At 38.1% G+C, this 115,343-nt stretch carries 105 protein-coding genes and 1 tRNA gene (2 of these 106 cut by a window edge); 46 read left to right on the top strand and 60 right to left on the bottom strand.

The features are described from left to right. Positions 1–1,188, bottom strand: partial view of a TrkH family potassium uptake protein gene (locus NDQ75_RS05775; protein WP_202028441.1) — the 5' portion only. Its footprint begins 162 nt before the window's first position; 1,188 of the gene's 1,350 nt are visible here — the first part of the coding sequence; it begins with the start codon at positions 1,186–1,188; its stop codon lies beyond the left edge, outside the window. Positions 1,189–1,325: 137 nt separating this feature from the next. Here NDQ75_RS05775 and NDQ75_RS05770 point away from each other — a divergent pair, with 137 nt between their 5' ends. Further along, positions 1,326–1,940 carry a thioredoxin family protein gene (locus NDQ75_RS05770; protein ID WP_202028440.1) on the top strand — a complete coding sequence of 205 codons (615 nt, stop codon included), beginning with the start codon at positions 1,326–1,328 and terminating at the stop codon, positions 1,938–1,940. Here the strand turns inward: NDQ75_RS05770 and NDQ75_RS05765 are convergent. The 5 genes from NDQ75_RS05765 to NDQ75_RS05745 form a co-directional block, all read right to left on the bottom strand. Beyond that, positions 1,923–2,765: a TonB family protein gene (locus NDQ75_RS05765; RefSeq protein ID WP_202028439.1), complete on the bottom strand. Its 843-nt coding sequence runs from the start codon at positions 2,763–2,765 to the stop codon at positions 1,923–1,925. The two genes, NDQ75_RS05770 and NDQ75_RS05765, sit on opposite strands and share 18 nt — an antisense overlap. Before the next feature lie 97 nt (positions 2,766–2,862). Continuing rightward, positions 2,863–3,558, bottom strand: coding sequence for a tRNA pseudouridine(55) synthase TruB (truB, locus tag NDQ75_RS05760; protein ID WP_394368762.1), 696 nt, complete (start codon positions 3,556–3,558; stop codon positions 2,863–2,865). A 7-nt stretch (positions 3,559–3,565) separates the two neighbouring features. Then, on the bottom strand, positions 3,566–4,360 hold the full coding sequence (locus NDQ75_RS05755) for an undecaprenyl-diphosphate phosphatase (protein WP_202028438.1): 795 nt from the start codon (positions 4,358–4,360) through the stop codon (positions 3,566–3,568). A 30-nt stretch (positions 4,361–4,390) separates the two neighbouring features. Next, on the bottom strand, positions 4,391–4,651 hold the full coding sequence (locus NDQ75_RS05750) for a DUF3098 domain-containing protein (protein ID WP_202028437.1): 261 nt from the start codon (positions 4,649–4,651) through the stop codon (positions 4,391–4,393). Between the two features lie 99 nt (positions 4,652–4,750). Next, positions 4,751–5,626, bottom strand: coding sequence for a cell division protein FtsX (locus NDQ75_RS05745; protein ID WP_202028436.1), 876 nt, complete (start codon positions 5,624–5,626; stop codon positions 4,751–4,753). 129 nt (positions 5,627–5,755) lie between these two features. On the opposite strand from NDQ75_RS05745, the gene NDQ75_RS05740 reads away from it, so the two are divergent. From NDQ75_RS05740 to NDQ75_RS05720, 5 genes are all read left to right on the top strand, one after another. Next, positions 5,756–6,688, top strand: a complete 933-nt coding sequence (locus NDQ75_RS05740) for a DUF58 domain-containing protein (RefSeq protein ID WP_202028435.1) — start codon at positions 5,756–5,758, stop codon at positions 6,686–6,688. A gap of 85 nt (positions 6,689–6,773) precedes the next feature. Beyond that, positions 6,774–6,847: transfer RNA gene (locus tag NDQ75_RS05735), tRNA-Asp, on the top strand. A 338-nt stretch (positions 6,848–7,185) separates the two neighbouring features. Next, entirely contained in the window at positions 7,186–7,878 is a 693-nt protein-coding gene (locus NDQ75_RS05730) for a GNAT family N-acetyltransferase (protein ID WP_202028434.1), read from the top strand. A 124-nt stretch (positions 7,879–8,002) separates the two neighbouring features. Further along, the gene (locus tag NDQ75_RS05725; protein ID WP_202028433.1) at positions 8,003–8,245 is read left to right on the top strand and encodes a hypothetical protein; all 243 of its coding nucleotides are present in this window, start codon (positions 8,003–8,005) and stop codon (positions 8,243–8,245) included. Next, on the top strand, positions 8,235–8,945 hold the full coding sequence (locus tag NDQ75_RS05720) for a DNA alkylation repair protein (RefSeq protein WP_202028432.1): 711 nt from the start codon (positions 8,235–8,237) through the stop codon (positions 8,943–8,945). Before NDQ75_RS05725 ends, NDQ75_RS05720 begins: the two co-directional genes overlap by 11 nt. 395 nt (positions 8,946–9,340) lie before the next feature. Here NDQ75_RS05720 and NDQ75_RS05715 read toward each other — a convergent pair whose 3' ends face one another. From NDQ75_RS05715 to NDQ75_RS05680, 8 genes are all read right to left on the bottom strand, one after another. Continuing rightward, on the bottom strand, positions 9,341–9,889 hold the full coding sequence (locus tag NDQ75_RS05715) for a DUF5004 domain-containing protein (RefSeq protein ID WP_202028431.1): 549 nt from the start codon (positions 9,887–9,889) through the stop codon (positions 9,341–9,343). Between the two features lie 149 nt (positions 9,890–10,038). Next, positions 10,039–10,503 (bottom strand): GreA/GreB family elongation factor, encoded by a 465-nt coding sequence (locus NDQ75_RS05710; RefSeq protein WP_202028430.1) that lies wholly within the window; start codon positions 10,501–10,503, stop codon positions 10,039–10,041. A 1-nt stretch (position 10,504) separates the two neighbouring features. Continuing rightward, positions 10,505–11,191 carry a monofunctional biosynthetic peptidoglycan transglycosylase gene (mtgA, locus tag NDQ75_RS05705; protein WP_202028429.1) on the bottom strand — a complete coding sequence of 229 codons (687 nt, stop codon included), beginning with the start codon at positions 11,189–11,191 and terminating at the stop codon, positions 10,505–10,507. A gap of 132 nt (positions 11,192–11,323) precedes the next feature. Continuing rightward, positions 11,324–12,679, bottom strand: coding sequence for an acetyl-CoA carboxylase biotin carboxylase subunit (accC, locus tag NDQ75_RS05700; protein WP_202028428.1), 1,356 nt, complete (start codon positions 12,677–12,679; stop codon positions 11,324–11,326). A gap of 70 nt (positions 12,680–12,749) precedes the next feature. Beyond that, entirely contained in the window at positions 12,750–13,253 is a 504-nt protein-coding gene (gene accB / locus NDQ75_RS05695) for an acetyl-CoA carboxylase biotin carboxyl carrier protein (RefSeq protein ID WP_202028427.1), read from the bottom strand. Positions 13,254–13,283: 30 nt separating this feature from the next. Next, a complete protein-coding gene (locus NDQ75_RS05690; protein WP_202028426.1) occupies positions 13,284–14,279 on the bottom strand; it encodes a beta-ketoacyl-ACP synthase III in 996 nt (331 codons plus the stop codon). A gap of 173 nt (positions 14,280–14,452) precedes the next feature. Next, positions 14,453–14,650, bottom strand: coding sequence for a 50S ribosomal protein L32 (gene rpmF, locus NDQ75_RS05685; protein ID WP_202028425.1), 198 nt, complete (start codon positions 14,648–14,650; stop codon positions 14,453–14,455). A gap of 9 nt (positions 14,651–14,659) precedes the next feature. Continuing rightward, complete coding sequence (locus NDQ75_RS05680) at positions 14,660–15,199, bottom strand: YceD family protein (RefSeq protein ID WP_202028424.1); 540 nt, start codon at positions 15,197–15,199, stop codon at positions 14,660–14,662. A gap of 280 nt (positions 15,200–15,479) precedes the next feature. On the opposite strand from NDQ75_RS05680, the gene NDQ75_RS05675 reads away from it, so the two are divergent. The 3 genes from NDQ75_RS05675 (at position 15,480) to NDQ75_RS05665 (ending at position 17,150) form a co-directional block, all read left to right on the top strand. Beyond that, entirely contained in the window at positions 15,480–15,983 is a 504-nt protein-coding gene (locus tag NDQ75_RS05675; protein WP_202028423.1) for a DUF456 domain-containing protein, read from the top strand. Between the two features lie 192 nt (positions 15,984–16,175). Continuing rightward, complete coding sequence (locus NDQ75_RS05670; protein WP_202028422.1) at positions 16,176–16,583, top strand: response regulator; 408 nt, start codon at positions 16,176–16,178, stop codon at positions 16,581–16,583. A gap of 3 nt (positions 16,584–16,586) precedes the next feature. Continuing rightward, positions 16,587–17,150, top strand: coding sequence for a 5-formyltetrahydrofolate cyclo-ligase (locus NDQ75_RS05665; protein WP_202028421.1), 564 nt, complete (start codon positions 16,587–16,589; stop codon positions 17,148–17,150). Between the two features lie 6 nt (positions 17,151–17,156). Here NDQ75_RS05665 and NDQ75_RS05660 read toward each other — a convergent pair whose 3' ends face one another. From NDQ75_RS05660 to recO, 5 genes are all read right to left on the bottom strand, one after another. After that, positions 17,157–17,798 (bottom strand): lipoprotein signal peptidase, encoded by a 642-nt coding sequence (locus NDQ75_RS05660; RefSeq protein WP_202028420.1) that lies wholly within the window; start codon positions 17,796–17,798, stop codon positions 17,157–17,159. Positions 17,799–18,047: 249 nt separating this feature from the next. Then, the gene (locus tag NDQ75_RS05655) at positions 18,048–18,488 is read right to left on the bottom strand and encodes a hypothetical protein (RefSeq protein ID WP_202028419.1); all 441 of its coding nucleotides are present in this window, start codon (positions 18,486–18,488) and stop codon (positions 18,048–18,050) included. A 72-nt stretch (positions 18,489–18,560) separates the two neighbouring features. Beyond that, a complete protein-coding gene (locus tag NDQ75_RS05650) occupies positions 18,561–18,944 on the bottom strand; it encodes a TraR/DksA family transcriptional regulator (protein ID WP_202028418.1) in 384 nt (127 codons plus the stop codon). 4 nt (positions 18,945–18,948) lie between these two features. Then, the gene (gene ileS / locus NDQ75_RS05645; RefSeq protein WP_202028417.1) at positions 18,949–22,344 is read right to left on the bottom strand and encodes an isoleucine--tRNA ligase; all 3,396 of its coding nucleotides are present in this window, start codon (positions 22,342–22,344) and stop codon (positions 18,949–18,951) included. A gap of 344 nt (positions 22,345–22,688) precedes the next feature. Further along, positions 22,689–23,405: a DNA repair protein RecO gene (recO, locus tag NDQ75_RS05640; RefSeq protein ID WP_202028416.1), complete on the bottom strand. Its 717-nt coding sequence runs from the start codon at positions 23,403–23,405 to the stop codon at positions 22,689–22,691. 454 nt (positions 23,406–23,859) lie between these two features. Here recO and NDQ75_RS05635 point away from each other — a divergent pair, with 454 nt between their 5' ends. Then, on the top strand, positions 23,860–25,044 hold the full coding sequence (locus NDQ75_RS05635) for an MFS transporter (protein ID WP_202028415.1): 1,185 nt from the start codon (positions 23,860–23,862) through the stop codon (positions 25,042–25,044). Positions 25,045–25,125: 81 nt separating this feature from the next. Here the strand turns inward: NDQ75_RS05635 and gdhA are convergent, their stop codons facing one another. Together gdhA and NDQ75_RS05625 are read right to left on the bottom strand one after the other, a co-directional pair. Next, the gene (gdhA, locus tag NDQ75_RS05630) at positions 25,126–26,469 is read right to left on the bottom strand and encodes an NADP-specific glutamate dehydrogenase (RefSeq protein ID WP_202028700.1); all 1,344 of its coding nucleotides are present in this window, start codon (positions 26,467–26,469) and stop codon (positions 25,126–25,128) included. Between the two features lie 111 nt (positions 26,470–26,580). Beyond that, on the bottom strand, positions 26,581–27,780 hold the full coding sequence (locus tag NDQ75_RS05625) for a cystathionine gamma-synthase (RefSeq protein WP_242513660.1): 1,200 nt from the start codon (positions 27,778–27,780) through the stop codon (positions 26,581–26,583). Positions 27,781–27,935: 155 nt separating this feature from the next. Here NDQ75_RS05625 and NDQ75_RS05620 point away from each other — a divergent pair, with 155 nt between their 5' ends. Next, positions 27,936–28,694: a DUF3298 and DUF4163 domain-containing protein gene (locus NDQ75_RS05620; RefSeq protein ID WP_202028414.1), complete on the top strand. Its 759-nt coding sequence runs from the start codon at positions 27,936–27,938 to the stop codon at positions 28,692–28,694. Here NDQ75_RS05620 and NDQ75_RS05615 read toward each other — a convergent pair. Beyond that, entirely contained in the window at positions 28,666–29,124 is a 459-nt protein-coding gene (locus NDQ75_RS05615; protein ID WP_202028413.1) for a DinB family protein, read from the bottom strand. The genes NDQ75_RS05620 and NDQ75_RS05615 overlap by 29 nt on opposite strands. A 157-nt stretch (positions 29,125–29,281) precedes the next feature. Here NDQ75_RS05615 and NDQ75_RS05610 point away from each other — a divergent pair, with 157 nt between their 5' ends. The 4 genes from NDQ75_RS05610 to NDQ75_RS05595 all read left to right on the top strand — a co-directional run bounded on the left by NDQ75_RS05610 (position 29,282) and on the right by NDQ75_RS05595 (position 32,823). Next, positions 29,282–29,635 carry an arsenate reductase family protein gene (locus NDQ75_RS05610; protein ID WP_202028412.1) on the top strand — a complete coding sequence of 118 codons (354 nt, stop codon included), beginning with the start codon at positions 29,282–29,284 and terminating at the stop codon, positions 29,633–29,635. After that, positions 29,628–30,545: a DMT family transporter gene (locus tag NDQ75_RS05605; RefSeq protein WP_202028411.1), complete on the top strand. Its 918-nt coding sequence runs from the start codon at positions 29,628–29,630 to the stop codon at positions 30,543–30,545. The genes NDQ75_RS05610 and NDQ75_RS05605 overlap by 8 nt, the downstream gene beginning before the upstream one ends. A 185-nt stretch (positions 30,546–30,730) precedes the next feature. After that, complete coding sequence (locus NDQ75_RS05600) at positions 30,731–31,489, top strand: SDR family NAD(P)-dependent oxidoreductase (RefSeq protein ID WP_202028410.1); 759 nt, start codon at positions 30,731–30,733, stop codon at positions 31,487–31,489. Positions 31,490–31,686: 197 nt separating this feature from the next. Beyond that, complete coding sequence (locus NDQ75_RS05595) at positions 31,687–32,823, top strand: ATP-binding protein (protein WP_202028409.1); 1,137 nt, start codon at positions 31,687–31,689, stop codon at positions 32,821–32,823. A 97-nt stretch (positions 32,824–32,920) separates the two neighbouring features. Here NDQ75_RS05595 and NDQ75_RS05590 read toward each other — a convergent pair whose 3' ends face one another. Beyond that, complete coding sequence (locus NDQ75_RS05590) at positions 32,921–33,865, bottom strand: carbohydrate kinase family protein (protein WP_202028408.1); 945 nt, start codon at positions 33,863–33,865, stop codon at positions 32,921–32,923. Between the two features lie 116 nt (positions 33,866–33,981). Between NDQ75_RS05590 and NDQ75_RS05585 the strand changes: the two genes are divergently transcribed. Further along, complete coding sequence (locus tag NDQ75_RS05585) at positions 33,982–34,713, top strand: metallophosphoesterase (RefSeq protein ID WP_202028407.1); 732 nt, start codon at positions 33,982–33,984, stop codon at positions 34,711–34,713. A 290-nt stretch (positions 34,714–35,003) separates the two neighbouring features. Here NDQ75_RS05585 and NDQ75_RS05580 read toward each other — a convergent pair whose 3' ends face one another. Continuing rightward, on the bottom strand, positions 35,004–35,498 hold the full coding sequence (locus tag NDQ75_RS05580) for a hypothetical protein (RefSeq protein WP_202028406.1): 495 nt from the start codon (positions 35,496–35,498) through the stop codon (positions 35,004–35,006). A gap of 24 nt (positions 35,499–35,522) precedes the next feature. Then, positions 35,523–36,410: an OmpA family protein gene (locus NDQ75_RS05575; protein ID WP_202028405.1), complete on the bottom strand. Its 888-nt coding sequence runs from the start codon at positions 36,408–36,410 to the stop codon at positions 35,523–35,525. Positions 36,411–36,728: 318 nt separating this feature from the next. On the opposite strand from NDQ75_RS05575, the gene NDQ75_RS05570 reads away from it, so the two are divergent. Further along, positions 36,729–37,718, top strand: a complete 990-nt coding sequence (locus NDQ75_RS05570) for an acyl-ACP desaturase (RefSeq protein ID WP_202028404.1) — start codon at positions 36,729–36,731, stop codon at positions 37,716–37,718. A gap of 73 nt (positions 37,719–37,791) precedes the next feature. On the opposite strand, the gene amaB is transcribed toward NDQ75_RS05570, so the two are convergent. Continuing rightward, positions 37,792–39,345: an L-piperidine-6-carboxylate dehydrogenase gene (amaB, locus tag NDQ75_RS05565; RefSeq protein WP_202028403.1), complete on the bottom strand. Its 1,554-nt coding sequence runs from the start codon at positions 39,343–39,345 to the stop codon at positions 37,792–37,794. A gap of 228 nt (positions 39,346–39,573) precedes the next feature. On the opposite strand from amaB, the gene NDQ75_RS15910 reads away from it, so the two are divergent. Together NDQ75_RS15910 and NDQ75_RS05550 are read left to right on the top strand one after the other, a co-directional pair. Further along, positions 39,574–41,919, top strand: a complete 2,346-nt coding sequence (locus tag NDQ75_RS15910) for a TonB-dependent receptor (RefSeq protein WP_202028402.1) — start codon at positions 39,574–39,576, stop codon at positions 41,917–41,919. Positions 41,920–41,932: 13 nt separating this feature from the next. Continuing rightward, a complete protein-coding gene (locus NDQ75_RS05550; protein WP_202028401.1) occupies positions 41,933–42,961 on the top strand; it encodes a PepSY-associated TM helix domain-containing protein in 1,029 nt (342 codons plus the stop codon). 11 nt (positions 42,962–42,972) lie between these two features. Here NDQ75_RS05550 and NDQ75_RS05545 read toward each other — a convergent pair whose 3' ends face one another. After that, a complete protein-coding gene (locus NDQ75_RS05545) occupies positions 42,973–43,518 on the bottom strand; it encodes a 3-hydroxyanthranilate 3,4-dioxygenase (RefSeq protein WP_202028400.1) in 546 nt (181 codons plus the stop codon). Positions 43,519–43,608: 90 nt separating this feature from the next. Further along, on the bottom strand, positions 43,609–44,109 hold the full coding sequence (locus NDQ75_RS05540; RefSeq protein WP_202028399.1) for a CAP domain-containing protein: 501 nt from the start codon (positions 44,107–44,109) through the stop codon (positions 43,609–43,611). A 146-nt stretch (positions 44,110–44,255) separates the two neighbouring features. Between NDQ75_RS05540 and NDQ75_RS05535 the strand changes: the two genes are divergently transcribed. From NDQ75_RS05535 to pbpC, 4 genes are read left to right on the top strand one after another with little or no spacing between them, the layout of a single operon-like run. Continuing rightward, positions 44,256–45,326 carry an isoaspartyl peptidase/L-asparaginase family protein gene (locus NDQ75_RS05535; RefSeq protein WP_202028398.1) on the top strand — a complete coding sequence of 357 codons (1,071 nt, stop codon included), beginning with the start codon at positions 44,256–44,258 and terminating at the stop codon, positions 45,324–45,326. A gap of 32 nt (positions 45,327–45,358) precedes the next feature. Next, complete coding sequence (locus tag NDQ75_RS05530; RefSeq protein WP_202028397.1) at positions 45,359–45,778, top strand: hypothetical protein; 420 nt, start codon at positions 45,359–45,361, stop codon at positions 45,776–45,778. Positions 45,779–45,791: 13 nt separating this feature from the next. Continuing rightward, the gene (locus tag NDQ75_RS05525) at positions 45,792–51,326 is read left to right on the top strand and encodes an alpha-2-macroglobulin family protein (RefSeq protein WP_202028396.1); all 5,535 of its coding nucleotides are present in this window, start codon (positions 45,792–45,794) and stop codon (positions 51,324–51,326) included. Beyond that, entirely contained in the window at positions 51,305–53,689 is a 2,385-nt protein-coding gene (gene pbpC / locus NDQ75_RS05520; protein WP_202028395.1) for a penicillin-binding protein 1C, read from the top strand. The genes NDQ75_RS05525 and pbpC overlap by 22 nt, the downstream gene beginning before the upstream one ends. Positions 53,690–53,712: 23 nt before the next feature. Here pbpC and NDQ75_RS05515 read toward each other — a convergent pair whose 3' ends face one another. Further along, complete coding sequence (locus tag NDQ75_RS05515; RefSeq protein ID WP_202028394.1) at positions 53,713–54,126, bottom strand: hypothetical protein; 414 nt, start codon at positions 54,124–54,126, stop codon at positions 53,713–53,715. Positions 54,127–54,360: 234 nt separating this feature from the next. On the opposite strand from NDQ75_RS05515, the gene NDQ75_RS05510 reads away from it, so the two are divergent. Beyond that, positions 54,361–54,531 carry a hypothetical protein gene (locus tag NDQ75_RS05510; RefSeq protein ID WP_202028393.1) on the top strand — a complete coding sequence of 57 codons (171 nt, stop codon included), beginning with the start codon at positions 54,361–54,363 and terminating at the stop codon, positions 54,529–54,531. Between the two features lie 249 nt (positions 54,532–54,780). Further along, positions 54,781–56,442 carry a glycerol-3-phosphate dehydrogenase/oxidase gene (locus NDQ75_RS05505; protein WP_202028392.1) on the top strand — a complete coding sequence of 554 codons (1,662 nt, stop codon included), beginning with the start codon at positions 54,781–54,783 and terminating at the stop codon, positions 56,440–56,442. A 274-nt stretch (positions 56,443–56,716) separates the two neighbouring features. Here NDQ75_RS05505 and NDQ75_RS05495 read toward each other — a convergent pair whose 3' ends face one another. Next, a complete protein-coding gene (locus NDQ75_RS05495) occupies positions 56,717–56,881 on the bottom strand; it encodes a hypothetical protein (RefSeq protein ID WP_202028391.1) in 165 nt (54 codons plus the stop codon). Positions 56,882–57,124: 243 nt separating this feature from the next. Beyond that, complete coding sequence (locus NDQ75_RS05490; protein ID WP_202028390.1) at positions 57,125–58,126, bottom strand: NAD(P)H-dependent glycerol-3-phosphate dehydrogenase; 1,002 nt, start codon at positions 58,124–58,126, stop codon at positions 57,125–57,127. A gap of 410 nt (positions 58,127–58,536) precedes the next feature. Here NDQ75_RS05490 and lysM point away from each other — a divergent pair, with 410 nt between their 5' ends. Then, on the top strand, positions 58,537–59,034 hold the full coding sequence (gene lysM, locus NDQ75_RS05485; protein ID WP_202028389.1) for a peptidoglycan-binding protein LysM: 498 nt from the start codon (positions 58,537–58,539) through the stop codon (positions 59,032–59,034). A gap of 6 nt (positions 59,035–59,040) precedes the next feature. On the opposite strand, the gene nadD is transcribed toward lysM, so the two are convergent. The 4 genes from nadD to NDQ75_RS05465 form a co-directional block, all read right to left on the bottom strand. Further along, a complete protein-coding gene (gene nadD / locus NDQ75_RS05480) occupies positions 59,041–59,628 on the bottom strand; it encodes a nicotinate (nicotinamide) nucleotide adenylyltransferase (protein WP_202028388.1) in 588 nt (195 codons plus the stop codon). A 4-nt stretch (positions 59,629–59,632) separates the two neighbouring features. Then, a complete protein-coding gene (gene gmk / locus NDQ75_RS05475) occupies positions 59,633–60,229 on the bottom strand; it encodes a guanylate kinase (protein WP_202028387.1) in 597 nt (198 codons plus the stop codon). 59 nt (positions 60,230–60,288) lie between these two features. Next, positions 60,289–61,161 carry a YicC/YloC family endoribonuclease gene (locus NDQ75_RS05470; protein ID WP_202028386.1) on the bottom strand — a complete coding sequence of 291 codons (873 nt, stop codon included), beginning with the start codon at positions 61,159–61,161 and terminating at the stop codon, positions 60,289–60,291. Positions 61,162–61,313: 152 nt separating this feature from the next. Then, positions 61,314–61,670, bottom strand: coding sequence for a toxin-antitoxin system YwqK family antitoxin (locus NDQ75_RS05465; protein ID WP_202028385.1), 357 nt, complete (start codon positions 61,668–61,670; stop codon positions 61,314–61,316). A gap of 330 nt (positions 61,671–62,000) precedes the next feature. Here NDQ75_RS05465 and aspS point away from each other — a divergent pair, with 330 nt between their 5' ends. The 5 genes from aspS to NDQ75_RS05440 all read left to right on the top strand — a co-directional run bounded on the left by aspS (position 62,001) and on the right by NDQ75_RS05440 (position 67,136). Next, positions 62,001–63,767 (top strand): aspartate--tRNA ligase, encoded by a 1,767-nt coding sequence (gene aspS / locus NDQ75_RS05460; RefSeq protein ID WP_202028384.1) that lies wholly within the window; start codon positions 62,001–62,003, stop codon positions 63,765–63,767. Between the two features lie 396 nt (positions 63,768–64,163). Next, positions 64,164–65,957, top strand: coding sequence for a chloride channel protein (locus NDQ75_RS05455; protein ID WP_202028383.1), 1,794 nt, complete (start codon positions 64,164–64,166; stop codon positions 65,955–65,957). Positions 65,958–66,345: 388 nt separating this feature from the next. Beyond that, positions 66,346–66,600, top strand: a complete 255-nt coding sequence (locus NDQ75_RS05450; RefSeq protein ID WP_202028382.1) for a hypothetical protein — start codon at positions 66,346–66,348, stop codon at positions 66,598–66,600. 84 nt (positions 66,601–66,684) lie between these two features. Then, positions 66,685–66,879, top strand: a complete 195-nt coding sequence (locus NDQ75_RS05445; RefSeq protein ID WP_202028381.1) for a cold-shock protein — start codon at positions 66,685–66,687, stop codon at positions 66,877–66,879. 98 nt (positions 66,880–66,977) lie between these two features. After that, complete coding sequence (locus NDQ75_RS05440; protein ID WP_202028380.1) at positions 66,978–67,136, top strand: hypothetical protein; 159 nt, start codon at positions 66,978–66,980, stop codon at positions 67,134–67,136. Between the two features lie 14 nt (positions 67,137–67,150). On the opposite strand, the gene NDQ75_RS05435 is transcribed toward NDQ75_RS05440, so the two are convergent. Next, a complete protein-coding gene (locus tag NDQ75_RS05435; protein ID WP_202028379.1) occupies positions 67,151–67,600 on the bottom strand; it encodes a nucleoside deaminase in 450 nt (149 codons plus the stop codon). A 78-nt stretch (positions 67,601–67,678) separates the two neighbouring features. Between NDQ75_RS05435 and NDQ75_RS05430 the strand changes: the two genes are divergently transcribed. From NDQ75_RS05430 to NDQ75_RS05420, 3 genes are all read left to right on the top strand, one after another. Next, positions 67,679–69,391 carry an FAD/NAD(P)-binding protein gene (locus tag NDQ75_RS05430; protein ID WP_202028378.1) on the top strand — a complete coding sequence of 571 codons (1,713 nt, stop codon included), beginning with the start codon at positions 67,679–67,681 and terminating at the stop codon, positions 69,389–69,391. Positions 69,392–69,622: 231 nt separating this feature from the next. Then, complete coding sequence (locus NDQ75_RS05425; protein WP_242513659.1) at positions 69,623–72,175, top strand: zinc-dependent metalloprotease; 2,553 nt, start codon at positions 69,623–69,625, stop codon at positions 72,173–72,175. An 89-nt stretch (positions 72,176–72,264) separates the two neighbouring features. Then, entirely contained in the window at positions 72,265–73,287 is a 1,023-nt protein-coding gene (locus NDQ75_RS05420) for an LLM class flavin-dependent oxidoreductase (RefSeq protein WP_202028377.1), read from the top strand. Here the strand turns inward: NDQ75_RS05420 and NDQ75_RS05415 are convergent. Genes NDQ75_RS05415 through kduI form a run of 3 tightly spaced genes read right to left on the bottom strand, consistent with a single transcriptional unit; the run spans position 73,284 to position 76,117 of the window. Further along, entirely contained in the window at positions 73,284–74,471 is a 1,188-nt protein-coding gene (locus NDQ75_RS05415; RefSeq protein ID WP_202028376.1) for a DUF4861 domain-containing protein, read from the bottom strand. The genes NDQ75_RS05420 and NDQ75_RS05415 overlap by 4 nt on opposite strands. Positions 74,472–74,476: 5 nt before the next feature. Continuing rightward, complete coding sequence (locus tag NDQ75_RS05410) at positions 74,477–75,271, bottom strand: gluconate 5-dehydrogenase (RefSeq protein WP_202028375.1); 795 nt, start codon at positions 75,269–75,271, stop codon at positions 74,477–74,479. Positions 75,272–75,283: 12 nt separating this feature from the next. Continuing rightward, the gene (gene kduI, locus NDQ75_RS05405) at positions 75,284–76,117 is read right to left on the bottom strand and encodes a 5-dehydro-4-deoxy-D-glucuronate isomerase (RefSeq protein WP_202028374.1); all 834 of its coding nucleotides are present in this window, start codon (positions 76,115–76,117) and stop codon (positions 75,284–75,286) included. Positions 76,118–76,431: 314 nt separating this feature from the next. On the opposite strand from kduI, the gene NDQ75_RS05400 reads away from it, so the two are divergent. The 5 genes from NDQ75_RS05400 to NDQ75_RS05380 all read left to right on the top strand — a co-directional run bounded on the left by NDQ75_RS05400 (position 76,432) and on the right by NDQ75_RS05380 (position 85,390). Continuing rightward, entirely contained in the window at positions 76,432–77,448 is a 1,017-nt protein-coding gene (locus tag NDQ75_RS05400; RefSeq protein ID WP_202028373.1) for a LacI family DNA-binding transcriptional regulator, read from the top strand. Positions 77,449–77,625: 177 nt separating this feature from the next. Continuing rightward, positions 77,626–80,688, top strand: a complete 3,063-nt coding sequence (locus NDQ75_RS05395) for a SusC/RagA family TonB-linked outer membrane protein (RefSeq protein WP_202028372.1) — start codon at positions 77,626–77,628, stop codon at positions 80,686–80,688. A 68-nt stretch (positions 80,689–80,756) separates the two neighbouring features. Then, complete coding sequence (locus NDQ75_RS05390; protein ID WP_202028371.1) at positions 80,757–82,274, top strand: RagB/SusD family nutrient uptake outer membrane protein; 1,518 nt, start codon at positions 80,757–80,759, stop codon at positions 82,272–82,274. A 9-nt stretch (positions 82,275–82,283) separates the two neighbouring features. Next, entirely contained in the window at positions 82,284–83,489 is a 1,206-nt protein-coding gene (locus NDQ75_RS05385) for a glycoside hydrolase family 88 protein (protein ID WP_202028370.1), read from the top strand. A gap of 20 nt (positions 83,490–83,509) precedes the next feature. Then, entirely contained in the window at positions 83,510–85,390 is a 1,881-nt protein-coding gene (locus NDQ75_RS05380) for a CBM96 family carbohydrate-binding protein (RefSeq protein WP_202028369.1), read from the top strand. Positions 85,391–85,490: 100 nt separating this feature from the next. Here the strand turns inward: NDQ75_RS05380 and NDQ75_RS05375 are convergent, their stop codons facing one another. From NDQ75_RS05375 to NDQ75_RS05355, 5 genes are all read right to left on the bottom strand, one after another. Next, a complete protein-coding gene (locus NDQ75_RS05375) occupies positions 85,491–85,961 on the bottom strand; it encodes a thioredoxin family protein (RefSeq protein WP_202028368.1) in 471 nt (156 codons plus the stop codon). A gap of 10 nt (positions 85,962–85,971) precedes the next feature. Then, positions 85,972–88,326, bottom strand: coding sequence for a TonB-dependent receptor (locus NDQ75_RS05370; RefSeq protein WP_202028367.1), 2,355 nt, complete (start codon positions 88,324–88,326; stop codon positions 85,972–85,974). 210 nt (positions 88,327–88,536) lie between these two features. Further along, a complete protein-coding gene (locus NDQ75_RS05365; protein ID WP_202028366.1) occupies positions 88,537–90,900 on the bottom strand; it encodes a DUF2309 domain-containing protein in 2,364 nt (787 codons plus the stop codon). Further along, a complete protein-coding gene (locus NDQ75_RS05360; protein ID WP_202028365.1) occupies positions 90,900–92,339 on the bottom strand; it encodes a proton-conducting transporter transmembrane domain-containing protein in 1,440 nt (479 codons plus the stop codon). The genes NDQ75_RS05365 and NDQ75_RS05360 overlap by 1 nt, the downstream gene beginning before the upstream one ends. A gap of 322 nt (positions 92,340–92,661) precedes the next feature. After that, the gene (locus NDQ75_RS05355) at positions 92,662–92,967 is read right to left on the bottom strand and encodes a hypothetical protein (RefSeq protein WP_202028364.1); all 306 of its coding nucleotides are present in this window, start codon (positions 92,965–92,967) and stop codon (positions 92,662–92,664) included. A gap of 110 nt (positions 92,968–93,077) precedes the next feature. On the opposite strand from NDQ75_RS05355, the gene NDQ75_RS05350 reads away from it, so the two are divergent. Then, positions 93,078–94,001 (top strand): LysR family transcriptional regulator, encoded by a 924-nt coding sequence (locus NDQ75_RS05350; protein ID WP_202028363.1) that lies wholly within the window; start codon positions 93,078–93,080, stop codon positions 93,999–94,001. 152 nt (positions 94,002–94,153) lie between these two features. Here NDQ75_RS05350 and atpG read toward each other — a convergent pair whose 3' ends face one another. The 15 genes from atpG to NDQ75_RS05275 form a co-directional block, all read right to left on the bottom strand. Then, positions 94,154–95,017 (bottom strand): ATP synthase F1 subunit gamma, encoded by an 864-nt coding sequence (atpG, locus tag NDQ75_RS05345; RefSeq protein WP_202028362.1) that lies wholly within the window; start codon positions 95,015–95,017, stop codon positions 94,154–94,156. Positions 95,018–95,047: 30 nt separating this feature from the next. Then, positions 95,048–95,383, bottom strand: coding sequence for a four helix bundle protein (locus NDQ75_RS05340; protein WP_202028361.1), 336 nt, complete (start codon positions 95,381–95,383; stop codon positions 95,048–95,050). 46 nt (positions 95,384–95,429) lie between these two features. Next, the gene (gene atpA / locus NDQ75_RS05335) at positions 95,430–97,007 is read right to left on the bottom strand and encodes a F0F1 ATP synthase subunit alpha (protein WP_202028360.1); all 1,578 of its coding nucleotides are present in this window, start codon (positions 97,005–97,007) and stop codon (positions 95,430–95,432) included. Positions 97,008–97,071: 64 nt separating this feature from the next. Beyond that, positions 97,072–97,620 carry an ATP synthase F1 subunit delta gene (atpH, locus tag NDQ75_RS05330; protein ID WP_202028359.1) on the bottom strand — a complete coding sequence of 183 codons (549 nt, stop codon included), beginning with the start codon at positions 97,618–97,620 and terminating at the stop codon, positions 97,072–97,074. Between the two features lie 19 nt (positions 97,621–97,639). Beyond that, on the bottom strand, positions 97,640–98,131 hold the full coding sequence (locus NDQ75_RS05325) for a F0F1 ATP synthase subunit B (RefSeq protein WP_202028358.1): 492 nt from the start codon (positions 98,129–98,131) through the stop codon (positions 97,640–97,642). A 92-nt stretch (positions 98,132–98,223) separates the two neighbouring features. Further along, positions 98,224–98,424 (bottom strand): ATP synthase F0 subunit C, encoded by a 201-nt coding sequence (gene atpE, locus NDQ75_RS05320; protein WP_008611555.1) that lies wholly within the window; start codon positions 98,422–98,424, stop codon positions 98,224–98,226. Between the two features lie 39 nt (positions 98,425–98,463). Next, positions 98,464–99,546, bottom strand: a complete 1,083-nt coding sequence (gene atpB / locus NDQ75_RS05315; protein ID WP_202028697.1) for a F0F1 ATP synthase subunit A — start codon at positions 99,544–99,546, stop codon at positions 98,464–98,466. A gap of 133 nt (positions 99,547–99,679) precedes the next feature. Continuing rightward, the gene (locus NDQ75_RS05310; protein WP_202028357.1) at positions 99,680–100,060 is read right to left on the bottom strand and encodes a DUF6168 family protein; all 381 of its coding nucleotides are present in this window, start codon (positions 100,058–100,060) and stop codon (positions 99,680–99,682) included. 12 nt (positions 100,061–100,072) lie between these two features. Next, complete coding sequence (locus NDQ75_RS05305; protein ID WP_202028356.1) at positions 100,073–100,306, bottom strand: AtpZ/AtpI family protein; 234 nt, start codon at positions 100,304–100,306, stop codon at positions 100,073–100,075. Continuing rightward, complete coding sequence (locus NDQ75_RS05300) at positions 100,266–100,685, bottom strand: bactofilin family protein (protein WP_202028355.1); 420 nt, start codon at positions 100,683–100,685, stop codon at positions 100,266–100,268. The genes NDQ75_RS05305 and NDQ75_RS05300 overlap by 41 nt, the downstream gene beginning before the upstream one ends. Positions 100,686–100,689: 4 nt before the next feature. Further along, positions 100,690–103,239 (bottom strand): type IX secretion system periplasmic lipoprotein PorW/SprE, encoded by a 2,550-nt coding sequence (gene porW / locus NDQ75_RS05295; protein ID WP_317191281.1) that lies wholly within the window; start codon positions 103,237–103,239, stop codon positions 100,690–100,692. Positions 103,240–103,411: 172 nt separating this feature from the next. Further along, complete coding sequence (locus tag NDQ75_RS05290; RefSeq protein WP_202028354.1) at positions 103,412–104,263, bottom strand: carboxypeptidase-like regulatory domain-containing protein; 852 nt, start codon at positions 104,261–104,263, stop codon at positions 103,412–103,414. Between the two features lie 6 nt (positions 104,264–104,269). Further along, the gene (locus NDQ75_RS05285; protein ID WP_202028353.1) at positions 104,270–105,004 is read right to left on the bottom strand and encodes an ABC transporter ATP-binding protein; all 735 of its coding nucleotides are present in this window, start codon (positions 105,002–105,004) and stop codon (positions 104,270–104,272) included. A gap of 3 nt (positions 105,005–105,007) precedes the next feature. After that, positions 105,008–106,480 carry a DUF5687 family protein gene (locus NDQ75_RS05280; protein ID WP_202028352.1) on the bottom strand — a complete coding sequence of 491 codons (1,473 nt, stop codon included), beginning with the start codon at positions 106,478–106,480 and terminating at the stop codon, positions 105,008–105,010. A 105-nt stretch (positions 106,481–106,585) separates the two neighbouring features. Beyond that, a complete protein-coding gene (locus tag NDQ75_RS05275; RefSeq protein WP_202028351.1) occupies positions 106,586–107,578 on the bottom strand; it encodes a glycosyl hydrolase in 993 nt (330 codons plus the stop codon). Between the two features lie 194 nt (positions 107,579–107,772). Here NDQ75_RS05275 and NDQ75_RS05270 point away from each other — a divergent pair, with 194 nt between their 5' ends. The 6 genes from NDQ75_RS05270 (at position 107,773) to NDQ75_RS05245 (ending at position 114,114) form a co-directional block, all read left to right on the top strand. Next, positions 107,773–108,819: a ferredoxin--NADP reductase gene (locus tag NDQ75_RS05270; protein ID WP_202028350.1), complete on the top strand. Its 1,047-nt coding sequence runs from the start codon at positions 107,773–107,775 to the stop codon at positions 108,817–108,819. Positions 108,820–109,053: 234 nt separating this feature from the next. After that, a complete protein-coding gene (locus NDQ75_RS05265; protein ID WP_202028349.1) occupies positions 109,054–110,511 on the top strand; it encodes a sulfatase family protein in 1,458 nt (485 codons plus the stop codon). A gap of 18 nt (positions 110,512–110,529) precedes the next feature. Further along, complete coding sequence (locus NDQ75_RS05260; RefSeq protein ID WP_202028348.1) at positions 110,530–111,444, top strand: AraC family transcriptional regulator; 915 nt, start codon at positions 110,530–110,532, stop codon at positions 111,442–111,444. 141 nt (positions 111,445–111,585) lie between these two features. Continuing rightward, on the top strand, positions 111,586–111,951 hold the full coding sequence (locus NDQ75_RS05255; protein WP_202028347.1) for an MmcQ/YjbR family DNA-binding protein: 366 nt from the start codon (positions 111,586–111,588) through the stop codon (positions 111,949–111,951). Positions 111,952–112,076: 125 nt separating this feature from the next. Continuing rightward, positions 112,077–112,271, top strand: coding sequence for a 30S ribosomal protein S21 (rpsU, locus tag NDQ75_RS05250; protein WP_202028346.1), 195 nt, complete (start codon positions 112,077–112,079; stop codon positions 112,269–112,271). Positions 112,272–112,506: 235 nt separating this feature from the next. Continuing rightward, complete coding sequence (locus NDQ75_RS05245) at positions 112,507–114,114, top strand: MutS-related protein (RefSeq protein ID WP_317191280.1); 1,608 nt, start codon at positions 112,507–112,509, stop codon at positions 114,112–114,114. A gap of 103 nt (positions 114,115–114,217) precedes the next feature. Here the strand turns inward: NDQ75_RS05245 and tyrS are convergent, their stop codons facing one another. Then, on the bottom strand, positions 114,218–115,343 hold the 3' portion of the coding sequence (gene tyrS / locus NDQ75_RS05240; RefSeq protein WP_202028344.1) for a tyrosine--tRNA ligase. Its footprint extends 188 nt past the window's final position; 1,126 of the gene's 1,314 nt are visible here — the last part of the coding sequence; the start codon falls outside the window, past its right edge — the gene reads right to left on this strand; it ends in the stop codon at positions 114,218–114,220.

The raw sequence follows: 115,343 nt of genomic DNA, 5'->3' as shown, positions 1-115,343 counted from the left end.
TCCGACGGTGCCTAAAGCAGAAGCCACTTCAAAAAGGATTCTTTGGAGTCCGAAATCTTCCGTAAAGGTCATTAAAAAAGTAAACAGAAATATGATGCTTGTGTACAAAATAAACGTTGAAGTAGCCACGTAGAGTCTTTCAAAAGGAATTATTCTATTAAGAAAAGTCACCTTTTTTTGTCCGAACAATCTACTTTTCAAAACAGCAATCATTGCTGTTAGTGTTGTTATTTTCATACCCCCAGCGGTTCCGGAAGGAGAAGCTCCAATGTACATTAAAAACGTAACAAAAAGCAAAATTGGGAGGGCAAGACCTCCCGTCGGAATAGTATTAAAGCCAACCGTCGTCATCGCGGTCATTGCTTGAAAAAATGATATGATTAAGGACGATTCTGTATTTTGAACAGAAGGTTCTAAAAAGTAAATTAGTAACGTTCCTGTTGAGAGTAAAATGACGAAGCCGTACGTTATAATCTTTGTTGTAAAAGAAAGGTTTTTTGATTTTCCGCTGATACGGTACCACAAATCTGTAATTACAATAAACCCTAACGAACCCGCGATAGCCAATACAGAAATGATGATATTTATAAGAATGTTATCGCTATATCCTTCAAAACTGTTATTAAACAAACCAAATCCCGCCGTACAAAACGCAGAAACACTATGGAAAATAGAAAACCAAACTGCTTTTCCGCCACTAAACCCTGAGCTACTAAAAGCGATGTAAAATGCAATGGCGCCAAGGGTTTCCATTACCACCGTAAACAGGATCACACTTTTTATAAAATCCTTTATTTGAATGGTTTTTGGTAACGTAAAGGCTGTACCCATAATTTTATGGTGCCAATGCGTTATTCTTTTGGTGGTAAATAACAAGTAATAGGTGGTGAGGGTCATGTAACCAATACCTCCTATTTGAAAAAGTACCATAACAATAAACTGTCCGAAAAAGTTGTAGGAATCGAAAACGCTCACGGTGACCAATCCTGTTGTGGAAATGGCAGATGTTGAAATAAATAGATTGTCCAAAAGCCCTACATTTGTTTTATGGAAAATGGGGAGTGACAATAAGATAAAACCAAAAACGGTATAAAGGAAAAAACCCCAAACCAAATTCATTTGTGGGGATTTGCTTACTTGAAATTTTTTATACCAAAGGGAAATTTTTCCGAAGAGATTATTTTTCATTTTTCATTTGCTATTGAGAACAATACCATGCTTTTAATAAGCTTGTAAGGTTCTTCACTTTTTTAGTCTAAATTACATAATAAATGTCTAGGTTGTTTCTAAATTTAAAAGAAAGAACCAGTATAAATCAATAAATAATGGAAGAAATTACTGTTGAAAATGTTATACAAAAATCTTTAAAAGAAGGTAAAAGCTATGATGATTACATACAGTTACATGAGCGTTTGGTTGTAGAAGGAAAGAATACGGGCGACGAACAAACGGAAGCACTGGTTAATTACACCAAGCTAAACGCGAAACGCATGCAAAGGCTCACAAAAACTATTTCTCTACCGGAAGAAACCCTTGCCAAACTTCAAGACTTAGACCACAAAGTAACTTGGTTGGTGATTACAGAAAGTTGGTGTGGCGATGCAGCCCAGAGTTTACCCATAATCCAAAAATTTGCAGCAGCTTCTGAAAATATTGATTTAAAAATTGTACTTCGCGACGAACATAAAGATTTGATGGACCAGTTTTTAACCAATGGTAGTAAGTCCATTCCAAAGTTAATCATGTTGGATGATGCCTCTGGCGAAGTTCTAAACACATGGGGGCCAAGACCTTCTAAGGCAACAAAAATGGTGAAGGAGGAAAAAGAAAAGTTCGGAATCCTATCTGCGGAGTTTAAACAAGAACTTCAGGTTTGGTACAACAAAGACAAAGGTAAAAACGTTATTGAAGACCTGAAAGCCTTACTCTCCCTGGAATAAATAGGTAATGGTGCCAGGCTGTCCCTCTGCACCATTTTTTGGGGTGAATTTTGCCTTTAGCGCATATTGTGTTGCATTTTCTACAAGACAACCGTTGGATGTGGTGGAACTACTGGCATTAAAAGAGGCGTCAGTTACATTTCCGTTGGCATCTACCACAATATTAATAACCACTTTTCCAAAACTTTCACAAGTATACACCGGATTAGGTAAATTATAGTGACTTCGGTCTACCAAGGAATAGGTAATGGTCGTTCTTCGTTTAATATTTACCTTTGGGGCCTCCCCTTTTCGTTTTAAGGCTTCTATTTTTCTACGTTGTTCTTTAAGCTTTTCCGCATACTCATTGGAAAATCCATCGTTTAGCGATAAATCATTGTTAAAATCCTGCGTATTGTCGGGATTTTGACTGGCAGCTTCCTGTGCTTCCTGCTCCAGCTCTTCCAACGTTTTAAAATCGTCTAATTCGTCGGCAAACTTACTTTCTTCAGCTTCGTTATACGCCTTGTGACTTTCAAGTTCGGTAAGCGTCATTTCTTCTTCCTGCGGAATTTCTTCGTTCAATAATTCTTCATCGAAACTTAATTCGTACAGAAACTCTTCTTCCTTTTTATCGGCCAACTGAATATTTACAAGTGTCAGCAAAAAAATACCCATAATGGAAGTGGCAATAATCAATGCTAATTGTTGATTGCTGAAGACATCCAATTTTTTACCTACTCTTTCTAGTTGAGGAGAAACGAACTTGTAGTAACCATCTGCAATAGCACCAACGATTTTTTCGCTGGTTTCATTAAACCGATGTATAAGCTCTTTTAGGTTCATAAACAGAAACGACTTGGATGCTAAAGATAGAAAATTTATCTTATTTGTTTACTTAAACCAACCCATGGCTTGGCTTGTCAGTTTTTTTCTACTTTGGCTACTGAAGCATTTCAGCAAAAGCATCTGGCGTTATAGCATTATCTACGTTAAAATCACCTATTTTGGTTCTTCGCAAACTGGATAAATAGGCACCAGAATCTAATTCCCTTCCAAAATCATGTGCTAACGAACGTATGTAAGTACCTTTGCTACAAACTACTCGAAAGGAAACTTCGGGCATATTTATTTGGGTAATTTCAAAGGTTTCAATTGTAATTTTACGCGGATTTATAGTAACTTCCTTGCCCTCTCGTGCATATTCGTACAAACGTTTTCCATCTTTTTTTAATGCTGAAAAAACTGGAGGGTATTGTTCTATCTCACCGATAAACTTTTGTGTAGCTGCTTGTATGTTTTCTTCGAAAATATGGTCAACGGAATACGTTTGATCAATTTCGGTTTCCATATCAAAAGAAGGTCTTGTGGCACCCAAAGTGATGGTTCCCGTATACTCTTTAATTTGCCCTTGAAGCTCTGGAATCTTCTTGGTGAACTTCCCCGTGCAAATAATTAAAAGTCCGGTTGCCAAGGGGTCTAAAGTTCCTGCGTGACCAACTTTTATTTTTTTCAGTTTAAACTTTTTCTTGATGGCCCATTTTATTTTGTTTACAGCCTGGAAAGAAGACCATTCCAAGGGTTTATCAATTCGTAAAATTTGTCCGCTTTTAATAGTTTCCTCTGTGTACATCATCATCAAAAAATTAGTAATAATACCCTAAAGCAATAGCCACCAGTCCAACCACAAAACAGTAAATCGCAAAATAAATAAGTTTACTGCTTTTCACGAGTTTTATCATCCAAGTACAAGCGAGGATTCCTGAAATGAAAGCTGCTAAAAAACCAATTGTCAAACTAGCAATATTATTCGCTTCAAAAGAAAGATTTCCGCTAAGAATATCTTTCGCTATTTTCCCAAAAATAAGTGGCACCACCATTAAAAAAGAGAAACGTGCCGCTTTGCTTTTATCATTCCCCAGCAATACAGAAGTGGAAATTGTAGCTCCCGACCTCGAAATTCCGGGCAGCATAGCAATGGCTTGAGATACGCCAATAACAAACGAATTGGTATACGAAACGGGTTTCCCAGTATGTTTTGCTTTATCGGCCAAATAGAGTAAAAGTGCTGTTACAATAAGCATAAAGCCAACCAATAGTACGTTTCCGTTGAAGAGCATCTCCAATTGGTCTTCAAAGAAAAACCCAATACAGGCAGCGGGAATCATGGAAATAAGTATTTTCAACGAGAATTGAAGTTCTTCATTCCATTCAAACTGAAACAACCCCTTTAGCAACTCTAAAATATCTTTTCTGAAAACCACCATGGTACTTAAAGCGGTGGCAAAATGAAGCACTACGGTAAACAAAAGGCTTTCCTGTGGCAGGGAATGATCGCCTAAAATGGCTTTCCCCAACTCTAAGTGCCCACTGGAAGAAACTGGAAGAAACTCCGTAAGTCCTTGAATTATCCCAAGGATAATAGCATCTATTACATCCATGCGAACGGTTTGATGGAATTAAATGTGAATTTAGTTTTCTTTCTTCTTGTTCGGGTTCAATAAAATGGCATACGCTTCTATACCAAAGCCAATGAGAACCAGGGTAGGTGCGAGTCTAATCCTTCTGAAATTAAAAATATCCGGATTAAAAACGTTCGGGTCGTCACTGCCTCCACCACTCATTAAGATAAAACCAAGCACAATAAATGCCAGACCGATAAACATAAAAAGGTAATTCTTTTTCTGAAAGACAAATTCTTTATGGGTGTTTGTTTGTGGATTCTTTTTCATCAATATATATATTTTTATAAACCGCTTATTGGGCTGTTTTCTTTTTGTGGCTGAGTTTAATTGCCAGTCATAAGCAACTTCCTTCAGCAAAAATCGATTTTAATACAAGTCATCGGTTCTTAAATTCAAATACCGTTGCGTGGCGATATAAGTACTTATCCAGGTTATAATAATCCCGATGACAAAGATACCAATAAATAGGGAAGCCAATGCAAGTGGATCGGACAACAACTGAAGCTGCGGCATTTTAGTATCAGCATAATACAGAACGCCAGCCATGGCTACCAAAGCCACCAATGCCCCAATCATCCCTAGTTTTATACTGTTCCAAATAAAAGGTCTTCTTATAAATCGTTTGGTAGCGCCCACCATTTGCATGGTTTTTATAATAAATCGCTTAGAAAAAACCGATAATCTTATGGAACTGTTTATAAGCAAAACGGCAATTAGTGTAAAAACGCCGCTGGCAATAAGTATCCAAAAGCTCATGCGTTTAACGTTTTCATTCAGCAATGTAATAAGCGGTTGATCGTACGAAATGTCGGCTACATATTCTTTTTGCGAGAGTTCATCAGCAATTTTTTTTATGCTATCGTTGGCCACATAATCGGCTTTTAGATGCACGTCGATGGAGTTTTGTAGCGGATTGTATCCTAGAAAGTCCAAAAAGTTTTCCCCAATTTCTTTGCTGTGTTCTTCCGCAGCCACTTCCTTCGAAACAAACGTTGCCGTTTTGGTATATTCGGTCATCGCCAAACTTTTCTGCAGTTGGTTAATTTCTACTTCCTTCGCATTATCCTTCAGAAAAACAGTAATAGCCACTTGTTCTTTAAAGTGATTGGCCAACTTTTTAGTATTGATAACCAGCAGCCCCAATACGCCAAGCAAAAACAACACCAACGCAATACTTAAAATAACAGAAAAGTAGGAAGATATAAGTTTGCGTTTCTGGTAGCGCTCAAAAGATTTGCTCATACTCTAAATATAATTGGATGTGTAAAAGTAATAAAGTAAATTTAATCACTATAACGTTTAACCTTCCATTTTCATTGTAAAATAGTTTCAGTGTTTTATTGGGAAGAAGTTTAAGGGAGAAAATTAGAAATGAAGTTACAGCAGGAAGTAAATAACGTAGCCATCTCGGGAAATTTGGAATTGTTAGCCCAGCAAATTGTAGAAGGCTTTATCAGCGGCATGCATAAAAGTCCGTTTCACGGATTCTCTTCGGAATTTGCCGAACACAAAATTTACAATCAAGGGGAAAGTACGCGGCATATCGACTGGAAACTGTTTGGAAAAACCGACAAGCTGTACACCAAAAAATATGATGAAGAAACGAATTTAAGGTGTCACATCATTATTGACAATTCCGCCTCCATGCATTATCCAAAAGTGAATCACCAAACCATTGATAACCTAAATAAAGTTGGTTTTTCCGCCTTGGCAACCGCGGTTTTAATGAAAATGCTAAAAAAACAACGCGATGCCGTGGGCTTGAGCGTGTATTCGGACACGTACGAATTCTATGCTCCTGAAAAAGGAAGCGACCGACACCGCTATTTACTCCTAAATACGTTGGAAACGCTTTTAACCACAACCAAAACAGCCAATAAAGAGACAAAAACGTATACCTATTTGCACCAAATCGCCAATAAAATACATCGGCGCAGTTTGTTGTTCTTGTTTACTGATATGTTTCAAACGGAAACCAATCAGGAAGGATTGTTTCAGGCATTGCAGCATTTAAAGTACAACAAACACGAAGTGGTCTTGTTTCATGTTATGGATAAGGAAAAGGAATTCAACTTTAATTTTGAGAACACCCCCAAAAGGTTTGTGGATGTAGAAACCGAAACAACGATCGACCTTTTTTCTGAAAATGTTAAAGAATCATACGAAGGTATGATGAAAGATTACCAGAAAGAACTTCGTTTACGCTGTGCAAAATACCGCATTGCGTATGTTGAAGTAGATGTGAGAAAAAATTTCAATAAAATTTTAGAAACCTATCTAATTGAACGTCAAAAGTTTATTTAGGTGAGGTAAAAAAATTTAAATTTTTTATTCAAAAAGGTTTGCCTAATTGAGAATTGGGTGTATATTTGCACTCGCAATAACGAAAGGTCTGGTAGTTCAGCTGGTTAGAATACATGCCTGTCACGCATGGGGTCGCGGGTTCGAATCCCGTCCAGACCGCGAAAAGCAAAAAGCTTCAATGAGAATTGGAGCTTTTTTCGCATAAAAATAGTTGTGTTGTTCAGTGGAGACTTTTCCACTGGAGTTTGTAGAAGTGTTTAACTTTGTTAAGCGCTATACCAATGAAAGGCTTTCCTTTTTAGCAAATGCTAAATTGTTGAAGGCTTTTTTGTTTTTAAGGCTTAGCTTTTCGGTACTTAGAAATCTCTACGCATCCTCCCCAATTAAATTTTATGCTATATTTGAAAAGGAAATAGACGCAGGGGGGCTTCTAAAATAAAAGATTAAACTTTCATCCCTTAAATAATCTTCAACATCACATTAACTATATTAGTTTAATGACAACGTTAGAACAGCAATTAAAAAATCCTGTTTGGCACTCCTTAAAGGAAACGCATAAACATTTTTCTATTCAATTTGATGGAGTTCAATTCTATAAACCCGAGATTTGTACATTTGGCTCCTTTTTCGATGAAACAAAAACAAAAAATGCTTCAAACGAATATGTAAAAACATCTGAAGAATTCTTTTTTGTTTCCGAGAAACATACTCCGATAATTGATGACTCCAAAATTCTATTGAAAAAAAAGATTGATGGCTGCCAAATGGTTTTAAAGCAATTACCTGAGATTCAAATTACAGAAAAAATCATTCAATTGGATGAGACATTCATAGATGAAATATATGATTTAATTTGGTTGGTTATGCCCGGCTATTATCAAAAAAGATCTTATGAAATGGGTAAATATTTTGGGATTGTTAAAAACGATAGATTAATTGCAATAGCAGGTCAACGCATGCAAACTGATCTTTTTATAGAAGTTAGCGGCGTTGTTACACATCCCGATTACACCAGAAGAGGATTTGCAAAACAATTAATAGCCCACAATACAAATGAAATTTTAAAGGAAAACAAAACCCCAATTTTACACACAAACAAGGGAAACTTAGCAATTCCTCTTTATGAAGACTTGGGTTATGAAGTGACAAGAGACATGAACTGGCGGTTGTATAAAAAATTACAAGCATAATGTCAACGAAAGTAAGAACAACTGAACTATGATAACATTTTGGCCCCTACTTCAAAAGCAATTATTTCTACTCCTATTTAAGTCTGAAAGATTTTGGGGTTCATTGTCACTAAAATAAAATCGAATGAACAAAATTAAACTACTTTTAATTTTTCTACTATTATTTTCCTTAGAGTGTTTTAGTCAACAAACTGGAAATTCCGAAATTAAACAAACCATGGTAAAAAACGGAATTGGAATTGGCAGCGTAATCGCAATTGTAATTTCTTGGGACAGAAACAAGTCTATACTTTATGCCATGCTTCACGGAGTTTTAGGATGGTTGTATGTAATTTACTTCGTTATTATTCGAGAAAGTGAAAAATAAGATTCATAAAACCTCACCCATCAACAAAAAAGAAAAAATACTGGCAGCGCTTCAAGAAATCGGGGACAAAGAATTTGCCGATGGATTAAAACGTTTTGGTATTGAAAGCCGTCAGGCACTGGGTGTAAAAGTCCCTGAACTAAGAAGAATCGCCCGTTCCTACAAAAACGATCACGAATTAGCTCTTGAGCTTTGGGAATCGCCCATCCATGAAATGAAAATCCTAGCAACCATTATTGCAAACCCAAAAAAAGTAACTGAAAAGCAAGCAGATAAATGGACGGCAGATTTATATTCGTGGGATTTATGCGATCAGCTAAGCGTTAATCTGTTGTCTAAAAGCGCGCTTGCCAAAGATTTGGTTCTCCGCTATATCGATAGGGAGCAAGAATTTGTAAAAAGAACTGCTTTTGTACTTATAGCTTCGCTTGCTACCAAAGATAAGGTCTCAGAAAACGAAATTTTTCAGAATTATATATTCCTTGTTGCCACAAAATGTGACGATAATAGAAACTTTGTAAAAAAAGCAGCGCAATGGGCATTAAAAAATATCGGAAAACGGAACACCGAATTAGCAGAAGATTGCATAAAAACCTGTCAAAAACTAATCCTCTCCAACAGTAAAACCCAACAGTGGATTGGAAGAAAAACAATTTCCGATCTAAATAAATTCTACCATAGGAAATCGCATTTGCACTAATAAATAACCTTGATTCAATTTAATCACAACATTACCCGCTTGGCGCGAAACATGACCCACTCTGCGTGAAACAATATCCGCTCTCTGCGAAGCAACACCCACTTAATGGACAACAATATCCACTTGCTGAGCAACAATACCCACTTGCTGAGCAACAATACCCACTTCGTTGACAACATGAACCACTTAGTGCACAACAAGGCCCACTTAAAGAGCAACATGAACCGCTCACTGCTTAGCAATACCCGCTGAATGCATAACATAAACTGTTAAAATTCTTACCGACAACATGATAAATAGAATTTCCAAAAGCTTGGAAACAAAAAAACCGATAGTGATTTTGCAATCAGCTACCGGATTTTTAACCTAAAACTAACTAATATTTTTATGCGAGCTTATTCAAACGCCGGCTCTGGATCTTCCATATTTGGTCCTTGTGTGTAGGTAAATGTAAGCTCCACCGCTTGCGATTGTCCATTTACATCAACAATATTCACCTCGCTGCTCACACTGTAAGACGTTCTGCTTGCATTAAAAGCAAGTTCCTCTATCACCTCAAAACAACCTGTTACAAGCCCTAAAGTATTTCCACCCAACATCCAAGTTCCATTAATGTTCTCTTCATTGCAATCCTCTTCATTTAAACCTTCCATGTAGGTGAAAGTTCTATCTTCATTAAACTCATACACAACATCGTTGCGGCATGGCGTGTTTTGAGCAAATATGTCGGTACTCGGGTTTTCGGTATCGTCATCAGTTAAATCAACCGGTTCACTGGATTGAATAGCTGTTAACGACCAAGTGCCTACAAATTGCATTTCTGGCTGAGACAATTCTCCTGTGTAATCCACAGCACAGCTATCACTATCATCATCATTACAACTTACAAACAGACCTGCAAATGCCACCATTAAACCAGTGGCTATTAATTTTGTTGTTTTCATTTTATGCTTTTAAGTTTATTGTTTCTTATTAGAGGCAATAAATGACAATTGGTTGCGTGCAGAGATGAATTTTCAGTAAAAAAAGTTAAAAACTACGCTCAAAAATTTAAGATAGTTTAAGAATCAGTCGTTTATCGGAAAGAAGAAAATTAAAATATAGAAAGAATTAACGAAGTCTTATTGTTAAAAGAAAAGGTTTCACCCACCGTTTTACCCAACAACAAACTTCCAATAGGTGATTGCGGGGAAATGCAATAAACGGTATCATCATTCACTTGTACAGCACCCAAAGAGACCGCAATGTAATAAACAGCACCATCGGTTTCTACCAAACTGCCCACACGTATATACTTGTTGTTTTCTTCGGAAGGGATTGCATGATTGATTTTGGAAAAATTCTGAAGCAAGGTTTCAACCTCTAGCAAACGTTGCCCAGCTTTTTCGCGTTCCAACTGAAGCATAGCCCTGCCCGTTTCATGCTTATCCCCTGCACTACTTTTAGTTTCCGATGCAAATGCCTCTTCTATGGCAGCGATGGACTTTTGAACTTGGTAAAGACGTTCATTCAAAAGGCCTTCACATTTTTCTATTAGTTGTTTTTTTATTGAGTGCATATTAATCCTTTAAATTAAACACCCCAAAATAACCCATTTGCTGTACAATCCAATTCTTTCGGGTTTGGATATAGCCGGAAGCTGGGGCCGCTTTTAAACGCAGCGGATTGGGAAGAATAGCCGCAATGGCAGCGGCTTCCTGCTTAGAAAGATTCACCGCACTTTTACGAAACCAATACTGGGAAGCGGCTTCTGCACCGTAAACGCCATTACCCATTTCTATACTGTTAAGATACACCTCAAGAATGCGCTCTTTACTCCAAAACAATTCGATTAAAAATGTGAAATAGACTTCAAAACCTTTTCGCAACCAACTTCTACCTGGCCATAGAAAAACATTTTTCGCGGTCTGTTGGGAAATCGTGCTGGCTCCACGCAGTTTCTTTCCTTTTTTGTTGGTTTCCATTACCTTTTCAATCGCCTCGATATCAAAACCATTGTGTTGTAAAAATTTCTGATCTTCGCTACAGATAACGGCCAACTGTAAATTCTTGGATATTTTATCAATAGAAACCCAGTCGTGTTTCCAAGTTATATCTTTCCCTTCCTGTTTTTGCTGTACCGACCTAATAACCATAAGCGGTGTTACTGGAACGGGCACCCACTTATAAAGCAATACAAATCCGATAGTTATAACTAAAAACCAGACAACAAGCTTACCAATAAATCGGAAGAGTTTTTTCAACATAGATTACTACAGGATAAGTTTAAAAAATTCAATCTCTAAATGGATTGCCTTGTAAAAATAAACAACCCGCATCAATTGAGAATGATACGGGTTGAAATATTTATAAACCTGAGTTTAAATAGCAATAAAGATTTATTCTTCCTCTGGTTTTGGCTTCATTTTAAAATCTTCCATAAACTTGGTGGTGTAATTACCAGAAACATAATCCGGTTCATCCATCAACTGTCTGTGGAATGGAATGGTCGTTTTAATACCTTCAATTACAAATTCATCTAAAGCACGCTTCATTTTGTTGATAGCCTCTTCACGCGTTTGTGCAGTGGTAATCAACTTAGCGATCATAGAATCGTAATTTGGCGGAATAATGTAACCGCTATAAACATGTGTATCCAGACGCACTCCATGACCTCCTGGCGCATGCAGCGTAGTAATTCTACCTGGCGATGGCCTAAAATCATTGTATGGGTCTTCCGCGTTAATTCTACATTCAATAGAATGCAATTTTGGGAAGTAATTTTTTCCTGAAATTGGCACTCCGGCCGCAACCAATATTTGCTCACGAATTAAGTCGTAGTCAATTACCTGTTCGGTAATCGGGTGCTCCACCTGAATACGCGTATTCATTTCCATGAAATAGAAATTTCTATGCTTATCTACTAAGAACTCAACCGTACCTGCTCCTTCATATTTTATGAACTCGGCAGCCTTTACCGCGGCTTTCCCCATTTGGTCCCTCAATTCATCGGTCATAAATGGCGAAGGAGTCTCCTCGGTTAATTTTTGGTGACGTCTTTGTACGGAACAATCCCTTTCAGAAAGGTGGCATGCTTTCCCAAATTGATCACCTACCACTTGAATTTCAATATGGCGAGGTTCCTCAATAAGCTTTTCCATGTACATTCCGTCGTTACTAAAAGACGCAGCCGCTTCTTGCTTGGCACTTTCAAAAGCTTTTTGAAGGTTTTCTTCTTTCCAAACGGCACGCATCCCTTTACCACCCCCACCAGCAGTTGCCTTAAGCATTACTGGATAGCCCATTTCCTTAGCGACCTGTTTTGCATGGTCGATAGATTTCAACAAGCCGTCGGAACCTGGAACGGTAGGTACGTTTGCAGCCTTCATGGTAGCTTTAGCTGTGGCCTTATCCCCCATTTTTTCAATCATATCGGGACCGGCACCAATAAATTTTATACCGTGTTCCTTACAAATTCTTGAAAAGTTGGCGTTTTCTGAGAGGAATCCGTAACCTGGGTGAATAGCATCAGCATTGGTGATTTCTGCTGCAGCAATAATATTAGCTATTTTAAGATAGGAATCTTTACTGGGCGCTGGCCCAATACAAACAGCTTCATCTGCAAACCTCACGTGCAAACTCTCTTCGTCTGCCTTGGAGTATACAGCCACTGTTTTGATACCCATCTCTTTACAGGTTCTAATAACACGAAGTGCTATTTCCCCTCTATTTGCGATCAATATTTTTTTAAACATCCCTGAAATTTTAAATTTTGAACTCCCAAAAGGAGCTTACTTCAATTTTACAATTTGCCCTTCAAAATTTCTATGATGGATCTACCAAAAATAAAGGTTGATCAAATTCTACAGGAGAAGATTCATCAACCAATACTTTTACAATCTTACCGGAAACCTCAGATTCAATTTCATTGAACAATTTCATGGCCTCAATAATACATAACACATCGCCCTTTCCAATAGAATCACCAACTTCCACAAAATTTGGCTTGTCTGGTGATGGCTTTCTGTAGAAAGTTCCAATGATAGGCGACTTAACAGTTATGTATTTGCTATCGTCTTCACCCGAAGATGCTGCCGCAGGTGCTTTTTCCGCCTCTGCTTGTGGGGCTGCTGCAGGTTGTGCAGGAGCTCCTTGCTGTGGCAACGCTTGGTTTACAGGAATTTGTTGAACATAGGTTGTAGTCTCTCCTTTTTTGTCCTCAGATCCTGTCTTAATTGTAATTTTTACGTCCTCCATTTCAAGCTTTACTTCACTTGCTCCAGATTTCGCCACGAATTTGATTAAACTTTGAATCTCTTTTAAATCCATGATTGAGTTTTATTAGTGTTTGTTTCGTTGTTATGAGTTATAAGCCCACTTTAAATAAATGGAACCCCAAGTAAATCCACCACCAAATGCAGCAAATACCAAGTTATCGCCTTTTTTTAATTGCTTTTCGTAATCGTTAAGTAGCAAAGGTAGTGTTGCAGAGGTGGTATTTCCATATTTCTGAATATTAACCATTACTTTTGAAGGTTCAAGTTCTACGCGATTAGCGGTAGCATCAATAATTCTTTTATTTGCTTGATGCGGAACCAACCACTGAACATCTTCTTTTGTAAGGTTATTCCGTGTCATTATTTTTTCGGCAACATCTGCCATGTTGGATACGGCAAACTTAAAAACTGTTTTTCCATCCTGAAAAACATAATGTTGTTTGTTCTTTACTGTTTCTTCTGATGCTGGCAAAACTGAACCACCAGCTTCAATTTTCAAGAAATCCCTTCCAACACCATCACTTCGCAAGTATTCGTCCTGCAAACCTAATCCTTCTTCATTAGGTTCAAAAAGAACGGCACCTGCTCCATCTCCAAAAATAATACACGTAGTTCTATCTGTATAATCGATGATAGAAGACATTTTATCTGCTCCTACCAATAATATTTTTTTGTAACGTCCGGATTCTATATAACTGGAAGCTGTAGACATTCCATATAAAAAACTGGAACAAGCCGCTTGTAGGTCGTAAGCGAATGCATTAACGGCTCCAATCTCAGAAGCCACGTACGCAGCTGTTGCCGCAACAGGTAAATCGGGGGTAGCCGTAGCTACAATTACCATATCTATTTCTTCTGGTCGCGCCCCGCTTTTTTTCAGCAAGTCTTCTGCGGCCTTAATAGCTAAGTAAGAGGTTCCTTTACCTTCTTCCTTTAAAATATGCCTTTGTTTAATACCTGTTCTGGAGGTAATCCACTCATCATTGGTGTCTACCATGGTTTCCAGTATTTGGTTGGTAAGTACATACTCGGGCACATATGCTCCTACAGCTGTAATAGCTGCTTTAAGTCTATTCATAATTCGCTTTGTTTTTTTCAAAAACGGGCAAAATTCGATGAAAATTAAGTGAAATTACTAATTTTTATTCGAATAGTGGTGCAAAATAGGGTGTTTTTGATTTATAGAAAAATTTTAAATAAAAAAACTCCCACTTCATGTGAGAGTTTTAACTTTTCAACTAAAATTTCGCCTTAAGCTACTTCTTCTGTTGTGTTATCTATAAGAACCTGACCTCTGTAGTAAAGTTTACCTTCGTGCCAGTGCGCTCTGTGATACACATGCGCTTCCCCAGTAGTAGGATCTTTAGCGATTTGAGGAGTCGTAGCTTTGTAATGCGTTCTTCTCTTATCTCTTCTAGTGCTAGACTGTCTTCTTTTAGGATGTGCCATTTTTCAATCTTATTTATTGTCCGTTAATAGTTTTTTCAATTGATCCCACCTCGGATCTGTTTCTCCTTCGTTATTTTCTTTTACCTCTTTTGGCTGAAACGCCTCCAGTTTCTCTAATACCTCCGTTGACAAAGTACCGTCTTTCACCCCTGGGTGCACCCTTTTGTTGGGCACAGAAAGCACTATCATTTCATAAATGTATTGTGCTACATTTATTTGATATTCCCCATGAGGAAGAATGAGAACTTCTTCATTCTCATCGTTGTACTCATCTCCAAATTTCACCAACAGATGAAGCTTTCCTTTAATTTTTTGGTCATAAGGTTCATTGGACAAGTCGCAATAAACATTCACAAACCCCTTACAGGTAAAGGTCAACTCCAACATATTGCTTTTTTTGTCTAAAATGAGGTCAACGTGCACGTCGGCATCATTATACTCATCAAACTCAAAAGCATCAAAGAACTCTTTTTTAATTTCAAAGTCGAACTGGTGTTTTCCTTGTTTTAATCCTACAAACGGGATATCAAACTCCTTAAACTTCTTCATTGTAAACATCAGTTTTAAAAGCCTATACCTCAAGTATAAGGCGGGTGCAAAGATATAAATTTTTATTTAGGATAATAATGTTATTAACTTTTTTTTGTTTATAACGTTTATTTCCTGATTATGCCATGTAATTCCCTAAATGGAAGCGTCTTGAAAGCCCTAAATTTTCAGCAAATCATCCATTATCTCTCTTTTACAATAATCTATTTTTATTCAAAAACAAAGATAATTAACCGCAACTATTCTTTACCTTTAATCCTATAAATATATCTGAAAAAGAATGGACATTCTTCTGCTAACCTTCGGGTTCGTCTGTATCATTGTTGGAATATTCGGTAGTGTGTTGCCTGTTCTACCGGGAGCCCCCATTAGCTGGATTGGATTATTGCTTCTTTACCTTACAGAAGCCGTACCTACCAATTGGTGGATGCTAATAATTACACTCATTGTTGCCATTGGGATTGTTGTTGTAGATTATATAATTCCCATTGCCGGCACCAAACGTTTTGGAGGGAGCAAAGCAGGTGTGATTGGTACCACGGTTGGCTTGGTTATTTCCATCATTTTCCCTGTACTTGGTTTGTTCGGAATTATAATTTGGCCTTTTGTGGGCGCATTTGTTGGTGAAATTATTAATAAAGCAGATAGTAAAACCGCCTTAAGAGCAGCTTTTGGTTCTTTTTTAGGATTTTTAACTGGAACTTTTTTAAAATTGATAGTCGCCATAATTTTTCTTGTGATTTTTATAGCGAAGGCTTGGGAATATAAAAACGATTTATTTTAATCCATTAAAATTCGCACCTATTCCGAACTGCATCGTTTTATTTTTTTGAATGAAAAAGATTACTTATTTTAGTGTAAATCATCTATTTTAAATAAAATTTGAGGACTGTAATTTTTTATTACCCTCAACTATTAAAAAAAACCTATATTTAGCAGCTGATTTTTTTAATTATAGCCCTAACAATTACCTTACATGAATCACAAAATAGACCTAGCGTGCATTATAGATGACGATAAGCTCTATGTTAAGATGCTTTCTCGTTTATTGGACATAAAAAAGCTTTGCAAAGAATTTTTGGTATTCGAAAACGGAAGCGAAGCCTATTCCTATTTTAAAGGGGTTTTTGAACAGCCTGAGAAAGAAAAACTTCCGCAGGTAATCTTACTAGACCTCAATATGCCAGTTATGGATGGATGGCAGTTTTTAGAGGAATTCGTAAAAATAAAGTGCGAACTAAACCACCCCATAACCTTATATGTGGTAAGCTCATCCATAAATCCCGAGGATATTGAAAGAGCAAAAGCTTTTGAAGAAGTTTCGGATTATTGGGTGAAACCAATTTCCCTAGGCGAACTCGAAGAAATGTTCGAAAAAGTATAATGAATGAACAAAACTGAACTTCGTTTACAGTATAAAAATAAACGTTCTTTACTCACTCCAAGCAATATTGAAGATTTTAGTATTGCCATTGCCAACCAACTTTTACCACTCCCAATTTGGGACAAAACATATTTTCATCTATTTCTTAGCATTGAAAAACAAAAAGAAATAGACACTTCTTACATTTTAAGTATTCTTCAAGGCAAGGACAAAGAGGTTGTTATTTCCAAAAGTAATTTTGAAACAGGAGAACTGATAAATTATCTCCTAACAGACAACACCAAAATTAAAGTTAACCCATACGGCATTCCAGAGCCTGTAGATGGTATTGAAATTCCTAATAAAAAGATTGAAGTCGTTTTCATCCCACTGCTAGCTTACGACAAACAAGGTAACCGAATTGGCTACGGAAAAGGATTCTACGATAGGTTTTTAGCTTCTTGCAACAAGAATGTAATTAAAATCGGACTATCATTTTTTCCTCCTGAAGAAAAAATTGAAGATGTATCTATACAAGATATCGCATTGGATTTCTGTGTAACTCCAGAAAAGATTATAAAGTTCTAGAACAAATTATCGCTTTTTTGCCATAACTCCTGGATCTTTTGGAAACGCTTTTTTATTGAACACCAATAAAATTCCTACACCAATACTTATAGCTGAATCTGCGATATTAAAAACAGGCTCAAAAAACCTAAAGTTATTTCCGCCCCAAATAGGGAACCACTCTGGCAACGTAGTGTCAATCATTGGGAAATGAAGCATATCTACCACTTTTCCATGAAACAGTGTTCCATAAGGCTCTTCAGAAAATAATGTAGCTACTTGCCCATAGCTATCGTTAAAAATGACCCCATAAAAAACGGAATCAATAATATTTCCCAACGCTCCGGAAAAAATCAGGGCAATCGCTAAAACTAGCGTGGGGGTTGCGTTTTTACGAATGGAATCGTACAACCAATAAGCAATACCGCAAATGGCAAACAACCTGAAAACAGTTAGAATAAGTTTTCCAACCTCATCAGAAACCACTGGAATGATATCACTTATCTTCGTTCCCCAAGCAGCACCTTCATTTTCAATAAACAGAATTTTAAACCAACTGAAAACTTCTACATATTCACCGAGTACAAAGTTTGTTTTTACGTAAATTTTGGAAATTTGGTCTATCAATAGAACCAATATTATAATGAAGGTTGCTTTTTTTAATGACATCTTTTAAATAATCGTCTATTTCAGCTTACGCTGATTATCTATTTTTTAAGGCGGTAAAAATAAGGATATTATTCTGTTTTTTGAATGTAAATGTTTCCACTGATCGAATTTAATTCAAACCTACTGAACCCATTTCGCAAATTACCCTCCCGAAATACATTTCCGTATTTGGAAGTGGCATCGATGACACCTTCATCCTGCTTTACATAAATAGCGCCCGTTTGGGTCGTAGATTTTACAAGATTCGCTTCAACCGATTGTAATAGGTTTATTTCGAGTGGATAATTCCAGTAATTTATACTTTCCACGTGCTGAAATGCTGGTGTAATCTCCATAAACCACTACCTCTTTAAATTCTGGAACAGCGATATCCAAATGAACAGAAACAACTTTGTGCGCACTCAACTTATCATTAATATCATGAAATGCTGGCGCACGCTCTACACCAATATAAAGTGTTGTTCCTTCTTTTTTTACTGAATTTATATACTTTTCCTGATATTCTCCTTCCATTTGGGTATCCAAGAAAACCTGACTCCCTTTGATAGTGGATAACGAAACACCAAAAAGATTTGAAGCGTCTAGGACAATTTTTGAAACACTGGTAACGTCTACAGATTTCTCAACTGATTTTTGTCCTATTACCCAACCTCCTTGCAACATCGTCAAAATAATCAACAGGTATTTCATTTTCAAATGCGGTGTAAAAACAAAAAACGCCCTACAACAGAGCGTTTTTTATTCTATTATTTACAACTATTATTAAGACTGCATATTTTTTGCTTCAATACTTAATGTAGCGTGCGGTACTAATTTTAGACGATCCTTGTTGATAAGCTTACCGGTTACCCTACAAATGCCGTATGTTTTGTTTTCAATACGCACCAAAGCATTCTTTAAATCACGAATAAATTTTTCCTGACGCAAAGCAAGTTGCGTGTTCGCTTCCCTACTCATGGTCTCCGAACCTTCTTCAAAAGCCTTAAATGTAGGCGATGTGTCGTCAGTTCCATTATTCCCATCGTTTTTATAAGAACTCTTTAAAAGTTCCAAATCTTGATAGGCTTTTTCCATTTTAGCTTCTATAAGCTCTCTAAATTCTGCTAAGTCTTTATCTGAATATCTAACTTTAATGTCTGTTTCCATTGTACTAATGTTTTTGAATGATTAATTTGGTGTTCACCTCATCAAAGGCAATTTCCGTACCATTGTTGAGCGTTTCCTCGAAATCAAGCTCTGCTGTTAGGGTTTCCGCTTTAATATATTCCAAATTGTTCTTAACAGCCTTTTCTAGAAACCCATCCTTCTGCAGCTTCACATCGATTTTATCAGTCACATCAAAACCAGAATCCTTACGGAGGTTTTGAATACGGTTTACCAACTCTCTCGCTACGCCTTCGTTTCGCAAATCATCGGTAATGGTAACATCTAGTGCTACCGTGATTGGCCCTGAACTGGCTACCAACCACCCCTCTATATCTTGTGATGAAATCTCCACTTCATCGATCCCTAAAGTACTATTTTTCCCGTTAATTTCAATAGCAATCTCACCATCCTTTTCTATTTTCTGAATTTCAGGTTGACCAAATTTCGCTATTTCACTGACAATCAGCTTCATATCTTTTCCGAAACGTGGGCCTAAAACTTTAAAATTAGGCTTTATTTGCTTGACTAATAGTCCTGAAGCATCATCAATTAATTCAATTTCTTTTACGTTTACCTCTGATTTTATTAATGCTTCAACTGCCTGAATTTCCTCTTTCTGAGACTCGTCAAGCACCGGAATCATTACCCTTTGCAAAGGTTGACGCACTTTAATCATTTCTTTCTTCCGAAGCGACAACACTAAAGAGGAAACTATCTGCGCCTTCTCCATTCTTCCCTCTAACAACTTATCAACAAAGTTTTCTACAAATTCAGGGAAATCTGCCAAGTGCACACTCTCGAATTTCTCCTTACCTGTGGCAGCTATCAAGTCTTTGTACAACTGATCCATATAAAAAGGAGCCACGGGTGCGCCTAACTTTGCAACTGTTAAAAGGCAAGTATATAACGTTTGGTAGGCAGAAATCTTATCTTTTTCATAATCTCCTTTCCAAAAACGTCTTCTGCATAAACGTACGTACCAGTTACTTAAATTCTCCTGAACAAAGTCAGATATAGCACGTGTTGCTTTTGTTGGCTCGTAATCAGCATAGGCCTCATCTACTTTTTTGATGAGTGTGTTTAATTCTGAAAGAATCCATCGATCTATTTCTGGTCGCTCTTCTAACGGAATATCATCTTCCGCATAAGTAAAGTTATCAATATTGGCATATAAACTGAAAAACGAATAAGTATTGTAAAGTGTTCCGAAGAATTTTCTACGCACCTCAGCAATCCCTTCCAAATCAAACTTTAAGTTATCCCAAGGATTGGCGTTGGAAATCATGTACCAACGGGTAGCATCTGGACCGTATTCTTTTAACGTTTCAAAAGGATCAACAGCATTTCCTAGACGCTTAGACATTTTTTGTCCGTTTTTATCCAAAACAAGACCATTTGAAACCACGTTTTTATAGGCAACCGAATCGAAAACCATCGTCCCGATAGCGTGTAAGGTATAAAACCAGCCCCTTGTTTGATCCACACCTTCAGCGATATAATCCGCAGGATACGCCTGTCCATCGTCAATCTTCGGGAGGGCTTCAAAAGGGTAATGCCATTGCGCGTAAGGCATGGAACCAGAGTCGAACCATACGTCAATAAGGTCGGCTTCTCTTTTCATCGGTTTTCCGGAAGGAGAAACCAATGTAATTTTATCGACCACATTTTTATGAAGATCAACTTTGTCGTAGTTCTCTTCACTCATATTCCCTACTTCAAAACCTTCAAAAATATCAGCATCCATAAAACCGGCAGCTACCGATTTTTCCATCTCATCTTTCAACTCTTCAATAGAACCAATAACGATCTCCTCTTTGCCATCTTCGGTACGCCAAATTGGTAAAGGGATTCCCCAGAAACGGGACCGCGATAAATTCCAGTCATTGGCATTTTGCAACCAATTTCCAAAACGGCCTTCGCCTGTTGCCTTTGGTTTCCAATTGATAGTTTTATTAAGTTCGTACATGCGCTCTTTTACCTCGGTAACTTTAATAAACCAAGAATCGAGCGGGTAGTACAGAACAGGTTTGTCCGTTCTCCAACAATGTGGATAACTATGGACGTATTTTTCAACCTTAAAGGCTTTATTTTCTTCTTTCAATTTGATGGCAATCTCTACATCGACCGATTTCTCAGGCGCTTCACCATCAGTATAATATTCGTTTTTAACGTATTTTCCGCCTATTTCCGGAAGTTCCGCTCTAAAACGTCCTTGTAAATCTACCAAAGGTACCGGATTTCCATTAAGGTCAAGCACCAACATAGGCGGCACTTCTGGCGTAGCTTCTTTGGCCACCTTGGCATCGTCCGCACCAAAAGTCGGAGCCGTATGTACAATACCTGTACCGTCTTCCGTAGTAACAAAATCACCGCTGATTACCCTAAAAGCGTTTTCCGGATTTTGATACGGCAAAGCATAAGTAAGCAATTGCTCATACTCCGCTCCAACCATATCGGCACCTTTTCCTTCAGCAATAACTTGGAATGGAATTTTTTTAGCTCCGGCTTCATACTTACCAAAATCTTCGTCGGTTGCTTCGAAGTATTTTCCAGAAAACTGTTTTTTCAATAAAGGTTTTGCCACCACAACATTTACAGGCTCGTGGGTATATTGATTAAATGTTTTTACCAACACATAATCAATTTTAGGCCCAACCGTTAGCGCTGTGTTCGACGGAAGCGTCCACGGTGTGGTTGTCCAAGCCAAGAAATGAATAGTTCCAAATCCTTTTAAAAATTCCGGTAAAGTTTCATCTTTCGCTTTGAACTGCGCCACTATTGTAGTGTCGGTAACATCTTGATACGCTCCGGGTTGGTTAACTTCATGGGAACTTAACCCTGTACCCGCTTTAGGAGAATATGGCTGAATGGTGTATCCTTTGTACATTAAATCCTTGTCATAGATCTGCTTTAGCAGCCACCAAACGCTTTCCATATATTTTGGTTTGTAGGTAATGTATGGATCGTCCATATCTACCCAATAACCAATCTTGCGCGTCATATCGTTCCAAATATCGGTATAACGCATTACCGCTTTTTTACAAGCTTCGTTATAATCTTCTACGGAAATTTTAGTACCAATGTCTTCTTTGGTGATTCCCAATTCTTTCTCAACACCCAATTCTACAGGTAAGCCGTGGGTATCCCACCCAGCTTTTCTTTTTACCTGATATCCTTTTTGAGTTTTATATCGACAGAAAATATCTTTAATAGCGCGTGCCATTACATGGTGGATTCCTGGCAAACCATTGGCCGAAGGAGGCCCCTCGAAAAAAACGAACGGTTCTTTCCCTTCTCTTGTTGAAATACTTTTTTCAAAAATAGCCTGCTCTTCCCAAAACTTCAGTACTTCTTCTGCCGTTTTAGGCAAATCCAATCCTTTATATTCTGTAAACTTCATTTATATCTAATCGGTTAACCTTCTTAATTCGCTTTTACAAAAAACGTGTAAACATAAACCCTTTGAGGGATTAAAGTTGGCAAAATTACTAAATTCCAGTGAATTGACATACCTCATAATAATTAAAAGCGCCGCAATAAAACAGATTTCACCGCAATATAATGGTAATATAAGGTAAGCTTTACACTTACACTATTTTAACACACTGTTCGGCAAAAGATTCAAGACTGCTTTACTACATGAAAAAAGAAGAGATTTCATGTGGCGATAAGATTTTTAATCATGAATAGCTTTAATCTTTATCTAGACTAGAGCATACATTTCTTCGGAAGAAAAAGGAGAAATCAGCCAAATACCTGCTGAAGTATTTCAAGTGATCTCGGCTTTTTAAAATCGTTTAAATGAAGTTGATAAAAACGAATCAAATGATTTAATAAAGCGGCTCTCGTTTGTCTATTCATCTTAACTTCTTTTGAAGCATCAAAATCTGCATTTAAAAGCTGCTTAAAAGCCAATAAGGGTGCTCCTTCCATGACTTCATTGTAAAGTGTTGGCACAAATTCGCCTTCAGTTAAATCAAAATAAGGAAGATTAATATTGGAATCATCGGGGTAAAAACCCAAGTATTGTGTGAGCTGCACTAAAAACGAAATATGAAAATTGGCTATTTCTTCCGACCTATCCAACCAATCAAAAGAATAGCTAAGAAAATTAAAAAGCGGCTTATTCTCTTCCTCCTCCTGAAGCGAAACCACCAACATTTCTGATAAGAACAAGGCCATGGAGCTTTTAAGTACATCGGTTTGCAAAGTTTCGTAAGAAGTTGTCAATTTAACATCCCTCAAACTCTCCAAAGTACCTTTGTTTTTATGGTTGGCAACTACTTCCAGTTGCGTTAACGGCTGAAAGTATCCTTTCTTAATTTTTCCTTTTTTAGATGCAAGCACTCCTTTTAGCATATAGGATTTCACTCCATCACTCTCACTGAACAGACGTACAATTAAACTTGTATCCCCGTACCTTAGAGCAGATAATACTATGGCTTTGGTTGTTACAATCATAAATTGCTCTAGTTTAAATTTGTGCTTATGAATATTGTTGTTGTGAATTTGTATAATATCCTTTCATTTCTTTTGCTCGCCCAAAAGAAACGAAACAAAGAAAAGGGCGCCTTATCCAAGGAATTTTTTCGACCATTAAGTCGAAAAACCGTAATCAAAACTCCGCGTCGCTCCGTGCCTACGCTCCTGTTTTCGGAGCTTTTGATTACTATTCTGGGGATAAGGAGTTTTTTAGTAGCTAATTTCAATGCTATTTTAAACCAGAGCTTCATAAATTAACAATATATGTGCTAAAACTTTTCAAACAAAATCAGAATCAAAAAGTCAATATGACTATTATTTATAAATATTTACTATTTTGCAAAAGTTTTCGCCGTATTTTTCAGAATACATTATAAATTACGGCGATATTTCGAGCAATCTAAAATACGAATAACCAAAACTACACTAAACGATGGAAGAAAACATAAACAAGCAAAAATTATTTATTGGCTCCTGCATAGCCTTGGTGGTAACCTCAATGACATTTGCAATTAGGGCAAAACTGGAATTGGTTTTTGGCCCAGATGGCGTTGGACTTAATTTAGAACAAATAGGAACTGCCTTTGCGCCTGCATTTTGGGGCTTTACCCTTGCCATGATTTTCGGGGGGCCACTGGTAGACCGACTGGGAATTAAGAAAATTGCTTGGATTGCTTTTATAACGCACGCTATTGGTATTACTCTAACTATTTTGGCCTACGATATGAATTCGCTTTTTATCGCAACACTTTTTGTAGGAATCGGAAATGGAATGGTGGAAGCGGCGTTCAATCCTATGGTAGCCTCTATGTTTCCAAACAAAAAGACCAAAATGCTTAACCGATTTCACGTTTGGTTCCCTGGAGGTATCGTTATCGGTGCTTTAATGGGATGGCTCGTTATGGATGTAATGGGACTAGGATGGCAGATTATGGTAGGTCTACTTTATGTTCCTTTAATTATTTACGGACTTATCTTTTGGGGTAAAAAATTTCCTGTTACCGAAAGGGTACAAATGGGGGTTTCTTTCGGAGATATGGTTAAGAATTTAGGAAAACCACTTTTTATATTTATGGTAATCTGCATGTTAATGACTGCCGCTTCTGAACTTGGAACCACACAACGCATAGAATCTCTATTACATAACTCAGTCGCTTATCCGCTATTGGTTTTAGCCTTTATAAACGGGATTATGGCTCTTGGTCGTGCTTTTGCTGGACAAGTAATCCATAAATTACAACCGGCAGGTATGTTGTTGTTTTCAGCCATTTTTACCTTTATCGGCCTTTGGCTTTTGACAATTACATCAGACGGATTTACTTTTGTTGCTGCAGGGGTATTCGCTATTGGCGTAACTTTCTTCTGGCCGACCATGATTGGATTTGTTGCTGAATACCTTCCTGAAACGGGAGCGCTAGGCCTTTCGGTTATGGGAGGTGCCGGAATGTTATCTGTATCTTTAGTATTGCCAATAATGGGGCGCTTAATGGATACCGCTAATGCTACGGAAGCTTTGCGAACCATGTCCATATTACCAGCAATATTGATTGTCGCCTTTCTTGGACTGAATATTTACATGCGTAAAAAATACAAAACACCTCTAGTGCAGGGCGATTAAATTGATAATGTCTTTTAAAAAATGAAAACACCCCAAGAAATTTGAAATTTCTTGGGGTGTTTTAGTATGCTTTGGGTTATTTTAAACTACACCCTGCGCCAACATTGCATCGGCTACTTTTACGAAACCTGCAATATTTGCACCACGAACGTAATTTATATATCCATCTTCGTCTTCACCGTGCTCAATACAAGCATTATGAATACTCTTCATGATTCCTTTTAATTTATCATCCACTTCTTCTCTTGTCCAGCTGTAACGAAGTGAGTTCTGTGCCATTTCCAATCCGGATGTTGCAACACCTCCAGCATTGGAAGCCTTTCCTGGTGCGAACAATATTTTTGCTTCATGGAAAACAGCAATTGCTCCAGGTGTACAAGGCATATTCGCTCCTTCACTTACACAAATACAACCATTATCTACTAATTCCTTAGCATTGTCTTTATCCAATTCGTTTTGTGTCGCACAAGGTAATGCTATATCACACGGAATGTGCCATGGAGTTTTGCCATCAAAATATTCAGCATTTGGATATTTTTCAAGGTATTCTGAAATTCTACCACGCTTTTCATTTTTAATATGCATTACGTGCTTTAATTTCTCCTCATCAATTCCTTCCTTATCGTAAATAGTTCCAGAAGAATCTGACAGGGTTACCACTTTAGCACCTAATTGCGTAGCTTTTTCAGTAGCATATTGCGCTACGTTTCCAGAACCGGAAACGGTAACTACTTTACCATTGAAACTATCGCCTTTGCGCTCCAACATGTTTTGCGCGAAATACACATTTCCATATCCAGTAGCTTCAGGACGAATTAACGACCCTCCCCAAGAAAGTCCTTTTCCTGTTAGAACCCCAGTGAATTCATTTTTTATTTTTCGGTACATTCCGAAAAGCAAACCAATTTCACGGCTACCTACACCAATATCCCCTGCAGGAACATCGGTATTCGGACCAATATGACGGAAGAGTTCTGACATGAAACTATGGCAAAAACGCATAATTTCATCATCTGATTTTCCTTTCGGATCAAAATCCGATCCTCCTTTACCACCTCCCATTGGAAGCGTTGTTAAACTGTTTTTAAAGACTTGCTCGAAAGCCAAGAACTTTAGAATACTCATATTAACTGTCGGGTGGAAACGAAGTCCGCCCTTATAAGGCCCAATTACAGAGCTCATTTGGATTCGGTATCCTCGGTTCACGTGTATCTCTCCTTTATCGTCTACCCATGGCACACGAAACATGATAGCGCGTTCTGGCTCTACCATCCGGAGTAATATATTTTTACCATTGTAAATTTCGTGCTGTGCGATGTACGGAAGTACGGTTTCTGCTACCTCTTGTACAGCTTGAAGAAATTCTGGTTCATGAGCATTACGAAGTTTAACTTCGTCCATAAATGCTTCAATTTTTTGCTCCATTGCGTTCATAAAAAATGGATTATGGTTTTAGTAATTTAAAAGCAAAATTATAACTTTTATTGAAAAATTAAGGGTCTATTTTTAATAAATCGTAAATTTCAAACGTTTTCGCTATCCGATGGCTTGCTCGAGATCTTCAATAAGATCATTCTCATCTTCAATACCAACACTTAAACGGATTAATGCGTCTACAACGCCTGTTTTTTCCCGTTCTTCTTTCGGGATGGAAGCATGGGTCATACTAGCCGGATGCCCCGCCAAGGATTCCACACCGCCCAAGGATTCTGCCAACGTAAAAACCTTCAAATTTTCAACAATTCTAATAGCCTCTTGGTAATTATTTCCTTTGGTTACAAAAGAAATCATCCCTCCAAAATCCTTCATTTGTTTTTTTGCTACATCATGATTGGGATGCGAATCGAATCCTGGCCAATATACTTTTTCAATCTTAGGGTGATTCGCTAAATATTTCGCGACAGCTGAACCGTTTTCACAATGCCGCTGCATTCGAATGTGTAAGGTTTTAATTCCGCGCAACACCAAAAAACTATCCATTGGCCCCGCAACGGCACCACTGGCATTTTGAATAAAATAAAGTCTCTCGGCAAGTTTTTTATCTTTTACCACTAAAGCACCCATTACAACATCACTGTGTCCGCCCAAATATTTAGTGGCTGAATGCATGACCAAATCGGCTCCTAAATCCAACGGCTGCTGCAAGTAAGGCGTAGCAAACGTATTATCCACCCCGAGCAAAATATCATGTTCTTTAGCAATTTCAGCTACCGCTTCAATATCTATAATATTCATCATTGGGTTGGTAGGCGTTTCTATCCAAATGAGCTTGGTGTTTTCATTTATCGCATTCTCTATATTAGAGACATCTTCCATATTTACAAAATGGAATTTGATACCAAAATCAATAAATATTTTACTAAACAAACGATAGCTTCCGCCATACAAGTCATTGGTAGAAACTACTTCATCACCAGGCTTCAACAATTTAATAACCGCGTCGATAGCTGCAAGTCCGCTTGCAAATGCCATTCCGTAGTTACCGTTCTCAATGCTCGCCAAACTATTTTCCAAAGCCGTACGCGTTGGGTTGCCACTTCGGGAATATTCATATCCTTGGTGTCCTCCAGGCGTGGTCTGGGCATAGGTAGAAGTTTGGTAAATGGGCGGCATTACTGAGCCGTATGCTTTGTCGGGTTTTTGACCCCCGTGTATGGTCTTGGAATTAAACCGTAATGTTTTATCGCTCATAATTATCTGTTCTGAAAATAAATGCGTTCCTATCAAAATTATCATTTACTTTTGGGGTTTACAAAGAACAGCGTACCTTTATTCTTTATTTAACTACTTCGGGGCAGCCCATGAGGTATTCAAATAAAATATTGTTTAACTCATTTCGACGCAGAACGTCGGCGAACAACCCTCAATGAGGGATTTAACAGCAATTTTATATGAAGCGTTTATCAGCCGTTTGTTTTTTATCTCTATTCTTCTTTTCCGCTTGTGACACGACAGAACACACAACCTTTGTGATTAAAGATATTCCTACGGATGATTGTAAGGAATGTCCAAAAGTAATTATTGAGATGCCCCAAGCGCAGCCAGAGAATGAGGTAGCTTCAAAAATTAATGATAAAATCGAAGAATTCGTCATTAAGACCTTAAACTATTCCGAAGAAAATACAGCTGACTCTTTATCTTCCGCAATAGAAATCTTCCGAAGTGAATACACAAAACTAAAAGAAAGGTTCCCAGAGGAAATTATTCCGTGGGAAGCGACCATAAGAGGAGAGGTTTCTTTTCAAAATGAACATTTCGCTTCCATAAAAGTAGATAGTTACATTTTTACCGGCGGTGCCCATGGCTACGGAAGTGTAAATTATTTAAATTTTGATATTTCAAACGGAACCCACTTAAACGCGGAAGAGCTGTTAACTGACAAAAAGGCTTTCCTTTCTTTTGCTGAAAAGACTTTTCGCGAAAAAGAAGACATCGCAGCCGACGCCAACATTAACAGTACCGGCTTTATGTTTGAAAGCGACCGTTTTCACTTGCCAAACAGCATTGGGTTTGACGAAAAAGGAATTATTTTGGTATACAATCCTTACGAAATTGCAGCCTATGCAGACGGACTCACAAAAATTGAAATTCCTTTTGAAGAGGCTAAAGCTTTTATAAAACCTAAATGGCTCGAAGCAACGACAGAATAGAGCCGTTGTGCAATCCTTCATGATAATTGTTGTAGGCAATAGCATCTTCAATAGAGCTTATAGTTACTCCGGCACTGGTAGTGTAGCTATTAAAGCTTTGACCCGGTTTGTAGTCATTTTTGATGCGCTCTACGTTTTTCATTAATTCTACTTTAAAGGCTTCAAATTCTTTTAAGGAAACCGGTTTAGAAGGGTCTGGTGCAGTTCCTTTTCTGTAACTATTTACTACTTCATCCAAAACGTACATTTCTTTTCCTGCTAGTTTATAACATAAAAGCTGCTGCGTAACCACTAAATGGATTACATTCCAGGCAATATTGTTGTTAAACCCTTTTGGGATTTTATTTAATTGCGCTTCCGTTAAACCTTCCGTTAATCTTAAAACGGCCTCCCTGCTTTTTTGCAGGATTTCGAATTGATATGCTATCATAATTATTTCTTATCCTCCCGTAAAATTACCAATTAAAACTCGAAATCGACTTTAAATTTGCAGAACAAAACAGAGAAGCGCTTGAATGTTATAAAACCTTACAAACGCCTTTTTAAGTAAGTTAATAACGCTAACTTTGCATTTAAAATTTCTGAAAATGCAAAAAATCTACCATCTTAGTACATGCGACACTTGTAAACGAATCATCAACGAATTGGAACTTCCTTCCAACTTTGATTCCCAAGATATTAAAACAGCGTCCATTACGGAAACTCAGCTGGAAGAAATGAAGGAACTTTCGGGGTCTTACGAATCCCTTTTCAGTAAAAGAGCACGACTTTACAAAGAGCGTGACTTAAAAAATAAAAATCTTACAGAAAACGATTATAAAAATCTAATCCTTGAACACTATACCTTTCTAAAACGACCTGTAATTATTAATAACGGGGAAATTTTCGTTGGCAATAGCAAAAAAACAGTGGAAAACGCAAAGAAAGCCATTCATGGATAAAAGAATTCTAGCACTGTTGGCTGCTTTTGGGGCTAGTCTTATTTACGGAATAAATCACACCGTTGCCAAAGATGTTATGCCTACATACATTCAGCCATTCGGTTTTATTATGTTGCGCGTAACGGGAGCCACTTTTTTATTTTGGCTGATAAGCATTTGGGGACCCAAAGAAAAGATAGATACCAAGGATTGGCCCCGGCTTATTGTGTGTTCCATGTTTGGAATGATGATAAACATGCTTGCATTTTTTAAAGGGCTTAGTTTATCCACCCCCATTAACAGTTCGGTAATCGTTACTATTACCCCCATTATTGTATTTGTACTTTCGGCTGTGTTAATTAAAGAACGAATTACTTTTATACGGACGTTGGGCGTTTTACTGGGCTTTGCCGGCGCTTTGGGATTAGTACTTTTTGGAGAACAAACACAACAGAACGCTCCCAACATTGCCTTGGGAAATTTGCTTTTTATGATTAACGCCACTTCTTACGGTGTTTATCTTGTTTTAGTAAAACCCTTGGTGGCTAAATACCATTCGTTTACCATTATGAAATGGGTATTCCTAATCGGGATTGTTATTAATTTTCCTTTTACTTTTTCTGAATTTAAAGCCGTAGAGTGGACAACTTTACCATTTGATGCCATTTGGCGAATGACTTTTGTAGTGGTAGGAACCACTTTTTCTACGTATCTGCTGAATATTTATGCGCTTAAACAATTAAAAGCATCAACAATTGGGGCCTTCGTTTACTTGCAACCGCTTATTGGAATACTATTTGCCGTGGCCGTGGGTGCCGACAAGCTAAATTTCGTTAGAGTTGTTGCCGGATTATTGGTTTTTCTAGGTGTCTATTTGGTAACCAAAACCAAAAAAGAAGTCACCGTTGCCAAAAGAACCAACGTTTCATGATGGTGTCTGGTTTCGTTGAAAGGCTCTGAAGTCGGGAGTCGGAAGTCAGGAGTTAGGAGTTAGGAGTTAGGAGTTAGGAGTTAGGAGTTTAAAAAATTTAAACGTAGTCTATTCAACAATTAAACAATAACAAAAAATAACATTTAACTTATCCTAGCCTTATCTTTATAGGCAAAACGAATACTATGGATAACAAAACTGCACTTATAACTGGCGCGACGAGTGGAATAGGAAAAGCAACTGCTCAACTTTTTGCTGAAAATGGTATTAATCTTGTTCTCTGCGGAAGAAGAAAAGAACGTTTGGAAACGCTTCAAAATGAACTTTCAGAAAAAGTAAAAGTGCATATCGCATCATTTGATGTTCGCAACAAAACAGAAGTTTTTAATGCAATTGAAGCAATCCCTTCAGCATTTAAAAAAATAGACATTCTCATTAACAACGCCGGAAACGCCCATGGCTTGTCGCCTATCGACAAAGGGGCCATCGACGATTGGGATGCCATGATAGACGGCAACGTGAAAGGATTGCTCTATGTATCCAAAGCGATTATTCCCGGTATGGTGGAACGTAAATCCGGACATATAATCAATATCGGGTCCACCGCTGGAAAAGAAGTGTATCCCGGCGGAAATGTTTATTGCGCGAGCAAACACGCTGTAGATGCTATCAATCAAGGAATGCGTATCGATTTGCACGCTCACGGCATTCGGGTAGGTGCCGTAAATCCAGGCTTGGTAGAAACCGAATTTAGTCAAGTACGCTTAAAGGGAGATACCGAAAAAGCAGGAGCGGTGTACGAAGGATTCACCCCGCTTTCCCCGCAGGATGTAGCGGAGATTATACATTTTACCGTTACCCGCCCACCCCATGTAAATATTGCCGACCTAATAGTTATGCCTACCGACCAAGCCAGCAGCACAATAGTAAATAAGAACGCATAGAACTTTACCCTAAACTCTTTTTCATTTCAGTTGTACTCTTTATCTTTAGAGTGAATAATTTCGTTGCAGATGAGGCAATTAGGTTGAAAATGTTAATTCCTATTGCCATGGCCTATTTGGTAGGCATGTGACGGAGCAACTTGTCTGACGGCAGTCAGGTGTGAGTAAATTCCATTTAGTGGATCAATTTAAATTCAATGATTAATAAACGTTTGTTGGTAAAAAACCTCCTCGCCCATAACGACGAGAATAGTTTTTATGATAAAAAGCGGTTTATAAACATTGGCGACAAGGAGGGGAAAGCTAAATTTATAAAACACATCTGCGCCTTAGCAAACTCCAACCCCAATAACAATGCTTTTATAGTGGTGGGTGTGGAAGATGAGGACAACAAAATTGTTGGAGTAGATTTTTTTGATGATAGCAAAATACAAAACCTTGTAAATGCATACATCGATAACGCTCCGCTGGTTTCCTACGAAAATATTTACTTTCCGCAATTACCGGCTGGAAAAGTGGTTGGTTTGGTCACCATTCGGTCTACCGGAAAATTGGCTGCCCTTAGAAAAAACATTTGGAAATATTGGGGCGGTAGCGTGTTTTTTAGGGATGGCAGCATTAGCATGCCGAAAGTATTTGATATTGAAATAAAAGATACGAACTCTGCCATTGTTGCTGAAATTGAACAACATGCCAAAAACAATATCGAACTTACACTGGATGGGGTTATCAACTTTATAAATGAAACCCACGCCGACCTTGAGTCGAACTACAAGGTTTTTAAAGAACAATTTGTGGTTTGCTGGGCAGGCAATGTTAAAAAGGTAGATGACAAAGTTTATTACTCCCGTGTAGATATTGAATTGATTAATGAACAGGTAAAACTCTTTTATTCTGCCCTCGATGAAGTGGAAATTAAGTTTACGGAAAGCACTTTTGCGATAACGGAGTACATTCAATTGGGGTTGAGCAGTAACAAAAAGTTCTATCCGCTGGAAAAAGTAGAAATACAATTTAACGATAACGGTACGTACACCATAGACAGTACGCTGATATTTGAGCCTCCACAATACGACCGTAAAATGCTCTACCATATTTTTAATACCAACAACACCATTCTGGAAAAGTTAAAAAAAGGACTTCCACTGAGCAACCAAGACGAAAAAGACCTGAAAAACATCCCTGCCACACATCTTATTTGTTATTTGAACGGGTTTTCTGGAGCCAAACAAATGCTGGAAGATTACCGCTGGTTTGTAAAAGACCACAATAAAGAAGTCTATAATTCGCTAAAAGAAGCGTTACGGGTATTGAGGAAAGTACAGTATTCTTAGCCCTCATTGAGGGTTTTGTTTTACACTGAACCAACTCCTTCAAGGTTACGTTTCCTTTTAAGACTTTAAAATTCAACTAGTTCGTTAATCTTCATCTCTACAAACCCAAATCCTTAGCAAACGGCAAAGCATCAATAGCTCCAAATTGGGTGGTGGTGTGTGCTCCCGCCTTGTTGGCAATTGCTACCATTTCTTTTAGTTTATTAAAATCAAGCAGTGTTTCATCTAACCTATTTTCTTTCGATAATAAATACAAAAAACAACCCACAAAGGCATCGCCGGCACCCGTGGTATCAACAGCATTTACCGGGACACTTTCAATAATTGCATTCTTTTCTTGGGTGCTGAGAAAAGTACCTTTACTACCCATCGTTACCGCAATTACCTTGACACCTTCAGCATGCAGTTTATGACAGGCATCAATAAGGTTGTCTTTTTCTGAAATGAGAAATGCTTCCTCTTCACTGAATTTGGCAAAATCAGCTTTCTGAATAAAAGGTTTGCATTTTTCCACAAAAACAGCTGTTTTTCCTTTCCAAAGATCCACTCTATAGTTGGGATCAAAGCTAACAAAGGCATTTTTCGCAACAACTTCTTCCAAATACTTTTCGTAGGTTTTTTCTAAACTTCCACCCAAAAAAGAAGTGGCCGCCCCAAAATGAACAATCGCATTGGCAAATTGATCTTTTAGGTTTCGGTCGTACTCCAATTCTTTATCCGCTCCCCTACTGAAAACAAAATCCCTCTCTCCGTTTTCCGCCAAGGAAACAAATGCCAAAGTGGTAAATGTATTTGTTTGCTGCAAATATTTTGTTCCCACTTTATTTTGCTGAAGGGTATGCGTTAAAAAACTTCCGAAGGCATCTTTTCCAACGCTGCCAACAAACTCACTTTCCCCACCCAATTTAGCCACGGCTGAAGCAACATTAGCTGGTGCTCCACCCGCCTTTTTGGTAAATTGAAGCGCTTTTGCCAAATCTGCTCCTTGGTTTTCTCCCACAAAATCAATTAACAGCTCCCCAATGCAGTACACTTTTCTCATCTTTTCTTATTTATTTTTTTAAATTGGTCAAGTGGAATGCCTTTTGCACTTATTATGTAAATATATTATTTACGACTGGACATTTCATATAAAGATACTTTAAAAAAAGTGATTTCATGGCAAACAGAACATTGGTTATAGGCGATATCCACGGAGCTTTTAGAGCGCTGGAACAAGTATTGGAGCGAGCTGAAGTAACCGAAAATGACAAACTAATTTTTTTAGGCGATTATGTTGACGGATGGAGCGAGGCGCCGCAGGTTATAAATAAATTGATAGAACTTAGAAGCACCAACGAATGCGTTTTTATAAAAGGGAATCACGATGTGTTGTTTTTGGAGTGGTTATTAAAACCAGTAGATAACGATATGTGGCTATTCCACGGCGGAAAAGCAACGGTTGAAGCCTACGAAAAACTGGGCAGGGCCGAAATTGATATTCATAAAAAATTCTTGGAGTCGTTGGATAATTATCACTTGGATAAGAACAACCGTTTGTTTGTTCATGCCGGTTTCACCAATTTACATGGGGTTGAAAGGGAATATTTCCCTGAAATGCTGTATTGGGACCGGTCGTTATGGGAAATGTTATTGGCAATGGATAAGAATTTAACCGAAGACGATGACAACTACCCTCAACGTCTAAGACATTACCACGAAATTTACATTGGTCACACACCAACCATACGAATAGGTGAAACCACACCCGTTAACTTAGATCGTGTTTGGAATATGGACACAGGAGCCGCCTATAAGAGTCCGCTTACGATAATGGACATTGACACCAAAGAGTATTGGCAGAGTGATAATGCAAATGAATTGTACCCCGATGAAAAGGGTAGAAATTAAGAGACGTAAAGCCAACAAACCGCAATGCGCCTTCGGCTTTTGAGGTTTGGGAGACGTTTCAGAAAAAAGATCCTGACGCTGAAGGTCAAGGTTAACCTGCCTACCCGCGAAGCAGGAAGGTTCAACCAGCAAACCGCAATGCGCCTGCGGCTTTTGAGGTTTGAGTTTCATTAAAAAAATCGCCTTCACAATAGTTCATGAAGGCGATTTCAAGATTCAGCTGGTTAGCTCTTTCCTCAATAATTGAGATTTATAATTTAGATTACTTTCAACAAGGTTTCGTGCGATAGTTATTTTCCGCCCTTCAATTCGTCTTGCCAGGCTTTTAGTTTTACCCACTTTCCTTCATACGCCAATTTTGCCTGCTCCGGCCATGTTTCTGGTCGGTGAATATCGAAAGCTTTCCCACCTGATTTTAAAACTTCATAGCATTTTTCTACGCTGCAATCCGAGAGTTCTTTCCACGTTGTTACGCCTTTTGCATGAAACAAAACTTCAATTTTAGGTCCTATTCCTTCCACAATTTTTAAGTCGTCTTGCTTTATCTTTTTACCAAATGCAGACTTTGCCATGGCAGCATCAAAAGGAATTAAATGGGTAGTAACCACATCTTTTCTCGCAAGTTTTGCCCTACAATCGGCTAAATCTGCATCTAGTTTATCGTATTTCTTTTGCCAAGATTGAATAGCTTCCGAATTATCTCCGCTAGATAATTTTCCCAATAAATACCCCAAAATTGCACATATAACACCTACAATTAATGGAATGATTAAACACCAATTCATATATAAATTTTTAGTTGATTCGTTCTATTTTATGGTAATTACCGTTCTTCTGTTCTTAGCCCTTCCTTCCGTAGTATTGTTATCCGCAACAGGTTCCTGCTCTCCTTTGGAGATGGTTTCAATGCTAGTTTCGGGAATCCCATTTCTAACCAAATATGATTTTATAAATTCTGCCCTGCCTTTGCCCAAAGCCATGTTGTTTTCCGTGCTTCCCGTACTGTCTGTATGACCGTAAATCACTACCGAAATATCGTCTACTTTATCCATAGCGCGTACTATATCCAAATATTTGGCTCGCTGTTCATCGGTAAGGGTTATCGTACTTTTACCTGTTTCAAAATATAGCACGATGGGCTCCTCTTTAATACGGGCGATAACTGCTTCGGCATTTTTAAAATTGGAATCTTCGGTTATTAAAAACGCTACCGGCCCCACATAAATACTGTCGTTTACAACAAGGTCTTCTTTGATTTCCCCATACGTATTTATCTTTTTGGATGAAATCCCCATTGCAATCAAATGGTTTTTGACGGAGTTTGCCCGAGCCAATCCCAGATTTGGAAAAGCAGAATTGTTTCTTTCATTGGCAGCATAAAATCCAGTAACATCGATAAATTTTTGCTCGTTGGGAGAAATGTAATCGTTTAACTTCTCAATACCTTCGTCTACCCCATTTTCCAAAGGCCTCAAAATAATAAAATCCGATTCGTGAAAGTTGAAATTATCATTGGTTCTATAAGAGAATGTACCTGTACTATCTTCAATTATTAAAGGATTTACTGGTAATGTCTTTTCCACTACCGTCCTTTCAACTACAACCTCTTCAGCAATAGCATCACAACACAAAATCCAATTGAAAAAAGAGCCAATAAGAATAGTAATTATTATGGCTACGAGATAGACAGATTTCATAAATTAGAAGATTGGTTAGCAGTATGTTACCTATCAAATTTAACAAAAAAATCAAATCTTAACACCGTCTTCTGAAAAAACTTTGCGCATCACAGTATAAAACGCTCTCAAAGGACAATAAAACGGGCAATTTTTCGTAATTTTATAGTTCTACCAACTAGCTTAATGACGCTCAACTTGACAAAACTGATTAGTTTTGAAAGAGTTGGATGTTTTAATTCAACAATGTTGAATATTGCAAATGCTAAAATTTAGGCAAAGTATTCGTAATTAGATTAAAGAAATACGATATTTACACCGTTAAAAAACCAGAACTATATGTCCTTACATAATATTAGACTTGAAGTTATGAAAACTATCGAGAAAAGGGTAGACTCTTTTCTTGAGGAATATTTAATTCCAGTTGATAAAATTTGGCAACCCACTGATTTCCTACCAGATTCCCAAAGCGACAACTTTTTTGAAGAAGTAAGAAAAATTAGAGGCGAAGCGAAAGAATTGGGCTACGACTTTTGGGTAGTACTTGTTGGGGATACCATTACGGAAGAAGCCTTGCCTACCTACGAATCATGGTTAATGGATGTGGAAGGCGTAGACCAACATGCCAGAAACGGATGGTCTAAATGGGTGCGCCATTGGACTGCTGAAGAGAACCGACATGGTGATGTGCTGAACAAATACTTATACCTCGCCGGAAGGGTAAACATGAAAGAAATAGAAAAAACCACCCAGCATATGATTGCTGATGGTTTTGATATTGGTACAGGAAGAGACCCTTATAAAAACTTTGTTTATACCTCTTTTCAAGAGTTGGCTACCAATATTTCCCACAAACGTGTTGGGCAATTGGCCAAAAAGAATGGCAACCCAATGTTAGCCAAAATGTGCAACATTATTGCGGGAGACGAAATGCGTCACCACTTGGCGTACCGGGAGTTTGTAAAAGTTATTTTCGAACACGACCCAAGTGAAATGATGATTGCCTTTGCGGATATGATGAAGCGTAAAATTGTTATGCCGGCTCAATTTATCCGTGAGTCTGGAGACCATATCGGAAGCGCTTTTGAGAATTTCTCCAATGCGGCGCAACGTCTAGGTGTTTATACCACCTTTGATTATATAAATATTTTAGACAAGTTAAATGCGTATTGGGAAATTGATAAAGTTCGTGAACTTAACGATAAAGCAGAGAAGGCAAGGGAATACTTAATGAAACTCCCAGACCGACTAAAAAGAATCTCCGAACGTATGGCGGTGCCACAAGACCAACATACATTTAAATGGGTTGAAGCTAATGGGGTTTTATAGTTTAAAAATCCAATGAAATAATATAAAAATGTCCTGCCGAATTTCAGCAGGACATTTTATTTATACCATTATTTTACAAGTCGAATTTTATTCCTTGTGCCAACGGAAGTTCTGTAGTATAATTTATAGTGTTTGTCTGACGTCTCATATAAATTTTCCAAGCATCAGAACCACTTTCACGACCTCCACCGGTTTCTTTTTCTCCACCAAAAGCGCCACCAATTTCAGCGCCGCTGGTTCCAATATTCACATTGGCAATTCCGCAGTCGGATCCTTGGTGTGATAAAAATCTTTCCGCTTCCCGAAGATTGTTTGTCATAATAGCCGAAGACAATCCTTGTACCACTCCGTTCTGTAATTCAATAGCATTCTCAACATCTCCTTTGTATTTCATAAGATACAATACAGGAGCAAAGGTTTCGTGCTGTACAATGTCATAATGGTTTTCTGCTTCGGCTATGGCAGGTTTAACATAACAGCCGCTTTCGTAGCCTTCTCCTTCCAGCACTCCGCCTTCAACTAAAATAGTACCGCCTGCTTCTTTCACCTTTTCAAGTGCGTTTAAGTAATTATTTACCGCATCTTTATCGATTAGCGGACCAACATGATTGTTTTCATCTAAAGGATTACCAATTTGGAGCTGTTTGTATGCATCTACCAATGCGTTTTTCACTTGCTCGTACATAGATTCATGAACAATAAGTCGTCTTGTAGAAGTACAACGTTGTCCGCAGGTTCCCACGGCACCAAATACAGCGCCAATAACTGTCATTTTAATATCAGCATCTGGAGTAACTATAATGGCATTATTTCCACCCAACTCCAATAACGACTTACCCAAACGAGCCGCTACAGCTTGTGCTACAATTTTTCCCATTCTAATGGAACCCGTAGCAGAGATTAACGGAACGCGCTTATCGTTGGTTAGCAACTCCCCCACTTTGTAATCTCCCGTGATTAAACAGGAGATACCTTCGGGCATATTGCTTTCTTCCAGTACTTCTGCGATTAGTTTTTGACAAGCCACCGAAATTAAAGGTGTTTTTTCGGAAGGTTTCCAAACACATACATCGCCGCAAACCCAAGCCAAAGCAGTATTCCAAGACCAAACGGCTACGGGAAAATTAAAAGCAGAAATGACACCCACTATTCCCAATGGATGATATTGTTCGTACATTCTATGCCCCGGTCTTTCGGAGTGCATCGTTAAACCATGAAGTTGACGTGAAAGTCCAACAGCGAAGTCGCAAATATCTATCATCTCCTGTACTTCGCCGAGCCCCTCTTGATATGATTTTCCCATTTCATAAGAAACCAATTTGCCAAGCGGCTCTTTGTATTTTCGTAATTTTTCAGAAAACTGTCTAACAATTTCCCCGCGCTGCGGTGCTGGTATTTGCCGCCACTCTTTAAAGGCAGCTGTTGCCGTTTCCATTACTTTTTCGTAATCAGATTCGGTGGTTTGGGTAACTCGCCCTATCTCTTGTCCATCTACAGGAGATATGGATACCAACTCACTTCCGGAAGCAAACCAGTTTTTACCTGTTGAGCTTCCTAAATTATTCTCTGATAATCCTAATATGCTTAAAGTTTCGCCTATAGCAGAATCTTTGGTACTTATTGTCATATTTATAACTTTTTAAAGTGTTTTTGTTTGATTAATAACGAAAATACAAATTATTGATGAAAACCTTCCTTCAATTTACAATTTATCAAATGATAATTAATGTCATCAATATTAGCTTAAAATTCAAGAAGTGATTTCAGGAAAAAATTTAACAAGTATCCCTTTGGAAGTACGACACTAAAATTTACTTTTGCACTCTATTTATAAAAAATCTAAATAAAAATAATAATGCGATTTCTATTCGGCTTAGTTTTTCTCGCTTCGGGTATCCTTACTGCCCAAGATTTCACACTTCAAGGAACAGTGAAAGATCAAGACAACAATCCAATTCCTTTTGTTAATGTTATGGCCAAAGGTACCTCCATAGGTACTACTTCCGACGAAAAAGGAAAATACATTTTACATTTTACCGAATCAGGGAGTTATACGCTTACTTTTTCCGCTATCGGATTTAAATCCGTAGAGAAGAATGTATCGCTGGAGAATAGCAACGGAATAAAGCTGGATGTTACGCTTGAAGAATATTTGGAACAGTTAAATGAAATAGTAATCACCTCCAACCGTACGCGGGAGACTTTAGATGAAGTTCCTTCTTCGGTTTCTGTGCTTACTTCAAGACAAGTTGAAAATTTATCCCAAACTAGTAATTCTGTTGCCGACATTCTTACTGAAATTCCCGGAATTTCTCTAAGTACTAACCAAACGAGCAACACAGGGCAAACGCTTCGCGGAAGGAACATGCTGGTGTTAATTGATGGGATTCCGCAGTCCACTCCACTTAGAAGCGGTGGGCGTGACATAAATACCATAGACCCCAGCACAATTGAACGTATTGAAGTAATTAAAGGGGCAACAGCCATTTATGGAAACGGTGCTGATGGTGGTATTGTAAATTACATTACCAAAAAAACCGCCGAATCCAAGCCTTTTGAGAGCACTACTACTGTAGGGAGCACAGGTTCTTTAGTCGCTATAGACAACACGGTGGGCGCCAATATAAGTCAGACATTTTCTGGTAAAGTTAACAAGCTTGGTTATGTAGCCAACGGTACTTTTCGCCAAACTGGTGTTTTTAAAGACGCCAATGGAGTTGTAATGTCTCCTTTTTACGGATTAGGTGAAACTTCTCAATATAGCTTGTTTGGGAAGTTCAATTATGAAATTTCCGATAAGCAGAACATCGAACTGATGTACAACTATTTCAGTAGCAACCAAGACACTCAATATGTAGCTGAACTTGGAGAGTACGGGGAAACTCCTACAATCGGTGTTCTCGGAGAAGACCCAGGAGAAGATCAAGGTAACCGTTACAACCACAATATTCAGCTTACCTACGACTATGCCGGTATTTTTGGAAAAACTGATCTACGCACCAATCTTTACTACCAAGACTTTAAAACCGTTTATGGTTTCTCAGATTTTTTCTTTGATCCAAATCTAGGTTTCGATGGCGGACAATCTTCTATTCTTTCAACTAAAAAAGGAGCCCGTTTCAATTTAAAAACTCCGTATTCCTTTGGCAACGTTAACGGATACGTGTTATATGGTTTAGATGTTTTAAATGACAAAACTTCCCAGGAATTAGTAGATGGGCGCCTGTGGGTACCAGAAATGGACATGACCAATTTAGCTCCCTATGCCCAGTTTAAAACTATGTATAGTGACTTTGTTTTTAAAGCGGGAATACGATTTGAAAATATAAAAATTGATGTGCCAGACTACACAACCATTACAACCTATAATGAAGGGGAAACAACACCCAATGGCGGAGGCGTAGCCGTGGACGGTGGTCAGTTAGACTACAATGCAACTGTATTTAATGTTGGTTTACGTTACAACAAATGGAGCGTTTTTAAACCTTTTGTAAGCTTTTCACAAAGTTTTTCTATTGCTGATTTAGGAAGAACCCTTCGTTCTGCTACCCAAAACACGGTAAGTGAAATCAATTCTGAAGCGGTTATTGCCAATAATTACGAAATAGGTATTAATTCCCAACTTGGAAAAACAAGATTAAGCGGTGCTTATTTTATAAGTACTTCCGAGCTTGGGTCAACCTATCGCGAAACACCAAGCGGGGTATTTGAAATTGCTAGGCAACCCGAAAAAATATATGGTGTAGAATTAGCCCTTGATACCGAATTATTGGAAAACTTAAACTTCGGAACCTCATTTACCTATGTTGAAGGAAAACTAGACACTCAAGACAACGGAGATTATAGCACCTACATGAACGGAGATAGAATTCCACCAATAAAACTGGTGTCTTACCTTTCCTACCGATGGAAAAAACGCTTAGATACACGTTTATCCTACACCTATAGTGGAAACAGAAATAGATTTGACCCAAATGACAGCGGGGATTACAGTTATGGTCAAGGGCCAGTAGATAGTTTCAACGTTCTTAACCTTACTACAAATTACCAACTTACGCCAACAACAAATTTGGGAGTAGGTATAAGAAACCTTTTAAACGAAGATTATTACAATCTAATTTCGCAATGGGCGGGTCGCGACTCTAATTACATAAAGGCAAATGGAACCCAGTTCAATGTTTCCTTAACCGTAAAATTGTAAGTTTTAATTTTAAATGAAGAATCGCATCCTTCTAAAATATCATTCCTTTTTTGGCATTCTAGGAGGTGCTTTTCTTTTAGTGCTAGGCATTACGGGTACCATTTTGGTGTTTAACCAAGAAATCGATGCAGCAGAATTTAGCAAGTATGAAATCGAAAGCATCCCTTCTGAGCGGAACATCGATAAGACCCTAAATACCATTCAAAAAGAATATAAAGATTGGGACACCCGCTTAATAACCTTTGAACCTAACAAAACTCTTGTTTTTAATCTAAGAAGTCCGAACGCCAGAAAATATGTTTTTGTACACCCAAGTTCTGGCAAGATTATCAAAGAAATAGATGCCAATAGCACTATCACTAAATGGCTTCTTAAACTTCATTATTCCCTGCATGCCGGCGTTGTGGGACGATTTTTAATATTGTTTGCCGGAATCGCCTTTTTGCTTTCCATCATTACTGGTACTATTTTATACAGAAAGGTTTTTTGGAAAACCTTAGCGTTTAAGACCAAATTAAAATGGAGCAATAAAAAAAACCGCTATTCGGTTATCCATCGCTATGTTGGTGTTTGGGCATTACTTTTGAATAGTGTTATCGTAATTTCCGGAGTATTTTTGGCTTACAAAGTCGCCACAGCCGGTTTAAAAAGTCCTTCGGAAGCAAAGACCCCTCTAATAGAAACGTCTACTGAAAAACTGTTGGCAGAGATAAAAAATGATTATCCTGATTATAAACCGACTTACTTGCGCTTTCCCACTTCAGAAAAAGGAAAAATAGTTGTTTACGGAATTTTTAAAAATGACCCTTTCTACTTTAGTGAATTTTACAATAAAATAGAAGCAGACTACAAGACAGGAAAAATAGTTACATCCGTTAAAATTGCTGAAGCTTCCATAGGTACAAAACTGGAAAGCATGATCACTCCAATGCATTTCGGTCAATTTGGCGGCTTGCCCATTAAAATTTTATACGCGCTGGTGGGACTCTCGGGACCTTTCTTATCGGTTACGGGTTTTATAATTTGGCTTAAAAGAAAATAGAATTCCAATAATTAATCCTCTTCATCAGCAATAAAACGCTTATCAACAGGCATTACAGTTCCGCAGTTATTACAGGTACGAAGCTCTTTGCTTTCGTAAAAATGCTTAAAATGTTTTAGGAAGTCTTTTTCAATATCATTCAAAGGAAAATAAACCTCATACAACTTATTATTGCAATTATCACAAAACCAAAGTAATCCGTCTTTTCCGTCTAAATCTGCTCGTTTTCTTTCTACAACCAAACCAATAGAGCCTTCTTTTCTAACCGGACTATGAGGCACTTTTGCCGGATGCAAATACATATCCCCGGGACCCAATTCCATGGTTTTCTTTTCACCATTTTCTTGAATATGAACTTCTATATTGCCTTCCAACTGATAAAATAGCTCTTCTGTTTCGTTATAGTGATAGTCTTTTCTAGCATTCGGCCCTGCAACAATCATCACAATGTAATCATCAGCCTCTTTGTAAAGATTTTTGTTTCCTACTGGTGGTTTTAAAAACGCACGGTTTTCATCTATCCACTTCTGTAAATTAAAAGGTTTTGCTATAGCCATTTCAGAAATAATTAAGTACTCTAAAAGTAAGTAACTTCCATTGAAAGGAGAAGCATTTCACTGAATTTGATCAATCGTGATATAAAATATTTATTCTGAAGGCGCCCGGTAGAAGAGCTGAGTGAAATAGAGAACACCATTTTTATCACCCGCAACGCTAATCGCTGTATGGGTAAAGTCTCCTTTGATGTTTTTTAAATGTCCTGCACTTGAAATCCAACCAGCCACAGCTTCTTTCCCGGTTGGATAATTCATCGCTATATTTTCTGCTACAGAAACAGCATCGGTTACGTTGGCTAAAGAAGTAGCTCTTTCGTTAAAATTATTGTGTTTCATATGTCCACTCGAAATCATATATCGCGTTTGTTCTTCAGCAAAAGGATAAGCTAAATTGCTATATTCCAACGGAGTTAATTTTTCCTGAATACGATAGTCGTTCACCAACAAATATACCTCCTGCTCGATACTTTTAACTGTATTCCGCAGCTGTGCTTCGTCTATAAAGCTTTCTTCTTGAAGTTCTTCATTTGAACATGAAAGCAAAAATGCAATTGCAAATAAAAAGGAAATCATTATTCTAAATTTTCTCATTATAAATGTCGTTTAAAAACGTACATGTGTGAGAAATGGGACCCCAAAAGTATTTTACATCTTTAAATAAAGAGCGGGTATGAGTTGGGTAAGAATTGGGAATAGTTTACTTTAGTGTATCGCTACTTTAAACATAACTCTTTTTTATGAAAAAAATTGCATACATCTTGCTTAGCTTACTGATTTTTAGCGCTTGCGAAGAAAAAAAATCGACTGAAACCATTGAAAAATCTACAGAAAAGCCTCAAAAACCAAACGAAAATAATTTTGGTATTGTACTTCACGGTGGTGCTGGAACTATATTAAAAGAAAACATGAGCGACTCGCTCGAAGCTGCCTACAAAGCAAAACTTACCGAAGCCATACAAACAGGATATGCAATTCTAGAAAAAGGGGGTACAAGTCTAGACGCTATTGAAAAAACAATCAATGTTTTAGAAGACTCTCCACTTTTTAACGCGGGTAAAGGTGCTGTTTTTACCAATGATGGGAAAAATGAATTGGATGCCTCCATTATGGATGGAAAAACATTAAATGCAGGAGCCGTTGCTGGAGTTACAACTGTAAAAAATCCTATAAACTTGGCAAGAGCGGTAATGGAAAAATCAGAGCATGTCATGTTCGCCCGCGATGGAGCCGAACAATTTGCTAAAGAGCAAGGCATTGAAATGGTGGATTCATCCTATTTTTTTACTGAAAACCGTATGAAATCATTGAAAAGAGCTCAGAAAAGAGAAAAAGTAGAACTGGATCATGATGATAAAACTGCTTTTTACGACCCATACATTAAAGACGATAAATTCGGAACTGTGGGTTGTGCTGCTTTAGATAAACATGGGAATCTTGCCGCAGGAACTTCCACAGGAGGAATGACCAATAAAAAATGGGGGCGTGTTGGCGATGCGCCAATAATTGGAGCTGGGACGTATGCCAATAACGCAACCTGTGCTGTTTCTTCCACTGGATGGGGAGAATATTTTATACGCGGCGTAATTGCTTATGATATTTCCGCCATGATGGAATATGGAAATAAATCTCTGCAGGAATCGGCGCGAAAAGTGATTCAGGAAAAATTACCGAAAATGGGTGGAAACGGTGGTATAATTGCCATAGATCATAAAGGAAATGTAGCAATGGAATTTAACACTGCGGGAATGTACAGAGCTTCCATGAATGGTGATGGAGAACTTTATATTGGTATTTATGCAAATAATTAGTTCTTTTGTAAAGAATATAGTTTACATAAAGAATGATAAGAAAGGAAGAACAAAGTACCAAACCTCAACAGAATCCAACATCACCTAAATTAGAAATAATAGAAAAGGAGCTAAAACAACTATCAAAATTGTACAGAGAAGCAGCCAAATTAGAAAACTATACGATTGCTTGTCTGTTTGTACTCATTGTTGGCATTGTTCTTTACAACCTTATTTTTGCAGGAAAAGAATACCCAATGGATACTTATTCCCTGATTAGAAATGGAGTGGTTATTTTCGTTGGGGCTGTGAGCATTTCCCTTTTTACAATGGTTTTCTTTGGGTTTAGAAAAAAGTTTAAATTGAGAAAGCTAATTAAAGAAATAGCGATAAAACACAATGAAAACTTCGAAAATCTCTTGAAAGCATTTAGTGCATATTTTAAAGCACACTACGGTGGCTACGGAATTTAATCTTAATAATGTCATGTCCATAAAAAATATATTTATCTGCCTTTTAGCCATTGTAACTTTAGGTTGTAAAAACAAACAGGAGGAAGCCAAAGAGTACCAAGAAAACCTGCACAAATTCCGACCGTATGTTTCCGATGTTTCGGCAGGTATTGTTTCAGCAAAATCGGATGTTCGAGTTGTTTTAAGAAACCCTTCTTCTACTTTGGAAGAAAATGAAATTTTAGAGGACGGACTTTTTTCAGTTTCCCCGCATACCGAAGGGAAAGTGGTGGCACTAAACAATCAAACAGTTGCTTTTATTCCCGAAAACGGTTTTCAGCAAGACAAAGAATACACGTTTACTTTAGACTTAGACCGACTCATCGACGATTTGCCTTCAGAATTTCATGAGTTTGCATTTAAAATAAAAACGATTAAGCAAGAGTTTAATGTAACCACAGGAAACTTGCAGTCCTATTCCAAAGATTGGCAATATTTAGAAGGTAGTTTCCGCAGCAGCGATGTCGTTTCTTTAGAGAACGCTAAAGGAGTTGTGAGCGCTTATCAAAATGGAAAAACACTTTCCATAAAGTTTGACGAATTAACTTCCGAAGGAACACAAATTCCATTTACAATAGATAGTATACAACGGTTTGATGAAGATTCTGAAATTGAGATTCAATGGGACGGAAAATCCATGGATATTAATGAAAAAGGTGACGCGAAAATTAAGATTCGAGGTAAAAACAATTTTTCCGTTGTAGATGTTATCTCATTTCAAGGTGAAAATCAATATTTGGAAATCAATTTTTCCGATCCATTAAATAAATCCCAAAACCTCGATGGACTTATTACTTTAAAAGGTGCGGAGGAACTAAAATTTATTATCGACGGAAACGTATTAAAAGCCTATCCAAACCAAAAAATAAAAGGGGTTAGTCAGCTCACTATTTTTCAAGGCGTGCAAAGTGTTGATGGTTATAAGCTGAAGAATATTTTTTCTGAAAACATCGCTTTTGAACAGTTAAAGCCTCAAGTGCGTTTATTAAGTAGCGGGACTATTTTGCCATCTTCAAACAACCTTAAAATCAATTTTGAAGCGGTTAACTTAAAAGCCGTTGACGTTACGGTTATTAAAATTTATGAAAACAACATCCTTCAGTATTTACAAAATGAAGACATCAACGGAACCGGCAACTTAAGATCCGTAGCCAGACCTGTAGCTAAAAAGGCGATAGAACTGCAAAGTAACCTTACCAAAAACACAGGGAATTGGCATGCTTATGCGGTAGATTTAAGGGAACTTATTACGCCAGACCCCGGTGCTATTTATCGTGTGGAGTTTTCCTTCGGAAGAAAATACAGCTCCTATTCTTGTGATAATTATACCAATACAGAAGCTTTTGAACTAAACGATTACAGTAATTTTAAAAATGATGTTGCTACTTCTGAAGAATGGTCACCAACAACCCAAAACACCTATTGGGACAACGATTATTACCAAGATTACAATTGGAACGAAAGAGAAAATCCCTGTAGCAATTCTTACTACTACAACAAAACCGTAAAAACTAATATAATTGCCAGCGATATTGGCTTAACCGTTAAAAAAGGAAAAAACGAAAGCTATTTTATTAGCGTCAACAATTTAATTACAACAGACCCGCTTGCCGGTACAAAAGTTACTTTTTACAATTACCAACAACAACCTATTGGCGACTTAATTACAGAAGCTTCGGGCACCGACATTTTTGATGCTCCCGCTCCTGTATATTTTGTTATCGCAGAAAGAAACAATCAAAAAACCTACCTCAAACTAAACGACGGAAATTCACTATCGGTAAGTAAGTTTGACGTCGCTGGAAGAGAACTGCAAAAAGGAATTAAAGGCTTTATTTACGGCGAAAGAGGAGTTTGGCGGCCAGGAGATTCAATTTTTCTAAACTTTATTCTGAATGATAAAAGCAGTAAAATTCCGGACACCCACCCTATAAAGTTTGAGTTAACCGATCCTTATGGGAAAGTGGTCGATAAGAAAATTCAAAATACCAGCGTTGGTGGCTTTTACAATTTCAATACCGTAACAGATATTACTGCACCCACAGGGAAATGGACCGCCAAAATTAAAGTCGGCGGAGCTACATTTTCAAAACAATTAAATATTGAAACCATTAAACCCAACCGCTTAAAAATTAAAGTTGATTTTAATGAGGATCTTCTTTCTTCCAACAAACCCATTAAAGGGAATCTAAGCGTTAATTGGTTGCACGGAGCTGTTGCCAGGAATATGAAAACGGATGTTAAAGCAATGTTTTCAGCAACGAAAACAAGCTTCGATAACTTCTCCAATTATGTTTTCGATGACCCAACCCGCAGATTTTCCGTGGAAGATCAAACCGTTTTTGACGGCAAAATAAACAGCGAAGGAAAAGCTTCTTTCAGCTTACAACCTCAACTTGAAAACAAGGCACCGGGAATGCTAAAAGCTTCTTTTGTAACAAAAGTCTATGAAAACGGTGGCGATTTTAGCACGGATGTTTTTTCTAAAACGTATTCTCCGTATAACACCTATGTTGGTTTAAGAGTTCCTGATGGGGACGCGGCGAGAAACATGCTTCTTACTGACGAAAAGCACACTTTTGAAATAGCCACAGTAGACGAAAATGGAAAACCAAAGTCTGTAAACAATTTAAAAGTCTCCATCTACAAAATAGATTGGCGATGGTGGTGGGACACCTCTGCAGATAACCTATCAACGTTTAATGCCGATAATTATCAGCAAGAGGTTTTCTCTAAAAAAATACGAACAGAAAACAACGGGAAAGCTACTTTTAAATTTGAATTGAAATATCCGGAGTGGGGACGGTATTTGGTGCGTGTAGAAGACCCTGAAAGTGGACACGCCACCGGACAAACGGTTTATTTCGATTGGCCAGGTTGGGCTGGAAAATCTAAAAACCAAGACCCTGAAGCGGCAACAATGCTTGTTTTTTCTTCTGATAAGGAAGATTATCAAGTAGGAGAAAATGCCATTGTAACCTTTCCTTCCAGTGAAGGCGGCAGAGCTTTGGTAACGATTGAAAACGGAAATGAAGTAATTAATTCAATGTGGGTCATTCCACAAAAAGACGAAACTAAATTTGAGCTTCCCATAGAAGACCTGTACGCTCCAAATGTGTACATTCATATTTCGTTGCTGCAACCTCACGCTTCCACTCTAAATGATGCACCGATACGCATGTATGGTGTTATTCCTATCTCGGTAACCAATCCGAAAACCATTTTAGAACCAACCATTAGCATGCCCAGTACTTTAAGACCTGAAGAAAAATACAGAGTGAAAGTGGATGAAAAAAATGGAAAGGCAATGACATATACGCTTGCCGTTGTAGATGAAGGATTATTGGATTTAACAAGGTTTAAAACCCCGAATCCTTGGGATGACTTTTTTGCGCGCGAAGCACTAGGTGTAAAAACCTGGGATATCTATGATGATGTTATTGGGGCTTTTGGCGGACAAGTAGACCAAGTATTTAGTATTGGTGGTGATGGCATGGCCGCGGGCGCAAAAAACAAAAAAGCCAACCGTTTTAAACCAATGGTTCGCTACTACGGTCCGTTTGAATTAGCTGAAAACAGTAGCAAAACTCATATAATTGATGTCCCAAAATATATCGGTGCCGTTCGAACGATGGTTATTGCTGGAAATGTAGCTGAAAACGCATATGGAGTTGCAGAAAAATCAACTCCCGTTAAAAAACCGGTAATGGTTTTGGCATCAGCGCCGCGTAAGCTTACTTCCAAAGAGACGGTTACTCTTCCAGTAACGGTTTTTGCAATGGAAAAAAACATTAAAAATGTAACGGTTTCCCTTTCGGAAGACAATGCTTTTACCATTCTTGGAGAAAAAACCAAGGTGATTTCATTTAGCGAACCGGATGAAAAAATGGTTTATTTTGATATTCAAGTGAATGATATTACTGGAATTGGACAAATTAAGGTGAATGCAACTTCCGGTAAAGAAAAAGCTTCCTATGAAATTGAAATGGACGTAGTAAATCCGAATCCGTATTCAACCATCGCTCAAGAAATTATTTTAGAACCCAATGCTACTCAGGAAATTGCCTTTGAAACTTTCGGTATAAAAGGCAGCAACAGTGCTCAAATAGAATTCTCCACTTTACCGCCAATGAACTTTTCCGGTAGATTGGAATATTTAATTAGGTATCCGCATGGTTGCGTGGAACAAACCACTTCAGCAGCCTTTCCCCAATTATTCCTAACGGATATTTTTGACCTTACTTTTGATAAAAAGAAGAAAATACAGCAAAATATTGAAAAAGCAATCGACCGACTTGAAAACTTTCAATTACCCAATGGAGGGTTTTCCTATTGGTTAGGGCAAAGTCAACCAAGCGATTGGGGAACTTCCTTTGCAGGGCATTTCTTATTGGAAGCAGAAAAGAAAGGATATGTGCTGCCTATCAGTTTCAAATCGAAATGGGTTCGCTACCAACAGCAAATGGCGAAACAATGGCGGTACACGAACTATAACTCTGATTTATCACAAGCTTACCGACTGTTTACATTAGCATTATCGGGAAATGCCGATGTTCCTTCAATGAATCGTTTACGGGAAACTTCCAGTATTTCCAACGAAGCTAAACACCGATTGGCAGCTGCCTATGCGCTCATTGGACAGAAAGAAGCTGCCGAAGTAGTTTTTAATTCAGCAAATATCAATTTTGCCCCAGTGGAATACGATTATTACACTTTTGGGTCTACGAAAAGAAACAGAGCCATGGCTTTGGAAACACTTATTCTTTTGAAAAATAAAGAAAAGGCTCAAGATTTGGCACAAATGATTGCAAAAGACCTTTCTTCAAAAGAATATATGAGTACACAAACAACCGCTTACGGCTTGTTGGCAATGGCTAAATTCGCTTCCTTTATCGGAGGGAAAGGCATACAGTTAACTTATTCAATTAATGGAGCTACAAAAAACATTGACAGTGAAAAAACACTTGCCAATAGAAGTCTTCCAATAAAAGGAACCTCTAATAGTATTCAGGTAAAAAACAAAAGAGATAATACCGTTTTTATACGTGTTTTAACCAGTGGCAAACTTCCGGTTGGCGAAGAAAAAACAGAAACAAGAAATTTAAAAGCGCTTATTTCTTACAAAGGATATGACGGCAAACCAATGGATATTTCCACTCTTACGCAGGGCACTAATTTTATTGCTGAAGTCACTATTACCAATGCAAAAGCGGAGGCTATTAAAAACGTAGCGCTTACCGAAATATTCCCCAGCGGATGGGAAATTATAAATACACGATTTACTGACGTTGGAGCGTTTGAAGAAAATCCAGCCAACTATACCGATTTACGGGATGACCGTGCCAATTTCTATTTTGATATACAGGAAAACGAAAGCAAAACGTTTAGAGTGCTATTAAATGCATCCTATTTGGGGAACTATTATTTGCCCGGGATACAGGCGGAAGCTATGTATGACGATGATTTTATGGTGAGAACGAAAGGCAAATGGGTAAAAGTGGTTCAGTAAAAAATAGGAAACAAAGAAAAGGCCCTTTTCGAACTAAAAGGCGGCGGATTTTAATCATTGCTGCCGTTCTTTTACTTGTTGGGTATTATTTTTCGCTTCCGAAGCCATTGTTTGACAGTCCGTTTTCCACCGTAATCCTTGATAAAAAGGGACAATTGCTTGGTGCGCAAATTGCAAAGGATGAGCAGTGGCGTTTTCCTTCCAGCGACAGTCTTCCAGAGAAATTCAAGAAAAGTATAATCGCTTTTGAAGACGGTTATTTCTATCAGCATCCGGGGTTTAATCCGGTTTCTATACTCAAAGCTTTTTCAGAAAATATTGAGGCGGGAGAGATAATTCGGGGTGGAAGTACGCTTACCCAACAGGTAATCCGTCTCTCAAGAGCGGGTAAAAACCGGACCTATTTTGAGAAATTGATAGAAATTATTCTGGCTACCCGACTGGAATTTCGCCATACCAAAGATGAAATTTTACAATTGTATGCTACACATGCCCCTTTTGGAGGGAATGTGGTAGGTTTGGAAGTAGCATCTTGGCGCTATTTTGGCATTCCTTCCCACCAGCTTTCTTGGGCAGAGACCGCCACCCTGGCTGTTTTGCCCAATGCTCCTTCCCTTATTTATCCAGGGAAAAACAAAGCGCGTCTATTACAAAAAAGAAACCGATTACTTAAAAAGTTAGTTGACACAAAAGATATAGATTCGCTTACGTACCGTCTGGCCATAACAGAACCTTTGCCCGAAAAGCCATTCCCCCTTCCGCAGCACGCAACGCATTTATTGCAATTGGTTAAAAACAAAGAAGAGGGAAAAATTACAACAACAAGCGTAAGTCTCGAATTACAACAACGAACCAACATCATCGTAAAAAGGCATTATGACAATCTTAGGCAAAATAACGTTTTTAATGCGGGTGTTTTGGTAATGGATATTGAAACTAGAAAACTATTGGCGTACGTTGGGAATACTCCTACCACTAAAAAGCATCAAAAAGATGTAGATGTTATTCAGGCACCGAGAAGTACGGGGAGTACGTTAAAACCTTTTCTTTATGCTGCTATGTTAGATAGCGGCGAACTGCTTCCCAATAGCTTGGTAGCCGATGTTCCAACAAAAATTGGAGGCTATCAACCCGAAAATTTTGAGAAAGAATATACAGGTGCGGTTCCTGCACATACCGCTTTGGCACGCTCTTTAAATGTTCCCGCCGTGCGATTGCTGCAGGATTACGGACTACAAAAATTTAGGACACAACTAAAATACTTTCAGCAAAAAAATATAGATAAATCGGCTAACTATTATGGGCTCTCCCTTATTTTGGGAGGCGCGGAAAGCAGCTTGTGGGACCTAAGCAAAGCGTATGCCGGTATGGCCGGTACGGTTAATCATTTTACTGAAACTTCCAGTGAATACTTTTCAAAAGAATTTAGAGAACCCACCTTTTATGAGTCAGAAATTGTTGACTTCGGAAAGAAAACCGCTGAAAAAACGGTATTTGATGCCGGAAGCTTTTTCTTAACCCTTGAAGCTTTAAAAGAGGTAAACAGACCAGGAGAAGAAGCTTGGCGTTTTTTTGATTCAGCTGAAGAAATAGCTTGGAAAACAGGCACCAGTTACGGCAACCGCGATGCATGGGCTATTGGAGTGACCAAAAAATACCTTGTCGGGGTTTGGGTTGGCAATGCCGATGGGGAAGGACGCCCCAACCTTACGGGAGTAAGCAGCGCCGCCCCTATTTTATTCGATGTTTTTAATCTTCTTCCAAAAAGAGATTGGTTTAATACACCTTTTGATGCCTTAACGGAAGTAACTGTATGTAAAACTAGTGGGTATTTGGCCTCCCCTATTTGCCCATCCACAGAAATGCAGGTTCCCCTTGCAGGAAAAAACTTTGATGTTTGTCCGTTTCACCAATTGTTTCACCTAGACGATAAGAAGCAGTATCGTGTAAATGGTGATTGCTACTCTTTGGAAGAAATGAAAACGGAAGCTTGGTTTAAACTTCCGCCTTTAATGGAGTTTTACTTCAAAAATAATAATGCGGATTATAAAACGCTCCCCCCTATGCTCGCTGGTTGCGATGGAGAACCTAAAGAGATAATGGACTTTATTTACCCGAAAAATGGGAATAAAATAGTGCTCACCAAGAATTTTAAAGGTGAAACAGGCGAGCTGATATGCAAAATTGCCCATGCCAGTGCCAATTCGGTTGTGTTTTGGTATCTGGATGACACTTACCTAGGAAAGACCAAAAACTTTCATGAAGTCGCCATACTCCCTTCGGTTGGAACACATACGCTGACTGCCATTGATGAAGAGGGCAATGAAAAGACCATTTTTATTGAAGTTGAAAAAACTACCTAGGCTTATAAAAATAAAACAGCGATTTATGGCCTCCAACCCATCATTACAGAACTTAGAAAGGTTAGCTTATAAAGTGCAATAACCAGAATATTGAGTGCAACGAGGAAAATATAAAGTACAACAGCAAGAATATACAGTCCAATTGACATAATATATAGTGCAACTACAAGAATATAGAGTGCAACGGGAAGAATATATAGTGCAATCCCGATAATATAAAGTACAACTGCAAGAATATACAGTGCAATCGTTAAAATATACAGTCCAACTACGAGAATATAAAACCTTGTTGAAAGAATATAAAGTTCCATCGGAAGAATATATAGTTCCCTGACAAGAATATAGATTTCCCTAACAAGAATATACTTTTCCCTGACAAGGATATAAAGTCCCATCAAAATAATATATAGCTCCCTGACAAGAATATACTTTTCCATGGAAAGAATATAGATTGCCCTGACAAGAATATAGATTTCCCTAACAAGAATATACTTTTCCCTGACCGGAATATTTATCTATACGCTTTGAACGACGACTTGCCGAGTAAGAACTAGCATCCTACAAGGTCTTTTTGGAAACCCTACAGAAGGGAGCATCAGATTTTTAGAAAGGAAAGGGAAAGCTTCAGTTAAAATTGTATCTTCCCAAATAGAAACTTCAGTATATAATGTATGGAAATTTTATTATTTACAAATACCATCATCATAATTCTTGCTTTGATTGGAACACAAAAAGGTGTTAATAAAACGGTCAAAACAATATTAGTCATAATTGCTATGCTTGCAACTATTGGGGTGGCAGGATATTTTTTGGGAAAAGCGATTTTCTATATCACTAATTGACCATAAAATGATGAAATTGTTTTCTTACCTTATATAGAGTTTGTTGTAATATTATTTTAATTCTATTTCTTTTATATTATCAAATATGAACTGGGGTACCTCCAAGATTTTTTTCGCCTTACAGATATTTTAAAACTTTCAAAAACCTACAGAGTTTTGAAAAACCTACAGGAGCGAGCATCAGATTTTTAGAAAGGAAAGGGAAAGCTTCAGTTAAAATTGTATCTTCCGAAGTAGAAACTTCAGCTAATGGAACTTAAAGAATTTTCTAACCTCAACAGACCTGAAATTACTTCAGCATTAAAAAAAACGGAGTATGACTTGGTGGTGATTGGCGGCGGTATTACCGGTGCGGGGATTTTATTGGATGCCGCTTCCCGCGGCTTAAAAGTTGCCCTGGTAGAAAAAGGAGATTTTGCCTCGGGCACCAGCAGTAAATCCACCAAACTTATTCATGGCGGACTGCGGTATTTAAAGCAATTTGATTTCGGCCTGGTAAAAGAAGTGGGCACTGAACGGGCGATTGTACACAACTTGGCTCCGCATTTAGTACTTCCGGAGAAAATGTTGCTGCCGCTTATTGAAAAAGGTTCTTATGGGAAATGGCTTACCTCCATTGGGTTAAAAATTTACGACCTTTTGGCGCAGGTAGATGGCGAAGACCAACGGAAAATGTTGGACAAAGAAGAGACGTTGGCATTGGAACCACTACTGCCGGAAAAAATTTTAAAAGGCGCTGGATATTATGCGGAATACAGAACCGACGACGCCCGACTTACATTGGAAAACATAAAAACAGCCTTAAACTACGAAGCTACTGCGCTTAATTACATCAAGGCGACCAATTTTTTATATGAAAATGGACTGGTAAAAGGCGTAAAAGTGGAAGATATACTGAGTCGTGAAAGCTACACCATTAAAGCCAAATATATTATTAACGCTACTGGGCCTTGGGTGGATGATATTAGAACGGTAAACAAGAGTAAAAACGGACATAATTTGTTTCTTACCAAAGGGGTTCATTTGGTGTTTGCCCATGAGAAAATTCCGGTACGGCAATCGGTTTACTTCGATGCTCCAGATGGGAGAATGATATTTGCCATTCCGAGGGGTAAAATCACCTATGTGGGAACTACCGACACCCCTTATCCGGATGATAAAAATGACGTGTATACCAATCCTACCGATGCTTTTTACCTTATTAAAGCAGTAAACTATATGTTCCCGACGCTTAACCTAACGCTCAACGATATTCAGTCTTCTTGGGCGGGGTTACGACCATTGATTCACGAAGAAGGAAAATCGGCTACCGAACTATCTAGAAAAGACGAAATTTTTGAATCTGAAAGCGGACTATTAAGCATTGCCGGTGGAAAACTGACGGGTTACCGCAAAATGGCGGAGCGTGTGTTAGATAGAGCTGTAAAGAAGTTAAATACAAAAGAAAATCTAACGTTTGGTAATAGTAAAACCCATGAGATTCCGCTTTGTGGTGGCCCTTGGGAAAGTTTTGCTGAAGTAAAAGCGTATTCTGACCAAATATTCACATCTCTTGATAGTGATGGATTTACAAAACGCGACGCTTGGTATTTAACCACAACCTACGGAAAACAAATGGATATCATTTTAGACCTCTTCAACCATTTTGAAGATGACGACGCTATGGCAAGATTACTAAAAGCAGAATTCCATTTTACAATAAAATACGAACTGCTTCAGAATCCGCTTGACTTTTTTATCAGACGGACAGGACGTATGTATTTTGATATAGATAGCGTAAAAAAATACTCACCCATGATTGTAAAAGAATACCAAACCGTCTTTCAGTTAAAAGAAGAGGACTATTCCTTTTGGATGCAACGCATTTTAGAGGAAATTGGCAGGCATGGGGTGGTGGAACAATCCTCCTAATCCAACTTCTCTGTAAGTTTTAAAAATGTTTTTTTAGGGTCTTTTCCTTCATATAAAACGGCATTAACCGCGTCGATAATAGGCGTTTTGGATTGGTCTTTTGTGCATTGGCTTCTAAGTAGAATGAGTCGGTATTATTGGTAGTGTCTATATCCTTTTGTTTAGTTTTCGTTTCTACCTGACACGATATAAGTATACAAAAACAAGCAAAAAAAATGAGGAATGAAAGTGGGTTGGTTTTCATTCCTCAAATGTAAGAATTATAAATGCATTTTCAGTTTACTGGATCGGGGTCGTCGGGGTCCCCTCCTGTATGGCCGTCTTCATCATTGGCTTGATGGTTGTATAGTGCCTCTGTTTCTGACACATCTTCCGTAGAACAAGAAATAAAACCTGCGTTTATCGTAGCGAGCAATATCAAAAAGAATATTTTTTTCATTTTAATAGATTTAAAAAAGTTAAAAAGAAAATTTTGTTAATTTTTTATCAAATATAAATTTTTTTTACAATAAAAAACCACATAAATTGAAACCTTTAAAGAAGTAGTTAAAAGGACTTCATTACTCAAGAAACCTCGATAGAGGCAATCAAGGCATAAGAAGAATGGGAAAGAAAAATTCAACACTTTCTCTTTCCTTAAAAGTATACTGAAAAAAACTTGAAACATTTGGTAGGTTACTCCCTAATCCAACTTCTCTGTAAGTTTTAAAAATGTTTTTTTAGGGTCTTTTCCTTCATATAAAACGGCATTAACCGCGTCGATAATGGGCGTTTTGGATTTTCGTTTTTGTTTGGCTATCATCTTGGCAGCACTTTTAGTAGCGTAATATCCTTCAGCAACCATATTCATTTCCATCATGGCGCTTTTTACAGTATACCCTTTACCAATCATATTTCCAAACATTCTATTTCTACTGAAAATGGAATAACCCGTTACCAACAAATCCCCCAAATATGCAGAATCGTTTATGTTACGCTTCATCTTGTGAATACGCTTTATAAACCGTTTCATTTCACGAATAGCATTACTCATTAGCACCGACTGAAAATTATCTCCATATCCCAAACCGTGAGCAATTCCAGCAGCAATAGCATAAATGTTTTTAAGTACAGCCGCGTATTCTGTACCGATAATATCATCGCTTATCTTGGTTTTAATGTACGGACCGGCAAGTTTTTCAGCTAAAATAACCGCTTTTTCTTCATCGGAGGAGGCTACAGTGAGGTAGGAAAGTCGTTCAAGAGCCACCTCCTCGGCATGGCATGGCCCTGTAATAACACCTATTCTATCAAAAGGAACATCGTACAAATCGTGAAAGTGCTCCCCAACTATGAGTCCGCTTTCTGGAACAATCCCTTTAATAGCCGAGAAAACTACCTTTTTATCTAAAGAGGCTGTTAAACGGCTCAACTCGTCGTGCAAAAAAGCAGAAGGTATGGCGAATATTAAATAGTCGGCATACGTAACGATTTCATTGATATCGTTACTAAGTTTCAACTTTTCGGTATGAAACTCTACTGAACTCAAATAATTCGGGTTGTGTTGAGCGGTTAAAATATGGTCAATCGCAGCTTGGTTTCTCATGTACCAACCGATTTCATCTAAATTTTCACTCAGCATTTTCACCAATGCGGTTGCCCAACTTCCTCCTCCTAAAACTGCAACTTTTAAAGACTTTTCCATTCGTTTGTAGTTCATTTTGCAGGCCAAAAGTAACTAAATTTTAAATCAAGACCTTACCATTTGAATAACAGCATATTAATATAATAATTTGGTTTTTTTCTTCTGAAAAACCAGGTTTAACAATAGATTATGATTCTGAAAACAATGAGAACTGAAAACAGTGCGTTATAGTTATAGTTAAAATCAAGTTAGGTTAGTTGATTTTTTTGGTTGGTTATTTATAAAGGTCGTTGACTTATAGGGTTAGCGACCTTTTTTGATAAAGTATTTAAATACGCACTAAAACTCTCTACCAAACATTATCGTTACAATCTTTTTATAAAACTTTAACCCTCCCTCCTCATTGCTAAACTGCTATAATTTTCTTACCTTAAAAGGAAAATTAAATCAATAATTAAAAAAACAGAAACATGGGATTATTTTCATTTATTAAAGATGCCGGCGCTAAAATATTCGGCGGAAAGACATCAGCAGAGGAAGCAGCCGAAGCGGCAGCAGATAAACAAGCAGCCATAAAAGCGGCGAACGAAAAAGCAGCTGCTAGTTTAACGGAAACCATTCACGATTTAGGCCTGAAAGTGGAAGGATTGCAAATAGAAATTACTGGAGACACCGCCAAAGTAAGTGGTAAAGCATACGACCAAAGCACCAAAGAAAAAGTGGTATTGGTAGTTGGTAACAGTGCAGGTATTGCAGTAGTAGACGACCAAATGGAAGTGGAAAACAAAGAACCAGAAGCTCAGTTCCACACCGTTGTAAGTGGGGATACTTTAGGAAAGATTGCTAAGAAATTTTATGGAAACGCGATGAAATATCCTGTAATTTTTGAAGCAAACAAACCCATGCTTAAAGACCCAGATAAAATATATCCCGGACAAGTTCTGCGTATCCCGCATGCCGAAGAATAGTAACTATTATTTGTAGAAATTCATCAAATCAATGTATTTCCACACTTCTGAGTGGAGCAAAGGCTGAATGTTTTTCCCTTCAGCAATAGCATTACGTATAAAAGTGGATGATATCTCCATAATTGGGGCGTCCACTTTTGTTATTTTAGGATGGTCTTCAAAAGCACTTTTCTTAGTGCTATTTTTTTCAAACCTTGGATAAACGTAAATATTGTTTTTAGCTAAAATAATTTCGTGGTTTTTCCATTTTTGGAAATTCCTTAGGTTATCTTCCCCCATGATTAAAGAAAAATGATAATCGGGAAACTTCTCCTTTAAGTGCACGAGCGTATTTACCGTATAGTTGGGTTGTGGTAAACCAAATTCAATATCGCTTGGTTTTAATTTCATATAACCTTCGGTAGCTTTATACACCATTTCCAACCGGTGGTGGTTGTCTAAAAGTGTACTTTTTTTCTTTAACGGATTGTGGGGCGTTACCACTAGCCAGACCTCATCCAGCCCTGTAAACTCTACCATATGGTTGGCAATGGCCAGGTGCCCAACATGAATAGGGTTGAATGTCCCGAAGTAAAGTCCAACCTTTTTTTTCATATCATTAATTTTTCAACCCGATAAAACCAGCTACCAAATCATAGGCTTCTTGTTTGGCCGTATCCAAATCGTAGTTTTTAATGATTTCATCAAACTGCGGAGCTGTCGCCAATTCCACCGACGCTTTAGCAATACGCATATTAATCTTATCGTCGCTTTCTGTTTTTCGTTTCTTGAGCCTAATTTTCAATTCGTCTACACTTGGCGGTTTTACAAAAACTGCCAATGTTTGTTCTGGAAACTTCTTTTTTATTCGTAATCCGCCAGCCACATCAATATCAAAAATTACATTTTTTCCCAATGCCCAAATGCGTTCCACTTCTGTTTTTAACGTTCCGTAGAAATTATCGCGGTACACCTCTTCCCACTCCAAAAAATCATCATTTTTTATGTGATCTTTAAACTGGCGTGCGGATAGAAAATAGTAATTCTCACCGTCTTTTTCGTCTCCTCTGGGCTCACGGGAAGTAGCGGAAATGGAAAATTCCAAATTCAACTCTGGGTAGTTGAGTAAATGTCTTACAATAGTTGTTTTACCGCTTCCGGAAGGAGCAGAAAAAATAATTAACTTCCCTCCTTTTCCTGAATTATTACCTGACATGTATTTTATTTTATCTGAATAGCACTCATTGAAAATAGCATTAATCGAAATACAAACGATTAAAGCACATTGAGCATTTGTTCTTTAATTTTTTCAAGCTCATCTTTCATTTGCACGACCAACTGCTGCATGGGTGCATAATTTGCCTTCGAGCCGATGGTATTGATTTCCCTACCGATTTCCTGACTGATAAAGCCTAATTTCTTTCCATTGGAATCGTCTGAATTCAACGTTTTTAAAAAGTAATCCAAGTGATTGGCCAAACGCACTTTTTCTTCAGTGATATCAAATTTTTCAAGATAGTAGATCAATTCCTGTTCAAAACGGTTTTCATCTACATTTTCCTTGAGGTCAGATACCGCCTTTTCCAGACGTTCACGAACTGCTGCCAACCTTTCCGGGTCTATAGCTTCTACTTTTTTCAGCAGCGAAAGAATATTTTCAATTCTTCCAACGAAGTCTTTTTCCAGCACAGCCCCTTCATGAGCCCTAAAAACATTAATTTCTTTTAAGGCTTCTTCCAAAGCATTTTTAATGGCTTTATATTCCTCTTCATCTATCTCATCGCGCTCTGCTTTTAAAGCATCGGGCATACGAACGGCCATTTTTAAAAGTTCAATATCATCTTTATCAGAAAATTTTGAAGGATTTACATTTCGCAATTGCTCCACATAATCCCTAACCACACTGGTATTCACTTGTGTATTTGTAGCTTCTCCCGTAATCTCTACATACAAACTAAAGTCAACTTTCCCTCTTTCAAGGCTATTGGCTATTAAGTTCCTCAACTCTATTTCCTTTTCCCTATACGAAGATGGAATTCTTGCATTGAGGTCTAAGTTTTTACTATTGAGCGATTTTAATTCTACGGTAATTTTTTTAGAAGGAAGTTGAATTACATTCTTCCCATAACCAGTCATTGACTTTATCATGCTTTAGTTTTATAGATAGGCAAAAGTACGAAATACTATAACTATTAAAAACTTACGTCCCCTTAGAAGCGGCTAATGAATAGATTTTTGGTTAAAAAACAAAAAACCACGCTAAAAGCGCGGTTTTAAGAACATATAAATGTTATTTTTAGTTAGTCTACCACAACAACAGGGTTGTCATTGGTCCAAGTTGTTACATCGGCAATGCTGTTATCTTGATAATTAACCTCGTTTAAGCTTTTATCACCCCAAAAAAACCATTTTCCAGTTTTCTTTCCGTTTTCATATTTAGCTATGGCAATCTTTTTACCTTCTTCGTTAAAAGCTTTCCATTCCCCGTGTAACTTTCCGTCTAAATAAAATCCTGTTTGAGCAATTGCTCCGTTATCATGGAAATAAGTAGCTTTTACCATATCTCCATCTCTTTCCAAAACTGGTTTTGGGGAAGCGTTTTGTGCAACCATAGTTAAGGAAAACATCACTGCGAATATTAGTACAATCTTTTTCATGACTTTATATTTTTTAAGAATTATTTTTATTACTTTACGTTATCATAACAAATATACACAAATAATTTACATTTAGAAAACGTTTACGTAACATTAAATTAACATTGGAATCTTTTTACGTTGATTTTTAGATATTTACAATATTAAGCCAATGTAAAATTTAACATTGGAAACCGAATTTTAACTAAAAATCATCTCTAATTTCCATCAAAGAATATCATTTTTCCCTTTTCTGCCATATCCATTTTTTCAGAGCGATTTACAATTGAAAAAATTTCTTTTCCCTACCGTATCTTATTACCTTTGCAGCTTATTAAATGATAAGAATTCATGTATAGAAGTCATACTTGCGGCGAATTGCGCAGCGAACACATAAACAATGAGGTTACCCTCTCCGGATGGGTGCAGAAAGTAAGGGATAAAGGATTTATGGTTTGGGTAGACCTGCGGGACCGTTATGGGATTACGCAATTGATTTTTGACGAGGAGCGTACCCCGAAAGAGGTGCTTGTAGCCGCGCAAAAACTAGGTCGCGAATTTGTTGTTCAGATTAAAGGGACGGTAATTGAACGTGAATCTAAAAACCCGAATATCCCAACGGGAGATATTGAAGTTTTGGTAAAAAGCATTGAGGTGCTCAACGAATCAAAAACCCCTCCTTTTACCATTGAAAACGAAACCGACGGTGGTGATGACCTTAGAATGAAATACCGTTATCTCGACATTCGTAGAAATCCTGTTAGAAATAGTCTTATTTTCCGCCACAAAGTAGCCATGGAAGTGAGAAATTATCTTTCTTCTGAAGGATTCATTGAAGTGGAGACTCCGTACCTGATTAAATCTACTCCGGAAGGTGCCCGCGATTTTGTAGTGCCTTCTAGAATGAATGAAGGTCAGTTTTACGCTCTTCCGCAATCACCTCAAACTTTTAAGCAATTGCTCATGGTGGGTGGTATGGATAAGTATTTCCAAATTGTGAAATGCTTCAGGGATGAAGACCTTAGAGCCGACAGACAGCCTGAGTTTACGCAAATTGACTGCGAAATGGCATTTGTGGAGCAAGAAGACATTTTAAATGTTTTTGAAGGATTAACGCGCCATTTACTGAAAAAGGTAAAAGGGGTTGAAATTGATGCTTTCCCAAGAATGTCTTACGACGATGCCATGCGCAAATATGGAAACGACAAACCGGATATTCGCTTCGGAATGGAGTTTGGAGAACTAAACGCCGTTGCACAACACAAAGATTTTAAAGTCTTCAATGACGCTGAATTGGTGGTAGGAATCGCTGTGCCAGGTGCCGCATCCTACACCCGAAAAGAAATCGATAAATTAATAGATTGGGTAAAACGTCCTCAAGTAGGTGCGTTGGGAATGGTGTACGTAAAATGCAATGAAGACGGAACTTTTAAATCTTCCGTAGATAAATTTTATGATGAAGAAGACCTTAAAAAATGGGCTGAAGCCACCGGAGCAAAGGCTGGTGATTTAATCTGCGTGCTTTCTGGACCTACAGATAAAACTAGAAGTCAGTTAAGCGCGTTGAGAATGGAAATGGCAGAGCGACTAGGACTTCGAAAAGCAGATGAATTTGCACCACTTTGGATATTGGATTTCCCATTGTTGGAGTGGGACGAAGAAACAGAGCGTTACCACGCGATGCACCACCCGTTCACGTCTCCAAAACCAGAAGACATCAAACTTTTGGATACCGACCCTGGCAAAGTAAGGGCGAATGCATACGATTTGGTACTCAACGGAAACGAAATTGGCGGGGGTTCTATTAGGATTTTCGACAAAGACCTTCAGGCGCTTATGTTTAAACACTTAGGCTTCACTGATGAGGAAGCAAAAGCGCAATTTGGTTTCTTAATGGATGCATTTCAATATGGTGCGCCCCCTCACGGCGGATTAGCTTTTGGTTTTGATAGATTGGTCGCTATCCTTGGCGGACAAGAAACGATACGTGATTTTATTGCTTTTCCTAAAAACAATGCCGGCCGTGACGTTATGATAGATGCGCCAGCTAAAATTGATAACGAACAATTAAAAGAACTTCACATAAAACTTAGTTTGGAAAACACTAAGAATAGTTAAGAAATATAAACTTTTATAACGCCGCCTCTAAAGAATTCGGGGCGCGTTGTAAAAGTTTATTATATTTAACAATAAATCGCGTCAAATTGTTTTTAGACTGTCGAAGGTTGTTTCGGCCTGTCTAGAAAAATATTGAAAATCAAGGAAGCAGCGCGGTTAAATGATAAAAATCTGTTTGAGGACGACCGAAGGAAGGACGAGTTATTTTTATCAGTGGCTGGGGGTTCCGTAGTATTTTCTTATATTTTTATAGCAAGCCTAGATTTTTTTGGTTCGTTTTTTCATCGATGGAAAAAATGAACGTATAATCTGAAAGGCACAATTGTTTAACTATCATATTTCATGATAACGACTTATACCAATTCTGATTTGAAATGGTATTATAAACCATAAAGAATGCCACATTCTAAAAAGAGTTTATATACACGTATACTCATTTGGCGCGCCAAACATATTTCGCAGCGTCAATTTGTTTACATCCTAAGTATTCTTGTTGGTTTCACCTCAGGAATAGGTGCGGTTATTCTAAAAAACCTAACGCACTTAATTCAGCATTTACTGGAAGGTAAACTGGTTCAGGAATATCACCATGCTTTTTATTTTGTATATCCGCTAATCGGACTCACGCTTACTTTTTTTATAATGAAGTATGTAGTACGCCATAAGGTAAACCACGGGATTCCTTCAACTTTGTTTGCCATTTCCAAACGAAAAGGAATCATGCGACGGTTTCAAATGGTGGGAAGTATATTAACTGCACCATTCACAGTTGGTTTTGGAGGTTCTGTCGGACTCGAGGGGCCTACAGTGGCTACAGGAGCGGCAATTAGTTCGAATATTTCACGCTTGTTTCACATGAACCAAGCCACTAGAACCTTACTCATTGGAGCTGCAGCCGCAGGCGCGATGTCTTCAATTTTCAAAGCCCCCATTGCAGCCATTATTTTTGCGGTGGAAGTCTTTAGCCTGGACCTTACACTGGCATCACTATTACCGTTGCTGTTGGCATCACTTTCCGGTGTAATTACTTCTTATTTTTTCTTCGGAAGTGATATTTTACTCCCCTTCAAATTAGAGGAAGGTTTTACGTTGAACGATGTTCCCTTTTATATTTTATTAGGTTCCGTAGCAGGCTTTACCTCTATTTATTTCACCAAAGTATACGGAAGCATTCATGCTTTTTTTGAGAAAATCAGTTCGCCTGTAAAAAAATTAATCATTGGTGGGGTACTCATAGGTATCATTGTTTTTTTTATACCACCATTGTACGGTGAAGGATACGAAGTAATTAACCACTTAGTTCAAGGAAATCCGAAAGAAGCTCTTAAAAATAATTTTTTCAATATCGATTTAGATAATGTATGGGTAGTAGTAGGATTGCTTACGGGATTGGTACTTTTTAAAATTGTGGCCAGCGCGATTACATTTGGTGCCGGTGGCGTTGGAGGTATTTTCGCTCCTACCCTTTTTATGGGAAGTATCATGGGCAACTGCTTGGCCAAAGTACTCAATAATATAGGAATTCTCAATCATCCTGTTTCTGAAAGTAATTTTACCTTGGTGGGAATGACAGGCTTGATGGCAGGTGTTTTACATGCACCTTTAACCGCTATTTTCTTAATTGCCGAACTTACTGGGGGTTACGAACTATTTATCCCTTTAATGATTACGGCGACCATCTCTTTTGCCATTACAAAATATTTTATTCCGCATTCGGTCTATACCATGGAACTGGCTAACAAAGGAGAATTGATTACGCATGATAAAGACCAAGCTGTATTAACGCTTATGGACATTAGTACTGTTATAGAGCGCAATTTTGTGCCGCTTTATCCAGATATGAACTTGGGCGATATTGTACACAATGCCGTTGTTAAATCCAACCGCAACATTTTCCCTGTTCTAAACCGAAAAACCAACTATTTGGAAGGCGTTATTTTGTTGGATGACATTCGCTCCATTATGTTCGACCAAAGTTTATATGAAGAGATAAAAGCTTCCGACGTTATGCAAAACCCACCAGCGGTTATAAAAATGCAAACCGATAAAATGACCCAAGTAATGAAAAAGTTTCAGGATAGCGGGGCGTGGAACTTACCTGTAGTCCGCGATGGCAAGTATTACGGTTTTGTTTCGAAATCCAAGTTACTCACCGCCTACAGAAGAAAGTTAATTTCGTTCACCAAATAGTTTTCAAATTTAATTTAACTTTGAAATTCAATGTTTCAAAAAAAATAGCATCCTAAACGTTTTAGATAACCTATTACTTTCGTTTAATGGATGATAATTTTGGAGATTTTTATGACATTTATTTTTTTTTGGCCTGACTAGAAAAATATTGAAAATCAAGGAAGCAGCAGGGGTAAATGATAAAAATCTGTTTGAGGCCGACCGCAGGAAGGGCGAGTTATTTTTATCAGTGGCTGGGGGTTCCGTAGCATTTTCTTATATTTTTATAGCAAGCCTAGATTTTTTTGGTTCGTTTTTTCATCAATGGAAAAAATGAACATATGATATTTAGGACAAATTTGGTTTCAAAAACAATATCCTCAGAATAGTAATTATTAAAAAATTTCAAATGAAAAGAATTGTTCAAATACTATTTATCGCTATTCTCATTGCCTTTGTTATTGGCTATTATTTTAAATGGCAAGAAGACCATGTTACAGGCGATAAGATTGTAGGTATTGCGGTAATTGTATCTGCATTTGTGTTCATTCCACTTTTCATCTATTCTCGTTCAAAAGGTAAAAACATTCAAGATTATATGATGACGAAAGAAAATCTTGATAAAATGAATGATAAAAAGGGGGAAAACACTGAAAATCAATAATTTTTAAAAGATTTTACCTAAATTTTATTTGCACTCCCAATTTAATTCCTACATTTGGTACTTTAATTTTTATTACATTTTATAATGACTGGTACAGTAAAATTTTTCAATGAATCAAAAGGTTATGGATTCATTACCAACGACGAAACAGGCAAAGACATTTTTGTTCACGTAACTGAACTTAAAGGTGTTGAGCTAAACGAAGGTGACAAAGTAGAATACGAAGAAGAAGAAGGAAGAAAAGGTATGGTTGCTGCCCAAGTGCAAGTAATCGGCTAAAGATATTTTATTTTTGTAGGTTACAAAGTCGTCCAATTTGGGCGACTTTTTTTGTTTGGACACATTTTAAATCGTATTTTTCATTTAAAATTACACAAATGAAATCTACCATTTTCTTTCTAGGCCTACTCTGCACTCTCGCCGGACTCCTAATGCTTTTCGTTTTTGCACTAAAAATGATCGGCTATATTCTTTTAGCGATTGGCTTTGTAATCGGACTCATATTCCTAATCTATAAATACAAAACGAGGGATTAGTTATTGAAACTTTCCTAATTAAGATTTCTCTTTTCAATAAAAAAGCGTTTTAGCAAATTGGCAGCTTCATCGGCCATAATTCCCGAAACTACTTCTGTCTTCGGGTGTAGCTGAGTTCCCATAGCCTTAAATCCACGTTGCTCATCGGCAGCCCCGTACACAATTTTACTAATCTGACTCCAATACAACGCTCCGGCGCACATTTGGCAGGGCTCCAAGGTGACGTAGAGCGTACAACCCGTTAAATATTTTCCGCCTAAAAAGTTTGCCGCTGCGGTAATGGCCTGCATTTCGGCATGTGCCGTAACATCGTGTAGGGTTTCGGTAAGGTTGTGGGTTCGGGCAATTATTCTGTTGTCTACTACAACTACCGCCCCAACTGGTATTTCGCCTTTTCGGTAAGCTTCCTCCGCTTCCTGCAAGGCTTTTTTCATAAAATAAGCGTCATCAAAGGGTTGTATCATACTACAAAGGTACAAATAGCTCGCTTTCATTTACTAGAAATACCTAACTTCGTGTTATAATCCTTCTAATTACTATCCGTGAAAAAAATTGCCATTGTTGGTGTAGGACCTCGGGGTCTTTCAGCTTTAGAGAGCTTGTTGGTTTCCATCAGTAATCAACAAAAAGAGGTGGAGATTACCTTATTTGATAATGCTGAACATCTCGGTGCCGGCGAGGTGTGGCGATTGAACCAACCTGATGTTAATTGGTTGAATATTTCCGAAAGAGACCTGGAAACATTAGACGGACGCAAAGAATTTTTATATCGCAATACTACGATACCGCATTTTCCTTCCTATCGTGAATGGGCAAACACGAATCATAAATCCAACAAGCCTGATTTTTTCCCACCACGTAACAAAATAGGAAGGTATTTTAAAGAACGCTTTGAAACTTTAAGTGCACCACTACTAAAAAATGGCCTTCTGGAATTGATAAGTACAGAAATTTCTCGAATTGATAAAGAAGGCGATAGGTTTCATTTGGAAGACACAAAGCAACATCATTATTTTTTTAATGAGGTATTACTAACCATTGGCCATCAACCAACGGAAAATTCTGAAGAGCTCAACGAATGGATGGATCATGCGAAAGGAAACAAAGCAGTGCTGTTGGCCGAAAAACCGTATCCCGTAGAATCTTTTTTAGCTTCAGAAGTCATTGATGGAAGTTCTCAAGTGGCCCTAAGAGGATTCGGACTCGCTATGATTGATGTAATGCGAGCACTTACGCTGGAAAAAGGAGGAAGGTTTGAGATTGTGAACGAAGAAACACTGGAGGGCGTATATCATCCAAGTGAAGAAAGTCCTAAAAAAATAATTCCCTTTTCGTTGGATGGAAAACCGCCCATTCCGAAACCCCTTACCAAAAAACTGGACGAACAGTTTAAACCTTCCAAAGCACAACTACAAACGTTTTCTTCCGCATTGACGGAGATAACTTTCGGCAATGCCGCAGTAGATAATATCGATTTTTTTAAGGAGGCGGTTGCCGAAGTAGCTTCAGGAGTCTATATAAAGAATCTGCTTCCGAAAGAACAATCCTATTCTTCCGAAGAAATTAGAAAGGTAATACTGGCTTGGCTTGATGATGAAGATTATTCACACCCATTGCTTTATGATGCTGAAAACAATACTAAAAAAAGCATTCAAGATTACCTAAAAATGGCAACGGGCAAAGGCGAAATATCGTTGGATTACTGCGTGGGGCAGGTTTGGCGGCACTGCCATTACCCTATTTTCGATGCGTTCTCTTACACCAACTTAGAAGAAGATATCTTGGTAAAGGCATTTAAACTTCATGGTAGGATGAAGCGCTATTCTTTTGGTCCGCCCGTTGAAAGCATGCAACAATTATGGGCGCTCATTCAAGCGAAAGTTGTAACGCTTCATTTTGTCGACAACCCAGATATTTCAACCATTCCCGAAGGATGGAAACTCAAAAAAGAAAGCAAAACCATAACCGTTTCGACTCTAATTAATTGTGTGCTGGATGCACCTCAACTGCTAAAAGTAACCTCACCATTGGTGAAGAACCTTTTGTGCAACGAATTGATTGCACCTGTGCATACAAAGCTCGGTATCGCTACAACCGAAGAAGCAAGCGTGCTCACCCCTGAAAACGGTGTAATACCCCCCCTTTCCGTTCTCGGCAGACTGGCCAAAGGAAGTGTACTTGGGGTGGATTCTATCTCCGCGTGCTTCGGCGAGCGCGTACAACAATGGGCAGATGCCACAGCAAGGCGGATGTAAACAGGAAAACATAAGTCGAGTTTTACAATGGCCATTGCTCGGCGAGGGTTTTATTGATAAGTGACTGACCGTTTGTTTCAACCTTCCTAATCTTCTGTTAAGCTTTCCTGCTAAGTGTTAAGGGCTTGCTAATCTGTAGGGATATTTTAGTTCAATTTCTTTAACTTTAAAATACCTAAACATAAACGCTACTATTACCATCAAACAACAAAACCATAAACGAAGGTCAATTTGATAAAATTTATTAGTGCGGATATGGGTCTACCTACACAATACAAATTAGTCTTAACAGCTTGCCTAGTGGCGGTTTTTGTTTCCTGCGGAACAACTAAAACGGCTACAGAAAGTACTTTTACTACGGAAGAAATTCCTGCACTTGCCAAGCTTATCCCAAGCGATGCCATTACACAGGATGGCCTATTTAAAGTTCACCAAGTAAACGATCGATACTTTTTTGAAATACCAGACTCGCTTTTAAGTAGGGAAATGCTAGTGGTTACCCGCTTTGTAAAAACACCCAGCGGTGCCGGAAATTACGGTGGGGAAGAGATTGGCGAGAAAACTATTTTTTTTGAAAAAGGTCCTTCCAACAAACTATTTCTTCGCATTTCCACTTTTGTAAGTGAGGCCAATGAAAACGATGCCATCGCCAAGGCAGTTAACAACTCCAATATCACTCCTATTTTACATGCCTTTGAGGTAAAAGCCCGAAACAAGGAGGATAGTACATCCGTCATTGAGGTAACCGATTTTATTAATAGCGAAAACAATTTGTTATCTCTTAGTTCCTCACAAAAAGAGAGTTACGGGTTGACTTCTTTGGAAAAAGACAGGTCTTACATTAAGGACATAAACTCCTACCCTATAAATACAGAAATAAAAACGGTAAAAACCTTTAATGCCAAAGCTTCGAAAGACCACAAAAAGAGTCTCCCTGCAGCCATGCTGTCGGGGGTGGTGACTTTAGAACTCAATAACTCTATTATTTTGCTCCCACAAAAGCCAATGAAAAAGCGCTTTTACGATCCACGTGTTGGCTACTTTGCGAGTTCCTATTATCTCTATGGAGACGACCAGCAGAAAGTAGATAGAAACACTTACATACACCGTTGGCGATTGGAGCCTAAGCCCGAAGATGTGGAGAAATGGAAACGCGGGGAATTGGTAGAACCTAAAAAACAGATTGTGTATTATATTGATCCCGCTACCCCTGAAAAATGGCGCCCATATCTTATTAAGGGAATCAACGATTGGCAAAAAGCCTTTGAACAAGCCGGATTTAAAAACGCCATTATTGGGAAAGAATGGCCAGAAGATAATGACAGCATGAGTTTGGAGGATGCTCGTTTCTCTGTGTTGCGGTATTTTGCATCGCCTTCCAAAAACGCCTATGGACCGAATATTATTGATCCGCGTAGTGGCGAAATTTTGGAAAGCCATATGGGCTGGTACCATAATTTAATGAACCTCCTTCATAATTGGTATATGATTCAAGCTGGAGCAGTAGACGAGCGCGCCCGAAAAATGACCTTCGATGACGAACTAATGGGCGAACTAATTCGTTTTGTTTCTTCCCACGAGGTTGGGCACACCCTTGGGCTCAGGCACAACATGGCGGCGAGTCATGCTACACCGGTGGAACGCCTGCGAGATAACGATTGGCTGACCAAAAACGGACATACGAGTTCGATAATGGATTATGCCCGCTTCAATTATGTAGCGCAGCCAGAGGACAGTGTTTCCGTAGAAAATTTAATGCCACGCATCAACGATTATGATAAATGGGCAATACAATGGGGGTATTCAGCATTTCCAGATAGTCTTTCTTCCGAAGAAGAAAAGAAAATCCTTAACCAGTGGGTGGCCGATAGCGTAAGTACGAATCCGCGTCTTTGGTTCGGCGGGGAAGGAAAAGATTTCGATCCGCGTTCGCAAACGGAAGATTTGGGTGACAACGCCATGGTAGCATCTTACTACGGAATTGAAAACTTGAAACGCGTATTACCGAATTTGGTAGATTGGACCGCAGATAATCCCAACGGCGATTATGAAGATTTGAACGCCATTTATAAAGATGCTCTAAAACAATACAGCAATTACCTTTTTCATGTAGCTAAAAATATTGGCGGGATTTACGTAACGCCAAAGTCGAGAAGTGATGAAGGCGACGTGTACCAAGCGGTTTCCAAGGGCAAACAGAAAGAAGCACTTATGTTTTTGAATACGTATCTTTTTAATGAACCCGAATGGCTGTTGGAAGATTCTATTCTGAACAAAACCCAAGAGCCCAACGCTAAATCGCCCACCACGGAAATTATGGAAAGTTTAATGCTGACCTTAATGGGTGGAAGCCGGATAAGTAGAATTTCGTTTGCGGCAGACCGATATGGCTTCGACGATCCGTATACTCCTGAAGAATATTTAAACGATTTAAGCGGATATATTTGGAGCGATTTAGATGTTTTCTACAATCCAACTGATTACCAAAGAAAACTACAAAAAACGTACGTTTCCGACTTAATAGCGCTCTACAAGCCCAATGAAGCCGAAAGCCCCATGGTGGGTTTAATGGCACAATTATCTAAAGAAAAAACTTATAACACTGATATCAGATCATTGGCACTCAATAAACTTATTACGCTTCGACGTAGGGTACAAAATGTATTGCCGAATGTATCCAATAAATTGGCAAAGGCCCATTTGCAGTATATTGTAAAGAAAATTGATGATGTAGTTGGCGAAACCAAATCGATGGAACCTATTTATCGTCCCATTCAACATTAAACTCTGTTGTAGTCTTACGTGCGTTTAAAGATTGTAAGCATTAACCATCATAACCGACTTCATATAATAGATTTTTAAAAGTAGTTTTCATGTCTGAGAATCCCCTTTATAATACACATTTTTCAATATTGGATTTAGTTCCCGTCACCCAAGGGAACACACCTTTGCAAGCCATTAAAAACAGTTTGGATTTAGCGCAGCATGCCGAAAAATTGGGTTATAATAGGTTTTGGGTTTCCGAACATCATAACATGGAAAGCTTGGTAAGTTCTGCTACGGTAGTGCTACTAGGCTATTTATTGCAGGGAACTTCTGAACTTAGAATCGGTTCTGGAGGTATTATGTTGCCCAACCATGCGCCTTTAATTGTAGCAGAGCAGTTTGGTACGTTGGCTACTTTGTATCCCAATAGAGTAGATTTAGGTTTGGGAAGAGCCCCAGGCACCGACCAATTAACGGCACAAGCCTTGCGAAGAGGCAAGCAGGAAAGTGTACAGGATTTCCCCAATGATATTGAAGAACTCCAGCGCTATTTTTCCGTTGAAAATGAAGATTCAAGGGTGCGTGCCATTCCAGGGGAAGGACTGGAAGTACCAATCTATTTATTGGGCTCTAGTACGTTTAGCGCATCCTTAGCCGCCAAAAAAGGATTGCCATATGCATTTGCCAGTCATTTTGCACCAGCACAATTATTCAATGCTCTTGACATTTACAATAATGAATTTAATGCTTCTGATAAGTTAGAGAAACCTTATTCCATGGCATGCGTAAATGTAATCATTGCGGATACTGATGAAGAAGCGAAACGACTTGCTACGAGCTTATACCAATTTGCGATGGGCGTGGTGACTAATATTCGCAGACCTTTGCCACCTCCTGTAGACTCCATGGACGATATTTGGACGCCCGAACAAGAAGCGGCTATTAAAAATATGATGTATTTTACATTTGTAGGCTCTAAAAAAACCGTTGACAACGAACTTTCAAAGTTTGTAAATGCCACGCAAGTAAACGAAATAATTGCTGTGTCTTACATTTACGATCACGACGCTAGACTTAAATCCTACGAACTATTGAGTGAATTGTTTTCTGAAAAAGTTGCCGTTTCTTAGTTTAATGGTAACGTAACTTTCAACGGAGTTGCAAGTTTTTTGGAAAAATCAGCTAAGTATGCTTCCCATTCTTTCTGGGTTGTAAATTGATTGCTTTTTTTCCACCCAAAACCAGCGTAATAAACCACTTCCCCGTTTTCAAGTTTTAACTCAGCATACAAATTACTTTCATCTTTTGCTGTGGTATCAAACTTGTCGAACGCTACAATGTTTTCAGGCTTGGTTACTATGCCCATACCAAGTTCCGAGCCTTCGTGTGGTTCCCAATAGCTCATCCAACCTTGCTCTATGTTTGTATTGGTGTCCCCTTCTTTTTTATGAAGTGTAATTCCGGTTGAAATGGTTTGAACACCCTGAACTTTAAGTTTGAATTTTGATAGATTCTGACCGTAATCCAAAGAGATATGTTTTTCTTCGGAAATAGATTTTCCCCCTGCATCCCAGTCGGCGTACTTTAGAACAAAACTAGTTCGCAATGGCCCGGTGGTAATGGTTTCCCAAGAAACAAAATTCTTGGAATAGAAATAACTTGTATCCACCTTTTTGGCAACACCACCAATACCGCGACTTTTACCAACGTGAAAATTATCGAGTCCCTCGCCAGTATCTTCGTGATACGTCCCGGTTCCTGAAACATATTTTTCATACCATTTATTTATAATGGGATACTCCACTCTTTTCAACCAAGCGTCAATGCCGCTGGAAAGGGTTCCACCCTGTATGCTATCTTCCACCATTTTTTGTGCTTTGGGACCATACGTTCTAAAAGCCACACGGTTGTTTTCCCAAGCGTAATCGTCTGTTCTTTCCGGCACAAAGCGGGAAAAACAAGCGGGGACACTATCCGTTTTATAAATGGTTTCCTTCGGGAAAATCTCAAATTTCATTTTAGAGGACGCCTTTATTTCCGGTTGAAAAATAAGTAAATCCCATTCCCCATCTTGGTCTTCATCAATCAATTGAGAAACAAGTTCGCTTTCAGAAGATGCATCTTTCACGCCCCAATTAGCATATTTCTTTTGTTCTTCAGACTGGGAAAGTTCAGAAAGATCAATTTCCACTGTTTCAAAAGAACGATTAATGTCCAAGCTATTTTCAACTTCAACAACTATGGTTTCCGTCTGTTTTGCACATGATGAAACTAGAATTGTTGCACAGAAAAGGGAATAAATAAAAGGTTTCATAAGTTTTAGTCTTCGTTTGATGGTTTTCCGATGGTAGCCAAAATACCACCATCCACATACAAAATATGTCCATTTACAAAATTACTTGCTGCGGAAGCCAAAAAGATAGCCGCACCGCCCAAATCTTCTGGGTCTCCCCATTTAGCGGCAGGCGTTCTGTTTACAATAAAGTCGTTGAAAGGATGTCCATCCACACGAATAGGCGCGGTTTGCGAAGTTGCAAAATACCCCGGGCCAATACCATTAACCTGAATGTTGTGTTTAGCCCATTCCGTAGCCATATTTTTAGTAAGCATTTTTAGTCCGCCCTTTGCAGCCGCATATGCCCCAACGGTATTTCTTCCCAATTCTGTCATCATCGAACAGATGTTGATTATTTTACCGCTTTTTCTTTCTATCATTCCTTTCACCACTTGCTTGGAAACAATAAAAGGTGCCACTAAATCCACGTCGATTACTTCCCTAAAATCGGACACATCCATGGTTTCCAGCGGAATTCTTTTAATAATCCCTGCGTTGTTCACCAAAATATCGATAGGCGCTACTTCCTTTTCAATCGCCGCGATAGCTTCGGATACTTCATTTTCCTTAGTTACATTAAATTTATAACCGTAAACTTTAATGTTCTCCTTTTTGTATTCGGTAATGGCATCGTCTATTTTTTGTTGGGAAGAATTCCCATTAATAACAATGGTAGCTCCTGCTTTTCCTAGCTGCATGGCCATGGCCATTCCCAAACCGTGAGTGGCGCCTGTTACCAATGCTGTTTTACCTTCTAAATTAAAAAGTGATAAACTCATTCGTGATTAATTTTATCTCAATTCTTTAATTGCTGCTTTATCCATGTCTGCATAATCCAAATTCTCGCCGGCCATTCCCCAAATAAAGCTATAGTTGGAAGTTCCTGACCCTGCATGGATAGACCAAGGTGGCGAAATAATGGCTTGGTGGTTGTGCATCCAAACATGCCTAGTTTCTTGCGGTTGCCCCATAAAATGGCAAACTGCTTGATCTTCTGGCACATCTAAGTAAAAATATACTTCCATTCTTCGGTCGTGAACATGTGCTGGCATGGTGTTCCAAACACTTCCTTTTTTTAGTTCGGTAAGTCCCATTTGCAACTGACAGGTTTCTACGATACCTCCGATAATCAATTGATTTACTGTTCGGTCGTTAGCAGTTTCCAAAGAGCCCAGTTCCAATTTATTCGCTTCTTTCATCCCCACCTTTTTGGTAGGAAGTTCCTTATGGGCGGGTGCAGAGTTAATATAAAATTTAGCGAGGTTATTGCTATCAGCACTTTTAAAAATCACTTCTTTTTTCCCTCGCCCTACGTACAAGGCTTCTTTGTGTTCCAAAGAAAACACTTCTCCGTCAACGCTCACCTCGCCTTTAGCACCAACATTTATAATACCCAGTTCACGACGTTCTAGGAAATATTCAGCTTTCAAAGGATCAATCGGCTCCAACTTTAGTGGCTTTTTAGGCACTGCAGAACCCGCGATGTATCTATCGTAATGCGAATAGGTAAGATTTATTTCGTCAACTTTCATTAAATCGCCTATTAGGAAAGTGTCCCTTAAGGCCTGTGTATCCATTTGTTTCACTTCATTTGGACTCGAAGCGTACCTTGTATTGTATTTCATTTATCTAAAGTTTTATTGCAAACTTTCTATTCCCTTTATATTTTTAATAGTTGCCAAAAACATGACTTCAGGAATTGAAAGTTGCGGTTTCATCCTAAATTTAATCATTACGAAGTGCAATGTAAATAAATTTAAATAATTTTACAATCGATTGCAAATATTTTGAAGACTTTTCACCTGAAATTGAGCAAACGCACCCGGTTTTACAGGAACTTTGCACCAAAAAACATAAAGCCAGGAAGAGAAACACAGAAATATCTATATTTACGCTGAATTTGAGAGGCATATAGCTTTGAATCAACCCATTTGTATTAATGAAAAAAAGTAAACCCACCATTCATGAGATTGCCAAGCTTTTGAATATTGACAGCTCTACGGTTTCCAGAGCACTTAACGACAGTAAGTTAGTTACTCAAAAAACAAAAGACAAGGTGCTTAAAAAGGCAAAAGAGATTGGATATCAACGCAACATGTTGGCCTCCAATTTACGCAAAAGCAAATCCAATACCATTGGAGTAATTGTACCAAGAATAAGTAGGCACTTTTTCTCATCTACAATTGCTGGAATTGAAGAAGCAGCCTACACACACGGATACAACGTTGTTATTGCGCAATCTATGGAGAAGCTGGAACGGGAAAAAAGGATAGTGGGAAACTTTATCTCCAATCGCGTGGATGGCGTACTCGTTTCCGTCTCCATGGAAACCGTTAGCGCGGAGCATTTAGAACGCTTTAATCAAACCAATACGCCCTTGGTTTTTTTCGACCGAGCACTACCAAACGTAAACAATAGCAAGGTTCTCATAGATGACTATCAGGCGTCTTTACAAGCTACCGAACATCTTATTGAAATGGGATGCAAGAAAATCGCACACCTTTCAGGACCTAAAAATCTTGCTATATACAAAAACCGTTTAAAAGGATATAAAGACGCATTAAAGCTAAATGATATTCCTTTTGACAGCAAACTCGTATTTGCCTCCGCCCTCCATCAAGAAGACGGCTACCGCCTTGCGGACGACATCATAAAAAGCAAAAAGGCAATAGATGGAATTGTATCTGCAAACGATCTTGCTGCCATCGGCGCAATGAAAAAACTTAAGGAATCCAAAGTAAGAATCCCAGAAGATATTGCTGTCGTGGGCTTCAGTAACGAACCGATGTCAGCCGTTATAGAACCAGCGCTTAGCACTGTTGATCAGTCTGGTTACGACATAGGAAAGATTGCCTGCAACCTTTTGATTGACAGCCTTAAAAACGACGGCGCCATTGCCACCAAGACGGTCACTTTAAGTCCTACACTTATAAAAAGAGCTTCTACTTTACGTTAGAGTATTTTCATCTACATTCAGGATAATCACTAATTACTCAAAATATTCCTTGCAATTTTAACAATAGTTGAAATAAACACTATTTGCTTTACGAAATAATTTTTACAATCGATTGTATTTTTAATTTTGGTTTTGTATCATTGTGCTGAATTAACTAACATTTCACACTTAATCAATATGAAAAAACAATGGTTCAAAAAGATTTTGACACCTTCAGAAACATACTTCCTACTATGTTTTTGCATGTTGTCAATGCTCGTAAACGCATCCAACCTAAACACACCACCCATTCAAAATTCCGTGTCCGGTGTGGTTACCACTGTAGATGGAACACCCTTACCTGGGGTTGCAGTAACGTTGAAAGGAACATCAACTGGAGTTGTAACCGATTTTGACGGGAACTATGAAATAAATGTATCTGGCACAAACGCTGTATTAGTATTCAGTTATATCGGTTTTGCCACAAAAGAAGTTTCCGTAAACAACCAAACAACCATTAATGTAACACTTCAAGAAGATGTTTCCCAATTGGACGAAGTTGTTGTTGTAGGTTATGGAACACAAAAGAAAAGTGACATCACTGGCGCTGTATCTTCGGTAAAGTCGGAAGACCTCGTGGCATACCCTGTTCAAAATGCAGAACAAGCATTACAAGGACGTGTTGCCGGGGTAAATATTCAAACAAATAATGGTGGAGAGCCTGGTGCGCCACTAAAAATAAGAATTCGTGGGGGTACGTCTATCAACGCTGGGAGCGATCCATTAATAGTTGTAGACGGTTTTGTTGGAGCACAGATGCCTCCTGCGGAAGATATTGCTTCCATGGAAGTTTTGAAAGACGCGTCCGCTACCGCTATCTACGGTTCCCGTGGTGCAAACGGTGTAATTATGGTAACTACCAAAAAAGGAAAGATTGGAAAAGCATCTATTGAATTAAACTCATCGTACTCGCTTCAAGAAGTGACCAACGAACTCGATATGCTAAACGCAGATCAGTTCGCACAATACAGAAGCTCTTACAGCTCAAGCTATGTGCAAGGTCCTGCCAATACAGACTGGCAAGATGAAATTTATAGAACTGGTGCAATTGCCAATCACCAAGTATCTGTTTCTGGAGCTACTGACGATGTAAATTATTATGTTTCGGGAACTTTTTTCGACCAAGAAGGGGTTGTGCTGGGTTCTGACTTAAATCGGTTTTCTTTCTTGAGTAACGTAAATGTTCAGGCAACTGAAAAATTAAAAGTTGGGATGAATCTTTTTGGAAATAGAATTTCAAAAGATGGGGTACCCACACAAACAGGAAGTGGAGGAACAGGACAGGCAGATGTTATTTCTTCCATTTATAGATTCGCACCAGATTTGGGAATCTACGATGCGAATGGCGACTTAACTATCAATTCTCTAGGTGATGACATCGACAACCCATTTGCTGTTGCAACTTTAAATGTAAATGAAAAAACTTCTGACTTATTTAGAGCCAACTTATTTGCTGAGTTGGAAATCTTTAAAGGACTTTCCTTTAAAACTACTTTCGGTTTTAATACAGGAAATACTATGGAGGGAAGGTTTGTGCCTTCTACGCTATTGGCCGGCGCAGGTATAGGCGGAGAAGCCAACATTACTACCAGCAAATCTACCGACTTAATTTCTGAAAATTATTTAACCTACGACCGCACTTTTGGAAATCATGCTCTAACCTTAATGGGAGGTTACTCTTACCAAAAAAATAAAAATGAGTATTCTTATGCCGCATCCCAAGGTTTTGTTACCGACAATGTTTCCTATCGAAATCTTTCTGGAGGTGCTGTGTACCTAAGACCGGATTCAGGTTTAAGCGAAATTGAACTGGTCTCTATGTTTGGGAGATTGAATTATGGCTTCGACGATCGCTACTTAATAACCTTTACAGCAAGAAGGGATGGTTCATCTAACTTCAGTAAAAACCACAAATACGCATTTTTCCCCTCCGGGGCACTTGCTTGGAACATGAGTAACGAAAGCTTTTTGGAGAACAGCAACACGATTTCCAATTGGAAGTGGAGAGGTAGTTACGGTTTAACCGGTAATCAGGCGATTCCTGCATACGGAACTTTGGCCAGGTTTTCTGAAATCTATACCGTAATTGGCGATAACATCGTAAACTCTGTCGCGGTTACTGAGTTTGCAAACGATAACCTCAAATGGGAAACTTCATACCAGTTAAATGTTGGGGTAGATTTAGGGTTTTTCGGAAACCGATTGAACACTTCTTTTGATTACTACAATATTGAAACCAAAGATTTGTTGTTTCCAAGACCGTTGCCTGAAATAAGCGGGATAGCAGATGCTATCCAAACTCAGAATATAGGTTCTTTGGTAAATAAAGGGTTCGAAATATTCATCAGCAGTAAAAACATATTGAACGAAAACTTTACATGGACAACAGATTTTAACATCTCTAAAAACATCAATGAAATAACGAAATTGCCCGATGGTGAGGATATCATTTATCCTTCTGCTCCAGGGCACTTTTTACAAGACGAATCTCAGATTCTTAGAGAAGGAGAACCAGTTGGAGCCTTTTATGGATATATATATGATGGGGTAATTCAAGATGGAGACAATGTGCCTCAAGGATTCGAAACCCAACCTGGAGGAGAACTATTTAGAGATATTGCTGGAAGAAATGCAGATGGAGAGATTGTAGACACTCCAGATGGAATGGTAAACTCTGATGATAAAACTATCATTGGCGATCCAAATCCGGACTTTACAGGAGGTTTAAACAACACCTTCACTTACAAAGGTTTGGATTTTAATATTTTCTTCCAAACGGCCATCGGAGGTGATATTTTAGACTATACACTGTTAGAACTTGGCTCTGGTGATTCTAATGCTACTACGGAAGTTCTTAATGCTTGGACTCCGACAAACACCAACACCAATGTTCCTTCTGCGGCTGTTAGGGAAAAAAGGATTACATCCAGATACATCTACGACGGAAGCTACGTGCGACTTAAAAACGTATCCTTAGGTTATAGCCTTCCCTCCCAAGTTGTTGAACGTTTAGGTGTTCAAAACCTAAGGTTCTACATCAGTGGTCAAAACTTGTTAACCTTCACCGATTATCCCGGTCTGGACCCAGAAACTAGCTATCGAAGCAACGGAGGTCAAGGAGCTAATACAAATTTAGGATTGGCCTACGGAAACTACCCGAATGTAAGGTCGTTTACTTTAGGAATGAACTTGAAGTTTTAAAACGGTTTAATCACTAAATGTTTATAAGCTATAATCTAGATACAGAGGATAATATTAAAACACACACAATGAAAAATATAATTTCAACATTCATCATAGGATTGCTTCTCATAGGTTGTTCCGACCTTGAGGAAGAGCCAGTAGGTCTACTGTCTCCCAATTCTTTTATAAAAACCCCACAGGATTTGCAAACTGCGGTTAACGGTAGCTTTGGGTACATGGCTTCTGAAAAATATTGGGGAAGAAAATTAACCCTTTCCATCATGCTTCGCGGCGATATGGTAGAAATAGGAGACTTAGGAACCCCTGCTAGAAGACAGGATATTAACAATTTTTCCGCGAGAGATGATAACGGAATGGTTACAGCCTTTTGGCCACAATCGTATGCCATTATTGGTGCTGCAAACCAAGCGTTGGACGGCGCAAAACAAATAGAAGGTGACGAAGATGTTATAAATGCAATCGCTGCACAAGCGAATTTCTCCAGAGCTTTTGCTTATTACCATTTGGTACGGATATTTGGGGACATTCCTTACATAGACGAAGCAGTTACAGATGTAAAAACGATAGAAACCATTTCCAAAACTTCGGAAGCGGAGGTATATCAAAACATCATAGCTGATTTAGAGTTTGCGAAACAGTGGCTGCCCGACAATCAACCAACACGCTCGTTGCCTTCCAAAGCTACTGCAATGGCATACTTGGCTTCTGTGTATCTAACTTTGGGAGAATATCAAAAAGCGTATGATGAAGCGAATGCTATTATCACTAACGCTGGTAAATATAACTTAGGCTTGGAAGCCGACTTTCAAGATCTTTTTGATGCTGAAAAGGCGGGAGCTTTAAAAGAACCTTTATTTACTATTAATTATATCGGTCAAAATAGTCAAGGGGATTTAGGAGATGATTTAATTATACCGCTAACCGCCATTCGCGAGGATGAAAAAGGAGTTCCTAATGGTGGGTGGACCGTTGCCGTACCAAGTCTAAAAGTTTTTGAAACTTGGGATGAAAAGGATTATAGAAGATCTGTAAGTTTTGATACTATCGCGGTTTTCAATGGCAACGTTGAACCTTACACACGTTTTGCCGAGTTTTCCGATCGTGGTGTTAACAGACCTCATATTGCAAAATATTCTAGGTTTCCAGGGCTAACAGCATCCAATGGGCGTCAATCTAGTCATCATTATATCACTATGCGTTATGCTGAAGTTTTATTAATTGCTGCGGAAGCCTTAAACCAATTACAGCCGGGAAGTAGCCAAGCTATAGATTTAGTAAACCAAGTACGAGCAAGAGCAAGAAACAAAGGTGGGGTAATGTCTAATTTCCCTGAAAATTTACCAAACGGATTATCGCAACAAGCTCTCCACGATGCCATCATTGAAGAGCGTAGGCTAGAATTGGCTTTCGAGTTTAAAAGATGGTACGATATTAAGCGACTGCAAATAGGATCATCAGTTTTTGATGCTAACGGATTGGAACCGCATTCCAATTTTGATGAAGGAAGGGATTATCTATTCCCACTTCCGGGAGATGAACTTGCAAGAAATCCTAACTTATTACCAAATAACCCCGGTTATTAAACTACTAGAATGATCAAATTAGTAAATTATTTTTTAGCAAGCGCTGTACTAGTTTCAGCCTTAAGTTGTAAACAAAAATGGGAAATTAAAGAGGTAGCTTCAGATGAAGTTACCTCCATTTCTTCCGATTCCTTGCTGAAGGTACGGTATCAAAAGTTATTGGACTATGCTCCCGATTCATTGTCTTTTCCTAGAAGTTATTCCGAAGAAAAAGGAATACGAAAGGTAAATTCAAGGGATTGGACTGCGGGATTTTTTCCTGGTAGTCTTTGGAAAATATATCAACTAACCAACAATCCGGCTTATAAAAAACAAGCCGCTGTTTGGACGGATTTCATGGAGAAGGAGAAATATGACACTCATACCCATGATACAGGTTTCAAAGTTTTTTGCAGTTTCGGAAGCGGACTACAAACGGAAGAGAATGAGGCTTACGAAGATGTAGTTGTCCAAACCGCTAAAACGCTAAGTACTCGTTTTAATGAAAATGTGGGTTGCATCCGTTCGTGGGATTTTAACGCCAAAGAATGGGAGTTCCCTGTAATTATTGATAATATGATGAACCTCGAACTTTTGTTCGAAGCTACTAAAATTTCTGGGGACAGTAGCTACTATAAAATTGCTGAAAAGCATGCCAACACTACTCTAGAAAACCATTTCAGAAGCGATAACAGTACCTATCACGTGGTAGTTTACGACAGCATTAACGGCTCTGTAAAAGACAAGGTAACACATCAAGGCTTCAACGACGAGTCTGGCTGGGCGCGTGGACAAGCTTGGGCAATTTATGGGTACACCATGACGTACCGTTATACAAAAGATCCTAAGCACTTAGATATTGCTAAAGCTGTACTGGATTACTACTTAAACCATGATAACCTTCCAAAAGATGGGATTCCCTATTGGGATTTTAACGACCCGGACATCCCGAATGCCCCTCGGGATGTATCGGCTGCTACGATTGTGGCCTCCGCCTGTTTAGAATTATATTCTTACACTGAAAGCGACATTTATTTAAACTATGCCAATAAGGTTTTGGAAAATTTAAAGAGTGAAGAATACCTTTTAAATCCAGAAGTGGAAGCCCCTTTTATTCTAAAACACAGCACAGGAAATTGGCCTAAAAACGATGAAATAGATGAACCTATAAATTACGGCGATTACTATTTCTTGGAAGCATTGGTTAGACAAAAAGGTTCCCCCAGCCCCAATTAACCAACCAAAACTTTAAAAAGATGAAAACTTTACTTATTTCTTTTTTACTTATGGCAAGCATTCCGCTTGTTGCACAAACCACCGTTCTGAATCCGATTTCTGACGGATTTGTAAATAGTAAACACCCAACCAATAACTACGGAAGTCAGTCGAACTACACCATTCAACCTAAAGCTTCCGAGACACGCGAATATTTTGTGAAATTTGATGTAAGCGCCGTAAACACCTCAGCAAACTCTGTTACCCTTGAACTTTATAATACCGAATGGAATAACAGTGTTACCAACGTTGTTTTTGCCGTGCAAGATGTACAAAGTGATTCTTGGAGCGAATCCAGTTTAACTTGGAACAACAGACCTTCATCCTCTGGCAATAATTTAGATTCGGGGACAGAAGCTAATGGAGGTTACACCTCTTTTGATGTCACCAATTTTGTAAACAACCAAATTAATGGAGATGGAATAGTTTCCTTTTACGTCTATGTGGATATGTCCTGGGGAAGCAATGGTGTTTGGGATCAACGAGTGGATATTCATTCAAAAGAAAGTCCGAATCCTCCTAAGTTAACAATTAGTAATTCAGACAGCTCAGCACCTTCAACACCCGGAAATTTGGTAGCTTCCAATATTACTGAAACCTCTGTAGATTTAAGTTGGAGTGCCTCCACAGATAATATTGGGGTCACAAAATATGAAGTTCTTAAAAATTCAGGTTGGGATCAATCTGTATTTGGCAATCCTCCATCTACTTCTGCAACCGTTACTGGCCTAACACCAAGGACCACCTATATTTTTTATGTTAAAGCCGCTGATGCAGCAGGAAACTTTTCTGGAAACAGCAGTGCAATTACGGTGAAAACTGCCGGAACCTTATCTTCTTACACCCAAATACGTGAGGACAATTTTGAAAATTATGCTGATGGAACCGAAACCATCGATTACTATTACGAGCAAAATTGTGATGTTGGTCCGAGCTGCGGAACACCATGCAGTTCGTCTCCTTTGAAGGTTTCTGATGATTTATCCAGATGCGGATCCAAATCCTTACGATTTACACGGTCTTATGAAGAAAAAGTACTTACCGGCGGAAGCTACTGCAGCGCAAGAAACGAAATAGGAAATTATGAAGATGCATTTGCGAGCTACGGCGATGATGTGTGGATTGGCTTTAGCGTTTACATAAAAGACAATTATTTGCAGGACAAATGGTCGAGTGAGAATGTTCATATTTTTCAGTTTAAAAACATAGACGCGGGAGGGGGCGGAAATCAGTACGGCTCTATTATTACCCATAAAGTGGATGGGGTTTACAAATATGATGTAGCCGGTTATGGCGATGTGTCGGATGTTGTCTTAAACCAGTGGACGGATATTGTAGTGCATTTAAAGTATGGAACCAACAACGATGGTGTAATTGAAGTTTGGATTGGGGACGATTATGTTAAAAAAACAAACGTAGATTTTCCTGAAAAACAAAGTTGCTATGTAAAGTTTGGAACCTACAGCGATGTTCTAAAAAACACCGACCCCATGCATGAGGTTTATTATGATGAAATTAAATTTGGATTGGCTCCCGATGGCGGCAATTACAAAAATGAGGTAGATTGCGACTGTTCACAAACTGCTCAAAGCGCACAAACCATTGAAAAATCCAATAAGAATGTATTGGTATATCCTAATCCTTCAGGCGGAAAGGTTATGCACATAAACAACTTAGAAGAAAAACCAAACCAAATATCGCTTTATACCTTTAATGGCGATGAAGTACCAATTGAAACAGAGATTCTGGATCAGGAAAAAATAAATTTAAATATCAATAAGGAAGTATCCCCAGGTACCTACGTATTGAAATTACAATATGACGGACAAAAAACCGTCAACAAGACCATCATTATTAAATAATGCATTCGGTTAGATTAAATTTAGTTAGTTGCAGGGCCATTTCGAGAGAAGTGGCTTTTGCTTTTTAACTCAATTCCCATTAGGAATAATTGAAATAAGACTAAAGCATTTCAAGAATTTCTTCGGAAGTATAGTACTCAAATACCCTTTTTTTTACCTCAAAATCTTCCGTTAAAATAACTGTGGCGGGAAGTGAAAATGGAATATCATTACGTGATGCCAACAAAAGTGGAATTTCATGAATACCATTTCGCTGGGTTTTCGCCTGTTCATTTGAAAAGGTTTTACCGTCAAAAGCAATACTTTCTTTACTTTCTGCATCCATCATTACGGCGTAATATTCCGTATTGAGTTTCTCAATTACTTGAGCGTTTGTAAATACCCACCTTTTTATCTTTTTACAATACGCACACCAATCAGCATAAAAGAAAATGAATACTGGTTTCTGCTTTTCTTTTAGCGCATCCTCCAGCGCTGGAAATGTTTTCCAGTGGATTTCTTCCTTTTGCTGCGCCAAGGAAACCGTTGCAAAGCAAAAGAAAATCATATAAGATATTAACCACTTCTTCATTTCTAAACTTTTAAAAATCCCCAAATTTGAGTCCGATGAAAAAGGTTCTCGGGCGATTGGGTCCATAAATATAATCAGAATCGCGCAGGGCACCTGTATCGAAATCGTCTTGATAGCTATTAAATACGTTTTGAACCCCGCCACTTACTTCGGCATGAAAGCGATCCAAAAGGTCTAAATGATAGGTAAGCTTTCCTGTCATATCAAAGAAAGCGTTGGTATCTACCAACTCCATAAAACCCGATTCGCTTATAACATGCGGAACTATCATGGAGCCAGTAAAACTACCTGTTACGTCAAGGTTAAAATCGTCTGTCATTTGCCAATTACTATTCAAAAATCCATACATATTGGGTGCGCGGGTAAACTCATCCACCACCACATCTTCTTCACCAGGCACCGATCCATCGGCTTCAAAAAGCACTTGATCTTCTTTATAAATAGATTTTTGAAAAGTTATTCCCACTTGAAAAAACAACGCTTTACTCGGCGAAACAGTAGCTTCAATATTTGTTCCCGCCACATACGCTCCTTCACCATTTCTAGATTCCTCTAAAATTGAACCATTCGGCAATGAAGCTCCTGTACTTACTGTGGTAAATGGGTTTTGTAAATCCGTATAAAATCCTTCAACCAAGAAATTCGTTTGCACTTTATTAAAATCCTTGGTGAAATTTAAAGAAGCAGTGTAAGCATTGGAAAATTCACTCTCTAAATCTTCTGAAAGGATTACAAAACGTTGTTCTCCCCCAACCGAAGAAATATGAAGATCTTCATTGAATGCCTGTGGCGCCCTAAATCCTCTTGCATATCCCCCACGAAATTGAAGTGCATCGGTTATGTCGTAAAGTACTGTGAAACGCGGACTCACAACGGTTTGATTTACTTCGGAAGTACGTGCGATATCCTGAATGGTGTAAAATCCATCTACATTTACATGATCAAGCCTTGCCCCTATTAACGCTTTAAATTTTTCCGTAGGCTTCCATTCGTACTGCGTGTAAAAACCAATATTGTTAACCTTTTGATCTACCACTCGGTTGTAACCAATAATAGCATCATCCGTGTCATTCAATTGATATTCTACACCGCTCGTTAACACATCTTTATTTTTAAACGTGTGCGTAAACTTTGTTCCAGCCACAAATGCCAAATCCTTAGTTTTTCCGAAGGCATTGTTAGCCGCGGCAGAATCTGCCGCTGTTCTTCCTCCGCCCAAACCACCATAGTAACTGTCCCTATCGGTGTGCTGAACCGATACGTATGCAGAGAAATCATTGCTACGTTCGTCATTAAAAAGTTGATAATCTACTCCAGAAAACACTGTATTATGGTCCAGTTCTTCCGTTACATCTGTAAACTGTGGTGCTAAATCCAAACGATCTCCACCACGGCGATATTCGCGAATTGCGGTGAAGTCAAATCCAATTCTACTGTTATCATTGGGCTTTAAAAAAGCTTTTGTACCTAAAGAGTTGTTGGTTAGTTTAGTAATTTCCGTAAAACCGTCGCCGTTGGCATCATAACCATCTCGGTCTCTAAACATCCCAAAAATAGTGATTCCACTAGATAGATCTTCACTTACAATAGACCCATTAAGGTTTACATTTCTGTCGGGTACTTTTCCATCTATTAATCCTAAATTGGTTGTCACGTCCCACGTATTGTAAATGGGCTCTTTGGTGATAACATTTACCGTTCCTGCAATGGCATTCGAGCCAAACAAGGCCGATCCCCCACTTCGCACAACTTCTACACGATCTATAATACTCACTGGAATTTGTTCCAATCCATAAACACCATTTAAAGCACTAAAAACCGGCCTGCTATTTACCAAAATTTGAGTGTATTGCCCTCCCAAACCATTTAAGCGTACTTGGGTAAAACCGCAGTTTTGACAATTGGTTTCGACCCGAACTCCTGGCTGGTAATTCAAGCCATCGGCTACGGAAATAGATTGGGTAGCGTTTAGTAGCTTCGGCCCAACAACATTGACGATAACAGGAGCCTCTTTTTTGCTAAGACTATTCCGAGTAGCACTCACCACCACTTGATCGAGTCCCAAAGCATCTTCTTCTAACTCGAAGTTTACTACTTTATCGTCACCAGCGCTTACAACTATCTGCCTAGTTTGAGGCCTAAATCCTTGAGCATACACAGCTAAGCTTACTGTTCCTTCTGATAAAGTAAGACTATATTTTCCTGAATCATCTGCATCGGTACCTTGGGAGCCGTTTTTCACATACACACTTCCAAAGGGAACTGGTTTTCCATCCGAAGAAATCGTACCGGAAATGGTTACTTCTTTTTGCTGCGGAAAAGCAATAAAACCAACAAACAGAAAGAAATATAAATAAAGCTTCATTATAGTTTTAGTTTGATTAAATATATTTTTAGACAAACCTAATAATTTATTTTTGATTATAAAATTTTAACAAAGACTTTATTGATTTTCAGTAAGTACTAAGTATCGGACAAATCGCTGGTTGAGTCAAACAAAGTATATGATTGAAACAGAAAAAGCATCAGAATTCTCTGATGCTTTTTCGATAGTTCGAGGGTAGTTATGAAAAAGTTAAACAGGCATTAGTACGCTGTCCTCTACTTGCTGTAAACGTTCTTTTTTTCGTCCAGCTATACTTGCCGAATGTTGCCCCCAAACCATACCTTTCTCATAGTTTTTAATTTTATTTCCGTCTTCCGGATCCATAACCATTAGATAAATCCATTCGTTTTCAAAAAGATTTTTTAGGCTCGGATTCTTCTCCAAAATCTTCTCTATTCGTTTTATAGGCGCCTGAATGCATACAGACAATCTCAATGGTTGATGATAAGCCTCATCATCGGTTTCCATGAGTGACTGTAAGGGCAGTCCTATCTTTAAATCACCACCATTTCCCGTTACCGCACCAAATTTCCCTGTAATGTTATGGGTTATTTTAGATCCGCCGCCAAAAGCTTCGTTGTTTACCGTGGCAAAGTAATAGTGATTGTTAATCCACTGCGTTACCACCATAGGTCCTTGCATAATTCCTTCCAAAGCTGCTCCAGAGGAGTCTAATTCCCAGTTGTAGGAGTGTAAAAAGGATCTTCCTCGAAGATTAAGGCTTTTGGTTAAGGCTCGCGGAGCTATAATAAAAGTGGCATTTTTTGCGAGCCCCCATTCCGGTCTGGTTTCGGTCCAGTCGTTCGCTTTTCGTTGCGCCTTTGCTACGCTATTGGATGTATCTTGCAATCGCTCCTGAGTAGCTTTCTTTTGGATGCTAAGTAAATCATTTTTAAGGTTTTTCAAGCGTTCAAGGTGTGTTTCTGGCACATCCGCATCAAACAGTACAATCTCATCGGTCGTGGTGTTGTGTTCTGCACCTATAAAAACAGTATCGTTCGGGATTGAAAGTTCAAATTCATTCTGTAAAAATCCGCGTACCTCCTTATCGTTTGCCAGACTAGCAAGCATTCTAGCATTATGCCTACCGGGGCTTGCCGCACAAGCACCACATTCTAAACTGGAACTAAAAGCGTTGTTGGATGAATGGCTTCCATGACCCACAAACAGTACGAGTGGAGCAAACTCTTCCCAGCCCATAAGATCGAATGCCGCTTTAACGATACCCGCTTTTTCTTCGATAGCGGCTTCAGAAGTGTATTTCGTTAATTTCGTATCACAAAAGTGTTCATGGTTCGTTTTATTTTTCTGATTAAAACGATACAGGTAATCTGGCACCAGTGTTTTCAGCAACAGAGATACTCCGTAAGCCGCTCCTGTAGTTTCTACGTATCCGAAGGCAGAAGGCAACATATTTTTAAGTCTTCGAAGGAAATAATTCCCGAACTGCCTCCTCTCAATTTTCTTTTTAAAGTTTGAAAAGACCTCTTGTTGGTTATCTTTTGAAGCTTCTGAAACTTTGTAAGAAGAATTCACAATTGGCGGGCATGATTTTCTTGTATTACCGTCCTCCATGTTTTCGTAATCCATCGCGATACCAAAGAAGCCGGCATAGCCGAAGGTTTCATACTTCCCTTGTGATTCTACGTGCCTCCTAATCGCTTCCGAACGGGTATCTATACAGAATACCATTTGTGCATCTGGCTTCTCAATGCCTCCTTTCAGAATTGCTTTAGACCGTAAGGTACTTGTTAAATCCTGTTGCCATGATTTTTCCCAAGCCTTCAGCCAAATATAAGCTAGCTTTAAATATTCAGAACGATTGCCATTCTCATTTTTCTTCGGAAGTATTTTTGTACCAATTTTATGTGCTATCCACAAACGTACCGCCAAGTAATCTTCTAAGGTAATTGGGTTCTTTTTGTGCCAAAGCGAATCTTCATCCACCCGAAGTTTAATATAGCCCGTCCAGCCCGGTAATGCGGCCAAGTGATATTCCATTATTTTTCCACACTCCTCTTCGCTATAAGATGAGAGTACTTGCAATAACGCCTCCGTTTTCGTCTTTGGAATTTCACTGGCCTTGATACTTTTAATTTGACTATCGTACGGAGCCAAAGCACGCCAAGCAGCGTAAAATCCCTTTTGTCTATTAGGCATTTGCCATTCAGACACTCCTTCATCCATGAAGGCACCAAGCCATTTAGTAACTATCTGATCCAATTGGTGGTTTTCGTTTTTCTGTTGAGAAACCCTTTGCGCCTCTAAGATACTTAGAGAATGCTCTGGAGAATCTTTATATCCTTCAGCCAAGAGAAGTTTAGATAAAATGTCCCGATTTATTTCTTCTCCCTCCCATGCTTTACGAAACATTTCTGGACTCGGCATGGCATTGGCGCCCAAAGTGTTTTCTACCTTTTCAATAGCTTTTTGAAATGGCATGTTTTCATACCCCGAAAGAGGGTTGGAGGTTACAAAGGAATAGAGCGGCCACGTTTTTCCTACCACCTTGGAGGCAGCGTCGATAGTTGTAAAGAGTTGCGTTTTTTTCATTATAACTTGGATTTGTAGGATAATACAGTTTTGTTAAAAGGTTGAGAATCGTTGAGGAGTTTCACGTACAGGAAAGGAACTCTTCGGTACACGCCGAGTTTCATGATAAAGAACCCCAGTAAGAACAAGACTCCTGTACTTATTTGCAATACAGAAAGGGAAGTACCAGCATTTGCCAGTGGCATATCAATTAACAATAAGGACACTCCGTTGTAGACAATAGCATAGAGTGCAATCCCGCAAATTGAGAGAAACGCAGGCAACGCAATTCTCTGCGTTGGGGATAGGCTTTTTTGTTTCACTATATTGTAAGTTACCTGCCCCACTGTAATTGCCACTACTAGCGTAAGAATGATTCCACTATCTAGAGAAGTTCCTTTTCCGGTTAGCAAGGCAAAGAGCGCAGCACCCAATACTCCGAAAATCAACACTAGAAAAGATTGCAATGGTGTAATTTTGATTATAGGTCCATCCTCAGGACTTTTTTGCTCCACCGTATCTCCAACAGATAGAAATAAATAGGCTTTATAGAATCCATGGAGTATAAGGTGTGCAACAGCCGCATTAAAGAAACCTAGCCCGCATTGCATAATCATGAAACCCATTTGAGCCATGGTTGAGCATGCTAATTTTTGTTTTACACTTACTTGCAGGAGCTTAGCAAACTGAGCGGTTATAGCCGTTACGCCTCCTATTATGAAAAGTAAATCCAACATACTTGCTGCAAAAAGCAATGGCGCAAAAAGGGTTAGCAATATTCCCGCCGCATTAACAAAACCGGCGTGCATTAGCGCGGAAGCTGGTGTAGGCGCTGTCATGGCAGATAACAACCAACGGTGGAAAGGATACATTGCCGACTGAATAATGGCGGCCAATATTATGAACATCGTGCTCGTTATAAGTACAACTTTGGAAAGCCCATCTATTCCAGCCAAAATACCAGTAATGGTATATTCGTTTGTGTAAAAAGCAAGCAGGAGTGTTCCTATTGCGAGAAATAGTGTTCCCAACATAAAGTATTTTAAAGTAAACTTAAAAGCTTCCCTGGCTTCGCCCCACCTTTTGTCTATCCCGATTAATTGCGCCATAAAAAGACCCATAAATGCCCAGGACAGTAAAAAAGGTAGTAAGTGGTTGGAAATTACAAGTACGAAAACCGACACGGTAAAACCGAGAAGAAAGACTCCAAATCGGTTGTAGTATTTATATCCCTTTAAATAATTACTAGAATAGGTACTAATAATTGCGCTAAAGAAACTTACCACAGTCCAAATTACCATGGTAAAACCATTGATTCTAAAAATTTCATCAAATCTCCATTCTTGAATATTTGGAAAACTGAGAAGGAGAAACAACGCGTTAGCTATAAATAATAGCCACAACAATGGATTTAAAATCTTGAAAATATTAAATGAATCCCGTTTATTTATATTCTTCATAAACTTATATAAGATTTTGTTGTTTGACCTTTACGGTGATTATTAGACAAAGACGGCTTCGCTACTTTTTGCGATATGACAGTAAATTTAACGGCCGTGGCATTCTGGTAATTACCCGTTTTGCTATTCAATTTTGTAGTACTTTTCTTGGCACCTTCCATCATTTGATGAAGGAGAGGAATAGCAAAAATGAACAAGCCAATAATAACTTTTTCAGAAAATGGGTATTGAAATCTATAGGATAATATGATAATTGAAAGAATGCAGAGAAAACCGAGATAAGGCAGTATTTTTGTTTTGAAAAGAGTCATTTGTTCTGTTTTTAAGAAAGCGTGATCTCGATAGTTCCATTAACTGAAAAGCTTTTTTGCGGGTGCGCATTTATAAACTCCTCGACCTTTCTCTTTTCTCCTTCAAGCTGATAGATACGCTCATTGATTAACGCCAAATCAGACTGATGATTTTCTTCCCAAATTTGAAGCTTCTTAACCTTGTTGAAATTTATTTTTTCTTCTAAAAGAGAGGACATAACTTCGCCAATTTGGGTCGCCGTAAACTCACCTTTTACCAGTTGAACAACTTCCGTTTGTTTTTTGATTTTTTCAGATTGTTGAATTTCTGTTTGCATAATACTTTGTTTTTAATAATTAATAGGATGAACAAATCTGAGGTCAAAGTTTCAATTTTTTTTTCATAAATTTTTATTTATATTAGTTATGTTATATATAAAATATTTTAATGAATTATACTTTTCACCAGCTACAGATCTTTTTAAAAATCGCTGAATTAGGAAGCATAACAAAAGCTTCCGAAGCGCTACATCTCACCCAGCCAGCGGTTTCCATTCAGTTAAAAAACTTTCAAGATCAATTTCCAATTCCCTTGACAGAAGTAGTAGGAAGGAAACTTTTTATTACAGATTTTGGTAAAGAAATAGCGCGTGATGCGGAGAAAATCATTAATCAAGTACACGCTATTAATTATAAAACCTCTGCTTTTAAAGGAGAACTTTTTGGCCGTTTAAAAATATCCGTGGTATCCACCGGCAAATATGTTATGCCCTATTTTTTATCGGAATTTATGGATAAACATAAAGGTGTAGAACTTAGTATGGATGTTACCAACAAAGCTAAAGTGGTAGAAAGTTTAGAGCTAAATGAGGTAGATTTTGCTTTGGTTTCGGTACTACCGGATAAATTAAATGTGGAAACCGTAGAATTAATGAAAAATAAATTGTTCTACGTGGCGGGTAGGGAATTTAAGTTGCCAAAAAGCCCTAGCAAAAAAAACTTATTTGAGAAAACAGCACTTATTTACAGAGAACAGGGTTCTGCCACCAGAAATGCCATGGTAGATTTTATTACCCAAAACAAATATACAGTCAAGAAAAAAATTCAATTAACCTCGAATGAGGCTGTTAAACAAGCGGTTGTAGCTGGTTTGGGATGTTCTGTTATGCCCATCATTGGAATAAAAAACGAACTAAAAAGTGGGGATTTAAAGATTGTTCCCGTGAAGGAATTGCCAATAAGTACTACATGGTATTTAATCTGGTTAAAATCAAAGAATTTATCACCCGCCGCACTCGCTTATTTGGAATATATAAAAAAGGAAAAAGAAGCGATTATCAACACAACTTTTGGCTGGGCATTTAAGTATTGAAAAAGCCCAGCAAATTGCCGGGCTTTCTATATTTTAAAAGTAAAATGCTTCGATAAACATCTAATTATTCAAAGCTTCAAATTGAAAAATTTGCTCCATTCAGTCGCTAATTGTTCAATGCTTCCGCTGGAAAAATTTGCTCCTTTCAGTCCCTAATTGTTCAGCGCCTCTGCACCACCAACAATTTCCAAAATTTCGTTGGTAATAGCGGCTTGACGTGCTTTGTTGTAAGTTAATGTAAGCTCTGCTTTTAATTCCGAAGCGTTATCCGTTGCTTTGTGCATCGCTGTCATACGCGCACCGTGCTCAGAAGCAAAAGAATCACGAATTGCTTTATACAACTGCGTTTTCAAAGACTTAGGAATCAACGTTTCCACAATTTCTGCCTTAGAAGGCTCAAAAATGTAGTCTGCTGAAGCAACAGGCTCTTCACTTTCTATAGGTTTAATTGGCAAGAAATCTTCCGTAATTACGGCTTGAGTAGCTGCATTTTTAAAATGATTGTAAACCAATACGATTTTATCGTAAGTGCGCTCCTCAAACAACATCATCAAACGCTCTGCTATCTTAGAAACATTATCAAATGTTAGGTCATCAAAAATCTCATTATTGTTATGTGTAACGTAATGACTCTTTTTAAGGATATCATTTCCTTTTTTTCCAATCGTTACGAAACTCACATTTTTACCAGCATACGTTGATTCCGCTAAACGGCTAGACGTCTTTATGATGTTTGTATTGAAAGCTCCACACAATCCTCTATTGGACGTAATTGCTACAACAAGAACATTTTTAACTTCCCTTCTTTCAGCAAAAACACTTCCAGCATCTCCCTCTAACGTTGCACTTAAACTTTGCAAAAGCTCGGTAAGTTTATCTGAATATGGTCGCATTGCCGTAATGGCATCTTGCGCTTTTTTCAACTTTGCCGCAGAAACCATTTTCATGGCACTGGTAATCTGCATGGTTGAACCCACCGATGAAATTCTGCTACGTATTTCTTTTAAGTTTGCCATTGTTTTAAATTATGAATTTTGAGTGCTGAATTATGAGTTCTTAGTTATTGCTGCCAATATTTTTATCAACTCTTCACACTTTTCCATCATTCCTATTGGTAATTGCCTTCCAGTTGTCTCAAGTATCTCTAACCAGTACTTGGTTTCGTCTGCTTCCTTTAAAGCAATTCCAAACTTATTTTTAAAATCCTTTTTACTAACTGCTCTTTGTGCTTCTCGTGTATTGGCACCAATACTAGTTCCGCTTTTTAGTAGTTGAGTAGCTATAACAAAATCCTTTTCTTGCTTCAGTTTATCGCAATATCTTACAATATCACATGCAAAATCAAAACTTTTTATCCGAATAGGACTTTCATTAATTTTCATTACAAAAAACAACTCATAACTCCCAACTCAACACTTATAACTGGGCCTATTTATATTTTGCTGAAAGCTCTTTAGACACTTGTGTAAGTGTATCGGTAACTTCGTCTGTAAGTTTACCTGCTTTCAATGTATCTAATACGCCTCTGTGTTTTGCGTTCAAATATTCTAAATAGTCGCTTTCAAATTCTTTTACTTTATCAACTGGAACATCCTTTAAAAGGTTTTTAGAACCAGCGTAGATAATAGCAATTTGATCTTCCACGGTGTAAGGATCGTTTTGAGCTTGCTTTAAGATTTCAACGTTACGCTTACCTTTTTCAATTACGTTTCTTGTAGCTGCATCCAAATCAGAACCGAACTTAGCAAACGCTTCCAATTCACGGTATTGCGCTTGGTCTAGTTTCAAAGTACCAGCTACTTTTTTCATGGATTTAATCTGAGCAGACCCACCTACACGCGATACTGAAATACCTACGTTAATTGCAGGACGTACTCCAGAGTTAAATAAATCTGACTCCAAGAAAATCTGACCATCCGTAATAGAAATTACGTTGGTTGGAATATATGCAGAAACGTCTCCCGCCTGTGTTTCGATAATTGGTAGTGCCGTTAACGAACCACCACCTTTAACGATTGGCTTCAAAGATTCTGGAAGATCGTTCATTCCTTTTGCAATCTCATCATCAGCAATCACTTTTGCAGCACGCTCCAATAATCTTGAGTGCAAGAAGAAAACGTCTCCAGGATATGCCTCACGTCCTGGTGGACGACGAAGTAGTAACGATACCTCACGGTAAGCTACCGCTTGCTTAGACAAATCATCATAAACAATTAAAGCAGGACGGCCTGTATCTCTAAAATACTCACCAATAGCAGCTCCAGCAAATGGTGCATAAACCTGCATTGGAGCAGGATCTGATGCATTTGCAGCAACGATCACCGTGTAAGCCAACGCTCCTTTATCTTCTAATGTTTTTGCAATTGCTGCAACAGTAGACGCTTTTTGTCCAACCGCAACATATATACAGAATACTGGCTTACCAGCATCATAAAATTCTTTCTGATTGATAATGGTATCGATACAAACGGTAGTTTTACCTGTTTGACGGTCACCAATTACCAACTCACGCTGTCCTCTACCTACAGGAATCATCGCATCGATAGATTTGATACCTGTTTGCATAGGCTCGTTTACTGGCTGACGGAAAATAACCCCAGGTGCTTTACGCTCCAAAGGCATTTCATAAAGCTCCCCTCCAATGGGTCCTTTACCATCGATAGGGTTACCAAGTGTATCTACAACACGGCCTACCATTTCTTCACCTACTTTAATAGATGCGATACGCTGTGTACGCTTAACAGTATCTCCTTCTTTAATTTCTTTTGAAGGACCTAACAATACAATACCAACATTGTCTTCCTCAAGGTTCAAAACGATACCCTCAAGTCCAGACTCAAACTGCACTAACTCTCCGTACTGTGCATTTGATAATCCGTAAACTCGGGCAATACCATCCCCTATCTGAAGAACAGTTCCCACTTCGTCTAATGAAGCTTTTGCTTCAAATCCTGATAGTTGCTTTTTTAATATTGCTGATACCTCAGCCGCTTTAACTTCAGCCATCTTATTTAGTATTTAGATTTTAGATGCTCTACAATTAAAGCATCTTACCTTTTAATTTAATTTATTAAGAAACGTATGCGTTATTATGTAAATCTCTCTTGAGATTATTTAGTTGATTGGCAATACTGGCGTTGTACTGTAGATCTCCTACACGTAAAATAAAACCACCAATAATGCTTTCATCTATTTTATTTTCAATGGTAGCGTTGTTTCCGGTAAGCTCTTTTACCTTTGCCAACACTTTTTGCTCCAACTCTCCTGACAATGGAACTGCGGTAGTAACTACAGCTACTTCTTCGCCACGCATTTTATCATAGAGAATGATATACTTTTCAGCAACCACCTTCAACAAATTGATACGGTTGTTTTCTATAAGAACATCAATCAATCCTTCTGAGACTGCGTTGATTCCAGAAAAAATCTCCTTTACCGCTGCCTTTTTATCAGAAAGTTTGATGATGGGACTTTGCAATGCATCTTGCAGTTCTTTACTGCCGTTGATAGTTGCAGAAATGTCTTTCATATCGGCACTAACTGCCTCAAGTGCATTTTGCTCCTTGGCGTAATCTAAAACCGCCTTTGCGTATCTATATCCTGCTCTGGTACCTGTCATGGTGTTGCTAACTTACAAATTAGTTCAATGTAACTTCTTCCAACATATCATTAACAAGCTTTAATTGCTTGTCTTTTGAAGAAAGTTCTGACTTCACTACTTTTTCTGCAATTTCTACAGACAATGCCGCTACTTGATTTTTCAACTCAGCAACTGCAGCTTGCTTTTCACTTTGAATAGTCTGCTGTGCTTGTTTTATCATTTTATCGGCCTGTGCTCCTGCTTCCTCTTTTGCTTCAGAAATCATTTTTTCTTTAATTTCACGAGCTTCCTTAATCATAGCATCTCTTTCTGCACGAGCTTCCTGCAATAACTTTTCGTTATCCGCTTGAAGGTTCTGTAATTCTTTACGGGCATCATCTGCTGCACTTAAAGCTTTGTTGATTGACTCTTCTCTGCTATTTACTGCCCCTAAAATTGGCTTCCAAGCATATTTACGTAATAGTACAAATAGAATTATAAAAACTATTATCGACCAAAAAATTAAACTTTCAGGATGTGTAATATTCATTATGAAAAATATTAAAAAACGTTGTGTAACTTTTTAAGGTAAACTATGCTGCAACCAACCGTTGCAGCATAGTTTTGTTGTTTTGTCAAAAATTATTTTGCGATCAACGCAACAACCACTGCGAAAAGCGCTACACCTTCAATAAGTGCTGCAGCAATAATCATAGCAGTTTGAATTTTTGAAGCCGCCTCTGGTTGACGTGCAATAGCGTCCATTGCAGACCCACCAATTTTACCGATACCTAATCCTGCACCGATGGCAGCTAATCCAGCTCCTATTCCAGCTAAAATCATAATTAAAAATTTATAATAGTTATTAAATAAAACTCAATTTTAATGGTGCTCTTCTACTGCTTGGCCAATAAACAAAGCCGAAAGCAATGTGAACACATACGCTTGCAATGCCGCAACCAACAATTCCAACCCGTACATAAACAAGGAGAAACCGATTGATATTGGTGATACCGCCGCTGATTCAAAAATAAATATCAACGACAACAAACTCAATATAATAATGTGACCTGCGGTGATGTTCGCAAACAAACGAATCATCAAGGCAAAAGGCTTGGTGAACATACCCAAAACCTCAACAGGAATCATAATTGGCAACAACCATTTTGGTACGCCCGGAGTTGCAAAAATATGCCCCCAGTAACTTTTATTACCACTAAAAATGGTAATTAAAAAGGTAAACGTTGCCAATACACCAGTAAACAAAATGTCGTTGGTGAGTGTTCCTTGGAATGGAAAGAATGGAATCAACCCGAAAAGGTTACCAATCCAGATTAAAAAGAACACCGTTAATAAATACGGCATGTACTTTTTGTACTTTTTCTCTCCAATATTTGGTCTTGCAATGTCATCACGCACAAAAACAATTAATGGCTCCATAAAACCGGCAATCCCTTTTGGTGCTCTTTGATTCTTTTTATAAGAGTTGGCCACAGGAATGAATATCAACAACATTAAAATTGCTGAAATCATTAAAGTGAACACATTTTTTGTAATAGAAAAGTTAAGTGGACGCTCGTTAGTTACATGATGCTCTTCATCAAAATTCAATCCACCATCAGCGTAGTAAATCTGATCGTGAACACGGGCAAACTTCATTCCGTTTTTCTCAACAATCACTTTTCCTTCTTCATCGTGGTGAAATTCAGAAGACATAAAAGTCACCAACCCGTTTTCTGTCCATAAAATCACTGGAAGCGGCATAGAAATTGCGTGCCCGTTCCAATCTGCAATATGGAATTCGTGAGAATCTTTAGTGTGATGATTTATTAATTCTGTCGGATTAAAAGCCTCATCGTTAGCCTCCTCATTATGAGTGTTTTCGTGTTCTTGTGCAGTAGCTACCAAAGAAACAAAGAACATTACTAAAAGAAAAAATCTCTTGAAAGATTTCTGTGCTATCATCATACCTCGTGTTGATAAAATAAATGGTCCTCAAAAATTTGGTGCAAAGGTACATTTTTTATTCACATTAGGAAGTTAACAACTATTTTTTTTTCGCTTCGGAAGGAAAAGAATATTTTTTATCAAAATATCCTCATTTCAAGAGTTTTATAACAAACAAAGCTTCCAAAAACAAATAAACGAAATAAGGAATGAAGAAACTAAATACGGAAGGAATGGGATTCAACAGGTCTGCTTGAAAAAGCGGTATTAAAAAAACAATTGCCGCGAGCATTTTGAGTCCGCTAAAACCTAAAAAGGCAAAACCCGTTTTATCAGGCAAAATATTGTGAATGGATAGAATTGCCAAATACAGAATCAAAGTAATGGTAAAATGAAAAGCATAAATGCTAACAACGGAATAGAAGAATTCGGTTTCTGAATAAAATATGGATTGTGTGTAGTATTGAGCTGCAAACAAAAGCAAGCTCAAAGGAACCAACACACTGATAAAAGAAAGAAGCTGTTTTTTCATTGAAAAGATCTATTAATCTTTACCTAGATCTTTTACCTGTCTGTACACATTGTAAAGCGCAGCAAATACCCCAAGCAAAGAAAAAATAATGGTAAAAGTCGAAGCGTTATTCGAATATTTCTCGTCGAGCCAAACTCCCAAAAAGACGCCGGCTGCAATAACTATGGCCATTTGAAGGCCAATATTTGTGAACTTAATCCAAGAATTAAGCTGATTTTTCGCCTGCTTTTTGTTGTTTTTGTCCATCTTCTTTTACCGATTTTAAAGAGGCTCCTTTCATAGAGCATGCCGCGTTGAAAGTAGCTCCTGGCTCCACCGCCAATTTTCCAACAATTACATCCCCTTCAATTACTGCCGTACTTTTAAGACTCAGCACGTTTTCAACCTTTAAATCACCATCAAAAGTACCTTCTACATCGGCGTTCATACACTCAATCTTTCCAATTACTTTTCCGGCTCTACCAATTACCACTTTTCCTTTTGCAGTAATACTGCCCTCTAAATCGCCATCAATACGAATATCGGCTTCAGAAATTAAATCACCTTTAATTTTAGTGTTTTCAACAATTCTATTGGTCTGACCTTGAATGGGTTCTATTCGGTTTTTTTTAGATTCTGCAAACATCTTTTTAGTTATTTAGATTCGGGTTATTCGTATTATATTCAGCTAAATAAGAAGGCAAATTCTTGTGAATTTGTACTTTTCTATAATTGGGTGACGAAATTACAAATTTCTCATGCTCAACCAAATAATCTTTGTTAATGTTTAATAGCTCAGCGTAGCCTTCAGCACGGAGTTTACTATCAAAACCGTGAACTACTAGAAATATTGTATTCGGGTTGTAAATATCTTCAGAAAGGCTTACATAGCCATATTTTAAATCAACAAGTGATTCCTCTATTGTCTTTTTGAGCGTTTGCAGTTCTTCACCTTGATTAGAGGCAAAAGGATATATAACTTTCCAATTATTGGAAGATGTAGGTTCTATAGTAAAAGTAGAATCGGCTACCATTGGAATTGTGTTATCCAAGATATTTTGAGCCTCTTCCCCCTCCTCGCTATTAGGATAGTTCAAGGCAACATAATTTAAAGCCTCTTTATAAGCTTCCAATCCATACAGTCTAGCTTTTGCCGTGGCTTTTAGCATTTCAAACTTTAGCATTACGTCTTCCCCGTTGTATTTAGAAATACTTTCGTCTGCTTCTAAAATCACTTTTTCATATTGCTGATTTTCAAAATCTTTATACAACGCTGCATAAACAGCATCCGGACTAGAACCATCGTTTGCAAGCACGGCTTCTGGATTTTTTAATATTTCGGCGTAGCGGGACCCGGCATGGTTGGCTATTATGTCTGCTTTATATTGATCTGCTAAAGGCGAACCTACTTGCTGATAAATTTTAAAGAGATTGTACTTCGCCGGAAGTACCAAACGCTCTTCCGGATTATTATCCAGCAAGGTTTCCAATTTATTGATGGCTAAATCGTACTCTTGAAATTTTTCCTTATAAATCAATCCTAATTGGTAATAGGCAAAGTTGTTCTCTTCTACAATACTGTCAATGGCCTCGGGCTCTGTTGGCAGCTGATCTGTGTAATAACTTACTTTATATAAATTTGAATCTTCCGGTGCAGCTATTTCGGTAATTTGTTGCTGCTGAATAGCGCCAACAGCCTTTTTGTTTAAACGCCAGTTATCTTCCAAAGCTCTATTTCCCCATATTTTTCTAAACTCCTGTATTCCGTATTGAACACTTGCTTGGTTATAGAAATAGAAATCGGCACTTTCTCTTTTTTTATTACTATTAATACCGCCTAGAGTCCCAAAACTATTTTGTTGCATCAAGGCAATTTTTTCTTTCTCCCTTCGCACATCTTCTACGGCTTTAATAGAGTCGATATATTTTTGATAGTAAGCATTCTGTTGTTCATCGCTCATTGCAAGAACGTTTAAAATGCTATCGTTCCTACTTGCAATTGCCTCATATTTGATAACGCTCTCTAAGTTTTCACGTTTTCTAGTAAGAGTTCTAAATTTCTTTGAATTCGGATTCAAATTCGTTAATGTACTATCATAATAAGCACCTGCATCTTTGTAATAAGCGTTATCAAAATACATAACGGCCAAATCCTCATAGTTTAATGCGTTTAAAATAGGATCACTTTCGGTATTTCGAAGTGATTGGTTTAAATAATATTGTGCTAACGCAATACTGTCTTTTTTTAGGTAATAAGCGGCATTGAGTCGATATAGTTTCCCAAGGTAAGGTCGGTTTTCCCGATTTCGTTCTAACTTGTCTAAAAACTCCAACAAGGTAGAATCTTCTTCATCACGCTGATACTGGTTCTTAATCTTTTCCACATAAGCGTTCATCATGTAGATTCGAGGTGATTTCCGGTTTAGGGCAATCACTTTGTCAAAAGCCATATTGGCGCTATCCAGTTCGCCTTTTTCATCGTAAAGCTGACCGATTATGTAGTTGTAACGCCCTTTTTCTTCATTTTTCCTAGTGATATTTGCCGCGAGTTTCAATCGGTAAATGGCACTATCCTTTTGTTTTAAATTGATGTATGCCTGCGCCATCATTGCAGAAGCATCCGCATATTGCTGATCGGTAATATCCAATTGAAGGATTTTTTTGAAGTTGGTAAGCGCCACTTCTTCATTTTCCATCCTAAGATTGGTTTTCTCACGCCAAATTCCTGCTTGATGAATAATATCACTATCGGTATACTTCAATAAAATGTAGTTGAATGCTTCCAAGGCCGGAACAAACCGTTGGTCGTAATAACGTGCTTTCCCAAGCAGCAAATAAGCTTCATCTATTTGCGGATTTCGCTCTTGACCACCAATATTCATCCCGTGCTTTTGAATGGCTTTCGTGGCTTTTTCTTCCGCTCGACGGAAATTAGGATTCAACTTAGCCGTATCAATGATTATTTCATCACGTATTTCCATACGTTCCACAGGTAGTATTTCCCAATAATTATCCACATAGGTTTCGGCCAACTGCTCTTGCCCTTCCTCCAAGGCAACTTGCCCGTTGTAAAGAATATTGAACTTTGTATTTAAAGCGTGGAAATTTCTATTTATAGCAGTATCTTTCTTGGTAGAACAAGCCATTGCCAAGAAAACCATAAGTAGCAGATACGCAGGTATTTTAAGGTATTTAGTCAAAACCTAGGTTTATTTCAATAGTAACTTTGAAGTTAGTTATTTATTGCCGAAACGAGGTAAAAATACATTATTTTTTGATTCTTGCTATTTCTGAAGTTGATTAATGTTAAAAAAGCGCATCGCGAAAGTGAAAATATTACTTGTTGAAGTTTAAGTAATCCGTTTTTCGCTTCTATTTATAATACTTAATATCTAAAAAAATAGCGAATGGAGGAAGTTCATTTTTTGTCCATCCCGAAGCGCTTGAACTTCTCAAAAAAGTAGTTGATTTTTGCTTTGTTTGTTGATAGAACAATTGATTATCTTCTTGAGATTTATACCAAAGCCGCACCGGTTCAATTGCTACTACCATATCTTGTTCTATCTCCAACTTCCTTTCGGAAACATCTATACTTATCAATTCATCATTTTTATAGCTTTTTACAAAAAGCGGTTCCTTTAGGATGGATTTTACAAGTTTGTTTTCTTTTGAAAAGGTGTACATATTAATTCGGAACAAAACGCTGTCGATTGTATTTTCCGAAAGCATGAAATTTACTTTTTCAATTCGATAATCTACCCCTGGATGATGAATTTTAAGTCCGTACTCCTTTCCAACTCCGTACGCATCTGTATTCGCTTCCCCTGTATTGAATATCGATGTTCGGTAGCCGCCCAGTTTCTTCTTTTTCCATCGCTTTTTTCTTGTATCTACAATCACTTCTTCAAGCTGAATGGCCTCCGGAGACATGCTTACAATATTGCTTTCTTCAATAACATGTGTTGGAATTTTCTGTGTTTTATAACCCAAACTGGAGAAAACCACTGTTGGATTTTCATCTATCAGCTCACTTTTAATCTTCAAACTGAAACTTCCGTCTTCCTTTGAAATAGTTCCGAAATTTTTGTTTTCTATTCCGACGTTTACATACGGAATTGCCTTTTTTGTTTCTGAATCGATTACTTTTCCTTCAATAGTTCTTTGGGCAACGACAGTATTTCCAAAAACAAAAAAGAAGGTGGTAAAAATTAAAATATGCTTCATATAAAGCTATTCGCTCACCGGAATTTGAGCAGCATCGCTTAAAATCTCCTCAGAAAAAAAGGTTTCCAACTCTTTTAAAGTGGCTTCGGAAGTTTGTATGTCTTTAACCGTCTTCCCTTTTTCCAGCACTACAATACGTTCACAGACTTCGGTAACATGTAACAAATCGTGACTGGAAATAAGAACGGTCACCTCCGGCTCGTCTTTAAAGTTTTTGATAAGTTTTTTCAATCGGAATTGTGTTGAAGGGTCTAAATTGGCAAAAGGTTCATCTAGAATAATCACTTTTGGCTTCCCGATAAAAGCAGCTACAATCCCCACTTTCTTCTGATTTCCTTTCGATAAATCCCTCAAATACTTCTTTCCACCTAGAATTTCGCCGTGGAAGAACTCTTCATAATCCTTCAGAAAAACATTTACATCTTCTTTGTTTAAACCCCGTAGTTCTCCAATGAAATAGAAGTATTCTTCTGGAGTTAGATAGCCAATCAAAAAGGTTTCATCTATAAAAGCTGCTGTGAAAGGCTTCCAGTTTTCACTGGCATTTACTTGTACATCGTTATTTTTTACGAAACCAGAGCTCGGTTGGATTAAATCGAGAAGCAAACTGAAAAGTGTGGTTTTTCCAGCTCCGTTATTACCTACCAATCCGAATATTTGTCCGTTTGGGATTTCAAGGTTTTCTATAGACAAAACCATGTTCCCATTATATGTTTTTGAAAGATTTTCTACTGTTATCATAATCTAATTTTTTTGTTTGTAGGCGGCCAATGTTTTATACTTTTCAGTTTTATACACCTTTTCTATTTTATTGAATACCTTCTCTTTAAAGGCAAATCCTAATATTCCCGTGAGTACCACCAGCAAATACCCTAAAAACGGACAAACGGTATAATGGCCTGCGGCATATAATAGCACTGGTAACACCAATTTTGGCAACATAAGCAGCAATGTCTTTGCATTAAAAGCCTGTGCATCGCCAAATGCTTTTTTATTTGTGGTAAGGTCGATGGGCGTTTTTACGTAAGCTCCACCCCACAGAACCATGTGGGAATTTACTCCGATGTTGTAAATGGCACCCACAACAATCGCCAAATACACCTCCCAGCCGTAATAAATATAAAAAGTCGCCAAAATGGTAGTAACAATAGTTGCCATAACCAAAAGCCACCATTTTGCATTGAGGTAATCCCGATAACGAATATTCTGACTCATCATTAGCGGGTAATATGCACTGTCCCAACTAGGCACAAACTGACCAAAGCTGAAAAGAAAGCCCCCAGTAACAAAAATGGCAGCAAAAATACGCCAAGGCGCTCCTTGATAGACTTCCAAAGCTCCCGTAAAAAATAACAATCCATAAAAAATAAAAAGGAAGCTCATAAATACAGATGTTTTTGAACGCTTGTTTCTTTTAATGAGCTTGATATCATTTTTAAGAAACACAGAAATACTTCCAAACCTGTTAAGCCAATCTAAATCTTCTGCTTTAGCCTCTTGATGTTTGCTTGCCAATCCAGCATCGAGGTATAAATTTTTTCTGAAGTATGAAAAAGCCACATAATACAATACTATCAGCAATAATATAGGCGCCAAAACAGTGTAAGGCACTCCGTAGAAAAGTTGAAAAACAGGTCCCGTGTACAAGGTGATATCAAAAATCCCATAATATTGTAATGTCCCCAAAATGATTATGCAGCCAAATACCACGCCTAAAAAAGCATTAACCCCATTTAAAAATATATTGATGAAATTATTGCAATACAAAAGCATGTAAATACCCAAAAACCACGTAATCACTTGCAAAGGTTCATAACCATTGCTTATCAAAACCACGCAAAAAGGAACAAAAAAGAAAGCATGAATGATATTAAAAAACGAGAAAACAGTTTTCCAAAGACTGAAATGCACTATTTTACCTTTTTTAAACGGTAAATAGAGCAAAGGTTTAATATTTACCACCGGCATTTTTTGAAGCATGTACCGAAAGAGTAAATCGCCAACCAAGTAATAAATTAAAATTCTACTTACCACTTCTAAGGCGTTCAACTGCAACTTTTCTTCAATTAAATAATATGCCGCTCCACCCAATATTGAAAATGTAGCTATTAAATAAAGAGCGATAAAACCCATAAGGATTTTCATACCCAAATTGGTGGAAAAAGAAGCCGACCTAAAAAAAGATTTCCATTGCAGTGAAAAGAAATGCTTTAACATAAAAAGAATTGTTGGTTAATGCATCTGTATGAGTGTATTAAAGTAAGAAAATGTTACAAGTTTTAAGCGATGTTTAGAAAATCTCGTGCTATCGGAACATAAAAATCAATCAAAAAGAGCTGGTAAATCATCCCTGCTAATTGTTTCTGCACGGTTGTAAACTTCTTGTACCCTTTCTTTGGTATTGGCTTTTTCAATCCAATTAGACCATACCATAAACCAAGACCATTTGGGCTGTGCCTCTAAAATATCGGGCTTAGGCAACTCCCCCACTTCGCCGAGGGCGATTGGCTTTCCATTAGCTAAATTCAATAATTGCTGGTAGTCCTTTTGTTCGTAATCGAAATGATAGACATCGGTCGCTAAAATATCTACGTATTCATGTCCTGGATAATAATGATGATAATCATATGCTTGATCATTGGGAATATCGCGCGGACCGTTGGCATTCCACACCCAAAGCAAATTATTTAGTTTATGATGGTTCACCAACCTTTCGTACAGATTTTTCCAAAGCTGGGCGTAGCCTTTTCCACCTTTTTTATCGCCCCACCAAAACCAAACACCATTCATCTCGTGATAAGGTCGCCATAAAATGGGAATGTTCGCCTTTTGCAATTCCTTTAAATAACCTGCAACGTGGTCTACTTGTTTTTCCCAACGTTTAAAAAGATTCGTTCCCGGCGTTATCAATTCTTGCCATTCAGCATCACTAAGTTCTCCTTGCGTACTGGTTTTCCATCTAAAGGGAGGATCGTCAGTAGGTTTTCCTACATGCCACATTAAAGTAATTATCGCTCCGTTATTATGCATTTTCTTGGCGGTTTCTACTACACGTTTTCCTGGATCTTCCTTGGCAGACCAGTAAAAATCGGAACCCCAAATAGCTGGGTTTTTACCTGAAATTGATCTCGCCAAATCGTAGAATTCTGTGGGTTGATGATTGTAAGTATGCTGACCGGAAATAATCTTGTCTTCCAAAGAATAAATATATGCTAGCAACGCTTTTGCTTCCGGAGTAGCATTTTTATTTACAGGGGATTGGGATTGCATACCGATACTGTATAAAAGCATCAGGAAAAATCGTAAGTATTTCATTTACAAAATAGTTTAGTATCCCATAAAGATAATTTCTCACATCGCTTTTCGCTTATACAATATTATCAATCTTTTACCCTATTTGTTAAAAGACTCTAAAATAGCGGCTCATCTTAGAATTATTTGACTTATAAAATTTTCATAATCATTTTATATCCTCAAATCAATGTCTATTTTTGCGAAAAATTTTTTTGATGACTCATTTTCATTTGCTTAAAGTAGCATCCGTAAACAAAATAACACCAAAAGCCATAGTAATCACTTTCGGAATTCCTAATGAACTTTCAGAAGCATTTACATTTATACCAGGCCAATACATTACTATTAAAAAGGAAATAGATGGTAAAGAACTGCGTCGTTCGTATTCCATTTGCTCCGCTAAGAAAGACAAAGGTATTTCAGTAGGGATAAAAGAAATGCCAAGTGGTACTTTTTCAAAATTTGCTCAGAGTATACAGGTCGGCGACACTTTTGAAGTCCACCCGCCAGAAGGCCGATTCACTTTTCAACCAGAAAACCAAAAAGGGGAAAACCTTGCTGCTTTTGTTGCTGGAAGTGGTATTACCCCTATTATGAGTATTGCTAAAGAAGCACTTAAAAATACCAACAAAAACTTTTTATTGGTTTACGGAAACAAGTCTTTGGAAGAAACCATGTTCCATAAAGATTTAACCGATTTACTAAAAGAATATCCCAACAGGTTCAGTGCGCAATTTGTTTACAGTCAAGCTGAAGAAGAAGGTGCTTTATTTGGAAGAATCGAGAAATCCACCATCAATTTTATTTTAAAGAATAAACACAAAGAAACTCCTTTTGACGCGTTTTACATTTGCGGTCCGGAAGCCATGATTGAAACTGTAAAAGCTACTTTGGAAGACAACAATATTTCCGAAGATAAAATTCATATTGAACATTTTACCACTTCTGATGACCACTCGGCACCCGAAACGGTTGAAGAAGGCAAAACCAAAGTGAAAGTTTTAATAGACGACGAGGAAACCGAAATCATCATGGACAGAAAACAACGTGTGTTGGATGCTGTTTTGGATAGAGACCTTGATGCTCCTTATTCTTGCCAAGGTGGAATTTGCAGCAGTTGTGTTGCCCGACTTACGGAAGGGAAAGTGGAGATGGTGAAAAACCAAATTCTAACCGATAGTGAAATTGCTGAAGGACTTATTTTAACTTGCCAAGCGCACCCCACAACAGACACAATCGCAATTGATTACGATGATGTATAGAATTTTATCAATGAAGTGGTTTAAACTTTTCGCTTTCTAGTGAAAATTAGGTGTTTTATGGCTATTTGATGGCTTTTTTGAGTTACATAGCAGCGCTACGGACCGAAAAAAAGACGAAAAATAGGCGGAAAAGAGTAATTTTTTAACGAATGAAAAAAGTTTAAACCACTTCAATAACATAAAATATTTAAACATAGCTTTTAAACCTTTGGTTTTTAAGCTATGTTTGTTTTTATGAAGCATGTAAACACACTCCATAGGCTCCTTTTTGTCGGTTTTTTGGTCTTTTTTATTTCCTGTAAAGAAAACGCAAAAAGCTCGGAAAACAATATTGAAAAAGAAACCAAACAACCCAATGTTGTACTCATCATCACCGATGACCAAGGATACGAAGATGTTGGCTGTTTCGGCTCTCCCGATATTAAAACACCCAACCTCGACCAAATGGCTAAAGAAGGGGTTCGACTTACGGATTTTTTCACAACCCAGCCTATTTGCTCGGCATCCCGTGCTAGTTATTTAACGGGTTGTTACCCTAACAGAATTGGTATTCACAATGCGCTTATGCCCGACGCTAAAATTGGACTAAATCTTGAGGAGACCACTTTGGCGGAAATGCTAAAAGAAAAAGGCTATAAAACAGGGATTTTTGGGAAGTGGCATTTGGGTGACCATGAAAAATTTATGCCTACCAAACAGGGCTTTGATACGTATTTTGGTATTCCATATTCCAACGATATGTGGCCAAACCACCCCAAACAGGGAACAGAATTCAATTTTGATCCGCTTCCGTTATACGAAAACGAAAAAATAATAGATACGCTTAACGACCAATCGCAATTGACGACTCAAATTACAGAGCGCGCTATTTCTTTTATCAAACAGCATAAAGAAGAACCCTTTTTTGCTTATATCCCGCATCCACAACCGCACGTTCCTCTATTTGTTTCTGAAAAATTCAAAGGAAAATCGGAACGTGGCCTCTATGGCGATGTCATCATGGAAATTGATTGGAGCGTTGGTCAAATTCTTAAAACCTTAAAAGAAGAAGGATTGGACAAAAACACATTGGTTATTTTTACTTCGGATAATGGTCCTTGGCTTTCCTACGGAAATCACTCCGGCTCGGCACAGCCTTTTAGGGAAGGGAAAGGAACGGTTTGGGAAGGCGGACAAAGAGTGCCATTTATCGCTCGGTTTCCAAATAAAATCCCGGAAAACAAAACAATTGGTATACCCGTTATGGCCATCGATGTTTTCCCAACTATTGCGGAAATCACTAAAAGTAATTTGCCCAAAAAGAAAATTGACGGTAAAAGCGTTTGGAGCGTGCTAAAAGGAGAAAGCGACAGCTCCCCTCACGAGGCCTTCTATTATTATTACCGAGTTAATGAACTCCACGCCATTCGATACGGAGATTGGAAATTGTATTTCCCACATCGTTATCGTACGATGAAAGGACAAAAACAAGGCAAAGACGGACTTCCTGGAAACTACGAACACATAAATTTAGAGGAAATGGAATTGTATAACTTGGCTGTTGATTCTTCTGAAACCAACAATGTTATTGAAAACCACCCAGAAATCGTAGAAAAAATGAATCAACTTGCAAGCGATAAAAGGAAAGAACTTGGTGATGCCCTTCAAAATATTCAAGGAGAAGAAAACAGACAAGCAGGCAAGATTGAATAGTTGAAATCAATTTAAAGTTTGAATAAAAGCAATAAAATTCAAGGAGACTATCATCAACGCATTAATAATGTATTTGCATTTATAGATGAAAATTTGGAAGGTGATTTATCCCTGAAGAATATTTCTGAAGTTGCTTTTTTCTCACCTTTTCATTTTCATCGTGTTTTTAAATTCATAACCAACGAAACTTTAAATGATTACGTAAAAAGACGAAGGCTTGAAAAATCTGCGTTGGATTTACTACATAAAAATGGCAATCTATCCGAAATAGCGCACAGGTATGGGTTTAGCGATAATTCATCATACTCCAAAGCTTTCAAAAAATACTTTGAGGTTAGTCCGACCGTCTTCAAAGAAAAATATCCCCATAGACTTAGCAAAATCCATAAATGGAATAGCAAGATTGGACAAGCATATCCCGATTACGACCAGTACATTCGCATCATTGAGAACCTAAAAAAATGGATTAAAATGAATGCAAAAATAGACATTGTAGAAACCCAGAAAATGGAAGTGGCTTATGTTACCAGTTTGGGAGTTCAAAACCTTGAATCCGCTTATGGAAAAATAATGAAATGGGCTGGGGATAGAGGATTAATGAACCAACACACCAAAATGATTACCATTTATCACGACAGTTTTAAAGTAACAGCTCCCGAAAAAGTGAGAATGAGCGCATCAATTTTGCTGAATGAACCTGTGACAACAAACGGAGAAATCGGACTTGCAACCATAGAAGCGGGAAAACATATTGTTGGGAGCTTTGAAATAGGGTTGCATGAATTTGAAAAGTCGTGGACCGGCCTATTTCTTTGGATGAACGAAAATGGTTACCAAAAAAGAGATAGCGAGCCATTTGAAATTTATCACAACAACTTTAACGAACACCCTGAAAAGAAGGCTGTGGTGGATTTTTATATTCCGGTGTTCTAGCTTTAAAGTCTTAACGCTGTTTAAGCAATCCAACCGATTTCCTAACTTTCATCAAAACTTCATTACCTCATTTCTGCGGATAATTATTTATTGATTAACTTTAAAAGCAGATAATTATTTCAGTAAAAAAAGCATTTTACAATGAACATCGAGTCGCTTTATCAATACTGCTTATCTAAAAAAGGAGCTACCGAACATTTCCCTTTTGATGAAACAACGTTGGTTTTTAAAGTGGGCGGTAAGATGTTTGCCCTTTGTGGACTTGAGCGGTGGGAAAACGGAGATAAAAGCATCAATTTAAAATGCGACCCCGTTTGGGCGGAAGAATTACGGGAAAATTATGAGAGCATCCGTCCGGGTTATCATATGAGTAAAAAGCATTGGAATACCGTTGCTGCCGACTCTCCTGAGATTTCTCCATCGTTTTTAAGGGAGTTAATAGATCATTCCTACGATTTGGTTGTAAAAAGCCTTCCGAAGAAGGTAAGAGAGGGACTTTCAGCATAAAATACTATTAAAATTAATCTCTTCACTCCTTTTCTGCTTAAATTCCTAAAAATTATTGCTTCTTTAACAGATTTTCTCAGTAATTTTTTTATAATGTAGCTAGTATAAAAATTTAAATTCTATCTATGTTAAAAACTGTAGTAAAAGAAGGCGAAAGTATTGAAAGAGCACTTAAACGTTACAAAAGAAAATTTAGAAACACCAAAGTACTTCAAGAGCTTAGAGACAGACAACAATACACAAAGCCATCAGAAGCAAAACGTAAAACAAAGCAAAAAGCGGCTTATAAAGAGCAGTACCTAAGAGATCAGGAAGAATAAACCTTTTTTTAGGTATTGATATTTGGGATATTTATTTAGTTTTACCTGAATAACGGGTAACGTAATATGCTGAATGGAAAATCCGCAACAACAATACACGAAAAGTATTACATTTTTCAAACAAAACTTAAAGGCAGTCAAAAAAACGCTAACTATTCTTAGTGTTTTTAGACTGCTTATTTTTTTGGCCTTATTGGGTATTCTCTATTTCTTTTGGAGAAACACGGCTGTACTAATGCCTTCAATTCTTGTAGGAATCATCCTTTTCATTGTATTGGTTTCTAAATACAGCGATTACAAATATCAAAAGAATAAAATTCTCGAGCGTATCCGTATCAACGAAACCGAGCTTAAAGTACTTCAAAAAGATTTCCATTTCTTGGATGACGGAAAGCACTTTGCCAATTACAGCCACGACTTTAGTCATGATATAGATCTCTTCGGAAAGGGAAGTTTTTTTCAATACAGCAACCGAACTGCTACGGAAGCTGGAAAAACACTTCTGGCAGAGCTTTACACAGAGAATGCTATTGATGGAATTACCGAAAAACAAGAAGCGATAAAAGAATTGGCTAAAAAAGTGGAATGGCGACAGGATTTTAGTGCAACCGCCGCTCAGGTAAAAACCGAAGTTGCTGCCAAAACCATTTCAAAATGGCTAAAAAACCATTCCTCTATTATAAACAAGCGTTGGACTTGGCTTCCGTATGCATTCTCTATTGCTTCCATTGCCATATTTGTAGCTGCATATTTGAGTGCCATTCCAAGTTCATTTGTATTCTATTGGTTTTTAGTCGGACTCACTATTTCCGGCAGTAAGGTGAAAAAAATTGGTGAACTTTCGGAAAACACAGCCAAAGCACAAGATACTTTTCAGCAGTATCATCATCTCATCTCAAAGATAGAATCGGCTACGTTTTCCAGTTCCTTGCTGAAAGAAAAGCAGCAAATTATACTTGGTAATGGGAAAAGCACTTCGCAAATCATTAGGCAGTTTTCTAAAATGCTGGATGCGTTGGAGCAACGTGGAAATTTATTGATTTCAGTCCCAGGAAATGCTTTTTTTCTGATGGACTTGTTCAACACCCATCGCATTGAAAAATGGATTGAAAAATACCGAAATGAGATTGAAAACTGGTTTAATGTCATCGCTTTTTTTGATGCCTACAACTCCCTCGGAAACTTTACTTTTAACCATCCCAATTACAGTTTCCCAACAATTAATAACGACCAAAAGTCGATAAAGGCAAAGCAACTTGGGCATCCGTTAATTGATGAAAACAAACTGGTTTACAACGATTTTAATATTCAAAAAGAGCAATTTTTTGTAATTACCGGAGCAAATATGGCTGGAAAAAGCACATTTTTACGCACTGTCTCCTTGCACATTGTAATGGCAAATTGCGGTTTGCCAGTTTGTGCCGCCGAAAGTGAATACAGTCCGATAAAATTAGTAACCAGCATGCGCACCGCCGATTCCCTTACCGATGATGCTTCCTATTTTTACGCAGAACTAAAACGGTTAAAGCTCATTGTAGATAAAATAAAAACCGACCGCTATTTTGTGGTATTGGATGAAATATTAAAAGGTACAAACAGCAAAGACAAAGCAATTGGATCTAAAAAATTTGTGGAGAAGCTGTCGGCATCTAAAGCAACGGGAATTATTGCAACCCACGATTTAAGCCTTTGCGAAGTAGCCAATGAAATGGAAAGTGTGGAGAATTACTTTTTTGAAGCTTTTATAAACGGCAAGGAACTCTCGTTCGACTATAAATTCAAGGAAGGGATTTGTCAAAACATGAATGCTTCTTTCCTGCTTAAAAATATGGGAATAGTATAAAAAAACACCCCAAAGATTTTGAAAACCTTTGGGGTGTTTAACATAATTCCTTCGACCTGTCCCCATCGGACAGGTGGCAGACTCAGGATAACATTTTGGTATTTTATACTACCTGTATTAGGAAATAATTTTTCTTTCCGCGTTGCAACAAGACAAACTTTCCGTTAATTAAATCTTCGGAAGTGATTTTGTAGTCCTCTTTTACTTTTTCTTTATTTACGGAAATGGAATTTTCCTTCAAAGCTCTTCTCGCTTCACCATTTGATTTCAAAAATCCCGTTTCCCCAGCCAAAGCAGCGATAACATCCAATCCAGTCTCTACTTCTTCTTTTTTGATTTCAGCCTGCGGAACCCCTTCAAAAACATCTAAAAAAGTCTTTTCATTTAAGCTTTTAAGGTCTTCTGCGCCACCACCAAATAAAATATTGGATGCTTTTACAGCATTTTCATATTCTTCTTTGGAATGCACAAAAGTAGTCACTTCTTCTGCCAACCTTTTTTGCAACAAACGCATATGAGGTGCTTCTTTGTGCTCCTCAACAAGCGCTTCGATAGTAGATTTATCTAAAAAAGTAAACATTTTGATATATTTTTCCGCATCCTCATCTGAAGTATTCAACCAGAATTGGTAAAATTTATAAGGGGATGTTTTATCGGCGTCCAACCAAACATTCCCTCCTTCTGATTTTCCAAATTTAGAGCCGTCTGCTTTGGTAATAAGCGGACAAGTAAGCGCGTATGCTTTTGCCGGTTCGTTTCCTTCGGCATCTACATTCATTCGTCGCACCAACTCTGTTCCGGTAGTAATATTTCCCCACTGGTCGCTTCCACCCATCTGCAACATACAACCGTATTCTTTATGCAAGTGGTAAAAATCGTATCCTTGAATAAGTTGGTAGGTAAATTCAGTAAAAGACATCCCAACACCTGAATCGGCACTTAGGCGTTTTTTTACGGAATCTTTAGACATCATATAGTTTACGGTGATACGCTTCCCAACATCCCGAGCGAACTCAATAAATGAAAAATCTTTCATCCAATCGTAGTTGTTCACCAAAACAGGAGCATTTTCAGCATCCACGTTAAAATCCAAGTATCTAGAAAGCACTCCTTTAATTCCAGCTACATTTTTAGCGAGGGTTGCTTCATCCAACAAATTACGCTCATCGGATTTTCCCGAAGGATCCCCAATCATTCCCGTTGCGCCACCTACCAAAGCAATCGGTTTA

Source organism: Galbibacter mesophilus (assembly GCF_023721415.1).
Taxonomy (GTDB): Bacteria; Bacteroidota; Bacteroidia; order Flavobacteriales; family Flavobacteriaceae; genus Galbibacter; species Galbibacter mesophilus.
This window is presented reverse-complemented; position numbering and strand designations above follow the sequence as displayed.

What these genes read in the sequence shown, in the direction of transcription:
- NDQ75_RS05255 (WP_202028347.1), top strand. Translation starts at nt 111,586, where the DNA reads ATGAACATCGAGTCGCTTTATCAATACTGCTTATCTAAAAAAGGAGCT.
- NDQ75_RS05280 (WP_202028352.1), bottom strand. Translation starts at nt 106,480, where the DNA reads ATGTTAAAGCATTTCTTTTCACTGCAATGGAAATCTTTTTTTAGGTCG.
- NDQ75_RS05665 (WP_202028421.1), top strand. Translation starts at nt 16,587, where the DNA reads ATGAACAAAACTGAACTTCGTTTACAGTATAAAAATAAACGTTCTTTA.
- NDQ75_RS05440 (WP_202028380.1), top strand. Translation starts at nt 66,978, where the DNA reads ATGAAATCTACCATTTTCTTTCTAGGCCTACTCTGCACTCTCGCCGGA.
- atpA (WP_202028360.1), bottom strand. Translation starts at nt 97,007, where the DNA reads ATGGCTGAAGTTAAAGCGGCTGAGGTATCAGCAATATTAAAAAAGCAA.
- NDQ75_RS05355 (WP_202028364.1), bottom strand. Translation starts at nt 92,967, where the DNA reads ATGCAAACAGAAATTCAACAATCTGAAAAAATCAAAAAACAAACGGAA.
- NDQ75_RS05450 (WP_202028382.1), top strand. Translation starts at nt 66,346, where the DNA reads ATGAAAAGAATTGTTCAAATACTATTTATCGCTATTCTCATTGCCTTT.
- NDQ75_RS05270 (WP_202028350.1), top strand. Translation starts at nt 107,773, where the DNA reads ATGACTCATTTTCATTTGCTTAAAGTAGCATCCGTAAACAAAATAACA.
- NDQ75_RS05380 (WP_202028369.1), top strand. Translation starts at nt 83,510, where the DNA reads ATGAAAACTTTACTTATTTCTTTTTTACTTATGGCAAGCATTCCGCTT.
- NDQ75_RS05515 (WP_202028394.1), bottom strand. Translation starts at nt 54,126, where the DNA reads ATGGAAAAGTATATTCTTGTCAGGGAGCTATATATTATTTTGATGGGA.
- NDQ75_RS05535 (WP_202028398.1), top strand. Translation starts at nt 44,256, where the DNA reads ATGAAAAAAATTGCATACATCTTGCTTAGCTTACTGATTTTTAGCGCT.
- atpG (WP_202028362.1), bottom strand. Translation starts at nt 95,017, where the DNA reads ATGGCAAACTTAAAAGAAATACGTAGCAGAATTTCATCGGTGGGTTCA.
- NDQ75_RS05750 (WP_202028437.1), bottom strand. Translation starts at nt 4,651, where the DNA reads ATGAAAAAGAATCCACAAACAAACACCCATAAAGAATTTGTCTTTCAG.
- NDQ75_RS05575 (WP_202028405.1), bottom strand. Translation starts at nt 36,410, where the DNA reads ATGAAATCTGTCTATCTCGTAGCCATAATAATTACTATTCTTATTGGC.
- NDQ75_RS05495 (WP_202028391.1), bottom strand. Translation starts at nt 56,881, where the DNA reads ATGAAAAAAATATTCTTTTTGATATTGCTCGCTACGATAAACGCAGGT.
- accB (WP_202028427.1), bottom strand. Translation starts at nt 13,253, where the DNA reads ATGGATTTAAAAGAGATTCAAAGTTTAATCAAATTCGTGGCGAAATCT.
- rpmF (WP_202028425.1), bottom strand. Translation starts at nt 14,650, where the DNA reads ATGGCACATCCTAAAAGAAGACAGTCTAGCACTAGAAGAGATAAGAGA.
- NDQ75_RS05390 (WP_202028371.1), top strand. Translation starts at nt 80,757, where the DNA reads ATGAAAAATATAATTTCAACATTCATCATAGGATTGCTTCTCATAGGT.
- NDQ75_RS05445 (WP_202028381.1), top strand. Translation starts at nt 66,685, where the DNA reads ATGACTGGTACAGTAAAATTTTTCAATGAATCAAAAGGTTATGGATTC.
- NDQ75_RS05670 (WP_202028422.1), top strand. Translation starts at nt 16,176, where the DNA reads ATGAATCACAAAATAGACCTAGCGTGCATTATAGATGACGATAAGCTC.
- atpB (WP_202028697.1), bottom strand. Translation starts at nt 99,546, where the DNA reads ATGATAGCACAGAAATCTTTCAAGAGATTTTTTCTTTTAGTAATGTTC.
- NDQ75_RS05715 (WP_202028431.1), bottom strand. Translation starts at nt 9,889, where the DNA reads ATGAAAACAACAAAATTAATAGCCACTGGTTTAATGGTGGCATTTGCA.
- nadD (WP_202028388.1), bottom strand. Translation starts at nt 59,628, where the DNA reads ATGAAAAAAAAGGTTGGACTTTACTTCGGGACATTCAACCCTATTCAT.
- NDQ75_RS05265 (WP_202028349.1), top strand. Translation starts at nt 109,054, where the DNA reads ATGAAGCATGTAAACACACTCCATAGGCTCCTTTTTGTCGGTTTTTTG.
- gmk (WP_202028387.1), bottom strand. Translation starts at nt 60,229, where the DNA reads ATGTCAGGTAATAATTCAGGAAAAGGAGGGAAGTTAATTATTTTTTCT.
- NDQ75_RS05590 (WP_202028408.1), bottom strand. Translation starts at nt 33,865, where the DNA reads ATGAGAAAAGTGTACTGCATTGGGGAGCTGTTAATTGATTTTGTGGGA.
- NDQ75_RS05375 (WP_202028368.1), bottom strand. Translation starts at nt 85,961, where the DNA reads ATGAAGAAGTGGTTAATATCTTATATGATTTTCTTTTGCTTTGCAACG.
- NDQ75_RS05680 (WP_202028424.1), bottom strand. Translation starts at nt 15,199, where the DNA reads ATGAAGAAGTTTAAGGAGTTTGATATCCCGTTTGTAGGATTAAAACAA.
- mtgA (WP_202028429.1), bottom strand. Translation starts at nt 11,191, where the DNA reads ATGTTGAAAAAACTCTTCCGATTTATTGGTAAGCTTGTTGTCTGGTTT.
- NDQ75_RS15910 (WP_202028402.1), top strand. Translation starts at nt 39,574, where the DNA reads ATGCGATTTCTATTCGGCTTAGTTTTTCTCGCTTCGGGTATCCTTACT.
- NDQ75_RS05465 (WP_202028385.1), bottom strand. Translation starts at nt 61,670, where the DNA reads ATGAAAAAGATTGTACTAATATTCGCAGTGATGTTTTCCTTAACTATG.
- NDQ75_RS05605 (WP_202028411.1), top strand. Translation starts at nt 29,628, where the DNA reads ATGGATAAAAGAATTCTAGCACTGTTGGCTGCTTTTGGGGCTAGTCTT.
- kduI (WP_202028374.1), bottom strand. Translation starts at nt 76,117, where the DNA reads ATGAAATACAATACAAGGTACGCTTCGAGTCCAAATGAAGTGAAACAA.
- NDQ75_RS05525 (WP_202028396.1), top strand. Translation starts at nt 45,792, where the DNA reads ATGTCCATAAAAAATATATTTATCTGCCTTTTAGCCATTGTAACTTTA.
- NDQ75_RS05290 (WP_202028354.1), bottom strand. Translation starts at nt 104,263, where the DNA reads ATGAAGCATATTTTAATTTTTACCACCTTCTTTTTTGTTTTTGGAAAT.
- accC (WP_202028428.1), bottom strand. Translation starts at nt 12,679, where the DNA reads ATGTTTAAAAAAATATTGATCGCAAATAGAGGGGAAATAGCACTTCGT.
- ileS (WP_202028417.1), bottom strand. Translation starts at nt 22,344, where the DNA reads ATGAAGTTTACAGAATATAAAGGATTGGATTTGCCTAAAACGGCAGAA.
- NDQ75_RS05675 (WP_202028423.1), top strand. Translation starts at nt 15,480, where the DNA reads ATGGACATTCTTCTGCTAACCTTCGGGTTCGTCTGTATCATTGTTGGA.
- NDQ75_RS05490 (WP_202028390.1), bottom strand. Translation starts at nt 58,126, where the DNA reads ATGGAAAAGTCTTTAAAAGTTGCAGTTTTAGGAGGAGGAAGTTGGGCA.
- NDQ75_RS05635 (WP_202028415.1), top strand. Translation starts at nt 23,860, where the DNA reads ATGGAAGAAAACATAAACAAGCAAAAATTATTTATTGGCTCCTGCATA.
- pbpC (WP_202028395.1), top strand. Translation starts at nt 51,305, where the DNA reads ATGGGTAAAAGTGGTTCAGTAAAAAATAGGAAACAAAGAAAAGGCCCT.
- NDQ75_RS05365 (WP_202028366.1), bottom strand. Translation starts at nt 90,900, where the DNA reads ATGAAAAAAACGCAACTCTTTACAACTATCGACGCTGCCTCCAAGGTG.
- NDQ75_RS05620 (WP_202028414.1), top strand. Translation starts at nt 27,936, where the DNA reads ATGAAGCGTTTATCAGCCGTTTGTTTTTTATCTCTATTCTTCTTTTCC.
- NDQ75_RS05300 (WP_202028355.1), bottom strand. Translation starts at nt 100,685, where the DNA reads ATGTTTGCAGAATCTAAAAAAAACCGAATAGAACCCATTCAAGGTCAG.
- NDQ75_RS05540 (WP_202028399.1), bottom strand. Translation starts at nt 44,109, where the DNA reads ATGAGAAAATTTAGAATAATGATTTCCTTTTTATTTGCAATTGCATTT.
- NDQ75_RS05410 (WP_202028375.1), bottom strand. Translation starts at nt 75,271, where the DNA reads ATGAGTTTATCACTTTTTAATTTAGAAGGTAAAACAGCATTGGTAACA.
- NDQ75_RS05550 (WP_202028401.1), top strand. Translation starts at nt 41,933, where the DNA reads ATGAAGAATCGCATCCTTCTAAAATATCATTCCTTTTTTGGCATTCTA.
- NDQ75_RS05435 (WP_202028379.1), bottom strand. Translation starts at nt 67,600, where the DNA reads ATGATACAACCCTTTGATGACGCTTATTTTATGAAAAAAGCCTTGCAG.
- NDQ75_RS05650 (WP_202028418.1), bottom strand. Translation starts at nt 18,944, where the DNA reads ATGGAAACAGACATTAAAGTTAGATATTCAGATAAAGACTTAGCAGAA.
- NDQ75_RS05740 (WP_202028435.1), top strand. Translation starts at nt 5,756, where the DNA reads ATGAAGTTACAGCAGGAAGTAAATAACGTAGCCATCTCGGGAAATTTG.
- atpH (WP_202028359.1), bottom strand. Translation starts at nt 97,620, where the DNA reads ATGACAGGTACCAGAGCAGGATATAGATACGCAAAGGCGGTTTTAGAT.
- NDQ75_RS05505 (WP_202028392.1), top strand. Translation starts at nt 54,781, where the DNA reads ATGGAACTTAAAGAATTTTCTAACCTCAACAGACCTGAAATTACTTCA.
- lysM (WP_202028389.1), top strand. Translation starts at nt 58,537, where the DNA reads ATGGGATTATTTTCATTTATTAAAGATGCCGGCGCTAAAATATTCGGC.
- NDQ75_RS05610 (WP_202028412.1), top strand. Translation starts at nt 29,282, where the DNA reads ATGCAAAAAATCTACCATCTTAGTACATGCGACACTTGTAAACGAATC.
- NDQ75_RS05310 (WP_202028357.1), bottom strand. Translation starts at nt 100,060, where the DNA reads ATGAAAAAACAGCTTCTTTCTTTTATCAGTGTGTTGGTTCCTTTGAGC.
- NDQ75_RS05625 (WP_242513660.1), bottom strand. Translation starts at nt 27,780, where the DNA reads ATGATAATTTTGATAGGAACGCATTTATTTTCAGAACAGATAATTATG.
- NDQ75_RS05530 (WP_202028397.1), top strand. Translation starts at nt 45,359, where the DNA reads ATGATAAGAAAGGAAGAACAAAGTACCAAACCTCAACAGAATCCAACA.
- NDQ75_RS05395 (WP_202028372.1), top strand. Translation starts at nt 77,626, where the DNA reads ATGAAAAAACAATGGTTCAAAAAGATTTTGACACCTTCAGAAACATAC.
- NDQ75_RS05420 (WP_202028377.1), top strand. Translation starts at nt 72,265, where the DNA reads ATGTCTGAGAATCCCCTTTATAATACACATTTTTCAATATTGGATTTA.
- NDQ75_RS05615 (WP_202028413.1), bottom strand. Translation starts at nt 29,124, where the DNA reads ATGATAGCATATCAATTCGAAATCCTGCAAAAAAGCAGGGAGGCCGTT.
- NDQ75_RS05360 (WP_202028365.1), bottom strand. Translation starts at nt 92,339, where the DNA reads ATGAAGAATATAAATAAACGGGATTCATTTAATATTTTCAAGATTTTA.
- rpsU (WP_202028346.1), top strand. Translation starts at nt 112,077, where the DNA reads ATGTTAAAAACTGTAGTAAAAGAAGGCGAAAGTATTGAAAGAGCACTT.
- NDQ75_RS05285 (WP_202028353.1), bottom strand. Translation starts at nt 105,004, where the DNA reads ATGATAACAGTAGAAAATCTTTCAAAAACATATAATGGGAACATGGTT.
- NDQ75_RS05325 (WP_202028358.1), bottom strand. Translation starts at nt 98,131, where the DNA reads ATGAATATTACACATCCTGAAAGTTTAATTTTTTGGTCGATAATAGTT.
- NDQ75_RS05350 (WP_202028363.1), top strand. Translation starts at nt 93,078, where the DNA reads ATGAATTATACTTTTCACCAGCTACAGATCTTTTTAAAAATCGCTGAA.
- NDQ75_RS05660 (WP_202028420.1), bottom strand. Translation starts at nt 17,798, where the DNA reads ATGTCATTAAAAAAAGCAACCTTCATTATAATATTGGTTCTATTGATA.
- NDQ75_RS05570 (WP_202028404.1), top strand. Translation starts at nt 36,729, where the DNA reads ATGTCCTTACATAATATTAGACTTGAAGTTATGAAAACTATCGAGAAA.
- NDQ75_RS05305 (WP_202028356.1), bottom strand. Translation starts at nt 100,306, where the DNA reads ATGGACAAAAACAACAAAAAGCAGGCGAAAAATCAGCTTAATTCTTGG.
- NDQ75_RS05385 (WP_202028370.1), top strand. Translation starts at nt 82,284, where the DNA reads ATGATCAAATTAGTAAATTATTTTTTAGCAAGCGCTGTACTAGTTTCA.
- NDQ75_RS05755 (WP_202028438.1), bottom strand. Translation starts at nt 4,360, where the DNA reads ATGGATGTAATAGATGCTATTATCCTTGGGATAATTCAAGGACTTACG.
- NDQ75_RS05545 (WP_202028400.1), bottom strand. Translation starts at nt 43,518, where the DNA reads ATGGCTATAGCAAAACCTTTTAATTTACAGAAGTGGATAGATGAAAAC.
- NDQ75_RS05600 (WP_202028410.1), top strand. Translation starts at nt 30,731, where the DNA reads ATGGATAACAAAACTGCACTTATAACTGGCGCGACGAGTGGAATAGGA.
- atpE (WP_008611555.1), bottom strand. Translation starts at nt 98,424, where the DNA reads ATGATTTTAGCTGGAATAGGAGCTGGATTAGCTGCCATCGGTGCAGGA.
- gdhA (WP_202028700.1), bottom strand. Translation starts at nt 26,469, where the DNA reads ATGGAGCAAAAAATTGAAGCATTTATGGACGAAGTTAAACTTCGTAAT.
- NDQ75_RS05340 (WP_202028361.1), bottom strand. Translation starts at nt 95,383, where the DNA reads ATGAAAATTAATGAAAGTCCTATTCGGATAAAAAGTTTTGATTTTGCA.
- NDQ75_RS05370 (WP_202028367.1), bottom strand. Translation starts at nt 88,326, where the DNA reads ATGAAGCTTTATTTATATTTCTTTCTGTTTGTTGGTTTTATTGCTTTT.
- NDQ75_RS05585 (WP_202028407.1), top strand. Translation starts at nt 33,982, where the DNA reads ATGGCAAACAGAACATTGGTTATAGGCGATATCCACGGAGCTTTTAGA.
- NDQ75_RS05470 (WP_202028386.1), bottom strand. Translation starts at nt 61,161, where the DNA reads ATGATAAAGTCAATGACTGGTTATGGGAAGAATGTAATTCAACTTCCT.
- NDQ75_RS05655 (WP_202028419.1), bottom strand. Translation starts at nt 18,488, where the DNA reads ATGAAATACCTGTTGATTATTTTGACGATGTTGCAAGGAGGTTGGGTA.
- truB (WP_394368762.1), bottom strand. Translation starts at nt 3,558, where the DNA reads ATGATGATGTACACAGAGGAAACTATTAAAAGCGGACAAATTTTACGA.
- recO (WP_202028416.1), bottom strand. Translation starts at nt 23,405, where the DNA reads ATGATTGTAACAACCAAAGCCATAGTATTATCTGCTCTAAGGTACGGG.
- NDQ75_RS05770 (WP_202028440.1), top strand. Translation starts at nt 1,326, where the DNA reads ATGGAAGAAATTACTGTTGAAAATGTTATACAAAAATCTTTAAAAGAA.
- NDQ75_RS05730 (WP_202028434.1), top strand. Translation starts at nt 7,186, where the DNA reads ATGACAACGTTAGAACAGCAATTAAAAAATCCTGTTTGGCACTCCTTA.
- amaB (WP_202028403.1), bottom strand. Translation starts at nt 39,345, where the DNA reads ATGACAATAAGTACCAAAGATTCTGCTATAGGCGAAACTTTAAGCATA.
- NDQ75_RS05245 (WP_317191280.1), top strand. Translation starts at nt 112,507, where the DNA reads ATGCCTTCAATTCTTGTAGGAATCATCCTTTTCATTGTATTGGTTTCT.
- NDQ75_RS05690 (WP_202028426.1), bottom strand. Translation starts at nt 14,279, where the DNA reads ATGAATAGACTTAAAGCAGCTATTACAGCTGTAGGAGCATATGTGCCC.
- NDQ75_RS05725 (WP_202028433.1), top strand. Translation starts at nt 8,003, where the DNA reads ATGAACAAAATTAAACTACTTTTAATTTTTCTACTATTATTTTCCTTA.
- NDQ75_RS05765 (WP_202028439.1), bottom strand. Translation starts at nt 2,765, where the DNA reads ATGAACCTAAAAGAGCTTATACATCGGTTTAATGAAACCAGCGAAAAA.
- NDQ75_RS05510 (WP_202028393.1), top strand. Translation starts at nt 54,361, where the DNA reads ATGGAAATTTTATTATTTACAAATACCATCATCATAATTCTTGCTTTG.
- NDQ75_RS05400 (WP_202028373.1), top strand. Translation starts at nt 76,432, where the DNA reads ATGAAAAAAAGTAAACCCACCATTCATGAGATTGCCAAGCTTTTGAAT.
- NDQ75_RS05415 (WP_202028376.1), bottom strand. Translation starts at nt 74,471, where the DNA reads ATGAAACCTTTTATTTATTCCCTTTTCTGTGCAACAATTCTAGTTTCA.
- NDQ75_RS05745 (WP_202028436.1), bottom strand. Translation starts at nt 5,626, where the DNA reads ATGAGCAAATCTTTTGAGCGCTACCAGAAACGCAAACTTATATCTTCC.
- NDQ75_RS05455 (WP_202028383.1), top strand. Translation starts at nt 64,164, where the DNA reads ATGCCACATTCTAAAAAGAGTTTATATACACGTATACTCATTTGGCGC.
- NDQ75_RS05710 (WP_202028430.1), bottom strand. Translation starts at nt 10,503, where the DNA reads ATGCACTCAATAAAAAAACAACTAATAGAAAAATGTGAAGGCCTTTTG.
- NDQ75_RS05580 (WP_202028406.1), bottom strand. Translation starts at nt 35,498, where the DNA reads ATGAATTGGTGTTTAATCATTCCATTAATTGTAGGTGTTATATGTGCA.
- aspS (WP_202028384.1), top strand. Translation starts at nt 62,001, where the DNA reads ATGTATAGAAGTCATACTTGCGGCGAATTGCGCAGCGAACACATAAAC.
- NDQ75_RS05595 (WP_202028409.1), top strand. Translation starts at nt 31,687, where the DNA reads ATGATTAATAAACGTTTGTTGGTAAAAAACCTCCTCGCCCATAACGAC.
- NDQ75_RS05275 (WP_202028351.1), bottom strand. Translation starts at nt 107,578, where the DNA reads ATGAAATACTTACGATTTTTCCTGATGCTTTTATACAGTATCGGTATG.